Source organism: Celeribacter naphthalenivorans (genome assembly GCF_020524585.1).
Lineage (GTDB): Bacteria > Pseudomonadota > Alphaproteobacteria > Rhodobacterales > Rhodobacteraceae > Celeribacter > Celeribacter naphthalenivorans.
In genome coordinates this window covers 56061-168759 of the sequence record NZ_JAIVLK010000008.1, presented here as the reverse complement: position 1 = coordinate 168759, position 112699 = coordinate 56061, and the positions used below count along the sequence as shown (strand labels likewise).

The following is a 112699-nucleotide window of genomic DNA, read 5'->3' as shown; positions in this document are numbered from 1 at the left end:
CAGACGAAAACTGTCCTTGCCCCCCAAGAGTCGCACGCCATGCAGCGTCGCATCGCGCCCGCGCATCATGGCAGAAAGAAACTCCTGAAGTTTCATCCCCCTTGGGCCATACTCCGCCGAGGCAATCCACCGCAGGGCGGCGGCCAACAGACGGCGATTCACTTCGGGCGAGCCTTCGGCAAACCGGCGACGATCGATGATCAGATCACCGTGGTCTTCACGCACGCAATCGAGCGCGTGATCATGGGTGGCGAAATCCAGCGCCGAACGCACCTGCCCCAGATGATCCATCACCCGGCCCACCACATGCACGTCGATGCCCAGTTTGGTGAGTTCTTCCATCGCACGGCGCGCTTTGACGCGCTCAAACGCCTCATCGTCATTCGACGGATCGTCGATCCACGGCGCACGCAATTCGCGCAGATATTGCCGCAATTCAAAGCGCTCCTGCATCAACAGGGGCCGCACCCAAGTGATGCCCTCGGAAACCCGCCGCCGCTGCATCCCCGTCAGCCCGTCGATGCCGGAAGCCCGCGCCAGACGCATGAAAAACGTCTCCGCCTGATCGTCGGCAGTATGCGCCAAGGCGATGGTGGAAATGCCGCGCGGCTTGGCCCAGTCAGCCATGAGACGATAGCGCGCCCGCCGCGCCGCGTCTTGCAGATTGCCCGTGCCTTGATAGCCGGACCAGTTCAGCGTTGTGTGTTTGACTTTGAGGCGCTCGGACACTTCGGCGACGAATTGCGCCTCATGCGCAGCCTCGGGGCGCAGCCCGTGATTGACAGTGACGGCCTCAAGCTTGACCCGCTCTTCCGCCGCCCATTCCGCCATCAAATGCAACAGTGCCAGACTGTCGCCCCCGCCAGAGACGGCGACGGCCAGATGGTCCGGTTTGTCGAAAGAAAACGCGGTGGCCACGAAATGCCGAAGCATCGCCCGGTTCGCCGCTTTTTCTTCCATGTTCAGACCCTTACAGTGAGCACCCGCGCAGGGACGCGTCGGTTTGGGCTTGGCTTGCGGCTTGCGAACCGGGGAAGCGCGCGATGACTTCGCCGAACATGACGCAGCCCTTGTCGGTCTGGCCCAAATCGCTCAGAGCGCCCGCCAGACGCAGCAAGGCATCCGGCGCCCGGTCGCCTTCGGGGCTGCCGGAGAAACTGTCGAGATAGGCCCGCGCCGCATCCGCCGTTTGGCCCGAAGCCGACAGGGCTTCGCCGCGCATGAAATGCGCCTCGCCGGTCAGATAGCCCCCGGTGTAGGTCTGGGCGAAATTGCCGAAAGCCGTCGCGGCCTCCGGGTATTTGCCGTTGGTGAACAACGCCATCGCCGCATCGAAATCGCTTTGCTCCGAGAGTGCCAGATCGCCGCCCCCGTCCATCGGAGGCTGATTACCCGGTGTCGGCACGACGACATCCGTGGCCCCCGCTTCACCGCCGATGGGTTTCAGCGGCGGCAGGTTGCCGATGTCACAGCCCGCTTCCAGCTCGCAGAGCCGGAAGTTCAGGTCGTCCAACTGGTTCGTGCCATCGCTCACCACACGGTCGATGCGAAATTCCAGCGCCTCGATCTTGGCCGTCAGATTGGCCAGCGCCGCTTCCATCAGATCGACCCGCTCCTGCGTCCCCGCCCCCGCAAACTGTGTGTTGGGGGCGCCGGTGGTGGACAGCTCGCGCTTGAGCGTGTTGATCTCGACGGAAAGCACGGCGGCTTCCTGACGAATATCGGCCAGCGTCTGCGCGTCCTGGGCGAAGATCGGGGTGCCGAGCGTCAAAGCGCTCAGCGCGGCGGAGAGGAAAAGCGCTTTCATCGTGAGCGATCCTTACATGCCCGCGCCAGCGGCCAGCACGGTCACCGCGCGGCGGTTCTGACTATAGCAGGACTCGTCGGAACAGATCGCGAGCGGACGTTCCTTGCCGTAGGGAATGGTCTTGAGGCGCGACGGGTTCACACCCTGGTTGATCAGATATTCCTGCACGGAGGCCGCACGACGGGCGGAAAGCGCAAAGTTGTAATCGCGCGTGCCCTGCTCATCCGCGTGGCCTTCGATGATCGCGGTGTAGCCCGCGTTTTGGGTCAGCCAGTTGGCCTGACCGGCCAGAACGGTGCGCGCCTCATCGGACAGCGTGGATTGGTCCACCGCGAACAACACGCGATCACCGATGGTCTGGTTGAAATAGGCGACCGAGGTCGGATCGGACGCCGAACCGGCCAGCCCGCCATTGGCACCGGCGCCCGCGCCATTCGCCCCGGCACCACCCGCGCCGAACCGGCCGGGGTTGGTACAGGCGGACAGGCCCAAAGCTGCGATCAAAAGGACGGCACGCGAGGTGCGGGAGGTGAGAATTTTGGTCATGAGGATCTTCCTTTGCGGAAACTCGAAACTGCTCTTCGCAGCGACTATAACACCCTCCCTGCGACTTGGGGAGGGTGACACGATTATTTCAACGGGATCATTTCAAAAGCGGCGACCAGGCGGCGTCAGAGGCCCCCGCATTGGTCGGTACACGTTTGAGATTGCGGCCAGAAATATCCACCGAGTAAAGTGCGCTGGCGCCCGAGGCTCCTTGGCTTTCACGGGTGAACATGATCACGCGACCGTTGGGGGCCCAGCTCGGACCTTCATCGAGGAAAGAGGCGGTCAACAGACGCTCTTCGGAGCCGTCGGTGCGCATCACGCCGATGTGGAAGCGGCCTTGGTTTTGTTTCGTGAAGGCGATGAGATCGCCACGCGGCGACCACACGGGCGTGCCATAGCGCCCCTTGCCCGCCGAGATTCGCCGTGCTTCGCCGCCGTTCGCGGGCATGATGTAGAGCTGCTGCGTGCCGGAGCGGTCAGATTCAAAGACGATCTGCGAACCGTCGGGCGAGAAAGACGGTGCCGTCTCGATCGCGGGCGTGCTGGTCAGACGCACATTCTGCCCGGTCGCAATGTCCATGCGGTAGAGATCGGTATTGGTGCCGGTGGACATGGAATAGACGATGGACTGGCCATCCGGCGAGAAACGCGGCGCAAAGGTCACGGCCTCGGCAGGCACCGGCAGACGCGTGCGCGTCACCGTGCCGACATCGAGCATCATGATCTGCGGCGTGCCGTTTTCATAGGACGTGTAGAGCACCCGGTCGCCGGTCGGCGAAAAGCGCGGCGCGAAGACGATGAAATTGTCGTCCGTGAGATACTGAAGCCCTGCGCCATCGTAATCCATCACGGCAAGACGCTTCAGACGGTCGTTCTTCGGCCCGGTCTCGGACACGAACACAACGCGGCTGTCGAAATAGCCGCCCTCGCCGGTGATCCGGCTATAGACCACATCGGCCACCTTATGCGCGATCCGGCGCCAACTTGTGGTCGAACCACCCAGTTGCAGACCCGATCCCAAAGGCGCCTCGGCGTAGATGTCGAAGACGCGGAATTTCACCGACAGGTTGCCCGAGGCATCCATGCCGACAGCGCCCGTCACGAGGCCCTGCGCATTGATCGCTTTCCAATCCGCATAGGACACGGGCGCGCTAAAATTGGTGACCTGCGAGATATGCGCCGAGGACGGGATTTCCCGGAACAATCCCGTGCCAACCAGATCGGCGGCGATCACTTCAGAGATTTGTTGTGCATATTCTGCGGCTTGCGGCGTCTCGGCGATGAAATCCGGCAGCGCGAGCGGCAGCGGCTCGATCACACCACGGGTGATGTCGAGTTTCAGGGGACCCGGGTCCTGTGCCTGCATCGGCGCGGCTCCGAAAGAGAGCGCGCAGGCAAAAGCACAGGCAAGTGTCGTCAGGCCCAGTGTCTTTAGGCGTTTCATTTGTACCTCATCTGTTCGGGGTCGAACGTCATTTCGATATTGCGCCAATGCGCGTATTTTTCCACCGGCAACGGAAAACCGCTTGCTCCACAGCGGATAATCGCCCGTCGAGCCACCTCAAAAGCGGCGCTCGCGCCCGCCTCAGAGCCGCCCGAATGGGACAAAAGCTTGATGGAGCCGTTCTGCGGCGTGCCATCTTCGTTCATTTGGACACCGACCGTGATCGTGGTCCGCATCGCCTCGGTCGACATGGCGCCAACGTTCCAACATTGCGACACGGCGACCCGCATGCCTTCACGCTCGCCAGAGGTGAGCGGCGGACCGGTCGGGCGCTCGGGCGCGGCAGGCGTGGCGCTTTCGGCGGCCAAGGCGGCAGCCGCCGCAGCGGCGGCTTCGGCCACAGCATCTGTGTTATCTTGCGCCTGTTGCGGTTGCTCTCGGGGTTGTTCTTGCGGCTGTTGTTGCGGTTCCGGTTCCGGCTCACGCGCGGCTTCTGCCTGTGCGGCCAGATTGGCCGGACGCGATTTCGGACGCGGCGACGAGGTCATGCCCGAAGGCCTGTCGGCCTCCGTCACGATCTCCGTCGTGGTTTCCTGGGGTGCTGCCTCTTCGACCGGCTCCTCGACCACCTCGGGGCTTTCGCTGTCCTGATTTGCGGCCTCGACCGGCGCTTCGGAAATCTCCGGCTGCGGCTCGGGCGCGGTCACGACCTGATCGGAAATGCGCGGCACCGGACGTGGCGTCGGGCGCTGATCCGGGATGTCGGGCATATTCGCACCGGGGTCTTCGAGGGAAATCTCCGGCTCGGCCTGCGGCGTGGGCGGGGTCGGCGTCACTTCGACGGGCGGCGTCACGCTGGTTTGCGGCTCCGGCGGTGCATCGGGCGCATCGGGCGGCGGCGTCACGGGCGGCGTGCTTTCGGGCGAGGCCTCTTGGGTCGGGCTCACGTCAGGCGCAGCCTCGGTTTGGGGGGCCTGCAATTGCGGCGCCTCTGCGAAATTCTCGGGCGCCGTGCTGCGCTCGACCATGGCGGCGAATTCGGACTCGGAAATCAGCGCAACCTCTTGCACGGACACGTCCTCCGGTCTCTCGGGGCGCAAGAACAGCCCCCCGAAAAGCATATAGGCGATGAGGCCCAAATGGCCCGCCCCAGAGATATATTGGCCCGCGTTCACGCCGACTGTTCCCTAGTTTCCAGTTTAGTTTCCAGCTTAGTTTCCTGAGCCGTCAAGACGCGGTCCGCCCTGTTCGGTCACGAGGCCGATGGAGCGGAACCCGCCCGCATTGAGCGCGCCCATGACCTGAGCCACACGTTCGTAGGGCACAGATCCGTCGGCACGCAGGAAGACTTTGTCATCGTTGCGCTCGGCGGCGATGGCCTGAAGCTTGGTCACCAGATCATTCTCAGGTGTCTCGTTCTCCATCAAAAGCACCTGCCCGTCGGCGGTGAGCGTGATGGTGAGCGGCTCTTGTTCCTCTTGCGGCAAAGCCGTCGCTGCCGTTTCCGGCAGTTCCACCGGCACGCCGACGGTCATCATCGGAGCGGCCACCATAAAGATGATCAAAAGCACGAGCATCACGTCAACAAAGGGCGTAACGTTGATCTCGCTCATCGCGGCGGGGCGACGGCGACGTCCGCGACGTCCACCTCCACCCTGTTTTTGTACCACACCCGCGCCCATGTCAGCTGTCCAATTCCCGCGACAGGATGGTCGCGAATTCGTCGGCAAAGGCTTCGTAACCGCCGAGGATGCGCTCGCTGTCGGCGTTGAGTTTGTTGTAGAAAATCACCGCCGGAATAGCGGCCAAGAGCCCCAAAGCGGTGGCCAAAAGCGCCTCCGCGATGCCCGGTGCCACGACCGCGAGGTTGGTGGATTGCGCCATGGCAATGTCTTCAAAGGCGGTCTTGATGCCCCAAACCGTGCCGAACAGACCCACGAAAGGCCCGGTCGAGCCGACGGTCGCGAGGAACGAGAGACCCGAGGTCATCTCTTCGCTCTCTTTGGCAATCGCCACATCCATCGAGCGGTCGATGCGCGATTGCGCCCCCGCGATCAGCCCGCCATCGGCTTTGTGAGACCGGCGCCATTCGGTCATGCCGGCGGCGAACACCCGCTCCGGCGCAGACATCGGCCCATTGGAGATTTGGTCGTAAAGCTCGTCCAAAGGCTCGCCCGACCAAAAGGCCTGATCAAAGGCGGCGGCTTCCGCGCGGGCCTTTTTGAAGGCAATGAATTTCTGGATGATGATCGACCATGACCAAAACGAGGCCACGATCAGCATCAGCATCACAATTTTCACGGTGAAGGTTGCGCGCATGAAAAGCGCCAGCAAGGAGAAATCGATCTCCTGCGCCATCGCAAGGGTTGTCTGGTCCATGAACCTGCTCTTTTAATCGCCTGTTGGCCGCATTTACACGGCTCTCATCATTACCCGAGATTCTATCCTATCCACAGGGGCTTCGCCAACACGAACCTGTGAGAGTTAGGCGAGATTTTCCGATTTTCGGCGTTTTTGCAGGGGTGTTAGTGCAGATTTCGGCGGAGAACCGCCGGAAGACGCGCCGGATGGCCCGTTGCGGTGAGCGCCACGAGGGTGACTTGGGCCACGAAAAGCTCTTCTTCGTCGCGTTTGACCTTTTGGCTGACCACGATCCGGGCGCCCGTCATGGCCTCAAGCGCGGTCTCGACCACGAGATCGTCATCGAATCTGGCCGGAGACAAGTAATCTGCCTCGACGCGCCGGACAGCGAAGACGATGCCCTCTTCTTCCTTGAGCTTGACCTGATCGACGCCGAGGTCGCGCACCCATTCGGTGCGACCGCGCTCGATGAATTTAAGGTAATTGGCGTAATAAACGATGCCCGCGAGATCGGTGTCCTCGTAATAGACATGGACGGGGAGCGTGTGGATCATCTGACGGGCCTTTCGTTTTCTGCGACCCTAGGGCGCGAGCGGGTAGCTCGCAAGGGTCTCATATTGTGCCGCCTCATGGCTCAGCACAGAGTGCACCATGTCAAAACTCGGCGCTTGGAATTTGGGCCACGAAAACGCCCCTTCCAAGGCGATCAGATGCTCCAACTCCTGATGCTCTCCGGGATGCAGGCGGTTGAAACGGCGCAGAGTGATATGGGGGCGAAACCTCTCATGCGACAACTCAATCCCGACCGACCGCGCCGCCTGCCGTATCTTTTTGTGCAAAGCGGTCAGCGCCTCGTTCGGCTCGACAGAGGCAAAGAGCAGGCGCGGTTTGCCACCCCCGAAGACATCGAGACCTTTGATCTCGATCTCCGGCGCACGTGAGGAAAGGCCGGACAATTCCTCATGCAGCTCCGCCAAAATCTCCTCGGGCTGATCATCCAGAAATGCCAGCGTAATATGCATATTCTCCGCAGGCACAGCACGCCCAAAGCGCAACCCCATGGCCAGCGTCTCCAGCCGATCCGTCAAATCGTGCGGCAGAGGGAGGCCGATGAAGGCTCTCACCCTGCGATCACCCGCGCGTAGAGCCGCAAAGCGTGTGACGCATCCCGCGCCGCATTGGGCAGCATCGGATTGTAGGCCGCACGCAGCACATTCGCCACATCAGGGCGCACCACCGTGCCCTCGGAGGTCACGGCCAGCGGGCTGTCTTGGGTAAACTCCACGTCCGACCACAACAGCATCGCCTGCACCGCCTGAGAGAGCGCGATCACCTCGGCAGGCACCTCATCCATCGCGCCGCCCATGCGCACGAAGGTGAAACAGGCCTTGATCGCGCCTTGGTCGTCAAACCGAAACGCCCGGTATTGATGCGCGCCGCGCGACTGCAATGTCGCCACCCGCGCCTCCAGATCGGGGATCAGATCGCCCATATGCGGCACGTCCAACAGCTCCGCCCAATCGGACAGAAAGAACACCATGAGATTGGTGCCCAGCTCCGGGTCCATCTCTTCGATGCGATGCCCGGCAATGGCGACACAGGCCTCGATCGCGGATTTCACCGTCACCAAAGTCTCGTCCTCGACCCCAAACACCACGGGCGCAATCGGCCGCCCCCAGCGCGCAAAGACGTAATCGCCATTCGAGCGGGTGAAAAACTCTTCGATCCGGTCCGGGGTGATGTCCGTCATCTGGCAACCTTTCTTCTTTCGTTGCTCTTTTGCGGCAGCTTGGCTTGCGCTTCAAGCCCCGCACCGCATAAGTTGGCGCAAAGCAGCACGAGGCGCATCATGAGCAAGACGATCTACATCCTGAACGGTCCCAACCTGAACCTTCTGGGCAAACGCCAGCCGGAGATTTACGGCGCCGACACGCTCGAAGATGTCGAAGCGCTCTGTGCGACCGAAGCCTCCGCGCATGATCTCGACATCGTCTTCGCGCAGTCGAACCATGAGGGCGAGATCATCGAGCTGATCCATGAGGCCCGTGACAAAGCCGCCGGCATCGTCATCAATCCTGCGGCCTATACGCACACATCCGTGGCCATCCTCGATGCGCTCAACACCTTCGAAGGTCCGGTGATCGAGGTGCATATCTCTCAGGTCCACAAACGCGAAGCCTTCCGCCACCACTCCTACGTCTCGATGCGCGCCGATGCGGTCATGGCGGGCTGTGGCGTCAACGGCTACAAACTGGCTGTCGCGCAGATGGGGCATCTTTTGGGGTGAGGCGTTAGTCGGTCTGTATTGAACCCGGTGACACCGGCTCATCCAGCACCTCATGGATGTCACGTCCCTCGAGCCAGTAGCGCAGATCCCCGCTCTGCCCCGGAGCACTCGCAGGAGAGATCACCTCGATCCCCCGCTCCGTCCTCAACGCCTGCGCATCGTCGTGGCAGGTCCCGAATGGCTCGGACACCCAGATCGGATCGGCCCCGGCATCGACATAGGCCCACATTTTCGGACAGGCCGTCCCGCCCGAGGCCAAGAGGATCAGCAAAAGATCGCCGTCCTGCGCGGCAATGTCGAGATGATCCACAACAAGCGGCAAGGCCACAGGTTCATCGGCAATCCAGAGTGCATCCGTCTCAAGGGGCCCAAGCGGCAAAATCTCCGCCACACCCGCCGAGGTCTCCGCCCGATCCGCCGCGAAAGCACCACACGAAATGGCGCTCAAAACGAACGACAAACAAAAGCGCCAAACGCGCCCAGGCCTCATAGATACTTGCCCCATTTGCGCGCAAAGGCCTCTGCCAGATCAACGCCTTCTGTCTCGGCCAAAACCGCCAGAAACCCCAACAAATCCGCCAGTTCATCCTCGAAATCACGCCGCAAAGCCTCCGGGTCGCCCTCCGCACCCCGCGCGCGTCCGTGGAGCTTGAGATAGGCGGAGGCCACCTCGCCCATCTCCTCGGTCATCTTGCCGATCAACATCAAGCCATCGCGCGTCAGACCGAAGGTTTCGACATAAATGTCGTTCACCGCCATCGCCTGCCGCTGCACTTCCGCGAGGCTGATGTCTCCTTTGTGGCTCAAATACTCACTTCCCGAACAAATCCGACTGATCCGGCGCTTTCGGCGCCTCAAGCCCCAGATGCCGCCAGGATTTTTGCGTCAACATCCGCCCGCGCGGGGTGCGCTGAATGAGACCCTGCTGCAAAAGATAGGGCTCGATCACATCCTCAATCGCATCTCGCGATTCCGAAAGTGCCGCCGCCAAGGTTTCCACCCCCACAGGCCCACCGCCGTAATTCTCGGCAATCATCCCGAGGTAGCGCCGGTCGGCGCCATCGAGGCCCAAAAGGTCCACACCCAGACGAGTCAACGCCCCGTCGGCCAGAGATTTCGTAATCCGCCCGTCGCCCTCGACCACGGCAAAATCCACCACGCGGCGCAGGAGCCGCCCGGCGATCCGGGGCGTGCCACGCGCACGTTTCGCGATTTCATGCGCGCCGTCCGGGTCCGCGGGCACCCCCAAGAGGCGCGCGCCACGGGTGACGATCTCGTGCAGCTCTTCGGTGGTGTAAAATTGCAACCGCGTCGGAATGCCGAAACGGTCGCGCAAAGGCGTCGTCAAAAGCCCAAGCCGCGTGGTCGCGCCCACAAGCGTAAAGGGCTGCAACTCGATCCGCACGGTGCGCGCCGCGGGGCCTTCGCCGATCACCAGATCGAGCTCGAAATCCTCCATCGCCGGGTAAAGCACCTCCTCGACCACCGGGTTCATCCGGTGAATCTCGTCGATGAACAACACATCGCGGGCCTCAAGATTGGTCAGGATCGCCGCCAGATCGCCGGCTTTCGCCAAGACCGGCCCGGAGGTCATCTTGAAATTCACCCCCAGCTCGCGCGCCATGATCTGCGCCAATGTGGTTTTGCCCAGGCCTGGCGGGCCGTGGAACAGCACATGGTCCATCGCCTCTTCGCGCATCTTGGCTGACTCGATGAACACACGCAGATTGGCGCGGGCCTCCTGTTGGCCGATAAATTCCTCAAGGGCCTGCGGGCGCAGGGCGCGGTCGGCATCCTGCGGCTGGCGCTCCGGGCGCAAAGTGGGATCGGGGCTTTCCATCTCTTACCCTTTCGGCGCGAGCAAACGCAGCGCGGCTTTGATCAGGCTGGAGGTGTCCGCCTCCGGCGCGTCCTGCGCGGATTGCGCCACGGCCTGTGCTGCGTCCGACGGAGAATAGCCGAGGTTTTGCAGGGCGGACAGGGCTTCGGCCTCTGCCGATGCATTGGCCTTCGCGGGCGCTTTCTTCGGCGCAGGCTTGGCAGCAGGTGCGTTGTTCTCAATCACCTCAACAGTTTCCGGCGCTTCCACGGCTTCGGACAGCTTGCCGCCCATCGACATCACCGTGGGTGCCTTGTCTTTCAACTCATTGACCACCCGCTGCGCGATCTTCGGGCCGACGCCCGGAGCGGCCTTGACCGCTGTCCAGTCGCCCAGTGCAATCGCCCGCCCTGTCGCCTCCGGCCCTAGGGTGCCGAGGATCGCCATGGCGGCTTTCGAACCGATGCCCTGCACGGAAATCAGCAGGCGATACCATTCTTTTTCCAACAGAGAGGTAAAGCCGAAGAGTTGCAGGTTTGTTTCCTGCACCAGCATGTCGGTGTAGAGCGACACCGGCGCGCCGCGCCCCGGCAGGGACATCCGCGTGCGCTCAGACACATAGACGATATAGCCGACACCGCGCACGTCGATCAGAACGTGATCCGTGCCAATATAATCGATGACACCCGTGAGTTTGCCGATCATGAGGCGGCCTTTCTAAGCGCGTCTTGCAGCCGCGAGGAAGATTGCGCGTGATAGGAATGCGTGATCGCGATGGCCAAGGCGTCAACCGCATCCGGGCCTTCGAGCTTGGCGCCCGGCAGTTGCAGCTTGATCATATGTTCGACCTGTTGTTTGGCGGCGTGGCCGACGCCCACGACGGTCTTTTTCACCGCATTGGGGGCGTATTCGCCGATGGGGATGCCCGCGCGCGCCGGGACCAAAAGCGCAACAGAACGCGCCTGCCCGAGTTTCAGCGTCGCGACGGCGTCCTTGTTGACAAAGGTCTGCTCGACGGCTGCGCTGTCGGGGCGGTAGGTCTCGACAATGGCAGTAAGCTGATCGAAGAGCGACAAAAGCCGCGTGGCGAGATCGTCGGAGGACGCCGAGCGGCAAATGCCGTTGGCGACATGGCTGATACGGGGCCCCGCGACATCAATGATGCCCCAGCCCATATTGCGCAGCCCGGGGTCGATGCCCATCACACGCATGGTCTCACCTGCTCGTTTTATTCGTTAGAAAAGAGTTAGCACGAAACGAGAACATTTGCCAAGACTGGTTTGGCCTTAGCCCCCCGCTTCCATCGGAGCGCGCATACGCTGCCAAAGGCAGCGAGTCACGCGACCGCGGGACCGGCCGGTCAGGCCGCCCCCTGCGGAGGCCACGCCGTGAGCAGATAAAAAAAGTGAAAACCCGCACCGGAGGGGGTGCGGGTTTTGACGTGGACGGGATAGAAAGCGACAAAGTGGGAAACAGCCGCATCCTCCCGGAATATATTCAGCTCAGAAGCATCTTGCCCTGAAGTGCCAGCCAGATCGTGAGATCGTCGGCATGCATGACCCAAGCGCCAGCGCGCTCGATCGCCGTGCCCTCGGCCAGCTCCGCCACACGGGCGACATAGGTCGAGGCACCAAGCGTGGCATAAAGCACCACCTTGAACAGCATGACCCCAACGAGAGCCACGACCAACAAGTGGATCGGACGCCGCAAACCGCGACGACGCGGGCGGGCGATGATCAGCCCATCCTGGTTAACGGAATAAATGACACCCTTGCTCAAAGCACGCCGCCGCGCCTCGATCCGGGTCAACCGTTTATTCAATTGCTGCGAGCCGGCATAAGCCATGGCAGCCTCCTCATACATCATACATCGGCCCCCACCGACCATGACATGATTGTGGCGAAATGTGGCAAAATTGGGGCAAAGGCGGCGAGAAGGTGGTTTTTGCCTTTGATATTAGGCAGTTCGCGCCATGGTCAGCGTCGTCCAGTCAACAATCTCCTGACGATCCACAAGATTGAACCCGGAGCGTGTATAAACCTCGACGACCTCATCGGCCTGCGGATTGAGAATCCCGGAGAGAATCACATGACCGCCCTCTTTGACATTGGCGGCCATATCGGGCGCCAGCGCCACCAAAGGGCCTTTGAGGATATTCGCAAAGACCAGATCGAAGGGCGCTTTTTCGGCCAGTTCAGGATGGTTAAATCCAGCGGCTTCGAGACAGATGACGCGGCCCGAGAGATCGTTGGCATCGACATTGGACTGCGCCACCTCGACGGCGACCTCGTCGATGTCGGAGGCATAGACGATCTGGTCGGAGATTTTCGCCGCCGCCATCGCCAGAACGGCGGTGCCACAACCGATGTCGGCCACATTATCGAACGTCTTGCCCTCGCCCATCAGACGATCCAGCGCCTTGAGACAGCCCAGAGTGGTGCCGTGATGCCCGGTGCCAAAGGCCATGGCGGCCTCGATCAAAAGACCGATCTTATCGGCGGGCAGTTTGTCGGCATCATGCGAACCGTAGACAAAGAAACGCCCCGCCTCGACGGGGGCCAGATCGCGGCGCACCTTGGCGACCCAATCGGTTTCCGGCAGCTCGGAGATGACGAAATCCGGTGCATCATTGGCCGCCGCCAAAAGCGCCAGCGCGATCTCGTCGGGTGCCTCGGTGAAATAGGCGCCGACCTCCCAAAGACCCGAGCCATCCTCGATCTCGAAGACACCTACGCCGGTGGGTTCCGGGTCGAGAAACTCCAGCGCCTCGCCAATGGCTTCGGCGGGGGCTTTGCCGCGGGTCTTGGTGAAGGCGGTGAAAGTGGTCATGGCTGCACTCCGAAATGGGCTTTGCCTTCGCCATAAAGCGAAGCCGCGCTTTACTCAAGCGCGGCTCTGGATTTTGCCCGATTGGACTTAGTCGCTATGACCCTGCGGCTCGACCGGATCGGTCCACTCGATCGGTCGTTCCATCGACAGGCCAACGGGGCAACTCACACCCGTGCCGCCGATGCCGCAATAGCCGTTCGGGTTCTTCGCCAGATATTGCTGGTGATAGTCCTCGGCATAGTAGAACGCGCCTGCGGGGAGCACTTCGGTCGTGATCGCGCCGAACCCTTTGTCTTGCAACAAGACGTTATAGCCCGCCAAAGAGGCCTCCGCCGCCGCACGTTGGGCCTCCGAGGTGTAATAGATGCCGGAGCGATATTGCGTGCCGCGATCATTGCCTTGCTGCATGCCTTGGGTCGGGTTGTGACCTTCCCAAAAGACCTTGAGCAACTCGGCGTAGCTGACTTTCGACGGATCAAAAATGACGCGCACCACCTCATTGTGGCCGGTCTGGCCGGTGCAGACCTCTTCGTAGGTCGGGTTCGGCGTATAGCCCGCCGCATAGCCGACGGCGGTGTTCACCACGCCCGGCACCTGCCAGAACTTGCGCTCGACACCCCAAAAACAGCCCATGCCAAAGACCGCCTCTTCGCAGCCTTCGGGAATGTCGCCCTCAAGCGGCACGTGCAACACGAAATGCTCCGCCGCCGTCGGGATCGGATCGGGACGCCCCGGCAGGGCGACGTCGGGCGTGGGCATGGTGAGTTTCTTGGTCAGGGCAGAGAACATGGCGGGCTCCATCATGGCGTTTCGCTCTCAATATAGAGTGCAAAACGCCAAGCGCCAAATCCGTGTTGTCGTTATTCGGCAGGTTCGCTCAGAACCGCGCTTTCGCGCACCAGCGGCAAAAAGCGCCATTCATTGCCCTTTTCCGGGTGGCGCGGGATCAGCGCGGCCAGGCCCAAGGACGCCATCGCCATCCCGGCCGCCAGCGCAAACACCCCGCCCGGAGAGGCCACCCAAAGATAGCCCAACACAGCCGGCAAAAACACCGCCGCGATATGGTTGATGGTAAAGGCCACGGCGGCGGTGGGCGCGATGTCTTCGGGGTCTGAAATTTTCTGGAAATAGGTTTTAAGCGCGAAAGCGAGGCCAAAGAGCATATGGTCGATCACATAGAGTGCTGCTGCGATGAGAACACCCCAGCCCAGCCAGTAAATCCCCCCGTAAGCCAAGAACACCAGCGTTAGGCCGATATATTCGAGCATCAGGACAAAACGCTCGCCCTTGCGGTGCACGACTTTGCCCATGAAAGGCGCGATCACCATGTTGGCGACATAGTTGATCAGAAACAGCGCGGTGATCTCATGCACCTCGAAACCGAATTTCTCGACCATCATGAAAGCCGCGAAAACGACGAAAATCTGCCGCCGCGCACCGGACATGAATTGCATCGCGTAATAAAGCGCATAGCGGCGTTTCAGGACGATTTTCTTGGCCTGCGGATTGGGGGCCTCGAACTGCGGATAGGCGGTGAGCGCGAAAATCGCGATCACTGCCGTGAAGCCCCCCGAGACAACATAGACCAGCGCATAGGACAGATCGAAGGTCTTCCACGTCAGAACCAACACACCATAGGCGACCAAAGAGGCCGCCGAACCCGCCGCCATCAACCGCCCGATGACGATGGGCGCGCGATCCTTTGACAGCCATTGCAATTGCAGCGACTGGTTCACCGTCTCAAAGTAGTGAAAGCCGATGGAGGACAGCATGGTGACCGTCAAAATGCCCCCCAGAGAGGGAAAATAGGCGGTCACGGCGGTCGCCACGCCCAAAAGCAAGAGCGACACGATGCCCAGCACTTGCTCGCGAATGATCATGATCAGCGCGATCACCCCGATGGCCAGAAACCCCGGAATTTCCCGGATCGTGTGCAGCCAACCGATCTCGACGCCTGTGAACCCCGCCACCTCGATGACGAAATTGTTCAACAAAGCATTCCATGTGGCAAAGGCCACCGGCATGGCAAAGGCCATCAGGAACAACAATCCCTCGGGCCTGCGCCACAGCGGCAGGTGCGAGGTCTCAGAGAGGGGGATCGGTGCGTTTTTCATAAATGTGCTTTAGGCGGCAAAAACGATTTTGAATAGAGAGTATTCGCGCACACCCCCATTCCAAGGGACGCAGGCAACACCCGGACGTAAAGGCCGAGAAACACTTCAATATAGCCGCGCAGCCTCATCAGCGCTGTGATCCTCTTGGACCTCATCGAGCGTTTGGTCCCGATCAACCGTCGCAACGACCCATTCGGCCAGCGTCGGAGCGGATTTGCGCGCGGGCCAATGATCCGATTGCCAAAGACGCGACCGGATCATGGACTTTGAGCAATGCATAAAGGCCTCTTCAACATCAACGACCAAAGCGAGAAGCGGCTCTTTACCATTTACGGCATGGCGTTTGCTGATCGACGCATCCCGCACGATGCGCGCCTTGCCTGCCACTCGCAAAGTATCGCCATGCCCCGGCACGATGAACAACAAGGCGATGTTTGGATCCTCAAGCAGATTATGAAATCCGTCCACGCGATGGTTCCCCAGCCGGTCAGGAATGATCAGCGTCTTGTCATCATATACCTCGACAAAACCGACAGGATCGCCCTTGGGGGAGACGTCGATGAGCCCCTGCGAAGACTTGGTTGCGATGACGACAAAGGGGCACTGTTCAATGAATGCGCGCGCCACATCGTTGAGCCGGTCACTCACTTTCAGAAAGGTGTTCACGAACCCCTCTGTTGGCATCAATTCCCGCAGCCGTTCCACGGACAGGATGTGTTCCTCGACCTCGATCATAGCAGCCCCTCCTCGGTTGCCTCCAAATGTACCACGGATGCAGGCACCGCCCAAAACATTCACACATGCAAAACCATATGACTCACATCAAGGCACAGCTATACTGATCCCATAAAATAGCCGGAATTTGCGCTGGGTTTTGCGCTGGGATTTGCCTGTGGGAGGAGCAGATCATGGATATTTTGACCCTCGTCGAGGGGATCGGCGAAAGCCCCTCTGCCGCCATTTTCGGCCTGATCACCGGGGTGATTTTCGGCGTTTCCGCCCAGCGGTCGCAATTTTGCCTGCGCGCGGCGACGGTCGAATTTGCCCGTGGACGCCTTGGTCCGAAAGTTGCCGTCTGGTTCCTGACGCTCTCCACCGCCATCGTCTGGGTGCAGGGCGCGCAGATGTTGGTGCTGTTTCGCGGCGCCGACGCGCGCGTCATGGCGGTGCCCGGATCGTGGTCGGGCGCGGTGATCGGCGGGTTGATGTTTGGCGCAGGCATGGTGCTGTCGCGCGGCTGTTCCGGGCGGCTTTTGGTTCTGGCCTCGACGGGCAACCTGCGCTCTGTCGTCTCCGGGTTGATCTTTGCCGTCACCGCCCAGATGAGCCTCCATGGCGTCTTGGCGCCTTACCGCGACAAGCTGGCCTCTCTGTCGATCACGCCCGGCGGTGAAAACGTCAACCTTTTGAAGGTGCTGCATCTGCCGGAAGGCACGGGACTGGCGCTCGGGCTGGGGTTTGCCGCCTTGGCCTTGGTGCTGGCGATCAAGAACCAGATCGGCCCGAAAATCTGGATTTTCGCCTCGGGCGTGGGCTTTGCGGTCGCGGTCGGCTGGGGCCTTACATGGTCTTTGGCGCAGGTCGCTTTTGATCCCGTTCCCGTGACCTCCGTCACCTTCTCCGGCCCCTCGGCCAACACATTGATGTTCTTTCTCGACCGCAACGCGGTGTTGGAATTCGACGTGGGCCTCGTCCCGGGCGTGGTCGTCGGCGCCTTTGTCGCCTCGCTGCTCTCCGGTGAATTCCGCTGGCAAAGCTTTGACTCTGTCCCCGTCATGCGCAAATCCATGATCGGGGCGGTGCTCATGGGCTTCGGCGCGATGCTCGCGGGCGGCTGCGCCATCGGCAACGGCGTCACAGGCAGTTCTGTCTTTGCCGCCACCGCCTGGCTCGCGCTCTTTTGCATGTGGATCGGCGCGATTGTCACGACGCTGATCGTGGACCGCGAGGCCGATCCGGCGCTGGCCTGTTGAGCCCTTTGATCCGGCGCATTCGCATCCCGCTTTCCTTTCGATGAGTTCCGGGCTAGCTAAAGGGGGCCTAAAACGGAGCCTGCCCGCACATGACCCGCCTGATCCAAACCCTGTCCGAAATCTCGACCGATTACGATGCGCTTTTCGTCGATCTTTGGGGCTGTGTCCACAATGGCATCACGGCGTTTCCCGAGGCCTGCGCCGCACTTCAGACCTACCGCGCGGGCGGTGGCAAAGTCGTCCTCGTGACCAATTCGCCGCGCCCTTGGCACGCGGTCGCACAACAGATCAAACAGTTCGGCGTCCCCGATGACGCCTATGACACCATCGCCACCTCTGGCGATTCCGCACGCATGGCAATGTATCTGGGCGTCGTGGGCGAAAAAGTTCACCATATCGGCGACATGTTCAAAGACGACTTCATGCAGCCGATGGAAATCGTGATGGATGAGGCTGTCGAGATCACCGAAGTCCCCCTTGAAGAGGCCGAGGGCATCGTCTGCTCCGGCCCCGAGGATCCGCTGGCCGACCCTGAGATTTACCGGCCGCAGTTCCTCTACGCCAAACAAAAAGGCCTGAAGCTCCTCTGTGCCAACCCCGATATCGTTGTGGATCTCGGCGAGGTGCGGGAATGGTGCGCAGGCGCTTTGGCAGCGCTTTATACCGAGATGGGGGGCGAAAGCCTCTATTTCGGCAAACCGCATCCCCCGATCTATGATCTGGCGCGGCGCCGTCTGGCTCAACTGGCCCCCGTCGACGACAACCGCATCCTCTGCATCGGCGACGGCATCGGCACCGATGTGATGGGCGGCATTGGCGAGGGGCTGGACGTCTTGTTCATCACCGGCGGTCTGGCCGCGAAAGAATTCGGCCCCGATCCGGTGAACCCCGACCCGGAGCGGCTCAAGATGTGGCTGGCGGAACAGAACCTGTCGCCGACGGCGGCGATTTCGTTTTTGCGCTGAAATCTGAGTATTTGAGGCACAAAGGAAACGAGGCGCTGGAGGGGATCCGGCGCCTTTTTAGCATCCAAGCAATATCGTCACGAAACTTATTTACGATATTTGATCCATATTAAAAATTTTCTTGCGCGTAATATTGTTTCTTCGCCAATCTTCCGCTATGCTGCACTGCAATATCAAGAAGGAATCGGAGCGCATGTTGGACAATCAGCCCCGCGGAACCATCTGCATCGAAGACATCGAGATCGGCATGACGCGCTCTTTGCGCAAGGTCATCACCGACCACGACATTGAGTTGTTCGGTGAGGTCTCCACCGACCGCAACCCTGTGCATTTCGACGATGCCTATGCCAATGATACGATTTTCGAAGGCCGCATTGCCCATGGCATGCTGACCGCCGCTCTGATCTCTGCCGTGATCGGCGAACAGCTTCCGGGGCATGGCACGATCTACATGGGGCAAACGCTCAAGTTTTTGGGCCCGGTGCGCCCCGGCGATACGGTTCTGGCCGAGGTCACGGTGACCGACATCATCCATGCAAAACGCCGCGTTGCCCTTGAATGTCGCTGCACCGTGGGCGATACCGTTGTCTTGAAAGGCGATGCCCTTGTGCTTGCGCCGAGCCGTAAATTCGACTGACGACGCGAGGGGCGCCTCTCGCGAGGAGCCCCATGCAGATTTACACGCACTGGACCGACATTCCCGAAGAGGCCAAAGGCTGTGCCGCAGCGATTGGCAATTTCGATGGTGTACACCGTGGCCATCGCCATGTGATTGATCTTGCGCGCGCGCATGGCCCGCTGGGCATCGTCACCTTCGAGCCGCATCCCCGTGAATTCTTCGCCCCCGGCGCCCCGCCCTTTCGCCTGATGAATGCCTCATCAAAGGCCAGCCGTTTGGCGAAACTCGGCGTCGAGCAATTGTTCCAACTGCCATTCAACGCCGAACTGGCCGCCATGACGCCTGAGAGATTTGCCCGAGAGATCATCGTCGAGGGGCTGGGTCTTAAACATGTGGTTGTTGGCGCGGACTTCCATTTCGGCGCGAAACGCGCGGGCAAGGTCGAGGATCTTCAACGTTTTGGCGAAGAGATGGGCTTTGGCGTCACCGTCGCCGAGCTTTTGGAAACCGACAGCGGCATTTCTTCGTCCTCTGCGATCCGTGTCGCGCTCTCGGAAGGCGCGCCCGAGAAAGCCGCCGAAATGCTGGGCCATTGGCACCGGATCGAGGGCAAGGTCGGTCATGGCGACAAACGCGGGCGCGAGCTGGGCTTTCCGACCGCGAACATGTCGATCGAAGGGCTGCACGCACCGAAATTCGGAGTCTATGCGGTGCTGGTCGATGTGCTCACGGGGCCGCACAAAGGCACCTATCAGGGCGCGGCGTCCTTGGGCGTAAAACCGACCTTCGGCGCCAATATGCCCTGTTTGGAGACCTTTATCTTCGACTTTTCCGGCTCGCTTTACGACGAAGACCTCTCGGTCGCTTTTGTCGAATATCTGCGTCCTGAGCTTGTGTTCACCGGGCTGCAACCGCTCATTGATCAGATGGATCTCGATTGCGCCCAGGCGCGCGCGATCCTTGAGGCGCTGGAATGAGCAAACGCGAGCGCTTTTGGGAAACCGTGCCTCTGACGAAGATGTCGGAGGAGGAATGGGAAGCGCTCTGTGACGGTTGTGGCAAATGCTGCCTCAATAAGATCGAGGATGCGGACACGGGCGAGGTCTATCTGACCCGTGTCGCCTGTCGGTTGCTCGACGATCAGTCCTGCCAATGCGGGCAATATGAGATTCGCAAAAACCTCGTGCCGGAATGCATCCGCCTGAGCCCCGAGAACATCGACAGCCACGCCTATTGGATGCCCACCACCTGTGCCTATCGGTTGTTATGGAAGGGCCGCCCCCTGCCCGACTGGCACCCGCTTTTGACCGGCGACCCGGAAAGCGTGCATGCTGCGGGCGTCTCTGTACGGGGCATGACCGTACCGGAATTCGAGGTCGATGAGGACGATTGGGAAGACCATATCATCGAGGAACCGACCTGATGTTTTTCGGGTCTGACAATACCTCCGGCGTGCATCCGAAAATCATGGAGGCCTTGGCCCGCGCCAATGACGGATACGCCGCGCCCTATGCCGGGGATCGTTGGACGGCGGAGCTGACGGAACGGTTGCGCGACATGTTTCAGGCGCCTGATGCGCTGGTCTATCCGATGGTGTCTGGCACCGGGACGAACGCCGCGCTTTTGGCGGCGATGACGCCGCCCTGGGGCATCATCTATTGCCATAAGACCGCACATATCGAGGTGGACGAGCGCAATTCCGTGCCGTTTTATTCGGGCGGGGCGAAGCTTAAACTCTTGTCCGGCGCAGGCAGCCGCATGGTGCCGGAAGAGCTGCGCAAGGCGGTGCTTGGCGACAGTGGTGACGACATCCACGCCAGCCCGCCCGCCGCCGTCTCTTTGACCAACCTCACGGAATTCGGCGAGCTCTATCGCCCGACGGACATTGCCGCATTGGCCGAGGCCGCGCGCCTGCCGCTGCACCTCGACGGAGCACGTTTTGCCAACGCTATGGCCGCGAGCGGCGCGACACCTTGGGAAATGACGCGTGAGCTGTCGGCGCTTTCTCTGGGGGCCACGAAGACCGGGGCGATGGGCGCCGAGGCGGCTGTGATCTTCGATCCCGCTTATCAGGAGGCCTTTGAAAGCCAGCGGATGCGCGGCGGGCATAACCTCTCGAAATCCCGCTATATTTCGGCGCAGATTCTGGCTTGGCTGGAGAATGATCTTTGGCTGGAATTGGCCGCTCAGGCCAATGCGATGGGCGCACGTCTGGCGAAAGGCATCTCGGAAATCGGGGGCAATCTGGCCTATACCGCCGAGGGCAATCTGGTCTTCGCCCGCCTGCCCCGCAAGATGCATGTCAAAGCCAAAGCAAAAGCAAAAGGGGCGGTCTATCACCTCTGGGGGCCGAACACGGCTCTGGCAGGTGATCCGGAGGAGCCGCTTTTGGCGCGGTTTGTGGCGAGCTGGTCGACGACAGAGGCCGATGTGGACGCGCTATTGGCGGCTCTGGCGGACTGAAGCGCGCCAGAACCACATAGCTTGCCTCTTCGCCCTCTTTCATCTCGCATTAAGGTTAATCAGATTAAAGTTAACGCGAGAGAAAGAGGCGCGAAACGTATCGGCTCAAAGGGCTGGAACGCTCACAAGGTTCCGAGATAGTCGTCCAACATGTCCAAACGATCCTGCCCCCAAAACCGCTCATCCGTGTCAGTGACGATGAAGAAGGGCGAGCCAAACACCCCCGCCGTCATCGCATCCTCGAGATTGCTCGGGTAAAGCTCCGCCCCCGTCAGCATACCGGTCATCGTCAGCATCGGATCGAAACCCGCCTGCTGCAGCGCCTCGGTGATGACCGCATCCTCGGAAATGTCTTTATCATCACGCCACATTGCGGCGGACAAGCCGTTCACCAGCTTTCCAAGATCGCCGTCGCTTCCCTTCCGCACCGCCTCTTGAGCCGCGATCAGCGCATAGGATGCCGGGGCCACATTCGTCGGCCAGAAGGGCGGCGTGAGGTTCATCGGCAACCCGGATTTTGCCTTGAACCGTTTCAGCTCCTGCATCCGGTAGATCTTGCGGCCCTCAGGACGTTCGGAGGGCCGTGGCGCCCCAAGACGATCAAATGCCGTCAACAGATCGAAGGGCTTGTAGGTGACAGTCGCCCCATGTTTTGCCGCGATCTTTTCGAGCCGCCCGTCCGAGAGGTATATCCATGCAGACAAAAATGAAAAATAGTAGTCGATATGTGCCATTTGCCCCCTCCTCGGGACGCTCGGGATGTTTCCAAAAACCTAGCCGGGTGGTAAGCGGTGTCAACGTTACGATTCCGTGACGACCCCCGCGCCACATCCGCCAAACACTCTGGGAAAAGCTGCCATGCCCACATCTCATGAACCGAAACTCATCTCCGGCAATGCCAACCGCACGCTGGCGAATTCCATTGCCCGCCGTCTGTCGATGCACCGCGGCATGTCGATCGACCTGTGCGATGCCCGCGTCGAGCGGTTCAACGATGGCGAGATTTTCGTCGAGGTCTATGAAAACGTGCGCGGCGAAGACATGTTCGTGGTTCAGCCGACGTCCAACCCGGCAAACGACAACCTCATGGAATTGCTGATCATCACCGATGCGCTGCGCCGCTCGTCGGCCGGTCGCATCACCGCCGTGATCCCTTATTTCGGTTACGCCCGTCAGGACCGCCGCACCAAGGCTCGGACGCCGATCACCGCGAAACTCGTTGCCAATATGATGGTCGAAGCGGGCATTGAACGCGTGTTGACCCTCGACCTGCACGCCACACAGATACAGGGGTTCTTCGACATTCCGGTGGACAACCTCTACGCCTCGCCGGTCTTCGCGCTCGACATCAAACATCATTTCAAGGACGGGCTGAGCGACATCATGGTCGTCTCCCCGGACGTTGGCGGCGTGGCCCGGGCCCGCGAGTTGGCCAAACGCATCGACGCGCCGCTGTCTATCGTCGACAAACGCCGCGAAAAGCCGGGTGAGGTCGCCGAGATGACCGTCATCGGCTCCGTCGAGGGCAAGAAATGTATCATCGTCGATGACCTTGTCGACACGGCAGGTACGCTCTGCAAAGCCGCCGATCTGTTGATGGATCACGGCGCCGCCGAAGTGCACGCTTATATTTCCCACGGCGTGCTGTCCGGTCCCGCCGTGGAGCGCGTAACCAATTCCAAGCTCTCATCTTTGGTGATCACCGACTCGATCGAGGCCAATGAAGCCGTCGCCGCCTGCAAGAACATCCGCATCGTGCCGACCGCGCCCCTGTTCGCGCAGGCGATCATCAACACCTGGAACGGCACCTCCGTATCGTCGCTGTTCGAAGACAAGACGCTCGTGCCGCTCTACGAGGGTGTGTATCACCCGTAAGCTGCTGAGACGCTCATAGAAAAAGGCGCGCGGGGCTTTCCCGGCGCGCCTTTTTTCATGTGCATTTTTCAGACCCGGGAGCGGCTCTCAGACCTCCCAGTCGTCCTCATGACGCACCGGCCCGAAGGCGGTCCAATCGGCACGCACACGGGCGATTTTCGTGTCGCCCCAGGTGCGGAAGACGATGACAAAGCCCTCCTCCGACACCATCTCCGCGGAAATATCGACGCGGTGGTTGGTGCTCTGATCAATGTCCAACATCGACAGGCTCACCTGCACCAGAGGCGGGCGCAGGTACGGCTCATCAAAGTCCACCACACGGCGCAGCTCACGCGGGCCTTTGCCGGTCCACATCGCGCCGCCGTCCTGAAAATCGGAAAAAAGCACAAAGGACCCTTGCGAGATCCCGAGCTGATGACTGTCTATTCTAAGCATTGATCTTTTCTTGTCCCCCGAGAGGCAGATTGCCCCGAAATGCGCAGAAAAGGGAAGGGGGAAACGTTAACGCCTCAAACCTTCGGCTTGCCCGCATGTTTGGTGCGGATTTTGGCGATCACGTCGGGAGCTTCGATACGGGTCAGCTCCTTGTCCGCCTCCCCTGCCATCTCTATGCCATGGGTGGCGCAAAGCGAGGCGAGGGTCACCATGACACCGCCGACTTCTTGCGCCGCATCACCTTTGGCACGAGAGAAGACGTAATCGACCAGCTCATGGACCGAGGCCTGCGTCATACCCAGAGATTGCACCAGCTCCAGAGCCTCCTCCAAAAACCGCCGGTTGCGCTCCGCCCTGTCCATCGCGATCTCTTCGCCGAAACACGCCACGACCCAGTCGTGCACACGGGGTTGAAACGCGTCATCCATCTTCAAATCCTTTGCAGCCAATAAAAAAGCCCCGCATTTCGGCGGGGCCTTTCCAAATCACGTGTCACAGCCAATCAGAGATTGGTGTGGAACCCGAGGTCTTCGGCGATGTGGAAGAGGTCGGACAGGAACGTGTGGGTCTCTGCCTGATCTTCTTGCGACGCCTTGTCATGTTCGGCGCGGGCTTTCGCGATGAGATCGGTGACGATCTCTTGCGACATTTCCCCACGCGGCAAAGCCACCTCAGCCAGCACGGAGATGTTCTCCGGCGCCAGTTCGGCAAACCCGCCCGTCACGATGAATTCCATCTCACCTTCCGGCCCGTTCACGATCAAGCGACCGGGACGCAGGGTGAGGATGGTGGGCTCGTGGCCCGCCATCGCTGTCAAACGGCCTTCGGAACCCGGGATCTGGACCTGCTCCACTTGGAGAGACGCAAGTTTGCGCTCGGGAGAGACGAGATCAAATTGGACTGTAGCCATCAGAGGCCTCCTTCCGGGTTAAAATTAGGCAGCTTCTGCAGCCAGTTTCTCGGCTTTTTCGAGCACTTCCGCGATGCCGCCAACCATGTAGAAGGCTGCTTCCGGCAGGTGGTCGTATTCGCCGGCCACAACCGCCTTGAAGGACGAGATCGTGTCTTCGAGCGGAACCTGCACACCGTCGGAGCCGGTGAACACTTTCGCCACGTCGAACGGCTGGGAGAGGAAACGCTGGATTTTACGGGCGCGGGCCACGGTCAGCTTATCTTCTTCCGACAGTTCGTCCATGCCGAGGATGGCGATGATGTCCTGCAGCGACTTGTAGCGCTGAAGGATGTTCTGAACCTGACGTGCGACGTTGTAGTGCTCTTCGCCAACGATCTGCGGATCGAGGATACGCGAGGAGGAGTCGAGCGGGTCCACAGCCGGGTAGATGCCGAGCTCGGAGATCGCACGGTTGAGAACGGTGGTCGCGTCCAAGTGAGCAAAGGTCGTGGCCGGTGCCGGGTCGGTAAGGTCATCGGCGGGCACGTACACAGCCTGGATCGAGGTGATCGAGCCGTTCTTGGTGGAGGTAATACGTTCCTGCATCGCACCCATGTCGGTGGCCAGCGTCGGCTGGTAGCCCACAGCGGAGGGGATACGGCCGAGAAGTGCGGACACCTCGGAACCGGCCTGCGTGAAGCGGAAGATGTTGTCCACGAAGAACAGAACGTCGGTGCCGGACTGGTCACGGAACTGCTCAGCGAGCGTCAGACCGGTCAGAGCCACACGCGCACGGGCGCCCGGAGGCTCGTTCATCTGACCGTAAACCAGAGCCACCTGAGACTCCTCGAGGGCGTCCGGCTTGATGACGTTGGATTCGATCATCTCGTGGTAAAGGTCGTTGCCTTCACGGGTCCGCTCACCCACACCAGCGAACACGGAGAAGCCCGAGTGCACTTTTGCGATGTTGTTGATGAGTTCCATGATGAGAACGGTTTTACCCACGCCTGCACCACCGAAGAGACCGATCTTACCACCTTTGGAGTAAGGTGCGAGAAGGTCGATCACCTTGATGCCGGTGACGAGGATGGAGGTTTCGGTCGCCTGTTCGGAGAACTCCGGGGCTTCCGCGTGGATCGGACGACGCTCGGTCGCGTTGACCGGGCCTTTTTCGTCGACCGGCTCACCGATCACGTTGAGAATACGACCAAGCGTCGCGTTGCCCACCGGGATGGTGATCGGGCCGTTGGTGTCGGTCACTTCCTGACCGCGCACGAGACCTTCGGTCGCGTCCATAGCGATGGTGCGGACCGAGTTTTCGCCGAGGTGCTGAGCAACTTCGAGAACCAGACGGTTGCCGTTGTTGTCGGTTTCAAGCGCGTTGAGAATGGCGGGGAGCTCGCCGTCGAACTGTACGTCGACAACGGCGCCAATCACCTGCGTGATCTTGCCTTTGGACTGTGCCATGTTTCTTTACTCCGGGTCTTAGAGCGCTTCAGCGCCCGAGATGATTTCGATAAGCTCGTTGGTGATGACGGCCTGACGCGAACGGTTGTATTCGATCGTCAGCTTGTCGATCATGTCGCCTGCGTTGCGGGTGGCGTTGTCCATAGCGGACATCCGCGCGCCCTGTTCGGAGGCACCATTTTCCAGCAACGCCGAGAAGATCTGCGTCGCCACACCGCGCGGCAGAAGGTCGGCCAGAATGCCTTCCTCGGAGGGCTCGTAATCGTAGAGCGAGCCACCGGCATCCCCATCGGTCTCATAGGCCGCCGGGATGATCTGTTGCGCAGTCGGGACTTGGGTCACGACGTTCAGGAATTTGGCATAGAAGATCGTCGCCACGTCAAACTCGTCGGCATCGAAACGGGCCAAAAGGTCCTTCGCGATGTCCTGCGCGTTGGCGTAACCGATTTTCTTCACCTCGGTCAGGTCCACGTGAGCGACGAAAAGGGACGCATAATCACGCTTGAGCTGTTCACGGCCTTTCTTGCCGACGGTGAGAATTTTCACCGTCTTGCCTTGGCCCTGAAGCTCGGCGATGCGGGTTTTCGCCAGTTTCACGATGTTGGTGTTAAAGCCACCACAGAGACCCTTTTCAGAGGTCATGACAACGAGCAGATGCACATCGTCTTTTCCGGTCCCGGCAAGAAGCCGGGGCGCGGTATCGGAGCCACCAACCGAAGCCGACAGCGACCCGAGCACAGCGTTGAAACGCTCTGCGTAGGGACGCGAGGCCTCAGCCGCATCCTGTGCCCGCCGCAGTTTCGCGGCGGCCACCATCTGCATGGCCTTGGTGATCTTGCGCGTGGATTTCACGCTCGCGATCCGGTTTTTGAGATCCTTGAGGTTGGGCATTTAAGCTGTCCTTCAGGATTAAGCGTAGGTTTTGGCGAATTCGTCCAGAACCGCTTTGAGCTTGTCAGCAGGCTCGCCTTTGATCTTCGGATCTTCGTCGGTGATCCACTGAAGAACGTCGGCTTTCTGGTTGCGCAGGAAGTCGAGCAGCTTCGCCTCATAGGCGCCCACTTCGGACACCGGGATGCTGTCCAGGTAGCCGTTGGTGCCAGCGAAGATGACGCAGACGATCTCGGCGTTGGTCAGCGGCGCGTATTGCGGCTGTTTCATCAGCTCGGTCAGACGCGCACCACGGTTCAGAAGCTTCTGGGTTGCGGCGTCGAGGTCGGAGCCGAACTGAGCAAACGCAGCCATCTCACGGTACTGAGCGAGCGACAGTTTCACCGGGCCAGCCACGGAGGACATGGCTTTGGTCTGAGCCGAGGAGCCCACGCGGGACACGGACAGACCGGTGTTCACAGCCGGACGGATACCTTGGTAGAACAGTTCCGTTTCGAGGAAGATCTGACCGTCGGTGATGGAGATCACGTTGGTCGGAATAAACGCAGACACGTCACCGCCCTGGGTTTCGATGATCGGCAGAGCCGTCAAGGAACCAGCGCCGAAATCTTCGTTCAGCTTCGCGGAACGCTCGAGCAGGCGCGAGTGGAGGTAGAACACGTCACCCGGGTAAGCTTCGCGGCCCGGCGGACGACGCAGAAGCAGGGACATCTGACGATAGGACACAGCTTGTTTGGAGAGGTCATCGTAGATGATCAGGGCGTGTTTGCCGTTGTCGCGGTAGAACTCGGCCATCGCGGTTGCGGTGTACGGAGCCAGGTACTGCATCGGCGCCGGGTCGGACGCGGTCGCGGCGACGACGGTGGTGTATTCGATCGCACCGGTTTCTTCGAGCTTTTTGACGAGCTGAGCAACGGTGGAGCGTTTTTGACCGATGGCCACGTAGATACAGTAGAGTTTCTTGTTCTCATCGCCACCAGCAGCGTCGTTGTAGGACTTCTGGTTGAGGATGGCGTCGAGAGCCACGGCGGTTTTACCCGTCTGACGGTCGCCGATGATCAGCTCACGCTGGCCACGACCGATCGGGATCATCGCGTCCACGGACTTGAGGCCGGTGGCCATCGGTTCGTGCACGGATTTACGCGGGATGATGCCCGGCGCTTTGCTGTCGGCGATGCGACGCTCGGTGGCGGCGATGGCGCCTTTGCCGTCGATCGGGTTGCCCAGACCGTCGACCACACGGCCGAGAAGCGCGTCGCCAGCCGGCACGTCCACGATGGACTTGGTGCGCTTGACGGTGTCGCCTTCTTTAATGTCACGGTCGGAGCCGAAGATCACGACGCCGACGTTGTCGGATTCGAGGTTGAGGGCCATCCCGCGGATACCACCGGGGAATTCGACCATCTCACCGGCCTGAACGTTATCGAGGCCATACACACGCGCAATACCGTCACCGACGGAGAGCACGCGGCCCACTTCAGCAACTTCGGCCTCTTGGCCAAAGTTTTTAATCTGCTCCTTAAGGATCGCAGAAATTTCAGCTGCCTGGATTCCCATTATCCGACCTCTTTCATTGCATTCTGGAGGGAGTTGAGCTTGGAGGCGATCGAGGTATCGATCATCTTCGAGCCCACCTTAACGACAAGACCGCCGATGAGAGCTTCATCCACGGTCGCATTGATGTTCACGTCCTTGCCAAATTTCTCGGAGAGGGTCTTGGCAAGTTTGGTGGTCTGGGTCTTGGTCAGCGCTTTTGCGGACACGACCTCGGCGGTCACTTCGCCACGCTCTTCGGCAAGAAGGGCGCTCAGAGCAGCGACGAGCTGCGGCAAGGCAAAGAGACGGCGGTTTTGCGCCATCAGAGCCAGCGTGCTGGACACGAAGTCCGTCAGACCGGCCTTTTTGGCAATTGCGGTGATCGCGGTTTCCATCTCTTCACGCGAATACACGGGCGAAGTGATGAGAGCCTTGAGATCGTCACTCTCGGAGAGCGCTGTCGACAGCGTCGCCACGTCCCCTTCAAGTGCCGCGATGGCATTGCTTTCTTTGGCCAGTTCGAAAACGGCCTTTGCGTAGCGTGCGGCGATGCCGCTGGAGATCGAAGCTGGTTCGGACACGTCCACCCTTCCGATGTCTTAGGGCCCTCCCCCTTCTGCCCCGTTTTCGGGGTCATACATGGAGGTAGAGCAGCTTGATTGACCCGCACGCGAACCGCGCAGGCAACAAAATCAGCGTGGATGTAGCAGAGCCTCAACATTGCCGCAACCTTGTTGCGCCAGTTTAGCGCCAACAGATTGAAACTCTGCGGCCTGAGTTTTCAGGGCTTTAGGGGATTTCCGCAGTCCGGCTCTGTGGCGGGGCGCAAAAAAATTGCTGTCGGGTTGCGGATTCGTCTCACGAAACCGTGTGATTCCTTTCGAAGACCCTGAGAGGCAACTCAACCGCATGCTCACGCAACTGACGTGCCGGTCTGCTCAGTGGCGCTCTGTGCCAAACCCGCCGATCAGCCCCGCGCCCTTCGGAATTGCACCCGGAGATGGCAACAATCTCGGAGCCGCCACAAGCATTGATGCGCAGGACAAACCAATCTCGAGACCGTCGCGAACCATGACATCTTACCTCAGGGAAAACCCTTGAAATTTCACGGTATCGCCATAGAGTCGCGGCGATTTTTAACCATGATTGCGACCATTTACAGGGCCCGTTAGGGAGTTTTTTGAAATGATTTGGATTCTTTTAATGGGGTTGGCCGGACCTGCGATGGCCTGGGGCCTGTACGAAGCGTTTACCGACGATGACGACGATCATGAGGATGATGACAGCCCCGGCAACAACGCCCCGCCCCCGAATGATCAGGGTGACGACGATGATGGCGATGGGGACGACGATGGGGACGACATAGACGAGGGCGATGGCGCGGAACCGATCTGGGATTGGTCCGAACCCCATGTGATCTCCGAAGACACCACGATCACCCTGACGCAAGCCGACATTGATGCCATCACGGAGTATCGCGCCTCTCTCGACAGCCTGCCCGATACGCCAGACACCCCGGACCCCGGCCCTATTTTCGAAATTGTCGGGGACGCCCAGCTCACGATCAATTTTGCCGATGACCTTGAAGGCACGCTTTCGAACACGACGGAAACAAGCAGCACGTCGGACGGGGGTGAAGGTTGGGGAATCGAAACAGCCACTCTCTCCTCCAACGTCTACTACACGCCGGAGGATGCCGAGGAGGGAGACGATCCTCTCTTCCTCTTTGAGGCGACCACGATCAGGCTTTCGACACAAGAGAATGGATCCTGGGAAGACTTCTACCAAGTGGACGTCGATTTCGATCAGGTGATCCTCGACCCGTCCGACTTCGAGAGCTTTGAAGCGCAGCCGAGCTTGCCCGATGGCATCGAAATCGGAGCTGATCACTATCTCATTTTGGACAAGGAAACGCTCGACGACACGCAGACGGATTATCTGCATGACGCGGAAGACCTCGAAGACGTGCTGAACAATCCGGAGGGCTACCACTGGACCTCGCCCGACGATCTTGTCGCGCCGGAGGGGCAAAATCTGTTCAGCACCTGGGATTTTGCGGACTCGACGCTGTCCAATGGTGAAGTCGTCACCTTCACACACGACGACATCGACGCGCTGATCGAAGACCGGACCACCGTCGAGCTCTATTCCCTCGCGAATGGCGAGAATGTCACCCTGGACTTCCCGGACGATCTGGACGGCAATATCGTCGCCCTCGATTTCTCTACTGGCACAGAAGGGTACGATTATGCGGAATTCACCCTCTACGTCCTCACCGATCAAACCGACCTGACCGCAGATGATGTGCTCTGCATCATGACCAATGATTCCCTCGTTCACGTCGAAATCAAAGATGAGAGCATCACCCCCCTCGTCGTGGTCGGCACGCATAGTGAAATCTACGACACCAACACTGGCGACGACGGCTTTAATGACAACTACGGTACGGTGACGGTCACCTAAGACACGCGCAAGGTTTAGACCGGTTCGCCACACGCCTCTAAACCGGCTTCGCCTCGGGCACGGGGCGGAGCCCTTCAAGCACGCCCCCCTTGCGCCGCACCGCTTCGGGCGTGCCGGAGCCGGTTTTGGCATAGACCTGTTTCGAGGCCTCGACCACCAGAACGCCCCCCGCAAGGGCCGTCGGCATCTGACGCCCGATCCGCTCCCAGACCGGCCCCCAGCGTTTCCAAAAGCGTTTATGGGACGGCGGTTGAAACAGCACGGCGGCGTGGCGTTCCGGCAGAAACCGCGAGCGTCGCAGTTGCAGCTCGAGCTGGCTGAGACTGTAGGGCCGCCCATAGCCAAACGGCGTGCTGTCGGAACGCGACCACAATCCGCCCCGGTTCGGCACCACAAAGAGCGCCTTGCCCCCCGGCCCCAACACCCGCCAGCATTCTTCCAACAAGGCATCCGGCGCGTCCGAGGTCTCAAGCCCGTGCATCACCACCAGCTTGTCAACGAATCCGGTCTGGAGCGGCCAGCGCGTCTCCGGGCACAGCGCCGAGACATTCGGCATCCCCGCCGGCCAATGCATCACGCCCTGTTGCTCGGGCATCAAACCGATCACCCGACGCGCGTCCGAGAGATAGGGCCTGAGCAACGGCACGGCAAAGCCAAAGCCCGCCACGGTCTGACGTTCGGCATCGGGCCAGAAGGCCACAACCTGATCCCGGATCGCGCGCTGTGCGGCGCGGCCCAATCCGGTCCGGTAGTAGAAATTTCTCAGCTCAACGACGTCGAGATGCATTGCAATCCGCGGGCCTTCCCCAAATGTTAGGACCACCATAGACGCAAGACGCGGGAGAACGCCATGCCAGAGATCAAGCCGGAGATCAGACCAGAGATCGTCACCCTTGCCGCCCTGTCGGACAATTACGATTTCCTCGTCCACGACCCGGCCAGCGGGCGCACCGCGCTGGTCGATGCCGCCGATCCGGCGCCGGTGCTCGATGCGCTTTCCGAGCGCGGCTGGACGCTCGATGAGATTTGGCTCACTCATCACCATTGGGATCATGTGGATGGCACGCCCGGGCTGGTCGAGGCGACCGGGGCCGCGGTCACTGGCGCCAAGGCCGATCAACACCGCCTGCCGCCGCTCACCCGCGTCGTGGAACCGGGGCAAAGCTTTGTCTTCGCCGGCCATGAGGTGCAAGTTCTCGCCGCCGATGGTCACACATTGGGCCACATCGCCTATCACATCCCCTCCGCCAAAGCGCTGTTCTCCGCCGATAGCCTCATGGCGCTCGGCTGCGGGCGCCTGTTTGAGGGCACGCCTGCGCAAATGTGGGAGACGCTCTCGCGCTTCGCCGCCCTGCCCGAAGACACCGTGGTCTATTCCGGCCACGAATATACCGCCTCGAATGCCCGTTTCGCACTCACCATCGAGCCCGAGAACACGGCGCTCATCAATCGCGCCAAAGCCATCGACGCGGCGCGCGCAAATGGCGAGGCCACCGTGCCCTCACCACTGTCTCTGGAACTTGCGACCAACCCCTTCCTGCGCGCAGGCCTCACCACCGTGAAGCAGGTTCTGGGCATGGAGGACGCCACAGATGCCGAGGTGTTCGCCGAAATCCGCGCCCGCAAGGACTCGTTTTAATGCAGGCACAGAGGTCCGTTTGCCCCCTTGCTTTCCTGTCAAGTAAACTTACATAGTTTCATGGAAAACAGGGGTTCCCCCCAAACAAAGCGCTCAAAACTTGACGCCTCACAAAAATTTACCCCCGTTAACCATTTTTTTGCTTGAAGCGCGCGCGTTTCAATCGAACTTTAAGAGTATCAGGCCAAAACTTAGGGGGCGGGCCGCAAAACATGCCCCCTTAGAGACCCCGAATGCGAAGGAGCACCCCCAACGTGCCGTCATTTTCGAACACCCTTGAGCAAGCCATCCATGCAGCCCTGGCGCTGGCCAACGCCCGCCGCCACGAACTTGCAACCCTGGAACACCTGTTGCTGGCCCTGATCGACGAGCCCGACGCGGCCCGCGTGATGCAGGCCTGCAATGTCGAGCTTGAGGAGCTGCGAAAAACCCTTCTGGATTATATCGAGGACGATCTTTCGACGCTCGTCACCGATGTCGAAGGCTCCGAGGCCGTGCCCACCGCCTCGTTCCAGCGCGTGATCCAGCGCGCCGCGATCCATGTCCAATCCTCGGGCCGCACCGAGGTGACCGGCGCCAACGTGTTGGTCGCGATCTTTGCCGAGCGCGAATCCAACGCCGCCTATTTCCTGCAGGAACAGGATATGACGCGCTATGATGCGGTGAATTTCATCGCGCATGGCGTCGCGAAAGACCCGGCCTTTGGCGAACAACGCCCGATCACCGGCTCGGACGAGCATCAGGAAGAGACCCAAAGCGCGCAGCCGCAATCCTCTGGCGAGGACAAAGAGTCGGCGCTCGCGAAATACTGTGTCGATCTCAACAAAAAGGCCGCCGAGGGCGATGTCGATCCGCTGATCGGCCGTGCCCATGAGGTCGAGCGCTGCATTCAGGTGCTCTGCCGCCGCCGCAAGAACAACCCGCTTTTGGTGGGCGATCCGGGCGTGGGCAAAACCGCCATCGCCGAAGGTCTGGCCAAGAAAATCGTCGACGGCGAAACCCCTGAGGTTCTGTCCAAATCCACCATCTTCTCGCTCGACATGGGCGCGCTTTTGGCGGGCACCCGCTATCGTGGCGATTTCGAAGAACGCCTGAAAGCGGTTGTCAAAGAGCTCGAAGATCACCCGGACGCCGTGCTGTTCATCGACGAGATTCACACCGTGATCGGCGCGGGCGCCACCTCCGGCGGCGCGATGGATGCCTCCAATCTTTTGAAGCCAGCGCTTCAGGGCGGCAAACTGCGTTGCATGGGTTCCACGACCTATAAGGAATTCCGCCAGCATTTCGAAAAAGACCGCGCGCTGTCGCGTCGGTTCCAGAAAATCGACGTCAACGAACCCTCGGTCGATGATGCGGTGAAAATCCTTCAGGGTCTCAAACCCTATTTCGAAGAGCACCACGACATCCGCTACACGGCAGATGCGATCAAAACCGCTGTGGAGCTGTCCGCGCGCTACATTCACGACCGCAAACTGCCCGACAAGGCGATCGACGTGATAGACGAAGCAGGCGCGGCGCAACATCTCGTGGCTGAAAGCAAACGTCGCAAAACGATCTCTCCGAAAGAAATCGAAGCGGTCGTGGCCAAGATCGCCCGCATCCCACCGAAAAACGTCTCCAAAGACGATGCCGAAGTGCTGAAAGATCTCGAAAACACGCTCAAACGCGTTGTTTTCGGTCAGGACAAGGCCATCGAGACGCTCAGCTCCGCGATCAAACTGTCGCGGGCGGGCCTGCGCGAGCCGGAAAAACCCATCGGCAACTACCTCTTCGCCGGTCCGACCGGTGTGGGCAAAACCGAGGTCGCGAAACAGCTGGCTGACAGCCTTGGCGTGGAGCTTTTGCGCTTCGACATGTCGGAATACATGGAGAAACACGCGGTCTCCCGTCTGATCGGCGCGCCTCCGGGCTATGTCGGTTTCGATCAGGGCGGTCTTTTGACCGATGGCGTCGACCAGCACCCGCATTGTGTGCTTTTGCTCGACGAGATCGAAAAGGCGCACCCGGATGTCTACAACATCCTGCTGCAGGTGATGGACAACGGCAAGCTGACCGATCACAACGGCCGCACCGTCGATTTCCGCAACGTGATCCTGATCATGACCTCCAACGCGGGTGCGTCCGAACAGGCGAAAGAGGCCATCGGTTTTGGCCGCGACCGTCGCGAGGGCGAAGACACCGCCGCGATCGAACGGACGTTTACGCCGGAATTCCGCAACCGTCTGGATGCTGTGGTGTCCTTCGGCCCGCTGCCGAAAGAGGTCATCTTGCAGGTCGTCGAGAAATTCGTGCTGCAGCTTGAGGCCCAGCTTATGGACCGCAACGTGCACATCGAACTCACCCGCCCGGCCGCCGAATGGCTCGCCGACAAGGGCTACGACGACAAGATGGGCGCGCGTCCGCTGGGTCGTGTCATTCAAGAGCACATCAAGAAACCGCTCGCCGAAGAGCTTTTGTTCGGCAAGCTGTCGAAAGGCGGCGTGGTCAAGGTGGGCGTCAAGGATGGCGACATCGAGCTGCGCATCGAAGAGCCGGGTGCCCCGCGCATCGGACGGTCGAAAAAGCCGCCACTTCTGACCGCAGAGTGATTTGAAAACAAAAAAGCCCCGTCTTGAGATACCTTGACGGGGCTTTTTATTGCCGTCAGCTTGGCCCTCATGACGAAACCGCTTTTCCTTCTTGGCCTTATCGCCCCCCTCCTCGCCGCGCCCGCGCTCGCGCGGGACCCGGTGCTGTCGCCACCCATCGACTGCACGCTGGGCGACACATGTTACATTCAAAGCTATGTCGACACCGACCCCGGTCCGGGGGCCGCTGATTTCACCTGTGGCACGCTCTCCTATGACGGTCACAAAGGTACGGATTTCGCCCTGCCCGCCGTGGTGGACCTCTGGAAAGGCGTGATCGTTCTGGCCTCCGCCCCCGGCACCGTCACCGGCACCCGCGATGGCATGGAGGATTTCCCGCAAGGCGTTGAGGGCGCGCCAGACATCACCGGCAAGGAATGCGGCAACGGCGTTGTGGTCGACCATGGCGACGGCTGGGTCACGCAATATTGCCACATGATGAACGGGAGCATCGCGGTCAAAGAAGGCGACCGGGTATCCTCCGCGACGGTCCTCGGTCAGGTTGGCCTGTCGGGCCTGACGCAATTCCCGCATGTGCATCTTTCCGTGCGCCACAATGGCAAAATCGTCGATCCGTTTAACCCCACAGGCACCGTCGCCTGCGGGCCGGACGCGATCATGAGCGGCACGCTTTGGGACCGCGATATGGTCTATCAGGCGGGCGGCCTTCTGGACGTCGGCATCGACACGAAAGTCCCCGAATATGAGGCGATCAAGGCGGGCACGGCGGGCGCCACTGGACTCACCGCCCAAAGCCCCGCGCTTGTCGTCTATGGCTTTGCCTACGGCAGCCGCGCGGGCGATGTGCTGCGCCTGTCCATCTTTGGCCCCGAGGGCGAGGTGATCAGCCAGGACGCCGAACTCGACAGATCTCAGGCCCAACTGTTCCGCGCCATCGGCAAACGCAATCCCGGAAGCTGGCCCGTGGGCGGCTATAGCGCGACGGTGCAGATGCTCCGCGACGGCACCGTCATCGACCAGCGCGAAACCCGGTTTCAGATCGCACCTTAAAGCGTTTCTGCTTAAACCTGTTTCCTGGTTTGAGCAGAAACGCAGTGCAACGTCGAAGCGGAGCGTGCGTTTTGACTTTACGTGATAGATCAAGTTAAAGTCGAAACGCTTTCGGGCTTATTTCTCCGTGAGTTTCAACTCGATCCGCCGGTTCTGCGCCAGAGCCTCCGGACTGTCGCCCTCGGCCACCGGTTGATATTCGCCAAAGCCCGCCGCGACCAGACGCGAGGGATCAAAGCCCAAATCTTCGGACATGTAGCGCACCACGGACAGTGCGCGCGCCTGCGACAGCTCCCAGTTGTCGCGGTACTCGCCGGTGCCGGACAAAGCCGTCTTGTCGGTGTGCCCATCCACACGAATAACCCAGTCGATCTCCGGCGGAATCTCCGCCGCCACCTCCGACAAAATCCGCGCCACACGCGCGATCTGCGTCTTGCCCAAAGGTCCGAGCTCCGCAGAGGCCGGTTCGAACAACACCTCGGAGGAGAACACAAAACGGTCGCCGACGATGCGCACGCCCTCACGGTCGCCCAGAATTTCGCGCATCCGACCGAAGAATTCGGAGCGGTAGTTTTGCAAAGACCGGGCCTCTTCCTCCAACCGCTTGCGCTCCGCCTCTTCCAAAGCCGCCCGCGCCCGTTCTTCAGCTGCCACCTGCGCCAGTGCCGCGTTCAACCGTTGTGTCAGGCTGTCGATTTGAACCTCGTTCTCTGCATCCGCCGCCGTGCGAACATCGAGCGTCGATTGCAGCGCCGCCAATTGTTCACGCATCTGCGCCACCTGCGCATTCAAAAGCGCCAGTTTGCGCTCTGCTTCTGCCGATTTCGCCTCTTCCTCCGAGAGCGCCGCCTGCGCCGTTGCCAACAAAGCGGCCTGTTTTTCGCGCTCAGACATGTCTTGATCGAGCTGCGCCTGAATGTCATCGCGCGCGGTGCGGCTTGCGGCCAAAAGCGTCAGGGTCTCCTCGGCCTCCTTGCGCGCCTCTTCCAGGGCGAGGCTCATCGCCGTCAGCTCCTCATCCGCACCGGAAAACCGGTCCCTGAGCGCCTGCATCGCCGCCGCATCGGCCAGACGGTCCTGTTCCGCCTGCGACAATTCGGTCTGCGCGGCCTCCAAAGCGGCCTGACGATCCGCCGCCTGCGCACGCAAATCTGCAACCAAAGCGTCCAGAGCCTCACGCCGGGCCGCCGCAAGTCGGGCCTCCTCGGTGGCTGCGTCGATCTCATCGCGGGCTTTCGCAAGCGCCAGCTGCGCCGCCTCTTGCTCCGTGATCAACTGCGCCCTGGCTGCTTCCAGATCGTCGATTTGCGCGGCCAGTTGTGCCCCCTCGGTCAGCGCCGCGTCGCGTTCCGCGAGCAGGCTTGCAACTTGGTCCTCGAAGGATGCGATCCGTCCGGTCAGCGTCGCATTCTCGGCCTGAAGCCCCGCGATGGCCTCCGCCTGTGCCTCCGCCCTCCCACGCAGATCAGAGAGCGTCGCGTTCAACGTGCCGATTTGAGTCTCGAGGCCAAGGTTTTTCTGTTGCTCCATGCCGAGCGCATCGGCCAGTGCGTTCAGTTCCGCGCTCAAGGCATCGAGTTCATGTTCCTGCCCGGAGATTTGATCGCGCAGCATGGATTGCACGACCATGAAGATCGTCAGAACGAACATCAGAACCAGCAAAAGCGCCGTCATCGCGTCGACAAACCCCGGCCAGATCGAGCCAGACATACGATGAGAGGAGCGGCGCAAAACGGCCATGTCAGACGCCTTGGCCGTCTTGGCCCAGCTCGCGGAGCGTCCGCGTCAGACCGGCAATCTCGGCACGCAGCTCGGCGAGGCTTTCTTGGCGCCCGGCAGAAAGTTCCTCGAGAATACGCAACAATTGCACGTCGATAGACCGCAGCCGCATCCGGGATTCAGCGTCGAGCCCGTCCTGATCCGGATCGCGTTTGCTCAGAGCCTCCACCAGCCGCTCCTGCCCATCGGCGACACGCGCCAGAACATCGACGGTGTCGTCTTCCCGACTTTGCCGCAGGTTCATCTGAGTGATGGACTCGGCGAGCCGTGCAAGACGCCCGTCGGTCTCCATCCGCCCCGCCTCCGCACGCGCAAAGAGCGTCTGCAACTCATCCATTTGGCGCCCCATGTGGTCGAGCACCGCGACCGCCCCCGACAGATCATCCCCGCCATCGCTGTCGCCCGCCACGCCAAGGCGCGTGATGGTCGAGAGCCATTCTTCCAACTCGCGGAAAAACCGGTTTTGACCATGCGAGGCGAAAAGCTCGAGCATGCCGACAACCAACGACCCCGCAAGCCCCAAAAGCGAGGAGGCAAAGGCCGTGCCCATGCCGCCCAACTGGCTTTCGAGCCCGCTCATGAGCTGGGTCAACACATCGCCTGCGCCTTCGCCCTCGGACGGCGAGAGCGAGCGAATGGTGTCCACAAGCGCAGGCACCGTGGTGGCGAGGCCGTAGAAGGTCCCCAGAAGACCGAGGAAAATCAAAAGGTTGGAGATGTAGCGCGTGATGTCGCGGGCTTCATCGATCCGAGTGGCAACCGAATCCAAGATGGAACGCGCCGAGGTCGAGGAAATCTGCGTCCGAGAATTGCGGTCCCGCAGCAAGGCGGCCAAGGGCGCCAAAAGACGCGGCGCAGTTTTGCCGGGCACTTTGGGCCGCTGGCCGGTGAAGCGTTCGATCCAGTTCACGGAGGCGACCAGTTGCACCACCTGCAAGAAGCAGGCGAGGATACCGATGATAAAGACGACGGCGATGAACCCGTTGAGATAGGGGTTGGCCAAAAACACCGGCCCGACCCGCGGCAAGGCCATGACCAGACCGGCCACAACCAGCCCAAGCACGATGATCATCAAGGTGATCTGGCGCACGGGTTGGGAAAAGAATTTTAGCTCGGCCTCACGCTCGGGTTTATACGCGGGTTGGTGCATGGACCCTGACCTTTTTGTCCTGTTACGGCCACGATAGGGGCAAGCCCCCCCTCTGCCAACACGCGATTTCGTGTGGTTACGGATTTAGGCGATGACGGACCATCTCTGACAGCTCAGTCAGCTCCATATCTTCCATGCCAAGCTCCGCGAGATGCAAGGCGGTCGAAAAAAGATACTCGCTGTTGGGGCCCCGCCCGCCGACCGCCGCCGCAATCACATCGGCCTGACGCTCAAGGCTAAGCGCGCCGGTGTATTGGTCGTGATCGGCATCGACGACATAGGCCAGCGCCGGTTCTTCGCGACCGTCCTCCAGCCGCAAAGTCACCTCACGTTCGAGATAGGCCGACGACACCAATTCCCGCTCCCGCAGATAAGCCAGCGTTTCCGCCGCTACATCAGGGGCAACGCGGAACGCCAACCCGCGGCACTGCGCAGAGGGGTCTTCATCCAGCGCCAAAACCAGACCAGGGTCTTCGGGCGTGCCCCGATGGTGGATCGACCACATGCAAAACGTGCGCGCATAGCCCGACAGCGTCGCAGGGTGGCGTTCGACAAAGGCGAAGCCCGGATTCCACATCAAAGACCCATAACCAAAGACCCAAAATCCGTCTCGCACCAACGCGTGATCGCCTGTCATCGCCTTTTCCTCATTGCCGCCTTTTCACCCGCCCGCCCCGCAGGTAAACACGGGGGACGGACTGACCCGATCCTTTTCACAAGAGGTGATCATGCGCAAACTGTTCTGGCTCGTTTTGGCCGCCGTCGTGATTTACACGGGCTATTGGATGATCGGCGCGAAGGGCACGGAAAGCGCGATCGCGGCTTGGGTCAACGCGCGCGGCGCCGAAGGCTGGCAGGCCGAGGTGTCCGACATCAAGACCCGCGGCTATCCGACCCGCTTCGACACGGAAATCCGTGAGCCGCATCTCGCAGATCCGCGCAGTGGCGTGGCGCTGTCCTCGCCCAAAATCGAAATTCTGAGCCAAAGCCACCGCCCCACGCGATTTACCCTGCGCATGGCGCCGGAGGTCACGCTCGCCTCGCCCTATCAGCGCCTCGACATCACGCAGGAGCTGGCCGAAGCACAATTGTTCGTCGATGCAGGCCCGAATTTGACACTCAATCATGCGGCCCTGACGCTCAACGATCTTCGCATGGTCTCGACCGCCACTTGGGGCCTGTCTCTCGACACGGGCGAGATCACGACGCAGCGTCAAGATAACGATCCGCTCACCCATGCCATCAAGATGCATGTCGCAGGCTTTGCGCCCACAGGTGGATTGATCGAAGATATTGATCCCAAAGGGCTTTTGTCCGATGAATTCGAGACGCTCGACCTCGATATGAGTGCCACCTTTGACGGGCCGTGGAACATCCACGCCCTCGAAGGCCCACGTCCGCAGCCGACAAAAATCGAATTGACCACGCTTGCGGCGCATTGGGGCGAGCTTGATTTGAAACTTGCAGGCCGTTTTGACATTGACGCGCGAGGTTATCCGGTGGGCAAGCTGGCGGTGAAGGCCGAGAACTGGCGCGAGATGATCGAGCTCGCGATTTCCATCGGCGCGATCCCGGAGAACATGAGCAAGCTGTCGCTGCGCGCAGGCGAAATGCTGGCGGGACTGTCGGGGCGCAAGGATACGATTGATGCGGAATTGACGCTGAAAGACGGGATGATTTCTCTGGGTTTCATCCCCTTGGGACCCGCGCCGCGCATTGTCATTCGCTAAGAGCTAGATACCTGACATTCGTCAGCTTTAACTTCAGATTAATCTGACTTTCGTCAGGCGAATTACACCCCTGCCTCACGCGTTAACCTTAATCTGGTTAACCTTAACGCATGAAAATAGGGGATCGGAGGGCCCAATCCCCATCGAGGAACACACCGTAAAGCCTTAACGGCAATAGCTTCCGGAACGATAGCGTGCCGTGTCGAAGTGGAAGTGATCGCGATGGTACACATCGCTTTCCGGCCCCAAGACCGTGCCAAACGGCCCACAGCCTGCGCGATGCAATTTGTGCATAAGCGGCCCATGCAGCGGGTCATTCCAGCCATTCAGAACAGAGATATGCGTCCCGTTTTTCAACCGCACGGCCGAAATATCAATGGCGCGCCCCCGTCCATGTTCCGAGATTTTCCCACCGGCCTGATTGTTGCGCGGACGACAGGCGTAGCTCGCGGCCACGTCCAGCTGCACTAGCCCACCACCCAAGCGCCCAACACTCGGCTTGACGCCTTTTTCGATCCAGGAGTGCAGCGCTTTTGCGGTCGTGCAATCCACCACCGCAGGCGTCGACAGGGCAACACCCGCAACCTCGGTGATTTGCACAGGTTCCTTGAGGCCACAGCCGGAAATGCGTCCAGGAATGGGCTTCAGGCTTTGCCCCCGGATCGCATTGACACCACAGACCGAACCTTTGCGCGGGTAGCGCACCTGCGTCACGACGGGGGCTTTGGGGCGCGGTTTCGGGACAGGCGAGGCCAAAGCCGTGGCAACGGTCGTCGTTTCAGAGGTTACAACGGACACCGGCGCAACTGTGCCCGGACGCGGCAGAGGGATCGGGGAGCTGTCGAGCGCAAAAATGGGCGCGGCGGACAGACTGAGGGCACTCAGAGCAAGGGCGCATATGACCGCCCGCCGTCTCATCCGCCCTTTTTGACACGACCGAAATCCGGCGCATCCGTGTCCTGACCCGCCTCGATGATGCCGCGACGAATGGCGCGGGTGCGGGTGAAATAATCATGAAGCGTATCACCATCACCGGTGCGGATCGCACGTTGCAGGGCGAAAAGCTCTTCGGTGAAACGCCCGAGAATTTCCAGCGCAGCGTCTTTGTTGGTCAGGAACACATCGCGCCACATCGTCGGGTCGGAGGCCGCGATCCGGGTGAAATCGCGAAAACCCGCGGCGGAGAATTTGATCACCTCTTGATCGGTCACCCGGCGCAGATCGTCGGCGACGCCCACCATCGTGTAGGCGATCAGGTGCGGCACGTGGGACACCACGGCGCAGACCGTGTCATGATGCTCCGGGTCCATCCGTTCGGTATCGGCACCCAAAGCGGCCCAGAAATCTTCGAGTTTCTTGACCTCGCCTTCATCCGCGCCCTCGGGCGGCACGATCAGGCACCAGCGGTTGTCGAACAGCTCGGCAAAGCCGGAACGCGGCCCGGAATGCTCTGTGCCGGCCATCGGGTGGGTGCCAATAAACTGCACGCCCTCGGGGATATGCGGCATCACCGCGTCGAGCACGGATTTTTTGACCGAGCCCACATCAGTGACCACCGCGCCGGGTTTCAGCGCGCTCTGGATCTCTTGCATCACCGGCCCCATTGCGCCAACCGGCACGGCCAGCACGATGAGATCGGCGTCCACCACCGCCTCAACGGCACTGTCGCAGACCCGATCCACAAGGCCGATTTCGCGCGCGGTCTCACGCGTCGCCTGTGAACGGGCATAGCCGGTGATTTCCCCCGCAACGCCCGCACGACGCATGGCCAAAGACATCGACCCCGCGATCAGGCCAAGCCCGATCAGCGCAACGCGATTGTAGATCACCGTTGATCCCGTCTCAGACACCGGCCTGTTCCCCGCGGAACTGGCCGATCACATGGGCAACACGACGGCAGGAGGCCTCGTCGCCGACGGTGATCCGCAGACAATTCGGCAGGCCGTAACCCGCCACACGGCGCACGATGATGCCGTTTTGCTTGAGGAACTCATCGCAGGCCTCGGCCTCGTCCTGATCCTGGAACCGGGCGAGGATGAAGTTGGCGCAAGACGTGTCCGAGGGCACCCCCAGCTCCATCAGTGCTTCGGCCAACCAAGCGCGCAGACGGGTGTTGTCCTCACGGCATTTCTCGACCCAATCGCGGTCTTTCACGGCGGCTTCGGCGGCGGCCATTTGCGCTTCCGACAGGTTGAACGGACCACGCACGCGGTTCAGCACGTCGATGATTTCCTGCGGACCATAGCCCCAGCCGACGCGCACGCCACCCAGACCGTAAATCTTCGAAAACGTCCGCGTCATCACCACGTTGTCCCGCGCCTCGACCAGAGCCGCGCCACCATCGAAGCCTTCGACGAACTCGGCATAGGCGCCATCGAGCACAAGGATTGCCTGCGACGGAATTTCCGAGGCCAGACGCGCGATGTCGCGTTGGCCGATCATCGTGCCCGTCGGGTTCGCCGGGTTGGCGATGAAGATCAGCTTGGTCTTCTCATTGCAGGCGGCGAGGATCGCATCCACATCCACCACACGCTCGCGTTCCGGCACACAAACCGGCTGCGCGCCCGCGGCACGGGCGGAGATTTTATACATGGAAAAGCCGTGCTCGGTGTAGATCACCTCATCGCCAACGCCCGCATAGGCCTGACAGAGGAAGGTGATGATCTCATCTGAGCCGACACCGCAAATGATGCGCCCGGCGTCCAGACCGTGCACCTCGGCAATGGCTTTGCGCAGGCCGGCGTGATCGGTGTTCGGGTAGCGATGGAGGGTGTGAACCGCCTTGGCAAAAGCTGTCTTGGCGCTTTCAGGCGCACCGAACGGGTTCTCGTTCGAAGACAGCTTGATCACATTGTCAACGCCCTGCACATGGCTGGCGCCACCCTGATAGAGGGTGATGTCGAGAATGCCGGGTTGCGGTTCGATCAAACGGGTCATGAGTCCACTCGCTTAGAATTGTCCGCCTCTCTTAGCGCCGCGCGTCCGACATTGCCAGACAGATGAGCAACCTCTGTGCAGTTGTTGCTTTGTCGTATCGGTGTGTGCCCCCATCGCCACGCATTGGAGCTACGCAGATGCCAGTTCACCCAACAGCCCCCGCCGCAGGTTTCCATTTGAACCCGGCACGGATGATGCCGTGATCGTTGGTGCCTGTCGCCTTATGGTCGTCAATGTTGAGGTGATCGTTGTCCACCGTCATCTCGTCAAAGGCCCAGAGGCGACGTTTGGAGTGATCGTAAAATTCCTGCGAAAACAGGATGTGATCGAGGCTCTCACGCTCCTTTTGATAGACATGCGTGTAGTACACATCCCGCGTCGAGCGGTATTCCTGAAGCGTCTGCGCGGTGTAGAGCGCATTGTCGCCACCGCCCTCGGACAGCCCCGTCAGATATTGCGGCTGTTCGGTCAAGATGTTGAGCGTGTTGGACAATTTACTGTCATTCATATCGCCGATCACCACAACGGGCGTGTTCGTGCCCTTGCTCAGTTTGGTGATGATCATCCGCAAAGCTGTCGCCTCCGCCGTACGGCGGATGGTGGAGACGGCATAACCCAGCGCCGTCAGGTGATCTTTGTGGGTGTCGCGCTCATACCACTCCTCGCGCCAAAGCTCGGTCGGGCGACGGGATTTGAAATGGCAGACAAAGACATGAATGACCGGCGTGTCCGGGTGCGGCTGAACGGTAAGATGCAGAACCGGGCGCGAGAAACTGGTGAGGGCCACCGCGATGCGATCTTGCTGCGGATCGTCACCGCCGGAAGCCAGCACCATCTCATCGGGAAATTCGGTGATCCATTCCGGGTCATCGACAAGAATATCCCGACGCACCAGTCCGGCACACACAATGCGACTGCCCGGATGACCGGGCGGGACAAGCGCCTGATGCGTGGCCTCAAGCCCGGCCATCTGCATCGCCTCTTGCAGGGCCTCCTCGGCCCAAAGCTCCTGAAAGCCCACGACATCCGCCGCGATGCGTTTCAAAACGGCGGCGGTGTAGAAAATCTTTGCGTCATATTCTTCGTCGGTCCAAGTGGAGCCAGAATACATCGCGTCACCGGGGGATTGCAGATTGTAGAGATTGAAAGACGCAAAAGAAATGTCACGCGCGGCCATCGCGGCCTCCCTGATACTGAGAACCAACCCGATCAACATAGCGCGAAACGGGATTCGGATCAGCCCGGCTTTCCTGGATAACACACCGCAATCCGTCGCTGTAAAAGCCTCGGACACTGCCGTCCCAAACCGGTTCGGCCCTGCGCGAAGCCAAGCCTGCTTAGTATTTCAGCACATCCGGCAACGCCCTGCGACAGTTTGATAAATCGGCAAGCGATCCGAACGAAGCAGCGTTTTTTGCGCGCATATCCTCCAATCTACGACCCCAAAAATTAGGCCCGATCCGGACGCAATGTTATACTTTGGTCTTAGACGCACATCTGAGAGTAAGGAGGGCACCAGATGAGACGCATCCTATTCCACGCAGTTCAACACCGCCTCGCCACGCTCAGCATCACCACAGCTCTTGCGCTCGCGCCGGCACTTGCCGGGGCGCAGAGCATGCTGACGGACGGGCGCACAGGGCCGGTCGAGATGACCGGCCACGCCCTTGACCACGCGATGATGGCACTCAATGACTTTGTCTCCGCCAAACAGGCGCAGAGCGACATCATGGGCACGCTCGATATGCCGCCCAACGATTTCGCCGAGGTCGCTCTCGCCAGCGGGGCACACCCTCTCGCGCAGGAAGAGGCCACGCGCAGCAGCTTTGGCTGGCCGATCAGCGGCGGCACATCTTTGGACACCCATCTCGTGGCGTTCAATCAAGACCTCGCGGAGCGTGGCGATGACCTGTTCTTGCGGATCGCAGCGACCGAAGCCGGTTCCAATCTGGATTTCGGCACCGTGGCCTCCGATGTGACGCTCACCGCCACCGATGCAGGCCGCATTCATAACGACAGGACACTCAATGACGAAATGGTCGCCCTGCGCGACGGGATGCGAGAATTTGACGACCGTCTGTCACGGCTGTCACGGTCCGTGCCTGAGGTGACCGGCACGTCGTTTGAGCGCTATATCGAGTCGCTGTCACTGTTCTGAGACCCCATCCGGGCAAAAACCAAAAGGCCGCCCCAAAGGGACGGCCTTTCGTAAATCTTCGAAGATCGGCTCAGAAAAGCGCGTGGCTTAGTTCTGAGCGTAGAATTCGATGACGAGGTTCGGTTCCATTTGCACAGCGTAAGGCACATCGGAGAGGCCCGGCTTGCGCACGTAGGTCGCGGTCATTTTGGAGTGATCGGCGTCGATGTAATCCGGCACGTCACGCTCGGCGAGACCCACAGCTTCGAGCACGATGGCGAGCTGTTTGGATTTGTCGCGCACTTCGATCACGTCACCCTCTTTCACACGGTAGGAGGGGATGTTCACGCGCTTGCCGTTCACGAGCACGTGGCCGTGGTTCACGAACTGACGGGCGGCAAAGACGGTCGGCACGAACTTCGCACGGTAGACGACGGCGTCGAGACGGGATTCCAGCAGACCGATGAGGTTTTCACCGGTGTCGCCTTTGATCCGCTCAGCGTCGGCAAAGATGCGACGGAATTGTTTCTCGGTCAGGTCGCCGTAGTAGCCTTTCAGCTTCTGCTTGGCGCGGAGCTGCAGACCGAAGTCGGACAGCTTGCCCTTGCGGCGCTGACCGTGCTGGCCCGGGCCGTATTCACGACGGTTGACCGGGGACTTCGGACGGCCCCAGATGTTTTCGCCCATGCGGCGGTCGATTTTGTACTTGGCAGACGTGCGTTTGGTCACGGCTGATCTCCTTCTAAACGTTTCGAAGGGCGTTGTCCTCTCCCCGGACGGTCTGAGCCGCGCCCCGGGTTGACAGGGTTCCTCTTGCGAGGGCCACCAACACCAATGAATAACCCGGCGCACATCTCTGCACACCGGATGGCGGGCTTATACAGTCGAAACCGGAGGAGTCAAGCGCCACGGGCGTTTTCTTAGAGCTCCTTAAGCGACCTTATGCAAAAGGATCGCCGTTTCCGCCGCAGACAAGGTCCGCCGCGCCGCAGGGCCGTACTCCTCGGTCTGATCCAAGAGATGCGGGAAGCGTTCCAAAAGGCTGGCGCGCTGGTCTTCCGCCACCTCATTCAGATCGGCAAATCCGGGATGGAAACTCTCGGTCTCCAACCCGTTGGCAAAGATCACCTGATGCGCATCGAACAAAAGATGGATGTAATCGAGCGCCTTGAGATGCCGCTCCGTCGTGATCGAGCGGTCATTCACCAAATCCTTGGCACAGACCAGAACCTCATCGGCATTATAGAGATCACGCGCCGCCTGCCCTCGGATCACCATCCGGTGTTGCGGCGAGACGATCAGGTCCTCATCCGGCTCGCCCATCCCCAACGCATCGGCCCGGAACCGCACCGGACGCAGCTCAGGCATCGCATAAAGCCGCGCGCCCGTGATGTGACGTCGCCCGATCCAGCGCAGCTTTTGCACCCCGTCATCCTTGGTCTGAATCGCATCGCCTTCGCACAGCGCTTCGACGGGCCGCGCGCCGTTGGGCGTCAGGATTTTCGTGCCGGGCGTGAAACAGATCACGCCACCGGGTGTGGCCTCTTTCGCCTCACGCGTGGCGGTAAGATGGGCCGAGACCACCCAAAGATCCGTGTCCACAGGCGGCATGTCGCCCAGAAACATCAACAAAGGCGTGCCCAATTCGGGCAGATCGATCAGTGTAATTTCATAGCGCTTGATGCCATCGGTGACATCAAATCCGCCATCGAACAGCCGCGTGCGGGTCTCAAGGTCGTGATACGCGGGCGCACCCACCAAAGCCGCACCGATCAGCCGACGCACCGAGTGCGCGGCCCGCTGATGCAACTCAGCCTGCCCGATTGCGTTCTCTAAGACGTAGACATCGCGTGCCCCATCAACGCAGACGGCCTCGCCGGTCCAACGCCATGCTGCGCCGACCGTCAATGCCGAAAGCGGTGCAGATCGAAGCCCGTCGAGCTCCCCCTGCGTCCACGCGATGACAAACGTGCCGGAAAAGCCCGTTCTCATTGCCTGTATGCCTGCCATAGTTCTTTTTTATTAGGGCCAAGCTACCACAGGCGATTCGCCGTGTTAATGTTTTTTTGACGCCTTTTCGCAGATTGAGAAGCGGCAGAGGGACGCATCGCCCTCTTCAAACCGCCTTGATGCTACTCGACCGAAATCGACGCCACACTCGTCCGCAGAGCTTCAATCGCCGGAGCCGGGTCGAGGCAGACCATCAAGCCCCGCTTGCCGCCATTGATCACCACGGGGGCCTCAACCGTCAGGATCGTGTCATCGAACACCGTCGGCACCGACTTTTTCTGACCGAAAGGACTGATACCGCCGGTGTGAAATCCGGTCAGGCGCTCGGCCTTCACCGGCGCCATCATCACGGCGGATTTTCCCTTGAGGGCCTTGGCGATTTTCTTCATCGACAGCGAGCGATCCGAGGGGATCACCGCACAGGCGGGCTTGCCGTCCAGTTCAACCATCAAGGTCTTGAACACCCGCTCCGGCGCCCAGCCGATGGCCTCCGCCGCCTGCAACCCGATCGGCCCATCGCCGCCGCCATAGTCATATTCGAAAACCTCATAGCTGAGGCTCTGGCGGTCCAAAAATCCGGTCGCGGGGGTGGCGGTACTCATGACGGCCCTCTTCGCCATTGCAATCGCCGTCCTTTATACCGCCGCCTTCGCGCAGAGAAAGAGCGAAGCTGACGCAAGGGCGGCGCGTGAAACGCACAGAGTCAATCTTGACAAAATAACTCAACAATTATACCCAACGCCAAACCGCAAGCGCTCCGGCAGCCAGCTCATCGTCTTGACATCTGACTTTGGGAGCCCGGCCTTGCCACGACACCCCGCATATTTGCCGCACCGCCGCCACCTCTCGGTCGCGCCTGCGCGCCGCAAATCCTGCCTCCCTTCGAATGCCAAGGTCCTCTGACCCAAGCCTGCGCGCGCGGGGTTTTCCTTCGTGTCCCGCGCGCCTTTTTCATCTCTTTTCATGAGGCCTCCACCATGAACAAGCCCCTCACAGCGGCCGACATCCGCGCCGCAAAATCCGAAAACACCCAAAAGCGCGACCGCGATCTGGCCGACAGCCTCGGCATCTCCGAGGCCGAACTGGTCGCCGCCCACGTTGGGACCTCCGATGACATCAGCGTCACCCGCATCTCGGCCACCCCCGACGATGTGATGCCGCGGCTGACCGCTCTGGGCGAGGTGATGTCGCTGACCCGCAATGTCTCCTGCGTCCATGAGCGCGTCGGCACCTTTGAAGAGTATAAATCCGGGCCGCATGCCTCGATGGTTCTGGGCAAGGAAATCGACACGCGGATTTTCCCGAAACATTGGGCCTTCGGCTTTGCCATCGAGAATGAAACAGAAAAAGGCCTGCGCCGCACTTTGCAGTTCTTCGATCAGGCGGGTGATGCGCTTCAGAAAGTCTTTCTGCGCGACAGCTCCAACCATGACGCTTGGCAACCTCTGATCGACGTGCTGCGCCTTGAGGATCAAAACCCCGAGATCGAGGTCGAACCGCGCCAGCCCACCGAAGGCGCAAAGGTCAATGAGGACAAGCGCGACATCTTGGTCGAAGAATGGGCGCGCATGACCGACACGCATCAGTTCAACCGGCTGGCGGCAAAACTCGGCATGAACCGCCTCGGCGCCTATCGCCTCGCGGGGGCTCCTTTCGTGCGCAAGGTCGCGCCCTCCTCTGTCGAGAGCTTCCTGAATGCCACCTCCGAGGCGCATCAAAAGGTGATCCTCTTCGTCGGCAACCGCGGCAACATTCAAATTCACTGGGGCACGCTCGACAACGTCAAACCGATGGGGCCGTGGCTCAATGTGCTGGACCCGCGCTTCAACCTGCATCTGCGCGGCGATCATCTGGCCGAGGTTTATGTGGTCGAGAAACCGACCAAACGCGGCCCGGCGATTTCGCTGGAGGCCTTCGACGCCGAAGGCGGGCTGATCTTCCAATGTTTCGGCCAGCGTGACGGCGACAGTGACGATCTCGCGCAATGGCATCAGATCCTCGCCGATCTGCCGGGGGCGTGAATGAAACATCTTCTGCTGAGCGCTGCGCTTCTCCTTCCCCTCTCGGCTCATGCTGAATCTGTTTCGGCTGAAAGCTACCCGGAGGCCACATCCATCGTCTCCATCGGCGGGCCGGTGACCGAAATCATCTACGCTTTGGGCCAGGGCGCGCGCATTGTCGCCCGCGACACCACCTCGCTTTACCCCGAAGAGGTCAACGACCTGCCCGACGTCGGCTACATGCGGCAATTGTCGGCGGAGGGCGTGCTCTCTGTTGGCCCCGACCTGATCGTCACGCGCGACACCGCCGGGCCGCCCGAGGTGCTCGATCAGTTGCGCAAAGCCGCCATTCCGATGGTCGACATCAAAGACGGATTTTCCGAGGCCGCCGTGATCGACGCGATCCACACCGTGGGTGCAGCCTTGGGCGTCCCCGAACGTTCCGACACCTTCGCCGCCGAGGTTCAGGCCCAATTCGACAGCCTGCATCAGTCAATCGAGAGCGCAGGCACCCCGCCCCGCGTCCTCTTTATCCTGTCCAACCAAGGCGGGCGGCTGAATGTGGCGGGCGCAGGCACAGGGGCCGATGGCATCATCACGCTCGCAGGTGCCGAAAACGTCATGGCCTCCGAGTATCAGGGCTACAAAATCATGAGCGACGAGGCGATCATCGCCACCGCGCCCGATGTCGTGTTGATGATGGAGCCCACAGGCGAAAGCGAGCATGACGGCAACCGCGCCGACATTCTCAACTTGCCTGCCTTGTCCCACACACCCGCCGGTCAAAACGGCGCTTTTGTCGAAGTCTCCCCGGCCGCTTTGGGCTTTGGCCCCCGCACGGCGCTCTTTGCCCAAGAGCTGCATGACGCGCTTTGGTCCGCAGCTGTTACAGAGTGAGCCAATGACCATCGCCGAGACCCGCCCTGTGCAAAACATGAAACCTCTCGCCGGAGACCGCCGTGCCAAAGCGCGTCTCTTGCGCCTCGGGCTCATCGCGCTTTTGGCGCTCACCATGCTCATGGGGTTGGGCTGGGGCGCGGCGGGCGACACCGATGTGATCGCCGCGCTTTTGGCCAAGTTCGGCATCGGCGAGGCGCGTCTGGTCGATATGACCGTGGTCTGGGACATCCGCATGCCGCGCGTGTTGACCGGGGCGCTCGTGGGCGCGGCTCTGGCCGTCGCAGGCGCGGTGATGCAGGGGCTGTTTCGCAACCCTCTGGCCGATCCGGGCCTTGTCGGCGTCTCGGCGGGCGCAGGCTTTGGCGCGGTGGCGGCGATTGTTTTGGGCGGGCTTTTGCCCTTTGCCCTTCAGAACCTTGTCGGCGCTTACCTCGTGCCTCTTGCGGCATTCTTCGGCGGCTGGGTCTCCACTTTGGTGCTCTATAAAATCGCCACGCGCGGGGGGCGGACCTCTGTCGCCACCATGTTGCTTGCGGGCATCGCCTTGGGCGCGCTGACCGGCGCGCTCACCGGCTTCATCGTCTACAAAGCCACCGACGACCAGCTCCGGGACCTGACCTTTTGGGGCATGGGATCGGTGGCGGGTGCGACTTGGGCGAAACTTTTGACCGCAGGTCCGATCATCGCGCTGGCGCTGATCACCGCGCCCTTTCTGGCCCGCGCTTTGGATGCTTTGGCTCTGGGCGAAGCGGTCGCCACCCATATGGGCATCGACACGCAGCGCATGAAACGCATTGCGATCCTGTCGGTTGCGGGCTCTGTCGGCGCCTCTGTGGCGATCACCGGCGGGATCGGCTTTATCGGCATCGTCGTGCCGCATCTTTTGCGACTGATCCAAGGCCCGGAACATCGCAACCTCTTGCCCAACGCCGCACTTCTGGGCGCGATCATGTTGTTGCTTGCAGATATGGTGAGCCGTCTGGCAGTCTCCCCCGCCGAGTTGCCCATCGGGATCGTCACCGCCTGTCTCGGTGGACCGTTCTTCCTTTGGATCCTCTTGAAAAACCGCGCCCTTTTGGAGAGTTGAGATGATTGTAGCCTCAGACATCAGCGTGCATTTCGGGGCGCGCAAAGTACTCGATGCGGTCGATTTTTCTGCCCGCGCGGGCGAAGTGACCGCCATCGTTGGCCCCAACGGGTCCGGCAAAACCACGCTTTTGCGCGCCATGACCGGGGAACAGGCGTTCACCGGCGAGGTCAGCCTCGATGGCACATCTTTGTCACAGCTTTCGGCACTCGATCTGGCCCAGCGCCGGGCGGTTCTGCCGCAATCGGGCAACATCGCCTTTCCCTTCACCGTGCTGGAGCTTGTCAGGCTCGGCCTGACCGCCGGGCTGTCGACCGGACGCGCGAGCGGCTTGGAACATCTGCCCCATGCGGCCCTTGCCCGTGTCGGGCTTGACGGTTTCGAAGGCCGGATGGTGCAGGAACTCTCAGGCGGTGAGCGGCAACGCGCGCAGCTGGCGCGCGTCTTGGTGCAAATCTGGGAGCCTGTGCTGGACGGGCAACCACGCTGGTTGATCCTCGACGAACCGGTTTCCGCGCTCGACATCGGGCATCAGCTCACCGTCATGGAGATCGCCCGCGACTACGCCCGGCGTGGCGGCGGGGTCATCGCCGTGATGCACGATCTGAACCTGACCTCGATGTTCGCGGATCGGGTGACGCTCTTGAGCGAAGGGAAACTCCGCGCCGAGGGCACGCCACGCGAGGTGCTGACCGATCATGCGCTCTCGGCCTGCTACGGCTGCGCGCTCAGGACCAACACGCCGCCGCCCTGTGGCGGGCCTTGGATTTTGCCTCAAGCCAGTGCCGTGACAAGCGCCGCCCTGCCCGCCTGAGGGCACGACCTACATCAAGCCAGGCAGGAACAGCGCGATGGAGGGGAAGAACAGCAGCACCGCGCTCCGCACCACGTCGATGGCGATAAAGGGCAAGAGACCTTTGTAAATCGTCGTCAGCCCGATGTTGCGTTCGACCGAATTGATGACGAAGACATTCATCCCGATGGGCGGTGTAATCAGCCCCAGCTCGATCGCCATGACGACCATGACACCGAACCAGATCGGATCGAAGCCGAGGCTGGTGACGACCGGGAACAGGATCGGCACGGTCAAAACCACCATCGCCATCGAGTCCAGCACACAGCCCAGCACCAGATAGAGGAGCAAGATCAGGACCATGATGCCCATCGGACTGATCGGCAGAGCGGTGAGATATTCCGCCACCTGCTGCGGTGCGCGGGTGATGGCGAGGAAATAGGAAAACAGCAGCGCGCCGATGAAGACGAAGAAGATCGAGATCGAAATGCGCAGGCTGTCGACGAGGCAGAATTTGATGTCCGCCCAAGACAGACGCCGACGCGCCACCCCGATCACCAAAGCCCCCACGGCGCCCAGCGATGCGGCCTCGGTCGGGGTCACGACACCGGCGTAGATGCCGCCGACCACCAGAAGAAACAACAAGGCGATGGCCCAGACATCGCGCAGGGATTTGAACCGCTCGCCCCAGCCCTGACGCGGCCCCACAGGCATGTCGTCCGGCCGCATGTAGGCGAGGATCGACACCGTCAGCATATAAAGCGCGACCGCCAGAAGACCCGGCACCAGACCGGCGATAAAGAGTTTGCCGATGTCCTGTTCGGTGATGATGCCGTAGACCGCGAGCACGATAGAGGGCGGGATCAGGATGCCGACCGTGCCGCCCGCGGCGATCACACCGGAGGAGACGGAGTCGGAATAGCCCGCCCGGCGCATTTCCGGCAAAGCCACCTTGGTCAGCGTCGCAGCCGTCGCGATGGAGGAGCCGGAAATCGCGGCAAACCCAGCGCAAGACGCAATCGTCGACAGCGCAAGCCCGCCGCGCCGATGCCCCAACCAGGCCCCGGCCGCGCGGAACAATTCATGGCTCATGCCGGATCGGGTCGCGAAAGCGCCCATCAGGATGAACATGGGGATCATCCCCAGATGATAGGTGGTTGCCGTCGACAATGGCGAGAGCGATACAAGGCGAAGCGCCTGCGACGGGCCGACCACAGCGGCAAAGCCCCCAATGCCGACAAGGCTCATCGCGATGGCAATCGGCACGCGAATGGCCATCATGAGGAACAGGGCGACGAAGCCCACGATCATAACCGTTTCCCGGTCCATTTCAGCCTCTTTATGTTTATTCTTCGATCATGTGGACCGGCTGGTCCTCATGCATATGCGGTGTGTCATCCGTGAGAATGAGCCAAAGCCGCACCGCCGTGGTAAGCGTTGCAAGACCGGCGCCGATGACCATCAGCCAATAGGCCGGCCAAATCTGAAACCGCAGATCATAGGAATGCTCGCCGGTGGCAAACACGTCCTGCGCATTCTTCGACATCATCACGGTCAACACCGCAAAGGACACCAGCACGAGCAAGGTGGAGATGAAATCCATCACCCGACGCCAGGTCTTGCCCAACATCTCATAGAGCAGATCGACGGAGATATGCGTGCCCGTGTAATTCACCGTCGCCACACCCCAGAATATCGCCACGCCAAGCGCCAGCCGCCCGATGTCGTGGCTGTCGGGGATCGGCGCGGAGAACGCATAGCGCATCACGGCAGAGCCAAAGGCCAAAAGCGTCACCAGCCCCATGAGAAAAGCGGCCGCGAATTCGACCCAAGCGGTGAAACGACGGAGCCCGTAGTCCCCGCCGGAGGAGACATCACGGGGCGGGTCAGAATTTTGCGTCATGGGCTTCAAGCCGCTCCACAAAGGCCTCATAGATCGCATCCGCATCGAGCCCCTTGGCCGTGACATTGGCTTTCCAGTCGTCCAACAGGAAGGCCGACGCGTCTTTCCATTGCGTCAGCTCCTCATCGGTCAACTCCAGCACATTGTGCTCCGGGTTCTCCTGAAACAGGCGCTTGCCCTCATTGTCGAATTCGACCCAACCAGACGCAATCTTCGCGCCCCATTCCGGAGAGCAATGATCGTCGATCACACCCTGCTGGCTCCCGGAGAGAGAGGCATAACGATCCTTGTTCATCGCGATGATGAAATTGGTCACATAAAGCGGCATGTCGGGGTGATATTTGACCACGTCATCCATGCCGAAAATCGAAACAGAGCGCCACGGGAAGGTGATGCCATCTGCCGCGCCGCGTTCGATCACTTCGCGCGCCTCGGAGGGGCCGACCTGAACGGAGGACCCGCCCATGCTCTGGATCAGACGCCCGATGGTGCCATTGGCCGGACGAATGGTTTTGCCCTTCATGTCGGCGGGAACACGGATTTCGGACGAGCTGTGCAAAGTGCCCGGATCGTGTAGGTGCACGACACAGAATTTCACGTCCCCCATCTCCTGATCTTTATACTCCGCGTACCATTCGTTCATCGCCTCGGTGCCCCCCAGACCCGATTTGATGAAAAACGGCAGCTCGCCCAATGCGATGATCGGGAAACGCCCCGGCGTATGCCCCGGATTGGCCCAGACGAAATCGGCGATGCCGAATTTCGCGATGTCATATTCATCCTCGGCCTTGCCGAGCTGGCCGGCGGGGAAGAAGCTGATGTCCAGTGTGCCGTTCGAGGCCGTGCGGATGCTATCGGCCCAGACCTGAAAGCCTTGGGAATGCAGCGGGTGTTGGGTCGGCAGATCGTGCGAGAAGCTCATCTCTACCACCTTCTCCTCCGCCTGAGCGCCCCCGATGACGCCACCAGCCAAAACCGCGGCGCAAAGCGCGCCGGTCAGCTTATATTTCATGATGTCTCTCCTCCATTTTCAGCCGCGCGTGCCAGCCTCCCTGGCGCCCGCGACTCCTCCTCTGCAAAAGAGATTAGCGGTCAAAATCGTTGCGTCAAATAAAAAACGATTATTTTTGCCAAACCTGCAATGATAGCAAATCCTCGACATTTGAACGGCGCGGTGCCATTGCTAAGGAAAGACACGCATCCCTCAAAGCCAAAGCGATATGAACGAACCACATCCCCTTGCCTCCGGCGACAAATCCCAAGGCACCAGCAAGAAAACCGCCATCGAAACGGTCCAGGAACAAATCCGCGAACGGGTGATCTCGGGCGCGTTGGGGCCGGGCGAGCGATTGCATGTCGATAAATTACGTTTGGAATTCGGCGTCTCCACCTCGACCATGCGCGAGGCGATCTCGCGCCTGTTGATCGACGGGCTGGTGACCTCGGAACAGCAACGCGGCTTTCGCGTCGCCCCTCTGACGCTCAAAGATTTCCGCGACATCACAGATGCCCGCAAAATGATCGAGGCGCAGGCCCTCCGCATTTCCCTGAGCAACCGGTCCGACGTCTGGGAGGCCGATCTGGTCGCCGCCTATCACCGCCTGTCGCGGATCGAAGAGCGGCTGATCGGCGAAGGCAAACCCGAGTTCGCCCATGACTGGGACACGTGGAACTCCAATTTTCACGATTGCCTCGTGCAGAATTGCGACAACGCCTGGCTGAAACGCTTCCGCCGAACGCTGCACCAACATTCCTATCGCTACCACCGCCGCCTGATCGGCGACCGCTCCCTGCCCCGCGATGTGCGGATCGAGCATAAGGCGATTTTCGACACTGCGATTGCGGGCGACATCGAGGCCTGTGTTGCGGCCATCGAGGCGCATATCGAGAAGTCCTACACCGATCTCACGCAGCAGCATGATCTGAGCGAATAAGCCCCGAAACGGAAACGGCAGCGCTTTGAAAACCGCTGCCGTCCCACCAAATTTCGACCCACACGCTTCAACCGGCCTCGGCGTCTGCGTCTTGCTCCGTCACTCCGGGCTGACGAATTTCTGATGGCCCGCGACACCCCAGTTTTCCGGAGGCACCTCGCGGATGCAGACCCGGACAGCCTCAATCGGCGCGCCGATGGCCTCGACGGTTGCCTCCGTCACCTTCTCAATCAGCTTGGCTTTCATCTCCGGCGTGCGGCCTTCGACCAATGTCACTTCGATGAACGGCATGGCTTACTCCCCGATATTGAACCCGATCTGACCGAGGTTTTCGACCTCAAGCAGCACGGATTGCCCCGCTTCCATCGGGATCGCCGCCGTCGCGCCGCCCGCGAGAACGATGTCGCCGGGTTTCAACTCCTCCCCCGCCGCAGCCACCATCCGCGCCGCCGACACGAGCGAGCGCACCGGATGGCCAAGGATCGCAGCCGTTGACCCGATTTCCTTCGGACGGCCATTGATTGACAGGACCATACCCAAATTCGAGATGTCCGTCTCCGGGCTATGCCATGTACCGACCACAAAACCGGACGAGGACGAATTGTCCGCGATCACGTCACCGACATCGAATTTGAACGCCTTGTAGCGACTATCGATGATCTCAAGCGCAGGTGCCACGGCCTCCACCGCCGACATGGCCTCCAATGCGGAGACTTTGCCAGAGAGCGGTGTCTTGATCAAAAACGCGATCTCCGGCTCGACGCGCGGGTGGACATAGTTCGCCATCGAGACCACGCCGCCTTCCTCTTCGCGCATCGCGTCGGTCAGGCGCCCCCAGGTCACGTCAGAGACGCCGACTTGAATCATCTTGGCCCGCGATGTCAGCCCCATTTTGATGCCGATGCGCTTTTCGCCGCGCGCGTAGCGGCGCTGCATCGAGAGGGCCTGAACCGCGTAGGCCTCCTCGACGCTCAACACCCGCGTGTCGGAGATTTGCGGGATTTCTGTGGCCGTGCGCGCCGCTTCATCCACGTAGTCTGCCAGCTCTGCGAGGCTTTTCATGCTGCGGCCTCCTTGGCTTTGACCATATCGAGAGCCACGTCGACGATCATGTCTTCCTGACCGCCGACCATATGGCGCTTGCCCAGTTCCACGAGAATATCGCGCGTGTCGAGGCCGTACATCTCGGCGGCGCGTTCGGCGTGGCGCAGGAAGCTGGAATAAACCCCGGCATAGCCCAACGTCAGCGTCTCGCGGTCCACCCGCACCGGGCGGTCCTGTAGCGGGCGCACCAATTCTTCGGCGGCGTCCTGCAATTTGAACACGTCGCAACCATGCTCCCAACCATAGAGATTGGCGACGGCAGCGAAGGCCTCGATCGGCGTATTGCCTGCGCCCGCGCCCATACCGGCAAGCGAGGCATCGACGCGGTAAGCACCATGCTCGACGGCCACAACCGAATTCGCCACCGAGAGCGACAGGTTCTCATGCATATGCGCGCCGATCTGGGTCTCAGACTTCAAAGCAGCCTTATAGGCCTTCATCCGCGCAGAGACGTCTTTCATCGTCAGACGCCCGCCAGAATCGGTGCAATAAACACAATCCGCACCGTAGCTTTCCATCAACTTGGCCTGTTCGGCGAGGTTCTCGGGCGGGTTCATATGCGCCATCATCAAAAAGCCCGAGACATCCATGCCCATCTCTTTCGCAGCGGCAATGTGTTGCGCGGCGACGTCGGCCTCGGTGCAATGGGTCGCGACGCGCACGGAGACGACCCCCGCGTCATGCGCCTTTTTCAGGTCATCGAGCGTGCCGATGCCCGGCACCAAAAGGCAGGTCAACTTGGCCCGTTTCACCACTTTCGCGGCTTCGGAAATCCACGCCACATCGGTCTGGCGCCCGAACCCGTAGTTGAAGGTGGACCCCGCCACCCCATCGCCATGGGTCACCTCGATGGCGTCCACTCCGGCCTCGTCCAAAGCCTCGGCAATCGCGCGCACATGGCCCAGATCGTATTGGTGGCGCATCGCATGCATGCCGTCGCGGAGCGTCACGTCCTGAATGTAAACCTTGGTCATCTCACGCGGCCTCCTTGACCCAATTGCGTTTGTGAACGAGGGCTTCTGCGGTCTTCATCGCCGCCGAGGTCATGATGTCGAGGTTCCCCGCATAGGCCGGCAAGAAATGCGCAGCCCCTTCGACCTCCAAGAAGACCGAGACCTTGAGGCCAGTAAACACCCCGCCGCTTTCCGGGATGGTCAGCGGGTTGTTGTCACCAAAATGTTCGAACTGGATCTCTTGCTTGAGGCGATAACCCGGCACATAGGTTTTCACCTCTTCAACCATTTCAAGGATAGAGGTGCGGATCGCATCTTGGTCGGCCTCTTCGCACAGGCAATAGACCGTGTCGCGCATGATCACCGGAGGCTCAGCCGGGTTCAGAATAACAATCGCCTTGCCGCGTTTCGCACCACCAACTTGTTCGATGGCCTGCGCGGTGGTTTGGGTAAACTCGTCGATATTGGCACGCGTCCCCGGCCCTGCGGATTTCGAGGACACAGAGGCGACGATTTCGCCGTAGATCACCGGCGAAATACGGTTGATCGCTGCGACCATCGGAATGGTCGCCTGGCCGCCACAGGTTACCATATTGACGTTCATCTGGTCGAGATTGGCATCCAGATTGACCGGCGGAATGGTGAAGGGGCCGATGGCGGCAGGCGTCAGGTCGATCACCTGTTTGCCATCTTTTTGCAGCACCTCATTGTGACGCTTATGCGCCCCCGCCGAGGTGGCGTCGAACACGATGCGGATGTCTTTATATTCGGGCAATTTCACAAGCCCCTCGATGCCCTCATGCGTGATCGCCACATTGAGCCTCTGCGCACGCGCCAGACCATCGGACGCGGGGTCGATCCCAACCATCGCGGCCATGTCCAACACCTTGGAATTGCGCATGATCTTGATCATCAGATCGGTGCCGATGTTGCCCGATCCGATGATGGCACATTTGATCTTTTCCATAGTCTTATTCCTTTGCGAAAGCGGCACGGACGGAGCCCAGACCGTTGATCCGAGCTTCGAACACATCGCCGGGCTCAGCGGTGGCAAAAGGGCCCAGCGCCCCGGAGAGAATGACATCGCCGGGGCCAAGCGGGCGCCCGGCCTTGGCCATGGTCCGCGCCAGCCACAGAGACGCATTGAGCGGGCTGCCCATACAGGCCGCGCCTGCGCCGACCGACACCGGCTCGTTGTTTTTGGTCATCACCATGCCGCAGAGACGCGGATCGAAATCGCCGGGGCGTTTCGGGGTCTGGCCCAAAACGTAAATGCCAGACGAGGCGTTGTCCGCGATGGTGTCAGTGATGCGGATGTCCCAATCCTTGACCCGCGAGCCAACGATTTCGAGCGCAGGCACCGCGTAGCCGATGGAGGCCATCAGATCGACCATGGTCAGATGCGCGCCATTCAGAGGCGCCGCGACGACATAGGCGATCTCCGCCTCGACCTTGGGCTGTTGCACGGCGGAGAGCGGAATTTCCTCGCCGTCCATATATTCCATATCGGCGAACAGCATGCCGTAGTCCGGCTGATCGACGCCGAGCTGTTTTTGCACGGCGACGGAGGTCAGACCGATCTTGCGGCCGGACAAAATACGTTCCTCGCCGCCCAGCCAACGCTTGGTGTTGATCTCCTGCACGGCATAGGCCGCCGCCACGTCGCCCTCGTCCAGCAGGTCGCGGATCGGCCCGCCGGGCGTGCCGCTTTGCCAGGCCTGCCAAAGCTGGTCGGCCGCCTTTTGAATATTCGCTTCACTTGTCATCAATCTGTCCTTCAGAGTTTCACGCAGACGTTGGTCAGCTCGGAATAGAACTCCAGACCATGCACCCCGCCCTCGCGCCCGATGCCAGACTGTTTCGCGCCTCCAAAGGCCGTGCGCAGATCACGCAGGAACCACGAATTGACCCAGGCCAGTCCCACGTCGATCTGACGCGCCACACGATGCGCTTTCGTGAGGTTCTCGGTCCAGATCGCCGTCGCGAGACCGTATTTCGTGTCATTGGCGCGCCGGATCACCTCGTCTTCGCTGTCAAACGGCGCGATGTGACAGACGGGGCCGAAAATCTCTTCCTTGATGCAGCGGGCATCTTCCGCAAGCCCGGTCCAAATCGTCGGCTGAACCCAAGCGCCACCTTTGAGATCGTCCGGCATCTCGGGCGCGCCGCCACCGGTGACGACCGTTGCACCCTCCTCGACGGCAAGCTTGTAGTAGGACATCACCTTGTCCTTATGCTCCTGCGAAATCAGCGGCCCCATGGAGGTTTCCGGGTCTTCCGACGGCCCGAGCTTCATCATCTCGACGCCTTCTTTCAGGCGAGAGACAAAGTCGTCAAAGATCGGCCTTTCAACATAAACGCGTTCGGTGCCGAGACAGACCTGACCGCAATTCGAGAAGGCCGAGCGCAGCGTGCCCTCGATCGCCTTGTCCATATCCGCATCTGCAAACACGATCCCGGCATTCTTGCCGCCGCATTCCATCGACACCTGACGCAGCCCCTTGGCGGCGGATTGCATGATCGCCTCGCCGGTGCGGGTCTCGCCCGTAAAAGTGATCGCATCAACATCCGGGTGCGCGGTCAGATAGGCGCCTGCGCTGTCCAGGCCAAAGCCGTGCACCACGTTGAACACGCCCTTCGGCACGCCCACCATGTTCATCACCTCGCCCAAAAGCGTGGTCGTGAGAGGCGTTTCCTCCGAGGGTTTCACGATCACCGTATTCCCGCAGGCAAGCGCCGGGCCGACCTTCCACGTCATCAGCAAGAGCGGCAGGTTCCACGGGCTAATCACTGCGATCACGCCTTTGGGTTTGCGCACGCCGTAGTTCACCGCGCCAAAACCGTCGGGCGTGTCGAGCATAAAGCTCTCCGTCGGGACGTTTTTCACGAGATCGGCAAAGATTTTGAAATTCGCCGCGCCCCGTGGAATGTCGACATGGGACGCCAGCCCCTTGGGCTTTCCGGTGTCCAAAATCTCCGCCTCCAGAAAATCGTCGAACCGGCGATTGATCTCATCGGCCACGGCATGAAGCATCTCCGCCCGCGCCGCCAAGGGCATATACCCCCAGTCACCACGAAGCGCTGCGCGTGCCGCCGCCACCGCCGCGTCCACCTCGGGTTGGCGCCCTTCAGGCACGATGCCGATCCTCTTGCCGGTCACCGGCGAGATATTGTCGAAGGTCTTTCCCGAGGTGCCCGACGTGAATTCCCCATCGATGAAATGCATCGCGTCGCGTGTGGAGGTCATGAACCCGTCTCTCATTTTTGCTCTCAATCATTGCTCGGGCGAAGCCGCGCCCTGTGGGGGATCATGGTGAAAATTTATCGTTCATGTCAAATAAAAACGATTTTTAATTCGAACTTGGGTTTTAAACGATTTTATATCAAAGACCTCGAAAGAGCATTTCGTGCACCGGAGCAGCCAGTGGCGCAGTGCAGCACACATAAAAAAGACCCGCCGAAGCGGGTCTTACGTGTTCGAAATATCAAGACCTCAGAAGGGGTAATGCTGTTTCGGATCCTCAATCGTAATCCATCGCGTGACCGTGAATTCATGGATGCCCAGCTTGCCGCCAAACCGCCCGAAGCCCGAGTCCTTCACTCCGCCAAAAGGCATTTGCGGCTCGTCGGAGACGGTCGGCCCGTTGATATGGCAAATCCCACTTTGAATGCGGTTCGCCGCGTCCATCGCCTTGGTGATGTCCTGTGAGAACACCGCAGACGACAAGCCGTATTCCGTATCATTGGCCACGGCGATGGCCGCGTCGGCATCCTTCACCCGGATGATCGATTTCACCGGACCAAAGCTTTCCTCGGCATAGATCCGCATCTCGGGCGTCACGCCGTCGAGCAAAGTGGCCGAATGGATCGCCCCCTCGCGGGTCCCTCCGGCCACGAGTTTCGCGCCTTTGGCGGTCGCATCCGCAACCAATGCGTCCATTTTCTCGGCGGCTTTTTCCGTCACCAGCGAGCCCAGAACCACCTTGTCGCGCGGGTTGCCATAGGGCAGGCCCGCAGCCTTGGCCACGAGTTTTTCGACGAAGGCATCGGCCACCGCATCCACCACAATGATGCGCTCGGTGGACATGCAAATCTGGCCCTGATTCATGAAGGACCCGAAAATGGCAGCATTCACAGCACCGTCGAGATCAGCATCTTCGAGCACCACGAAAGGTGCCTTGCCGCCCAGTTCCAAGAGCGCGGGCTTGAGGTTCTCGCCCGCCAAACGGCCGATGATTTTGCCCACAGCCGTCGAGCCGGTGAAATTGACGTGCCGCACTTCAGGCGCCTCAATGAGGGCTTTCACAACCTCGGCGGCATCTTCGGGCGCATTGGAAATCACATTGATCGCCCCTGCGGGAAGCCCCGCCTCAACCAGACATTCGCCGATCAGACGATGCACCTTCGGGCACATTTCGGAGGACTTAAGCACCACCGTATTGCCGCAGGCCAGCGCCGTCGCCACAGCGCGTGTGCCCAAGATCACCGGCGCGTTCCACGGCGCGATCCCGAGGCAGACGCCCCGCGGCTTTGCCACCGCCATCGCCAGACTGCCCGGTTTGTTCGAGGGGATCACCTCGCCGCCAATCTGCGTCGTCATCGCGCCCGCTTCGCGCAGCATGCCGGAGGCAAGATGCACGTTGAACCCGGCCCAGATCTCGGTCGCGCCGGTCTCGGTCACCATGGCCTCGACGAACTCGCCCGCGCGGGCCTCCATAATGTCGCCCGCCTTGACCAAAATCTTGCGCCGCGCCTCAGGCCCGGTGGCGGACCACGCGACAAAAGCGGCCTCAGCGCAGGCCACGGCCTTGAGCGCATCCGCGACAGAGGCGGCGGCGGCCCGTGTCGCCACATCGCCCGTCACCGGGTCGATACGATCATAGCTGCGCCCCATCTCGGCGGGCACATCCGCGCCGCCGATCAGCAAATCCAAACTCATAGACATCTCCTCCTGCTCATTCGCGTCGACAGCCATCATATGAAGCGATCTGTTGCGATCTCAAGAGTGAGAGAGGGCACCCTATCCACCCGCCCCTCCCGCACCACATGCTCGACCACCGCCGAAACACGTGCGGGCAACGTCGCCGCCTTGCCAAGGTAGACCACATGGAATTCCTCGTGCGCGATCGGCGCATCCTCCACAATCTGCAAACGCCCTGACGCAAGCGCTTCGCGGACGAGAAACCGCCCCACGCGGGCGGCGCCATTGCCGTGTAGGGCCAGCGCCGCAAGCGTATTGCCATCCGTCGCCCGCAGACGCGCCACCCTTTCCCGCCAGATTGGATCACGGCGGGCATAGGCAAATCCGAGCCTGTCCGCGGCCCCTTCGGGCGCACGCACGGTGATGACCTCGCTGATCCCGAGGGACCGGGCCCGCATCGTCGAATCCGGCAAGAGGCCAGCCCTCACCCCCAAATCGACCGGCTGACCGCCCGTATAGTTAGGAAACGGAGGATCAAATATGGGCATCAAACGACACAAGCCGGAAGAGATTATCACGAAGTTGCGGCAGGTTGAGGTGCTGTGCGGTCAGGGAATGCCGCGCGTTGATGCAATCAGGCGGTTCAGATCACGGAACAGACATTCTATCTCTGGCGAGTGCGGTATGGGAACCGACCAACTGAAGGAACTAAAGAGGCTTCAGAAAGAGAATGATCGGCTGCGTCGCGCCGTGTCTGACCTGACGCTGGACAAGCTCATCCATTCCATTCGCACTGCGGCTCGGGCTACCGGAATTGATCAGCGCCGGCTCAGGAAGATCCTCGCGGCAGAGGGCATCGTCCCTGAAACAGGCCTTCCCGATGCTTGGGAAATCTTCGATGCGAAGCTGGGGAAACCCATACTGGACTCTGCCGCGTCCCTGGTCACGGCAAAGGATTTTGCAGAGGGAATCGGCGCATCAAGGTCTCAGTTCGATTTACTCGTGGCAGGCGGTGCGCTCTCGCCACACCTTCCCTCCATGGAAACAGCGGGTACCAAAGCGATATGGGATCCAGCCGATGGCGTGCGTTTCCTGGAAAGTGTTTTCGTGGGCGCGTCTCCCTTAAGACAGGCACAACACGGATGGGAACACATATCGAAGTCAGCCGCACGCCTGATGGTAGGCCCAGAGGTCATCATCAGCGCCATCCAAGAGAAACGTATCTTCAGGATCGGAAATCATGCCGACTTTGACGGCTACGCAGCGCTCTACGTCTATTACGACGAAGTCCGCTCGGTGTTGTCTCCAGAGCCCTCTTTGAACCAGAGCATCGAGTTGTTTGCGAAGATTGTCGGCATCGGACAGCCCATTCGCTTAGGGCGTCTGGTCCTGAATGGGCACACCCCTGCGACACGTATGATGCACCCAAAACTCAAGACAAAGCAGTTGTTTATCACACGCGAGGACGCTGATGCGTTTCACCGGCGCTTCTACACACCCAGGACGATGGCACAGGCCTACGGAAAGAGCTGGCAATCCATGACGGCAACCCTTCGAACAGCTGGCGTTCAGCTATTCTCACCGGACGGAGGCGACTACGGAAACTTGTACGAACGTAAGCTCGTAGACGCAGAGTTCTCATAAACAATTGATAATTAAATATAAACAAAAAGGGCAGCGCGATTACGCTGCCCTTTGTCGTTAGTATTGGGCAAGATCAAATACCCCTTTTGGAAATCTGTTGTGGTGATTCACGGAAATCGGTTGGGGTAATTCACACACGCCGATTTTAACCCCTCACCCGCATTTCGAATGACCGCAGGACGCGCAGGTCATGCAGCCTTCGACCATACGCATGTCGTATTGACCACAGGATGGGCAGGCCTTGCCACGCGGGCGTTCGCCCATCACGGCAACCTCGGCTTGCGGGTCGGTTTTGAGCCCCATGCCTTCGCCCGCGATAAAGCCGGTTTCGATCAGATGGGTTTCGATCACACCGCCGATGGCCGCCAGAATCGATGGGATGTATTTGCCCTTCATCCACGCGCCGCCACGCGGATCGAACACGGCTTTGAGTTCCTCCACCACGAAAGACACATCCCCGCCGCGCCGGAACACCGCCGAAATCATCCGGGTCAGCGCCACGGTCCAGGCGAAATGCTCCATGTTTTTCGAGTTGATGAAAATCTCGAAGGGGCGGCGATGCCCGCCGACAACGATGTCGTTGATGGTGATGTAGAGCGCATGTTCGCTGTCGGGCCATTTGACCTTATAGGTGTTGCCCTCAAGCTGCTGCGGACGATCAAGCGGCTCGGAGAGGTAGACGACTTCGGCGCCAACCTCTTGCTCCGGCGCTTTTTCAGAACTCTCAGAAACGGAGAGAACGGAGCCTGTCACATCGTTCGGACGATAGGTCGTGCAGCCTTTGCAGCCGCTGTCCCAGGCCTCCATATAGACCTCTTTGAAGTCCTCAAAGGCGATGTCTTCCGGGCAGTTGATCGTCTTGGAGATCGAGCTGTCGACCCATTTCTGCGCCGCCGCCTGCATGCGGACGTGATCCAGCGGTGCAAGCGTCTGTGCGTTGACGAAATACTCGGGCAGCTCCGCATCACCGAATTTGTCGCGGAAGAGTTTGACCGCGTAATCGACCACCTCTTCCTCGGTGCGCGAGCCGTCTTTTTGCAGCACCTTGCGGGTGTAGGCATAGGCGAAGACCGGCTCGATCCCGGAGGAGACGTTGCCCGCGTAAAGGCTGATCGTGCCGGTCGGCGCGATGGAGGTCAAAAGCGCATTTCGAATGCCATTTTGACGAATGGCATCTTTGACGTCCTGATCCATATGCTCAAGTGACCCGGAGGCCAGATATTTATCAGCCTCGAACAGCGGGAAAGCGCCCTTTTCCTTCGCCAGTTCAGCAGAGGCCAAATAGGACGCCCGGGCGATCATCTTGAGCCATTTCTCACAGGTCGCAGCGGCCTCTTCGGAGCCATAGCGTTGACCGATCATCAGGAGCGCGTCGGCCAGCCCGGTGACACCAAGGCCAATGCGGCGTTTCGCCTGGGCTTCCTGTGCCTGCTGCTCCAGCGGGAAGCGCGAGGCATCGACCACATTGTCCATCATACGCACGGCAGTCGCGACCAGATCGGACAGCGCCGCCTCATCCATCTCTGCGCCCTTTTCAAAGGGCGTTTTGACCAGACGCGCAAGGTTGATCGAGCCCAAGAGGCAAGCGCCATAAGGCGGCAAAGGCTGCTCACCACAGGGGTTGGTCGCCGCGATGGTTTCGACATAGGAGAGGTTGTTCATCTTGTTGATGCGATCGATGAAAATCACCCCCGGCTCAGCGTAGTCGTAAGTGCCCTTCATGATCTTATTCCAAAGATCACGCGCCTCGACCGTGTGATAGACCTTGCCGCCGAACTTCAATTCCCACGGACCGTCGGCCTTCACCGCCTCCATGAAATCGTCGGTCACAAGCACGGAGAGGTTGAACATCCGCAGACGTGCGGCGTCCTGTTTCGCCTCGATGAAACGCTCGATATCCGGGTGATCGCAACGCATCGTCGCCATCATCGCACCACGGCGTGACCCCGCCGACATGATCGTCCGGCACATCGCGTCCCAGACATCCATGAAGGACAAAGGCCCGGAGGCATCCGCAGCCACCCCCATCACATCCGCGCCTTTCGGGCGAATGGTGGAGAAATCATACCCGATCCCCCCGCCCTGCTGCATGGTGAGCGCGGCCTCTTTGAGCATGTCGAAAATGCCCGCCATACTGTCCGGGATCGTGCCCATGACGAAACAGTTGAACAGCGTCACCGCGCGGCCCGTGCCTGCGCCCGCCAAAATGCGCCCCGCTGGCAGGAATTTGAAATCCTCCAACGCGTGGTAGAATTTCTCTTCCCAGGCCGCGCTGTCTTTTTCCACGGACGCCAAAGACCGCGCCACACGCCGCCAACTGTCCTCGACAGAGAGGTCCAACGCCGTGCCATCGGCCTCTTTCAGGCGGTATTTCATATCCCAAATCTGTTCGGCGATGGGGGCGGCAAAGCGGGTCATGGCAGTCTTTTCCGGTCTTGATGAGTCATAGAGAGGCGCAGGGTTTAATCCCACGAGTGCAGAGGCGCAACCGCGCTGAGAGCATGGCTTGTCGAATCAATCCTCCGACCTATGATCTATACCACACTTAGAGCGATCTGATGGCTGACCACATAAATCTCGTCAAACTCTGCGTGGGCATCGACACAGTCGAAGAGCTCAACGCCTATATCGAAGCCACCCCGGGCGCGAGCCGCGGGCATGTGACTCGCATGTGGCCGAAACAGGAAGAGAAACTGCTGAACGGCGGCTCGCTTTATTGGGTGATCAAAGGCGTGATTCAGGCGCGTCAGACCATTGTCGGACTGCATGAGGTGATCGGCCATGACGGCGTGCGCCGCTGTCGCATCGAGCTGGCGAAACCGCTGATCCGCACCCAAAACGCCCAACGCCGCCCGTTTCAGGGCTGGCGCTACCTCAAACCCGAAGACGCCCCGGCCGATCTGCCGCAGGGCCGCAAAAGCGAACCTGAGCTGCCCGCGGAACTGGCGCAGACCTTGGCCGAGATCGGGATTTTTTGAGTATTTTTGGCCACAAAGGAAACAGGCACTCACGCCCCGATCAAGCGCGCCTTTAAGCCTGCCGGAAAAAGCGCCGGGCCGGTTTCCGTATCAAGCTGCTCGAGCGCATACCATCGCGCCACACATTCGGCGCCATTGTCCTCGGCAAAGTGAATCTCGTTCTGACCGTCATAGGCGCCATTCGGAAGGCTGACGTCATAAAGGAACAGCACTTCGTGGCCGATCATGCCCTCGTGGGTGTAGAGATTTTCCATGACCTGCGGCGCCGCGTTCACCGTGATTTCGACGCCCAGTTCCTCCTGAAACTCGCGCTGGATCGCCGTCTCAGCGGTTTCGCCGAATTCCACAGAACCGCCCAAAGGCCGCACCCCTTTGAGGCGACCGGCATCGTCATACACCTCAGCGGCCAACAACCGCCCCTCGCGCCAGGCGACACCAAGCGCCTTAACTTTGATGGCTTGAGTAGGCCGCCAAACGGTCAATCGCCCAGACCCAACATATCCTTAAGCGTCACCAGCGTCGCGCGGGTGTCGTCCGTCCAATGTGCCATGCGGGATTTGAACAGGGTGGCTTGCGAACAATGCACCGGGTCGCCGCTCAGGATTTTAAGGTGGTTGGCGCGCAGAGTCTCGCCCGTTGAAGTGATGTCGGCGATGGCCTCGGCGGTGAGGTTTTTCACCGTGCCTTCGGTCGCGCCTTGGCTGTCTACGAGCTGATAATCCGCCACGCCGTTCTGTTTCAGGAACTCGCGGATCAGGTGGTGATATTTCGTCGCGATGCGCAGGCGGAAGCCGTGGCGCGCGCGGAAAGCGGCGGCGGCGGCGTCGAGATCGTCCAGCGTATCGACATCGACCCAAGCCTTCGGCACGGCGATGATCAGGTCCGCATGGCCAAACCCCATCGGCGCCATTTCGATCACCTTGCTGTCCCAGCTCGCGAGTTTGTCGCGTACCAGATCGGAGCCGGTGACTCCCATATGGATGCGTCCGGCGGCCAGTTCGCGCGGGATTTCAGAGGCCGACAGCAACACAAGCTCGACGCCCTTAATGCCCTCAACCGCACCGGAATATTCCCGCTCGCTCCCGGCCCGCGACAGGGTCACGCCGCGCTCGGAAAACCATTCAAAGGTCTTTTCCATCAACCGGCCCTTGGAGGGCACGCCCAGTTTGACCACCATCATGCGCCTCCTTTCAGGCTCAGAAGCACATTCGGACGGATCACGCCGCCCACCGCCGGGATCGAGCGTCCCTGCCCCAAGACCGCCGTGAGCGCATCATAGCGCCCGCCGGTCGCCACGGGGGGCAGGTCCGGACGGCCCTCGGCGTAGAAACCGAAGACAAAGCCGTCGTAATATTCCATCGAGGTGCGGCCGTAGGAGGCTTCGAAATCGAGGTTGTCCACATCGACGCCACGCTTCGCCAGAGCCTCCGTGCGGCGGCTCAAAAGGCTCACGGCCTCAGAGATCGCGGGCAGGTCCACGGTGATGTCGCGCAGTTGCGACAGCACATGCGGCAGAGTTTCCTTGAGCGACAGGATGTCGTCCAAAAGCTCGATCTCACCTGCGGAGATCGGCGGCTCGCTCGCGTCTTCTTCGAGCGCCTCGATCCGCATGTCGATCTCCGTCTGGGTGCGCAGACCGATGAAGGGCGCCTCGGGTTGGGCCAGATTGGCACGCACGCGCTCGAGGTTTTGCAGGCGAAGCGTGGTGCCCGCCTCGGAAAACCGCGTCATCAACGCGCGGAACCGGCGCGGACGCCAGATGTGGCGCAGCAAAGCGGCACGGCGGCGTTCTGTGGTTTTCAGTCCGGCAACAGCGGCTTTCAGAATGCCGATATCGCCGGTCGCGGCGTGCAGGCCACTGTCGGACAACACATTGGCAAAATGCGCGAAAACCTCTGCATCGGCAGCTGCCGGATCGGAGCCGTCAAAGACCTCATAGCCGACCTGAAAATATTCATTGGCGCGCGTCGGCATGTCTTCTTGCTTACGGAACACTTCGCCCGCGTAGGTGTAGCGCGCGGGTTCGGCGCCGTTCGACATATGCTCTTGCACCACCGGCACGGTAAAATCCGGGCGCAGCATCATTTCGCCGCGCTCGGGGTCTTGGGTCATGTAGGCGCGGGCGCGGATGTCCTCGCCGTAGAGGTCCAAAAGCACCTCGGCCGGCAGGAGAATGTCCATCTCGACGGGCAGCGCACCCTGCGCCTCAAAAAAGGCCTTGAGACGCGCGGCCTCGGCCTTGATGGCGGCTTTGGTGATCTCAACGCGGGCCATCAGGAATAGCTCTCGATGATCTCGCGCACCTTCGCGACCATCTGATCGCGCGGCACTTCGTATTGGTTCGGGCGGTCTTTCCACTCTTCGACGGAAGCGTTTTCCGCGAGTTTCGTACCGAGGATCAGGTCCTTGATCTGCACCACGCCGCGCTCCGCCTCGTCACCGCCCTGAATGATCGCCACGGGGCTCATCCGTTTGTCGGCGTATTTGAGCTGGTTGCCGAAGTTCTTCGGGTTGCCGAGGTAGACCTCAGCGCGGATGCCCGCCTGACGCAACTCGGAGACCATCGCCATGTAGTCGCCCATGCGGTCGCGATCCATCACGGTCACCACGACGGGGCCTTGGGCTTTGGACCCGATCCGGCCCGTGGCGCGCAGAGCGGCCAAGAGACGGTCGACCCCGATGGACGCGCCCGTTGCAGGCACGGCCTGCCCGGTGAAGCGTTTGACCAGATCGTCGTAGCGCCCGCCGCCCGCGACGGAGCCGAACTCACGCACGCGGCCTTTCTCGTCGGTGACCTCGAACGTCAGCTCGGCCTCATAAACCGGGCCGGTGTAATAGCCCAAGCCCCGCACCACGGCGGGGTCGATGACGATGCGGTCGGAGCCGTAGCCTTGGCCTTCGAGCAGCTCCGCGATCTCGCGCAGTTCGGCAACGCCCTCTTGGCCGGTTTTGGCCTCGCCGACGAGCTCGCCCAAGCGATCCAGAGTGGTGGCATTGCTGTCCTGGCGTCCGTTGACGAAGCCGAGGATCAGATCGACTTGCTCTTTCGCAAGCCCTGCGCCCTTGGTGAAATCACCGCTCTCATCTTTGCGCCCTTCGGTCAGCAAAGCCATGACGCCCGCGTCGCCAAATTTGTCATGCTTGTCGATGGTCCGAAGGACGATACCGCGCGTGGCGGCGAACTCTTCGGTGTCCGGCAGGCCCGCACTTTCCAGCACGCCGTCCAGCACTTTGCGGTTGTTCACCCGCACAATGTAATCGCCGCGCGGAATGCCGACTTTTTCGAGACAATCCGACAGCATCGCACAGATTTCTGCGTCGGCGGCCACCGAGGGCGCCCCCACCGTGTCGGCGTCGCATTGGTAGAATTGGCGGAAACGACCGGGGCCCGGTTTTTCGTTGCGCCAGACCGGCCCCATCGCAAAGCGGCGGTAGGGCGACGGCAGGTCTTGGCGATACTGCGCAGCCACACGGGCCAGAGGCGCGGTCATGTCATAGCGCAGCGCGACCCAATCGGAATCATCCTCTTGCCAGGCAAAAACACCCTCGTTCGGGCGGTCCACATCCGGCAGGAATTTGCCCAGCGCCTCGACGGTTTCCACCGCAGAGGTCTCAAGCGCCTCGAACCCGTAATGGTGATAAACTTCAGCGATCTGATCGAGCATCTGTTTGCGCTCGCTCACCTCTGTGCCGAAGTAATCACGAAAGCCCTTGGGCGTCTCTGCCTTGGGGCGCGGGGTTTTCTTGGGCTTGGCCATGGCCGGTCCTTTTGCTCACTGTCGCGGGCGGCATATCGCACAGGCGGCTCAGGGGCAAGGTGGCAGGCCGGTGGACGGCGTGAAATCCTTATGACATAGGCTTAGAAATATGCCCGCATCGCGAGAGAGGACCCGCCATGTCAGACGAGACCCGCATCACCGCTTTGGAAGAACAGATCGCCTATCTCACCAAGACCGTCGAGGAACTGTCCGACATCGTGGCGCAGCAGGAAGGTGTTCTGGAGAAAGCCGAGCGACGCCTTGGGATGTTGATGGAGGCCGAAGCCCTGCGACAGTCGGAGAGCGAAGGCACCGTGCCTCTGGCCGATCAACGCCCGCCGCATTGGTAGAGTTACAGTTTGCCGCGCAAACTGTAACGACAAGAGCATTCGAGGCAGCGTTTGCCCGCAAACGCGTTCGAATGCGTCCGCAAATTCTGGCACACATGATGCCCCTAGCGCATTTCCTCGCTCATCACCTGACCGTCATGGAGCAACAGCTCCAGCCAATCTTCCTCCGCCCCGAAATAGGGATAAACGGAGACAAAGGCGACCTGACGTTCCAGCCCATCGAGGCTGTCCGCCGGGCAATATTCGCCACGCCCGACACCGCAGCTTTGGCGTTTGATCTTCTCATAGGTCTTGTCGGCCTGCGACCAGTCGCGCTCAGTGTGATCCGAATAGCGCAAAACCTCATGCAGTCCCGCTGCGCCGAACATCGTCAAAGCCGCCGTCACCTGACGGGCGCAGCCGTCAGCAAAGCCTGTGATGTACTGGCTACGCGGCTCGGTGCTTGAGGGATCGCTGTCGTAGAGCTGCCAGACGGGGCGGCCCTCACGCGGGAATTGATCGACCTTTTCGCCCATGGCGCGAGGCCTGATGTCGCAATTGAGACCGACCTCGCCAAAGGCCAGAACCTCGCCGGGTTCAACGGTCGAAACCGGGTTCTCTGCGGTCGCGGTTTTCAGGAAACCGAACAAAGGCTTGTGGGGTTTGGGCGGGGTTGGAGCCACGCTCTCGGGCGCCACACCATGGGTCTCGGGACGCGCGTCAAAACCCTCCTCGGCCGGCAAAGCCACCTCTTCAACAGGCGCGGCATCGTGTTTGGGTTTCAGGAAAGCAAACATGCCGCCAAGCCCCGCACGGCGCACCTCCGTGGTTTCAGCGAGGATTTGGTCAGACTCCGCAACCACGTCACCCGTTTGTGGGTCCAGCGGTGCCGCGACGAGGTCCACATCCGCGCGCTCGCCGCCCTCCAACGCGACCTCCAAGGCCTCGGCCTCTTCCTCTGAGGCGAGCATATCAGACGGCTCAAGCGCCTCGCCTTCAGCCATCGTTTCGACAGGCGCCTCGGCCTCGACCGGCGGCGCGAGAAACGCGGGCGTTTTCATCTGACAGGCGGACAGCCCAATTGCACAAGTCACCAACAAAAGCGCGCGCATCACATGTCCTCGACCATGATCACGCCGTTGAAGGATTTGATCGCGCCCTTCACCTCTGGTGTGATGACAAAGGGTTGCGGCACGTCGATGTCGACTTCGTTGGGGTAATCCGGCGCCATGATGCAGAACGAGATCGCACCTTTGGGCGGCTGTTTCGCCTCCTGCGTCACGCGGGTCAGCAATTCGCCAACCTGAATGACCGCGTTGGTGTCTTCGCAGTAGATCTTCAGCCCCGCCCCCCCGGCATCGGCGACAATCGCATCCATCGGCGCGACCGAGCGGATCATCGGATCAAACTGGCCGTCGTTGAAGCGGCCTTCGAGCGTCATCACCAGCTTGTCGTGTTTCTCGAAAATCTCGTAGGACGGCTCATATTCGCCCTTTTTCGGGAACATCGCGATGCCCGCCAATTGGCCGGTGCTGTCCGAGATATTCATGCGGAAATACCGCGTGCCCTTGCCGGATTTCATCGGCCGGAACCCCGACACCAAGACGCCCACTTTCATAATCGCGCCGCCTTCGGCCTCTGCCTTGGCCTGCACCTCGGCAATCGTGCCGATTTTCTTGCGTTTCAAGGCACTTGCGTAGTCGTCGAGCGGGTGGCCGGAGAGGTAGAAACCGATGGCTTTATGCTCTTCCATCAAGCGCTCTGAGGCCACCCAATCACCCACAGGACTGAGCCGTGGCTCCGGCAGGTCCTCACCCGCATCGCCAAAGAGCGACACTTGGCTCGAGGCCTTTTGCTCATGGATCGCGGCGGAATATTGCACCAGCTGCTCAAGACTGTCGAAGACCCGGCGGCGGTTGCTGTCGAGCTGATCAAAGGCACCCGCGCGGGCGAGCATCTCCAGCGGTCGTTTACCAACCTTTTTCAAATCCACCCGACGGGCCAAATCATAAAGCGTCACAAACGGCTTGCCGCCCTCAACACGCGCCCGCACGATCAGTTGCATCGCCTCGGAGCCGACGTTTTTCAGCGCGCCCAGCGCATAGACCAGTTTCTGATCCACCACATCGAACGACGCCAGCGAACGGTTCACACAGGGTGGCACGATCTCGATCTCAAGCCCGCGTTTCACCTCTTCGGCATAGATCGCCAACTTATCTGTGAGGTGAATATCGCAGTTCATGACGCCCGCCATGAACTCCACCGGGTGGTTCGCCTTGAGCCAGCCGGTCTGATAGGACACCACCGCATAGGCCGCCGCGTGGGATTTGTTAAAGCCGTAGTTGGCGAATTTCTCCAGAAGGTCGAAAACCTCCGAGGCCTTCTTTTTATCGACGCCGTTCTTCGCCGCGCCCTCTTCGAATTTCGGGCGCTCGGCGTCCATCGCCTCTTTGATCTTTTTCCCCATCGCGCGACGCAAAAGGTCAGCGCCGCCAAGCGAATAGCCCGCCATGACCTGCGCGATCTGCATCACCTGTTCCTGATAGACGATGATGCCCTGCGTCTCGGCCAGGATGTGGTCGATGGTCGGATGGACGGATTCCAACTCTTTGCGCCCGTGTTTTACGTCGCAATAGGTCGGGATGTTTTCCATCGGCCCCGGACGATAGAGCGCCACAAGCGCCACGATGTCCTCGATACAGGTCGGCTTCATCTGCCGAAGTGCCTGCATCATGCCCGAGCTCTCGACCTGGAACACAGCGACCGTTTTCGCGTCCGAATAGAGCCTGTAGGTCGCCGCATCATCCAGCGGGATGAGGTTGATCTGGTTCTCCCCGCCCTCTGGCGGCTCATAGAGTTCCGTCCCATCGGCCGCGACATGCAGAGGCCGCCCGGATTTGAAGATCAGATCCATCGCGGATTGAATGACCGTGAGCGTCTTGAGGCCCAAGAAGTCGAATTTCACCAGACCGGCCTGCTCGACCCATTTCATGTTGAACTGGGTGGCGGGCATGTCGGAGCGCGGGTCTTGATACAAAGGCACCAGCTCGTCGGTCGGACGGTCCGCAATCACCACACCGGCGGCGTGGGTGGAAGCGTTGCGCAAAAGCCCCTCGACCTGTTGGCCATAGGTCAACAGCCGGTCGACGACCTCTTCGTTCCGGGCCTCTTCGCGCAGTTTCGGCTCGTCTTCGAGCGCCTGTTTGATCGACACAGGCTTCACGCCCTCGACAGGGATCAGTTTCGACAGCCGATCCACCTGCCCGTATGGCATCTGAAGCACACGCCCGATGTCACGCACGGCGGCCTTGGACAACAGCGCACCGAAGGTGATGATCTGCCCCACCTTGTCGCGACCGTATTTCTCCTGCACGTAGCGGATGGTTTCCTCGCGCCGATCCATGCAAAAGTCGATGTCGAAGTCGGGCATCGACACACGTTCCGGGTTCAAAAACCGTTCGAACAGAAGCGAATAGCGCAACGGGTCGAGATCGGTGATGGTCAGCACGTAAGCCACGAGAGAACCAGCCCCGGACCCCCGCCCCGGCCCAACCGGGATGTTGTTGTCCTTGGACCATTTGATAAAGTCGGCCACGATCAAAAAGTAGCCCGGGAACCCCATCTGTTCGATGATCCCCAGCTCGAATTTAAGCCGCTCTTCGTACTCTTCGCGCGGCACCGCCGCCTCGATCACGGCAAGGCGTCTGTCCAGACCTTCCCAAGCCTGTTTGCGCAGTTCCTCGACCTCGTCATCGGCGAATTTCGGCAGGATCGGGTCCCGTTTATAGGCTTTGAAGGCACAGCGTTTCGCGATTTCGACGGTGTTCTCAAGCGCCTCCGGAAGATCGGCAAAAAGCGTCGCCATCTCCGCGGGAGATTTGAAATAATGCTGCGGCGTCAAGCGCCTACGTGGCTCGACTTGATCGACATAGGCCCCCTCGGCAATACAAATCAGCGCATCATGCGCCTCATACATATCGCTTTTCGGGAAATAGACGTCGTTCGTGGCCACCAGAGGCAGACCCAGATCATAGGCCCATTCCACGAAAGGCCGTTCGGTCAGGCGCTCGGCCTCCGTCGATCCGCCATCTTCGCCCGGATGACGCTGCAATTCGACATAAAGCCGGTTCGGATAGATCGCCTTCAGACGCTCCAACAGAGCGCGGGCCTGGTCCTCATGGTTCTCGCGGATCATCCGCCCCACCGGCCCGTCCGAGCCGCCCGTCAGACAGATCAGCCCGCCCGAATAGCGTTCCAATTCCTCGATGGTGACCTGCGGAATGCCCTCGTGTTTGTCCACATAGAGACAGGAATTGAGCTTCATCAGATGCTCATAGCCGGTCTCGTTTTGCGCCAAAAGCACCACGGGTGCGGGCAATTTCTGGCGCTCGCCGGGGGCGGCCTCGTGATAGGCGACATCGACCTGACAACCGATGATCGGCTGCACGCCTGCGCCCTTGGAATATTCGGAAAATTCCAACGCACAGAACAAGTTATTGGTGTCCGTGACGGCGACGGCGGGCATGTTCATATCCGTCACCATGCCACTCAATTTCTTGAGACGCATGGCCCCTTCGAGAAGGGAATATTCGGTGTGAACGCGGAGGTGGATGAAGGTCGGGCTGCTCATTTGCGGCCCAAGCTAACGCATGGCATTGAGGCTCGCCAAGAGCAAAACGTGTCTTTTCCACAGCTCGTTTCGACATGGGCAGTCCTTCGCTTGCCCGCATGAATTTTGATCAAAAGTACAAAGCTTGTGCGAAGCGGCGCGAGAATCCCTTGCAAAATGCGCCTCAGAGCGGTTTTCTTAACCGGAAATCACCCGCGCTTTCCGCCGCATCGGGCGCGTGTTTTGAACAAGAAAGCGGCTGGTCTGACCAAATGGAGATCACTTTTCGGTTAAACGGCGCGCTTGTGACGGCAAGCGAGGCTCCGACCCGAACCCTGCTCGATTATCTGCGCGACACCCGTGGTCTGACCGGCACGAAAGAAGGGTGTAACGAGGGCGATTGCGGCGCCTGCACCGTGATGGTGGAGGACGAGAGCGGCAAGAAACCTCTGAACGCCTGCATTCTGTTTTTGCCGCAGCTACACGGCAAATCGGTCACCACGGTCGAGGGTCTGTCGAAAGGCGACACGCTGCACCCGGTGCAAAGCGCGATGATCGAGGAGCACGGCAGCCAATGCGGCTTTTGCACCCCCGGCATCGTCATGTCGCTGGCCACGGCGCATGCGCGCGGCGAGACCGATCACGAGGATATTCTGGCCGGCAATCTCTGTCGCTGCACAGGCTACGCCCCCATTCTGCGCGCCGCGAAAAAGGCCGAAACCGCGCCCATTCCCGAAGAGTTGGAACACATCCCTTTCCCCGCGCCTGCCATTGTCGAACGCCCTGAGAACGCCGACGAATTGGCCGCGATCTACGCGCTGCGCCCTGACGCGACGCTGATTGCGGGGGCCACGGATGTGGGGCTTTGGGTCACCAAACAAATGCGCGATCTGGACGAGGTGATTTTCCTAAACGGGGTCGAAGACCTCAGGGGCATCTCCGAAACAGACGAGGCGTTTGAAATCCGCGCGATGACCCCGATTGCCGATCTGATCGCGCTGTTCAAACCCTATTCGCCCTCTCTGTCCGAGATGTATCGCCGCTTTGCCTCCACTCAGGTGCGCGCCGCCGCGACCTTGGGCGGCAATATCGCCAACGGCTCCCCGATTGGCGACAGCCCGCCGCCGCTGATCGCTGCGAATGCATCGCTCACCCTGCGCAAGGGTGAGGAACGGCGGACCATTGCGCTTGAGGATTTCTTCATCGCTTATGGCAAACAGGATCGAGGCGTGTCCGAATTCGTCGAAAGCATCACGGTGCCAAAATCCGGCCTCACCGACCTAAAGGTCTACAAACTGTCGAAACGCTTCGATCAGGACATTTCCGCCGTTTGCGGCGCGTTCAACATCACGATCTCGGACGGCAAAATCGCCGCCGCACGCATCGCTTTTGGTGGCATGGCCGGGACGCCCGCGCGGGCCAAAACCGTCGAGGCCGCGTTGATAAGCCAGCCGTGGAGCATGGACACGATCGAGGCCGCCCTGCCCGGCTTTGCCGAGGATTACACGCCCATGAGCGACATGCGCGCCTCCGCCGCCTATCGCCTCACCGCCGCGCAGAACATGCTCAAACGCTATTTCGCCGAAAGCCAAGGCCTCACCACCTCGGTTCTTAACGTGAAGGAGGGCGCGTAATGTCCGTTGGCTCCCCTCTTCCGCATGATGCGGCCAAACTCCATGTGACAGGTCAGGCCCGCTATATCGACGACATCCCGCTCCCCGCCGGTGCGCTGCATCTCGCCTTTGGTCTCTCGACTGTGGCGCATGGTGAGATCACCGCGATGGATTTGTCCGCCGTGCGCGCTGCCCCCGGCGTGGTGCGTGTCTACACCGCCGAGGACTTCGGCGATCACGTGCCAGATTGTTCGCCCTCTCTGGGGGATGAGCCGCTTTTGACCTCCACCGAGGTGCAATTCATCGGCCAACCGATTTTCCTCGTCGTCGCCACCTCGCATCAGGCCGCGCGCAAGGCCGCCAAACTGGGCAAGATCGACTATAAAGACCTCCCCGCGCTCTTGGATTACGACAGCGCGATGGAGGCCGACAGCCGGTTCGAAGACGGCCCGCGCATCTACGGCTGCGGCGACGCCGCGACAGCCATCGCCGAGGCGCCGCATAAGATCGAAGGTTCCATCGAGATCGGCGGGCAGGAGCATTTCTACCTCGAAGGCCAAGCTGCCGCCGCCGTGCCGCAAGAGGGCGGCGATATGTTGGTGCATTCCTCGACCCAGCACCCTTCCGAAATTCAGCACAAGGTGGCGCATGCGCTTCATGTGCCGATGCACGCCGTGCGCGTCGAAACCCGGCGCATGGGTGGTGGGTTCGGGGGCAAGGAGTCTCAGGGCAACTGGCTCGCCATCGCCTGTGCCATCGCGGCGCGCGACACCGGCAAGCCGTGTAAAATGCGTTACGACCGCGACGACGATATGGTGATCACTGGCAAGCGCCACGATTTCCGCATCTCCTACACCTGCGGTTTCGACGACGAGGGGCGCATCCTCGGCATTGATTTCCTGCAAATCACCCGTGGCGGCTGGTCGATGGACCTGACGCTTCCGGTGGCCGACCGGGCGATGCTCCACGCCGACAATGCCTATTTCCTGCCGCATGCGCGAATCGAGAGTCATCGTCTCAAAATGAACACCCAATCCAACACCGCCTATCGCGGCTTTGGCGGACCACAGGGTGTCTTGGGCATCGAACGGGTGGTCGATCACATCGCGCATGAGCTTGGCAAAGACCCCATCGAGGTGCGCAAGCTCAACTATTACGACGAGATGGTCACGCCCACGGCGGGTGATGGCGTGCCGGAGGATCATGTTCTGTCGCTTGAAGGCGAACCGACCTCCGAGGGCAGCGTCGAACATGTGGACGCCCATCCGCAACACGCAGGCGGGCAAGTCACGCCGCGCGGCAAGCTGACCCCCTATGGCCAAGAGGTCGAGGACTTTATCCTGCATGGCATGACCGAGGAGCTTTTAAAGACCTCCGACTATGCCGCGCGCAAAAAGAGCATCGAAAAATGGAACTCTGAGAACCCGATCATCAAAAAAGGACTGGGGGTCTCTCCGGTCAAATTCGGCATCTCCTTCACGCTCACCCACCTCAATCAGGCGGGCGCGCTGGTCCATATCTACAACGACGGATCGATCCACCTGAACCATGGCGGCACGGAAATGGGGCAAGGCCTGTTCCAAAAGGTCGCGCAGGTCGCCGCCACGGAATTCGGCGTCTCTTTGGACAAGATCAAGATCACCGCGACGGACACCGCCAAAGTCCCCAACACCTCCGCCACAGCCGCCTCGTCGGGCACGGACCTGAACGGCATGGCGGTCAAAAACGCCTGCGACCGCATTCGCACCCGGCTTGAGGTCTTTATCCTCGATCGGTTCGGGGAAAGCGATGTGAGCTGGGCCAAGGGCAAGGTGCATTTCGGGGTCCATGAGATGGCATTCGACGAGCTGATCAGCCTTGCCTATATGAACCGCGTGTCGCTGTCGGCGACCGGGTTCTACAAGACGCCCAAGATCGAATGGGATCGGATTGCGGGCAAAGGCCGCCCGTTCTTCTACTTCGCCCATGGCATCGCGATCACCGAAGTCGCGCTCGACACGCTCACCGGCGAAAACCGCATCCTGCGGGCGGATATTCTGCATGACGCAGGCGCCTCTTTGAACCCGGCAATCGACAAGGGCCAGATCGAAGGCGGCTATGTGCAGGGCGCGGGGTGGCTCACCACCGAGGAGCTTGTGTGGGACGACAAAGGCGTGCTCAAAACCCACGCTCCCTCGACCTATAAAATCCCCGCCTGTTCCGACGCGCCCGATGTATTCAACGTCGATCTGTGGGACGGGCGCAACCGCGAAGAGACGATCTATCGCTCCAAAGCGGTGGGCGAGCCGCCGTTCATGTTGGGGATTTCCGCCTTCTTGGCACTCTCGGATGCCTGCGCCGCTTGCGGGCCGGCCTACCCGGCATTGAATGCCCCCGCGACGCCCGAGGAATGCCTCAAAGCCATCGCGAGGGCAAAAGCGTGAGCTTTGATCGCGACGCTCTGAGCGCGGCACTCGCCAAACACCACCGCGTCGCCCGCGTGGTCGTGGCCGAAGCGCAGGGATCTGTGCCGCGCGACGTCGGCGCCTCCATGTTGGTCTGGCAAACAGAAGATGGCTTTGCTCAATCCGGCACCATTGGCGGCGGCACCCTGGAATATGAGGCGGCGAAACACGCATTTTGCGCGCCACGTCTGCAACGCCTGCCACTTGGCCCCGCGATGGGGCAATGCTGCGGCGGAGCGGTGACGCTTTTGACGGAAGTGTTCGAAAATCTGCTGGCCGTCCCGGAGGATGTTTTCGCACGCGGCCCCGGCGACATGCCATTTTCCCTGAAAAAGGCCCTCGCAAAAGCGCGTGCACAGGGCGTTCTCAAACCACAGCTTCACGGCGACTGGATGGTTGAGCCGATCACCCACGCCACGCGGCCGCTTTGGATCTGGGGCGCAGGCCACGTCGGGCGCGCCATCGTCGCAACACTGGCGCCGCTCCCTGATCTGGCAATCACATGGATCGACACCGATGCCAAACGCTTCCCCGATGTGATCTCCGAGGGCGTCACGCAACTGGTTGCCGCACACCCCGAATCGCTCATGTCCTATGCGCCGCCCGAGGCCGAGCACCTGATCCTGACCTATTCCCACGCGCTCGATCTGGAGCTGTGCCACCGCGTACTTGGTCATGGATTTGCCTTCGCTGGCCTGATCGGGTCGCACACAAAATGGGCGCGCTTTCGCAACCGCCTGCGCGATCTGGGCCACACCAGAGCCCAAATCGCACGCATTTGCTGTCCAATTGGGCAACCTGACCTAGGGAAACATCCCCAAGCCATTGCGGTTGGGGTCGCGGCCCAAGTAATCTCTCGTCGAGAGATCACAGAATCTTACGGGGAACGGACAGGGTGACGGAGCTTTTAAAAGTCGTGGGGCTGACCCGCGAATATCCCGGCGTGCGCGCCAATGACGATGTCAGTTTTTCCATCGGCACGGGCGAAGTTCATGCGCTTTTGGGCGAGAACGGCGCGGGGAAATCGACCCTTGTGAAAATGATTTACGGGCTGGAAAAGCCCGACGCGGGGTTCATGAAACTGCGCGGCGGCTCCTATGCACCGCAAAATCCGCAGGCCGCGCGCGCCGCGGGCGTCGCCATGGTGTTTCAGCATTTCTCTCTCTTTGAGGCGTTGAACGTGGCGGAAAACGTCGCACTCGGCATGGAAAACCCGCCGAAGATGCGCGAACTGGCCGCCTCCATCCGCGAGGTGTCGGAAAACTACGGGCTGCCTTTGGACCCTGACCGGATTGTTGGCGATCTCTCGGCGGGCGAGCGGCAACGGGTCGAGATCATCCGCTGTCTGTTGCAGGATCCGAAACTGTTGATCATGGACGAACCGACCTCGGTTTTGACGCCGCAAGAGGTTGAAATCCTGTTCAAAACCCTGCGCAAATTGCAATCCGAGGGCACTTCGATCCTCTACATCTCGCACAAGCTCGAAGAAATCCGCGCGCTTTGCGATGGGGCAACGATCCTGCGTCTCGGCAAAGTGGTGGGCGACTGCGACCCCAAGGTCACCACGGCGCGTGCCATGGCAGAGATGATGGTCGGGCAGACGCTGCATGTGCCGTCGCGCGAAGGCGGCGAGACGGGTGAGGTGTTGCTGGAGGTCAAAAGCCTCAACTTCGCGCCCGCGAACCCCTTTGGCACAAAGCTCAAAAACGTCTCTCTGACGCTGCGGGCGGGCGAGGTTCTGGGCATCGGCGGTGTGGCGGGCAACGGTCAGGACGAATTGTTGTCGGTGCTGTCGGGCGAGGCCCGCACCGGCAAGGGCGCTGTCATGTTTGAAGGTCAAGATGTGAGCCATCTGGGCCCGAACGCACGGCGCAAGATCGGCATTTTGGCCGCCCCCGAAGAACGCCTTGGACACGCCGCAGCGCCCAATATGAGCCTGACGGAAAACGCGGCCTTGACCGCAACGATCCGCAAAAAGCTCAGCAAAAACAATTTCCTGAACTGGAAAAAGACCGAAGATTTTGCCCGCGAGGTGATCAAGACCTTCGACGTGCGCACCCCCGGCCCTGGTTCGGCGGCGCGCTCGCTTTCGGGGGGCAATTTGCAGAAATTCGTCATCGGACGCGAGGTATTGCAAGAGCCAAAAATTCTGGTGGTGAACCAACCGACCTGGGGCGTCGATGCCTCGGCGGCGGCGGACATTCGGCAGGCTTTGCTCGATCTTGCCGCGCGCGGCGCGGGCCTTGTGGTGATCTCGCAGGACTTGGATGAGTTGATGGAAATCTCCGACCATTTCGCCGCCCTGAACGAGGGCACATTGACCGCGCCACGCCCCGCCAAAGGCCTCACGGTCGACGAGATCGGCCTGATGATGGGCGGCGCGCATGATATGGAGGTGGCGGAGCTGTGATTACATTCGTCAAACGCCCCGAACCCTCGAAAGTCTGGACCATCGCCACGCCGATCCTTGCGGTCGTGTTAACCATGATCTTGGGCGGATTGCTGTTCGCCGCCATGGGCAAGGACCCGGTCGCGGCCATTCGCACGATCTTTTGGGACCCGCTTTTTAACGAACAATTCGCCGCCTATTCGCGCCCACAGTTGCTGGTCAAAGCCGGGCCGCTGATCCTGATTGCCATCGGGCTGTCACTGGGGTTCAAGGCCGGGATTTGGAACATCGGCGCCGAAGGCCAATACATCATCGGCGCCATCACCGGGGCCTCTGTTGGGCTGGCGCTTTACCCGCTCGACGCCTGGTGGATTTTCCCGCTGATGGTGATCGCAGGCGCCTTGGGTGGCTTTCTCTGGGCGATGATCCCGGCGCTGTTGAAGACGAAATTCAACACCAATGAAATCCTCGTTTCCCTGATGCTGGTCTATGTCGCCGAGCAAATTCTGGCCTCCGCCGCGCTCGGATTTTTACGCAACCCCGAAGGCAACGGCTTTCCCGGCTCGCGCAACCTGAGCCAGATCCCGGCCATGTCGAACCCGGAGCTGATCACGGGCACAGGCGCGCATTGGGGCGTGGTCGCGGCCTTTGCCTCTGTCGTGGCGGCCTATGTGTTGATCAACAAACATATGCTGGGCTTTCAAATCCGGCTGACCGGCGAAAGCCCCCGCGCGGCGCGGTTTGCGGGTGTCAAAGACAAGCTTTTGGTGGTGTTCTGTCTCGGCGCGGCGGGGGCGCTGGCTGGCCTTGCAGGACTGTTCGAAGTCACGGGTCCCGCAGGTCAAATCTCCATCGACTTTGGCGCAGGCTATGGCTTTACCGCCATCATCGTTGCGTTCCTCGGTCGACTAAACCCCATCGGCATCCTACTTGCCGGCTTGCTCCTCGCGCTCACCTTCATTGGCGGCGAGTTGGCGCAATTCATGCTGGGCCTGCCCTCGGCGGCCATTCAGGTGTTCCAAGGCATGTTGTTGATGATCCTTCTGGCCATGGACATACTCGTGAACTACCGCGTGATGCTCGTCAAAAAGGAGGCCTCCTGATGCCCTCCTCTCGCGTCTGGTTTGCCTTGGCCGTGGTCGGCACCGTGATCCCATGGGCGTTTTTTGGCGGCTGGTTCGCGCAAAACGGCCTCTCGCCTCTGTCTTTCATAGCCGACCTGTTCGCCAATGGCGCGGCCGCTGGGTTTTCCGCCGATGTGATGATCTCCATCGCGGTCTTCTGGCTCTGGTCCTTCTTCGATGCGAAACGCGAAGGGGTGACGCGCTGGTGGCTCGTTTTGCCCGCAGGCTTCACCGTGGGGCTGTCATTGGCCCTGCCGCTTTATCTCGGCCTGCGTGAAAAGGAGAGCGCGTAATGGACTTTGGTGGCATCAATCCCGTCATCCTTTTGGCCTCTCTCATGGTCGCCTCGACCCCGATCCTTTTGGCCGCTCTGGGCGAAATGGTGACGGAGAAATCCGGCGTGTTGAACCTCGGCGTCGAGGGCATGATGATCTTTGGCGCGGTCTGCGGCTTTATTGCGGCGGTCGAAACCGGCTCTCCGACATTGGGCTTTGTCGCGGCAGCTTTGGGCGGCATGGCTTTGTCGATGCTCTTTGCGGTTCTGACGCAAATTTTCCTCACCACACAGGTCCCTGCCGGTCTTGCGCTCACGCTCATGGGACTAGGGCTGGCCTCTCTTTTGGGGCAGAATTACGTCGGCATCAAACCACCCTCTCTGCCGGATTTGCATGTGCCTTTGTTGCAGGACATTCCGATCCTCGGCCCCATCCTGTTTCAGCATGACGCGGTTGTGTATCTCAGCCTTCTCTCCGTTGTGGCGATCTGGGCCTTTCTCAAATTCACCCGTGCGGGGCTTGTCCTGCGCGCCGTCGGTGAAAATCACGCTGCCGCGCATGCCTTGGGCTATAAAGTGAAACTGGTGCGCTTTGCTGCTATCGGGTTTGGCGGTGCCATGGCCGGGCTTGGCGGCGCTTACATCAGCCTTGTGCGCGTGCCGCAATGGACCGATGGCATCACCGCTGGCATCGGCTGGATCGCTCTGGCCATCGTGGTCTTTGCAAGCTGGCGTGCGGGCCGTGTGCTGATCGGCGCATACCTCTTTGGCGGCATCACCGTGTTGCAGCTCAACCTTCAGGCGGCGGGCGCGAAAGTCCCCGTCGAGCTTTTGTCCATGTCGCCGTTCCTCGCAACCATTCTGGTCCTTGTCGTCATTTCCGCCCGACGTCATGGTGCCTCCAACGCCCCGGCGATGCTCGGGCGCATTTTTCACAGCTCGTGATGTCGCGAGCCTACTTCATCACACAATAGGGGAGATGATTTCCATGAAACGTAGAACGTTGCTGACCGCTGCCGCCGCAGCTTCCGCCCTTACGCTGGGCCTGGCCGCGCCGAGCTTTGCGCAGGACAAGACCAAGGTCGGCTTTATCTATGTCGGTCCCGTCGGTGACGGTGGTTGGACCTATGAGCACAACCAGGGCCGTCTGGCCGTCGAAGAACATTTCGGCGATGCGGTCGAGACCATCTATCAGGAAAACGTGCCGGAAGGTGCCGACGCCGAACGTGCGATCACCCAGATGGCACTGTCGGGCGCAGACCTGATTTTCACCACCTCGTTTGGCTATATGGACCCGACCATCAACGTCGCCGCCAAATTCCCGGATGTGAAATTCGAACACGCCACCGGCTATAAAACCGCCGACAACGTGGGCGTCTATTCTGCGCGTTTCTACGAAGGCCGCGCCGTTCAGGGCACCATCGCAGGCATGATGACCAAGTCGAACAAGGTCGGCTACATCGGCTCCTTCCCGATCCCCGAAGTGATCCGTGGCATCAACTCCGCCTATCTGCACGCCAAGAAAGTGAACCCGGATGTCGAATTCTCCGTGGTCTGGGCCTACACATGGTTCGACCCGGCGAAAGAAGCCGACGCGGCACAGGCCCTGATCGACCAAGGCGCCGATGTGATCCTTCAGCACACCGACTCCACCGCACCGCAGGCCGCAGCCCAAAAGGCCGGCAATGTGATCACCTTTGGTCAGGCCTCTGACATGGGTGAATACGCCCCGCTGCCGCGCGTCTCCTCGATCATCGACAACTGGGCGCCCTATTACATCGCACGCGTTCAGGCCGTCATGGATGGCACCTGGGAAAGCGACAACACCTGGGACGGCATCGGCGCAGGCATGGTTGGCATTGGTGAGATCACCGACGCTGTGCCGGAAGATGTGAAAGCCGCCGCGGTCGAGGTCATGAACTCCATCGCTGACGGTTCCTATGAGCCCTTCACCGGCCCGATCAACAAACAGGACGGTTCCGTGTGGCTGGCCGAGGGCGAGACCGCAGACGATGGTACGCTTGCAGGCATGAACTTCTACGTCGAAGGTCTGACCGGCGAAATCCCGCAGTAATCCCTGCGCGACATTTGACTTTGGAAAGGCCCGCCACGCGGGCCTTTTTCATATGCGTTTGCGAACAAAGATATTTTCACATCAGAATATGTTTTGACCCGGATCAAAGCTGCGCCATGCTTTCTCGTGCGAAACACTGCCCACGAAGAACCGCGAACAAGGAGTCTCTCATGTCTTGGGCCGAAAAGAACGATAGCATGCGCACGGCGCTGCGTGCCCTGAACAAAGCCAATCCGAACATCCCCGAAGGCTTCGGCGCCCTGTCGAAAGCCGCGCTTGCAGGCGATGTGTTGGACCATAAGACCAAGGAATTGCTGGCGCTCGCCATGGCCATTTCCGTGCGCTGCGACCCCTGCGTCGGTTTTCACGTCGAGGCGCTGATGAAATACGGCGGCACGCGTGAGGAATTGCTCGAAATGCTGGCGATGAACATCCAGATGGGCGGTGGCCCGGTGTTGATGTATGCCGCCAAAGCCTTGGAATGCTGGGACGAATTGGCCGCTTTGCAATAAGCTGTCTAAGGACGAGACCCTGAATTCACGAAAAAGACGGCCCCGTTTGGGACCGTCCTTTTCCGAAGGTTGCGATCTACATCCTTACCTCAAATTGGTTGGTGCACTCATTTGCGCACGACAGAACAGACCTTGCCGCCGTCTTTCTTGGTCTTGCAGTCCATTTGCAGCGTCTCTTCCTTCTCGCCGACGAACCAGGCGATCAGCCGATCGACATAAAACTTGACCTTTTCGCCCATCGTGGCCTCTGCGGGAAGCCCCTGATCCTCGGCTTCCACGGCAACGGCCTCGGCGCCCTCCTGCAGCTCCTCGGTCCCATCGACATGCTCGATCTCGAAACTCCGCGCTTCCGAGCCATTCTTCGGCGCCGCGACACGTTCAGTCGTCAGCTTGGGCAGGTCGTCCTCGCCCTCGGACCGCATGTAATAGGAAGGGCTCTGAAAGCTATCGACCAAAGCGGCCTGCACGCCCGACTGCGTTTTTGAAATTTCTGCATAGACCAGAACGGAGATCACCATCCCCACCACGGCCCCGACAATGCTGAGCGTCTTTCCAAAGGTGCCCATAGGAATAAATCCCCCGATTTAAAGTTTACCGTCGCCAAATTCTCAACAGATCGTGTCAAGAATGGGGAAATGAGGCGAACATTCCGTGGAAAAAGGTTAAAGCCGCGAAGCAGATGTACGGAACGTCACATGTCGAGCGCTTGCCGCCCCGCTCCGCAGTTTGTAGTCTCCGCCCGACTATAGGCTTCGGGAGGGCTGACGTTGAAAATCTGTCGCACGAAACAGGACATCCGCGAGGCTGTCAAAGGCTTTCAGGCCGCGGGCGAAACCGTCGCTCTGGTGCCAACCATGGGCTATCTGCACGAGGGTCACATGACCTTGGTGCGCGCGGCCAAGGCCAATGCCGACCGGGTCATTGCCTCTATCTTTGTCAATCCGACGCAATTCGGCGAGGCCGCCGATCTCGACGCCTACCCGCGTGACGAGCCCCGCGATTTTGCCATGCTCGAGGCCGAGGGGGTCGATGCCGTCTTTTGCCCCTCCGTGGACGAGATGTATCACCCGCTGAAACAGACAACCGTTCTGACCGAAGAGTTGGACAAGGTGCTGATGGGCGCACTGCGCCCCGGCCATTTCAAAGGCGTCTGCACCGTGGTGACGAAATTGTTCAACATCACCGGCGCCGACAAAGCGTTTTTCGGCGAGAAAGATTACCAGCAACTTCAGGTCATCAAGACCATGGTTCGCGATCTGGATATGCCGATCGAAATCACCGGTGTGCCGACCGTGCGCGAGGTGGACGGGCTGGCGATGTCGTCGCGCAACGTGCGCCTGACGCCAGAGGATCGCCAAGCCGCGCTGATCCTCAACAAGGCGCTGGCCTATGCCGATTACGAGGTCTCCGACGGGCGCTCCGGGCCCGATCTGGAACAGGAAATCCGCGACTTCATCGCCCGCGAGCCCCGCGCCAAATTGGAAAGCGTCGATGTGCGCGATGCCGAAACGCTGGCCGAAGTGCCGGGCGCGATCACCCGCCCCGTGGTGATCCTTCTGGCCGCCCGCTTCGGCGATGTGCTACTGATCGACCAAAGGGTCGCGAACCCTGCGTGAGGAGGAAACGCCATGTCATCCCAAACCGAAACCATCCGCCGCGTGACCGTGCCGCAACTCCGCGCGCGCAAGGGTGCTGACCCCATCGTCTCGCTCACCGCCTACCACGCGCACACCGCCGCGATTGCCGAAAAATACTGTGATTTCCTGCTGGTGGGCGACAGCCTCGGCATGGTGATGCATGGCATGGAAAGCACCGTGGGCGTGTCTCTTGAGCTGATGATCATGCACGGCAAGGCGGTGGTGCGCGGCACCAAACGCGCGCTCGTGGTGGTGGACATGCCCTTCGGCTCCTATGAAGAAAGCCCGTCGCAAGCCTTCCGCAACGCCGCCAAGATCATGAAGGAAACCCAGTGCCAGGCTGTCAAACTCGAAGGCGGCGCGCGCATGGCAGAGACGATCAAATTCCTCTCCGAACGTGGCATTCCTGTGATGGCCCATATCGGCCTCACGCCGCAATCGACCAACATCATGGGCGGTTTCAAGACCCAAGGCCGTGATGAAGACGAGTGGCAATTCCACATCGACGACGCGGTTGCCGTCGCCGACGCAGGCGCCTTTGCAGTCGTGGTCGAAGGCGTGGTCGAACCCCTCGCCGACAAGATCACCAAAGCCATCGACGTGCCCACCATCGGCATTGGCGCGTCCAAAACCTGCGACGGACAGATTTTGGTGATGGAAGACATGCTGGGCCTGAACGACTGGGTGCCGAAATTCGTCAAGAAATTCGGCGCGGTCGGAGAAGCCATCGAGGACGCCATCGCGTCTTACGCCGAAGACGTCAAATCCCGCGCCTTCCCGACGCAGGACAATGTCTACAATAATAAATAAGAGAGCGCCCTTCGGGGCGCTTTTCTTTGAGTATTTCCAGCACAAAGGAAACGAAATGCGCCCTGACCGCCGGTGCATAGCGCTGTGGCGTCGCCGGAAGGGATTTCGGCCCACGGGTCAGGGCGTCTCCTTCGTGCACGGTCATCGGCTCTCCAGCCTGTACCGTGAGAACAGACTGGCGCATTAACCTTAACGCGCGCCTAACATTCGTTTCCTTTGTGCCAAAAATACTCATCCAACGCCGCTTTGCGCGCCACCGCACAGAACCCGTTCGCACAAAGCCGTTTACGCACACCGCCAAATGCCCACATGATGAGACAAACACAAAGGAGTCTCACCATGACATTCCGTCCCGTCAAAGCGACCTCTGAAGGTCAATTCACCATCGAAGGCGCAGGCGTCAATCTCTACCGCGCTTTCGGGTTTCACAAACCGCGCGAGTTCGATCCGTTCTTGCTGTTCGACGATTTCCGCAACGACGATCCCAAGAAGTTCGAAAAGGGCTTTCCTTGGCATCCGCATCGCGGCATCGAAACCATCACCTATGTCTTGGATGGCGAGGTGGAGCATGGCGACAGCCTTGGAAACAGAGGCGTTCTGGGCAAGGGCTCCGTGCAATGGATGACGGCAGGCTCCGGCATCATGCATCAGGAAATGCCACGCGGGAATGCCGCAGGGCAGATGCACGGGTTTCAGCTTTGGGCCAACCTGCCCTCCTCGCTCAAGATGACCGCGCCGCGATATCAGGACATTCAGGGCAGCGACATCCCCGAGATCATAGATGACGACGGCACCAAGGTGAAGATCGTCACGGGATCGTTCTGGGGCAAGCGCGGGCCGGTCGATGGCATCGCCGCCGATCCGCTTTACCTCGATGTGTCTGTGCCGCCGAACACGCGAAAAGTGCTTCCGGTCGACACCTATGCCAACACTTTCGCCTATATCTTTGCCGGAAGTGCGTCCTTCCGCGATGCCTCAACGCCCTACGGTGTGCGGGTCGAGAAAGAGGTGAATGGTGAAGAGATCAACATCCGCGATATGTCCGGGAACCGGACGCTGGTGAATTTCGACACCGGCAATGAGATCGTGGTGAACAGCGGGCCAGAGGGCGTGCGGTTCCTGTTGATTTCCGGTCAACCGATCAAGGAGCCGGTGGCGTGGCACGGGCCGATCGTGATGAACACGCGTGAGGAATTGATGCAAGCGTTCGAAGAATTGAACAACGGCACCTTCATTCGCGATCAGCGCGATCACTGAGGTAAAGCGTTTTTCGTTTAATCTGAAACAGATTGAGCGAAAAACGTTGCCACACTAAATTGATATTGCTGCGTTTCTCAAAATTGAGTTCCTCAAGCTTGTTGAGAAACGCTTTAAACAAGCGCGCCAGACGATGGCGCGCTTGCTTTCAATTTTGTCGGTCAGGCCGCGTGCGGGAAGGCGATCACGACATGCTCGCCGACATCCGGCGTCGTGTCTGAGGCCATATTGGCCTTGAGCATCTCATAGCCCACCGCCAACGGATTGCCGGTAGCCGCCCAAAGAGCCGCCTCGGACAGCGTCATCTCCAACAGGCAAACATGCGGGTTGTCACGTCCACCCTCGAACCAGGCTGCCGCCGCCGGGGACCAAAGCTCATCGAGCTTGGCACTGTCGGTGCTTTGCCGGATCGCCCCGGTCAGGCAGGCGAAAAACGATTGGTCCTGCGAGGTGACACAGAATTGCGCCTGATCGCCCGTGCCGACGTGGCGCACCAGATCGGTCTCATCCGAGGTGATGAACCAGAGCTTGCCAGCGGCCGCATCCGGGAAATGGCTCATCGGCTGCATGGCGTCCTGCGCGCTTGAGATACCGAGCATCCCGGCGCGCAGATCGCCAAGCTCTTGCCAGAGCATGTGAGCGGGATCTTCGCGAAACTCATCCAGACGAGACATGGCTCACACTTTCGCCAGAAAATCGTCGATGGCCTTGCGCGCTTCTTCCTTGGTCTTGCCGTAGCGCTGCTGAAGCTTGCCTTCGAGCTGTTCGCGGTTGCCTTTGGCCTCCGCCAGATCGTCGTCGGTCAATTCGCCCCATTCCTCGCGCACGCGGCCTTGCATTTCTTTCCATTTGCCTTCGATTTGGTCCCAATTCATTTGAGGCCTCCTTTCTCTCTATCTGGAAACAAAACGTCTGTCCTTCGTCGAAGTTCCAAGGCGCGCACAGGCTGACCGTCTCTTTCGCACCACAGATTCGTCAAAAACCTGCTTTCGGGCTGACAACAATCTGGAGACCATGGCCAGATTGTTCATTTTTTTTGCACATCGAAAGAATTTGGCTGCAATGCGGCACAAACCCCCTCCGCACCGCAGAAAAGGGAACACCTCTTACGGCCATGTTATCGAAGTTTTGCAAAACAGCCTATGCTGTCACCTAGGCCCAAATATCCCAAAGGCCTGAAATTCCTTTGAAAGACCTGCGCGGATGACCTCCCCGGCCGCCGCATAATTCACTGAAATCGCAATTCACTGAATCTTTTCGAGGTGCAAAATGACGATACGCGTTTCACGACGGTTGGCTCATCTCTGCGTGCCGATGACCGCATTGTTTATGAGTTTTAGCACAGCTCCCGTTCTGGCCGACCTGAGCACGGCCCCATCGGAAGAGAATATACTGATCATCCGCACCGACTTGGGCGGCAGTGTGCGCCAGCGCTACGAGGAAATTAGCACGCTGATCGCAAATGACACGAAGGTAGAAATCCGCGACGGCTTTTGCTTCTCGTCCTGCACGATGTACATCGGCCTGAAAAATGCCTGCGTGACCTCAAAGGCCCGTTTCGGCTTTCACGGCCCGCGTTCGTTTCTCGGGCCGCTTTCCGAAGATCGCTTTGAGGAATGGAGCCTTTTCATCGCACAATTTTACCCGCCCACTGTGCGAGACTGGTATCTCGAGATCGGGCGCACCACCATCTATGGCTATTATAAGGTCAGCGGGGCCGATTTGATCCAGCTCGGCGTCAAAGACTGTGACGCATAAGGGGCATGAGGCCGCTCACAGCATGGCGGGCACGACCATATCCGGCGGGCGGTGACCGTCGGCGAAGGTGCGAATGTTGAGCATGACCTTTTCGCCCATCTCGATCCGCCCTTCGAGCGTCGCGGACCCCATATGAGGCAAGAGCACGACATTGGGCAGCTCGCGCAAACGCGGGTTGATCTGGTGGCCATGTTCGAAAACATCGAGGCCTGCACCACCGATCTCGCCTGCGCGCAATCCACGGGTCAGGGCGTTCTCGTCGATCACCTCGCCCCGCGACGTATTCACAATCACCGCCGTCGGCTTCATGAGTTTGAGCCGCCGCGCGTTGATCTGGTGATAGGTCGCAGGCGTGTGCGGGCAGTTGATCGACAGAATATCGACACGCGAGAGCATCTGATCGAGACTGTCCCACCAAGTCGCTTCAAAAGCCGCTTCGGTCTCTGGCCTCAGCCGGGTGCGGTTGTGGTAATGCACCGACAAACCAAAGGCCCGTGCTCGCAGAGCCAAGGCCCGACCGATCCGCCCCATGCCCAGAATGCCAAGCCGCTTGCCCGTCAGCCTTTGCCCCAGAAAGGCGGTCGGCGCCCAGCCCTCCCAGATGCCGGATTGCATCGCGGCCTGACCTTCGGGGATGCGGCGCGTCACGGCGAGCATCAAAGCCATCGCCATATCCGCCGTGTCCTCGGTCACCACATCAGGCGTGTTCGACACGAGGATGCTGCGGTTTTGCGCCGTGATCACATCAATATGATCGACGCCGGCACCATAGTTGGCAATCAATTTCAGACGCTCGCCCGCCTGCCCCAACATGCCCGCATCGATGCGATCCGTCACACAAGGGACCAGAACATCGGCGCGCTGCATCGCCTTGACCAGCGCCGCTTTGTCCATCTTTTCGTCCGTGTGATTGAGCTCGACATCGAAGAGCTCTTTCATCCGGGTTTCGACCTGTTCCGGCAATGCCCGTGTCACGACGACCTTCAGACGTTCCTTGGCCATGACCGCAACCTCCCTCTTTCTTTTTCACCCCCATACTGGCAAACTCGATTGCATCCCGGCAAGCCGTAAGGATAAGAACCGGGGGAGAAAAACTGTATAAATGACCGGGGGAATTCAGGCTCCCGATGACGTGCTGGCAGATGGCCGACAGTTTCGGGCGAATGATGAGCAGATCAGGCAGAGTAACGATGATTGGGGATCGATCTTTCGGCAAGGGCGTGCTTTCGCGCATGATCCTGTGTTGCCTTCTCGCGCTCAGTCTTTTGGCGATCGCGCCGACGCTCGGTTGGGCCGCCGATGGCCCCGCGCGCGGCTCTGTCACCAACCTGCCGCTGCCACGCTTCGTGTCGCTCAAAAGCGACAAAGCCAATGTCCGACGTGGGCCGTCTTTGTCGCATCGCATCGACTGGGTTTTCGTCCGTCGGGGGTACCCGTTGGAAGTCATCGCCGAATACGGCCACTGGCGTCGGGTGCGTGACCTTGAGGGCGCCACCGGCTGGCTTCATTATTCGCTGATTTCCGGGGTGCGCACGGCGCTTGTGACCGATGAGAATGTCGACCTCTATTCCCGCCCGGACCCAAGCTCGCGGCTGAATGCCCAAGCGGAGAAAAACGTCATCCTGCGTCTTCAGGAATGCAACGTGTCCTGGTGCAAAGTCACCGCTGGCGGGCAAAAAGGATGGGTATTGAAATCCGGGCTATGGGGAGTGCGTCCGGACGAAATTTTAGAGTAAGTGTTTATGGATCAAATCAAATCTCCTTTGGCGGCCCGCAACATTCCGACCGGATTGAAGTCCTGTGTGATCCATGGCTACGGCAGCTGGCATGAGGCCATCGCGCAGGGCCTTCACGACTTTTTCACCCGTCTTGTGCCCAAGCTGAAAGAGAAAGGCTTTGCGACCTATCTCGTCGAAGGCGGCTCACGCAGCGGGCGGGCTTTGCTGGCGGAGGATCACTTTCACATCATCGTCGGCGGCCCGGCGATCTATGGCCCGACGATCCTGTGTCAGCCCTCCGAGACCGAGACACCAAGCGCGCGGTATCTGAGCACCGAACAGATGATCGCCACGGCGGCCAATTACGACCGCGACGCGCTGGTCTATGTCAAACCGCATCCGCATCAAACCAAACAGGGACGTCGGCAGATCCTCGAGATTTGCGAGAACCACCCCAATGTGAAGCTGAGCGACGCCTCGATCCACGACCTGATCGAAGCGGCCCGCGTGGTGATCACGCAAAACTCCTCGGCGGGGTTCGAGGCCTTGATGCAGAAAAAACCGGTGATCACCTGTGGCAAGACCGATTACTGGCACGCCACATTGACCCCGCGCACGGTTCCCGATCTCAAAGCCGCGATCGAGTTTGGCCCTGAGACCATGGCGGAATTCGATTACGAGGGCTATTTCCACTGGTTCCTCGAACGTCAATGTCTTGAGCCCGCGAAAGACAATTTCGCGGCGCGCGCCTGGGCGCGGATCAAAGACAAATTGATGCTGAATTAAGGCTCAAAATCTGCGCCCGTGGCCTTACCCTCGGGAGAGAATGGACTATAACCCCCCTAAGTGCTTCAAACGGGAATGACGACATGCCAGACCACCGCCTGAACCTCTCAGCCGGCATCGCCTCCGTGACGGTCGCGACCATTCTCGTTCTCGCCAAACTTTGGGCCCTGAGCCTCACAGGGTCGCTGTCGATTGCCGCCTCCATGGCGGACAGCGCGATGGATTTGCTGATTGCGGCCGGGGGCTTGCTCGCGATTTACTACGCCGCGCGCCCGCCGGACAACGATCACACCTTTGGCCACACCTCCGCCGAAGACCTCGCGGCCCTTGCGCAATCCGTCTTCATTCTGGTGTCCGCCGGCGTCATCGGCGTGACCTCTGTGCGCCGTCTTTTGTCGCCCGCGCCGAAAGAGATGATGTCCGAAGGAGCCGGCATCGCGGTGATGATCCTCTCCATCGTGCTGACGATCGCGCTGGTGCTGTGGCAACGTCATGTCGCGCGCAAAACCGGCTCCAAAGTCGTCTCCGCCGACAGCCTGCACTATGTGGGCGACCTGATCCCCAATATCGGCGCAATTTTTGCTCTACTGGCCTCTTCGATGTTCGGATTTCACCAACTCGACAGCGTGGTCGCGCTGGGTGCGGCGGCAATTTTGGTCGTGGGCGCGCTCAACATCGGCAAATCCGCCTGGGACGCCCTGATGGACCGCTCCGCCCCGCCAGAAATGATCGAAGCCATTGAAAATATGGCCAAAGACATGCCCGGCATCTATGCCTATCACGATCTGAAAACCCGAATGGCGGGATCAAAGCCTTTCGTGAACATCCATATCGAGGTGGACGGCGATCAGACCCTGCGCGAGGCGCATGCAATCTCTGCTGATCTCAAACGGCAGATTCTGGACGCCTATCCGAATGCCGATGTGATCGTGCATAAAGACGTCGCGGGCGAGGCGGATTGACCGCCTCGCGATTGAGTATTTCCAGCACAAAGGAAACGCGGATCACTCCGCCGCCAAAAGGCCGCGTCCTTTGAGCAGCGCCTCGACGCCCGGCATCCGGCCCCTGAACGCAGTGTAGAGCGCCTCGGCATCTTCCGAACCGCCTTTCGAGAGGATGTTCTCCTCGAGCCGTTTCGCCATCGCCGGATCGAAGGGCGAGGTTTCCTCAAAGGCCTCGAACGCGTCGGCATCCATCACCTCGGACCACATGTAGCTGTAGTAGCCGGAGCTATATCCGTCGCCGGAAAACACATGCGCGAAATGCGGTGTCGCATGGCGCATGGTGATAGCTTTCGGCATGCCGATTTTCGCGAGTGTCTCGGCCTGTGCCGCCATCGGGTCTTTCGGTGCCGGGCCGTCGTGGAAATCGAGGTCCACCAGCGCGGAAGCGACATATTCGACCGTGGCGAAGCCCTGATCATAGGTCTGGGCGGCCAAAAGGCGTTCCAGCATATCGCGCGGCATCGGTTCGCCGGTTTTCGCATGGGTCGCAAACTCTTCGAGCACTTCAGGCACTTCGAGCCAATGCTCATAAAGCTGGCTCGGCAGCTCGACGAAATCGCGCGCCACGGAGGTGCCGGAAATCGACTCATAGGTCACGTCCGATAGCATCTGATGCAGCGCATGACCGAACTCGTGGAACAAGGTGCGCGCATCATCATAGGACAACAAAGCCGCCTCGCCTTTCGACGGTTTGGCAAAATTGCACACATTCAAGACGATGGGCCGAATATCGCCGTCGAGCTTTTGTTGGCTCCGCATCGCAGTGCACCAGGCGCCCGAACGTTTCGAGCCGCGCGCGAAATAATCGCCGATGAAAACCGCGATATGTTCGCCGTTCCGCGTCACATTCCAAGCGCGTGCATCCGGGTGATAGACCTGCATATCGAGCGGTTCAAATTCCAGACCAAAGAGACGATTGGCACAGGTGAACGACGCTTCGATCATGCGCTCAAGTTGCAGGTAGGGCTTGAGCTCCGCCTCATCGAGATCATGCTCCGCCTTACGCCGGATCGACGAATAATAGCGCCAATCCCAAGGCTCCAGATCGCCATTCACGCCATCCTCAGCCATCATATCGGACAGGATCGCAGCATCGCGTTCGGCGGCCTCTTTCGCCGGGCCCCAAACCCGCATCAACAGATCACGCACATTCTCCGGCGTCTTGGCCATTTCGATCTCAAGCTTATAGGCCGCAAAACTCTCGTACCCCAACAATTTGGCGCGCTCCTCGCGCAGCTCCAAAATCTCTTTCGCAATCTCGCGGTTGTCATTGGCATTGCCATTCTCACCGCGCGCCGCCCAAGCGCGGAACGCCTTTTCGCGCAGGTCTCGACGTGGCGAAAATTGTAGAAACGGCACAATGAGCGAGCGCGACAGGGTCACGACAGGGCCTTTGGCGCCCTTCTCTTCGCCCGCTGACCGCGCGGCGTCGATGACAAATTGCGGCAGGCCCTCAAGGTCCTCTTCCGCCAGCTCCATGAACCACTCGCGCTCATCGGCCAAAAGGTTTTGGGTGAACTGAGTGCCAAGCGTAGCAAGCCGCGATTTGATCGCCGCCATGCGATCTTTCTCGGCCCCTTCGAGTTTCGCGCCAGAGCGCACGAAAGAGCGACGAGTCAGCATCAAGACGCGCTGCTGTTCCTCTGTCAAATCAAGGGCTTCGCGGCTCTGCCAAAGCGTCTCGATCCGGTTGAAAAGCGCCTCGTTGGCGGTGATCTCACTGCTGTAAGCGGAGAGCAGAGGAGACAGATCGCGCATCAACCCATCGCGCACATCGTTGGTGTCGGCCCCCGCCATACCGTAAAAGGCCCCCAGCACTTTTGACAACGTGGCATCCGCCTTTTCCAGCGCTTCAATTGTGTTGGAAAATGTCGGCGCCTCGGGGTTTTCCGCGATTGCTTTGATCGCCGCGCGCCCCTCTGCAAGTGCGGCATCGACCGCAGGTTTGACATCCGCGTCCGTCAAATCGGCGAAAGGCGGGAGGTTGAAAGGCGTGTTCCACTCGGACAGGTAAGCGTTGGTCATGCGTGTCTCCTTTGGCCCTCAAGCTATGCCTCGAAAGCCGCAAGGAAAAGGGTCAGCCGCCGCAAATCGGGCAGTCGGGCCGCTTTTTCACGGTAATGTTCCGTGTCTCGGCATAAAGCGCATCGTGAATGACCAGACGTCCCATCAGCCCCTGCCCCGCGCCGGTGAGTTCTTTCACCGCTTCCATCGCCATCATCGTCCCCAAAACACCTGGCAAGGGGGCCGCGACCCCGGCTTCGGCACAGCTTGGCACCATGCCGTCGGCAGGGCGCTCAGGGAACACACATTGATAACAGGGGCCATTTTCATGGGGTTTATAGGTGCTAATTTGACCTTCCCACTGCGTGATCGCCGCTGCGATCAACGGCTTACGATGGGCCACACAGGCGCGGTTCACAAGATAGCGCGTGTCGAAGTTATCCGTCCCGTCGAGCACCAGATCGTAGTCGGCAACCAGATCCATGGTGTCGTCATCAAAGGCCCGATGATAGGGCCGCACCTCGACAAACGGGTTCTGCGCCCGCATGGCCTCGGCGGCGGAGAACACCTTTGGCACGCCCAATTGCGCATCCGTGTGAATCACCTGTCGTTGCAGGTTTGAGGCCTCAACCACATCCGGGTCGATCACGCCGATCACACCGACGCCCGAGGCCGCGAGATATTCCAGAACCGGTGCGCCAAGACCACCGGCGCCGATTACCAAAACCTTGGCCTCTTTCAGTTTTTTCTGCCCCGGCCCGCCGATTTCCCGCAGCAGGATATGGCGCATGTAGCGGTCGAGTTCGGCGGGGCGGAAGGTGCCTTCGCTTTGCTGCTCCGCGGCCTGAGGCTCCGGCTGCGCCTTGTTGCGCAACGCGGCAAGGCCCGCACGGTAGGCGATAATGATCACCGCACCGACACCGATCAAGAGCCATTCGCCGAAGGAGCCACCAAGACTCGCGCGCAGCGCATGGCCTTCGGGCAACACAAAAAGCGCTATCAAAACAGCGAGATACAACACCCCGATCATCGCCCAGCGCGCCCGCGTCGGCGCGCCGGTCAACCAGCCGATGCCCCAAAGCACGGCGGCGATGATCAGGAAAAATGTCATATGCGCCCGGTCGACCCAAACCCGCCCGCGCCTCGCGCGGTGTCAGTGAGGCTGTCGACCACTTTATAGGCCGCCTGCACCACGGGGGCGACGATCATCTGGCCGATGCGCTCGCCATGGGTGACGTGAAACGGTTCTTGCCCGAGGTTGATCAAAATGATGCCAACCGGACCACGGTAATCCGCGTCAATCGTGCCTGGCGTGTTGACCAGCGAAATCCCATGCTTGAGGGCGAGCCCAGAGCGCGGCCGCACCTGCACCTCATAGCCCGGCTCGATCTCCATCGCGAACCCTGTCGGAATCAACGCCCGCGTGCCCGGTTCCAACACGACGCCAACGTCGCGCATCTCCGGCGGAAAATTCGCGCGCACGTCGCCGCCTGCCGCATGTGCGGTCTCATAGGACGGCAGTTTGATGTCGGTATCGGCCCCGTCGAGCCATTGGATTTTGATCTCTACGCTCATGTCTTTTCCGTGGTTTAAATACTCAATTGCCAGACAGGTGATCGGCGATCCGGTAAGCCAGCTGACGCGCCACTTCGTCCTTGCTCATCCGTGGCCACTCATCGGCGCCGCGCTCCGTGATCAGGGTCACGGCATTCTCGACGCCGCCCATGATGCCTGTGGCGGGCGAGACGTCATTGGCGACGATCCAGTCACAGCCCTTGCGTTTGCGTTTCGCAGTGGCATGCGCAATCACATCGTCGGTCTCGGCAGCAAAGCCCACGACCAAACGCGGACGCCCTTCGGTCCTCTGGCTCACACCCGCCAAAATGTCCGGATTTTCGGAAAACTCCAAAACAGGCAGCTTTCCCTGTGTTTTTTTGATCTTGGATCCGCTCTCCGAGGTCACACGCCAATCCGCCACGGCGGCGGCGAACACGGCGGCCTCGGCGGGCAAAGCAGCCTCGACCGCCTCTTTCATCTCGCGTGCGGTTTCCACCCGGATCACCCGCACCCCGCGCGGCGGCGGCACGTCTGCGGGGCCAGTGACAAAGCTCACATCGGCACCCAGATCGCGCAGCGCCTTGGCAATCGCGGTGCCCTGCGCGCCCGACGAGCGGTTGGCGATGTAGCGCACCGGATCGATCGGCTCATGGGTCGGGCCGGAGGTCACGAGAATATGCTTACCCTTCAGAGGGCCTTCGGTGAGCGCGGCGCGAATGGCGGCGATGATATCAGGCGTCTCAGAGAGGCGACCGGGACCGAATTCACCGCAGGCCATAGTGCCTTCTTCGGGGCCAACGAAAAGCACGCCATCTTGTTTCAACTGCGCCACATTGCGTTGACAGGCCGGGTGCTCCCACATCCGCACATTCATCGCGGGCGCGACCAAAACCGGCTTGTCCGTCGCCATCAAAAGCGTCGAGGCCAGATCATTCGCCAGCCCCCCGGCCATCTTGCCCAGAAGATCAGCGGTGGCGGGGGAAACGACGACAAGATCAGCGGCACGGGACAGTTCGATATGCCCCATCTCCGCCTCATCTGTGAGATCGAAAAGGTCGCGGTAGACTTTCTCGGCGGCCAGCCCGGATACGGACAAGGGCGTCACGAATTCCTCGGCGGCCTTGGTCAGCACCGGCACGACACGCGCGCCTTCTTCACGCAAGCGTCGGATCAGGTCGAGCGATTTGAACGCCGCGATACCGCCGCCAATGATCAGCAAAATGGTCTTTTCGTTCAGCATATTCGCTCTCCCGGCACGGCCCTGTACGCAGTCTCAGGGAACGGTTTAAGCCAAGGCCACGCATGAGACAATGCTCTGAGAGATAGACCAGCTATTGCAAGAGCCCGGCACAGGGATCGTCCCGAAGGGCCGGCTCTGTCACCAACCAGAGATCGTAAGGTGGCGCCGCCTCAGGTGCGGTTTCCAATTGACCGATAGAGAGCGTTTCGAAATCGGGGGCCGCCTTGGCCAGCACCGAAGGCATCCCCCAATCCATCCGAGCATGGCCATTGCCAGTGATCACCGCTATCGGTCCGCCCGTCGCCTCATGGGCCTCAATCACAGCCCGCGAAAACGCGGCATCGCGCAGCCTTTGCGCCTCGACCATGCCCGACATCATCCCAAGCGGCATGGCTTCGCAATGCGCGTCGAACTGCATTTTCTGGCGCTCGGCTTGCATCTCTTCGGGCAGAGGATCGGTCAGACCATAGCGCTCCGCCTCGGCACCAAACACAGCGGCGGCCCCGTCAGAGAAAGCCCGACGCACATCTTCGCGCGACAAAGCGGCGCCGTAAATGGGCGCATCGGTTGCCGCAAAAATCGGATAATACATCGAGAAATCAGGCCAGCCGGAGGTGTTCCACTCCAAGGCTTCGGCCAATCTCGCCTCATCCCCCCGAAGCTCCGGCGTCACGCGCGCCGCCTGTTCGGGCGTCAGCATTTCGAACACGACAGCCGTCGGCGAAATCGCCGAAACCGCCGCCGCCTGATGTGCGTGGTGCAGCGGATTGTCATGGACTTCGCCCAACAAAACGACATCCGCCCGAGGCAAAATCGACAGAGCCTCAGGCGTGATCTGGTCTGAAAAAACGGGGCCCGCGCTCAAAGTGAGCGCGACGGCAAAAGGTAATCTCATGAGAAGAAATGTTGCACGTCCTGATGGTTGGTCTCAAGGCTGACACGCATTTTTTGCAACGCGCCCGCTTCGAGTTGACGCACCCGCTCTTTCGACAGCGACAACTCCTCGCCGAGGCTTTCGAGCGTGCGCGGCTCGTCCGAAAGTTTACGCGCCTTTAGGATAAATCGCTCCCGCTCGCTCAGATTGTCCATCGCTTCGCCAAGCCAGCTTTTGAGCTGCGCCTGATCATGCGCTTCGCCCACCATTTCCGCCGTGGTTTCCCCCTCATCGGCCAGCGTATCGATCCATTCGCGGCCCTCTTCCTCGCCCGATTGCTGCGCATTGAGCGAGAAATCAGAGCCGGACAACCGCCCATCCATGATCTCGACATCGCGCAGCGGCACGTTCAAATCCATCGCGATCATCTGCAACAGCTGGTCATGATCGAGCGCTTCGCCCTGCGCCGAGGCCTCGCGTTCGAGGCGCGCCTGAACCCGGCGCATATTAAAGAACAGCGACTTCTGAGCCGAGGTCGACCCGGTCCGCACCAGCGACCAGTTGCGCATCACGTAGTCCTGAATCGAAGCCTTGATCCACCACACAGCATAGGTCGAAAACCGCACCCCGCGATCCGGGTCGAATTTCTCCGCCGCTTTCATCAGGCCAAGTCCGGCCTCCTGAATGAGATCGCTCATCGGCGCGCCGTAACGTTTGAATTTCGCCGCCATGGAAATCGCCAGCCGCATATAGGCCGTCACGAGCCGGTGTAACGCCGCCTCGTCGCGATGATCGCGCCACGCGCGGGCCAAGGCTTGTTCCGTCTCAACGTCGAGCATCTCCGCTTTCATCGCCCGGCGCGGCAGGGCGTTGTCGGATGCAGTCATATCGAGTGCCATATTTGAACCTCCTGAGAGTTTGCGCTCTGGCTTGATCTCACGTTTTACCTTCTGAGAAACCTTAGCGGGTTTTCGTGACGGTCATTTGCGAGCTGTGGCTACTCCTGTTACGAAAAGCCTAACGCATTGGACCAAGAATGGGTTTCACGATCATGTGCACAAATATGACAGTCGTGCTCGGCGGCGCCTCTTCCGGGAAGTCCAAAATAGCAGAAAAAATATGCATTATCAGTGAATTAGATAGTGTGTACCTCGCCAGCGCAGAATGCTTTGACGAAGAAATGCGCACAAAAGCTGCGCAGCATCGCACAAGCCGAGGCGAAGATTGGTGCACAATAGAGGAGCCCTTGGCCGCAGGTCGGGTGATTTCCGAGCTGAAAGCGGGCCAGATTCTCTTATTCGATTGCGCCACGATGTGGTTGAGCAATCATCTGTTTGCAGAAAGCGATCTGGCCGCGGAGACCGAAACCCTTCTGGCCGCGATCCGCGACTGCCCTGCGGAGATCGTGATCGTCTCGAACGAAGTCGGGCTTGGCATCGTGCCGGAAAATGCCCTCGCGCGTCGGTTTCGCATCGCACAAGGCGAGCTCAATCAACGGTTGGCCGCCGAGGCCGGCACCGTGATCGGCGTCATGGCCGGATTGCCCTTCGCGCTCAAAGGCCAACTGCCGGAGTGTCTCGTATGAGCCGCCTTTGGTTGATCCGGCATGGCCCGACTCATGCGAAGACCTTCGTCGGCTGGACGGACCTGCCCGCCGATCTGTCGGACCACGCAGCGATTACTCGGTTGGAGGCGGCGCTCCCCGATGTGCCGGTGATTTCTTCCGATCTTACCCGCGCCGTCGAGACCGCCAGCGCCGTGCAAGGCCACCGCGCCCGCCTGCCTCACGACGCACGCTTTCGCGAAACCTATTTCGGCGACTGGGAAATGCTGAGTTGGTCTGAAATCGAAGCCAGCGATGGCGCTCTGGCCCGAGAAGTCTTTGAAACACCGGGAGAAAGCGCGCCGCCGGGCGGCGAAAGCTGGAACCGATTTTCCGACCGCGTGCATGAAGGAGTCGCCGCGCTTTCCGGCGAAACGGTGATTGTTGCGCATATGGGGGTCATCATGGCGCTCTTGCAAAAGGCGCTATCTTGCACGGCGTTTGAAGCCCTCGGGCACCGGATTGATCCACTATCCTGCACCGTCATCGACTGTCCCGAAGGCCTCTCCGGATCATGGTCGTGCAGCCTCATAAATCACAAATATTGATGCAATATAAGTCAAATATGAGTTTTCATGATAGATAACTTCCTCATAGACTGTCGCAAACAGTTGGAGCTTGCTCATGTCTTACGATCTTTTCATCGGCGATAAAAGCTTTTCAAGCTGGTCGCTGCGCGGATGGCTTCTATTCGAAAAATTCGACATCCCGGTCAATGAAATCATGGTCGGGCTCTATTCCGGCACCATGAAAGAGGACCTCGCCCCCTTGGCGCCCGCCCGCTTTGTGCCCACCGCCCGCACGCCCGAAGGCTGGGTGATCGGCGAAAGCATCGCCTTGGCCGAGACGCTGGCCGAACGTCATCCGGAGGCCGGTCTTTGGCCCAAAGATGCCGAGGCGCGCATCTACGCGCGTTGGCTCGTGGCCGAAATGCATGCCGGATTCACCGCCCTGCGCGGCGCCTGCCCGATGCAGCTTTTGCATCAATATCAGGGATTTGATGTCATCGATGCGGTCAAAGCCGATCTTGCACGTTTGGACACGGTCCTGTCCCATGCCTTCGAAAATTTCGCGGGTGACGGCCCTTGGCTCTTCGGCGCCTATTCTGCGGCGGATGCGTTTTACGCGCCGGTCGCGGCACGGATCGCGGGCTATAACCTGCCTGTTTCTGATCGCCTCAGGACCTATGTTCACGCGCATCTCTCCGATCCGGCGTTCAAAAAATGGCGTAAAGAGGGGCTGGAGATCAGCTATGATCCCGTGCCCTACGCGATGGACCTGCCTGTGACGGAGTGGCCCGAACCGGTCTAAATTCGATAGGCTCTGGAGCGCGTTAACCATTTGCTAACCACGTCTGCGCTAGACGGGTTAAGATTGGTTAACACGCACCGGGAGCACACCATGGTCGCACGGACATTCTCCGTCGCTTTCGAAGGCATCGAGGCCCGCCCCGTCGAGGTGCAGTGCGCTATCGCTCCCGGATTGCCCAGTTTCACCATCGTCGGATTGCCGGACAAGGCTGTGAGTGAGGCACGCGAGAGGGTCCGCGCGGCCCTCGCGGCGATGCAAATCGCGCTGCCGTCCAAAAAACTCGTCATCAACCTCTCGCCCGCCGATCTGCCGAAAATCGGCTCGCATTTCGACCTGCCCATCGCATTGGCGATCCTCGCTGCCACCGGATTGATCCCCGCAGAGAAAGCCGAAGAGACGCTGTCCTTGGGTGAATTGGCGCTGGACGGGTCGCTCGTCGCGGTCCATGGCGCGCTGCCCGCGGCCTTGAAAGCCGCCGAGTTGGACTGTGTCCTCGCCTGCCCCGAGGCTTGTGGATCAGAGGCCGCTTGGGTCGGCGCGACGCCCGTCTATGGCGCGAAACACCTCGCGCAACTCCTGCGCCACTTCACCGGCGACCGGCCGATCCATGAGGCCCATCCGGGCGAGATTACTCTCCCCAATCATCACCGCGACTTGCGCGATGTGAAAGGGCAGGAAAAGGCCAAACGCGCCATGGAGATCGCCGCATCGGGCGGGCATCACATGTTCATGGTCGGCACGCCCGGGTCCGGAAAATCCATGTTGGCCGCACGCCTGCCGACCATCCTGCCGCCGCTCTCGGCGCAGGAGGCCTTGGAAACTTCGATCATCCATTCCCTCGCGGGCCTCTTGGACGAAGGCGGCATTTCCCGCGCACGCCCCTTTCGCGAGCCGCATCACACCGCCTCCATGGCCGCCATCGTCGGCGGCGGGCGTGGCGCCCAGCCGGGGGAGATTTCGCTGGCGCATAATGGCGTGCTCTTCCTCGATGAATTCCCAGAATTCCCGCGCGCCGTTTTGGAAACCCTGCGCCAGCCCATCGAGACCGGCGAGGTCATGGTCGCCCGCGCCAACGCCCACATGCGCTACCCCGCGCGGTTCATGCTGGTCGCGGCGGCGAATCCTTGCAAATGCGGGTACCTGCCCGATCCGGCACGGGCCTGCGCCAAAGTCCCGCTCTGTGGTGAGGACTATCTGGGCCGGATTTCCGGACCTTTGATGGACCGTTTCGATTTGCGGCTCGAAATGCCGCCCGTGCAGTTTCAGGATTTGGACCTGCCGCCCTCCGGTGACAGCTCCGCCACGGTTGCGGCGCGCGTCGCCCAAGCGCGCGCGGTCCAGACCGAGCGCTATGACGGCACCGGGTATCGCACCAATGCGCAGATCGAGGGGCAGATGCTGGATGATGTCGCCCGTCCCGATGCCGAGGGGCGGGAGATTTTGACCAAAGCCGCCGAAAAGCTTGGGCTGTCGGCACGCGGCTATCACCGCGTCTTGCGGGTCGCGCGCACGATTGCAGATCTGGCGGGCGAAGACGATGTGCGCCGCCCCCATCTGGCCGAAGCCCTGAGCTACCGGGTGGTGTCGGGCGTGCTCAATTAAGAGCTTTCAGAAACGCCGCCGTCTCCTCAATCGCCTGACGCGCCTCGGGGAAAAACCCGTCGAACATCTGCCAGACATGCGGTGCGCCTTCGGTGAGGCTGAGTACCACCTCCGCCCCTTCTTCGCGCAGATGCGCCGCCATACGCACGGAATCGTCGCGCAGAATCTCACACTCCGAAGCCTGTAACAGCACCGGCGGACAGTCGGGAAAGCGGGCAAAGATCGGCGAGACTTGCGGGTCCTCAGGCGCGGAGGCCCCGAGGATCATCGCGATCAGGTCGCGAGCCCGCTCCGACGGGAAAAAGTGATCGCGCTCTGCGTTGGTCTCGAACGACGGGCTGGACAACGTCAGATCGGTGAAGGGCGACCAGCCGAAAGCTCCGGCGGGCGGCGCGCCGCGCTGGCACAACTCCGCCAAAAGCGTCAGGGCCAGCCCACCGCCGGCACTGTCGCCGCCGATGGTGATCTCTTGTGGACTGTAACCCGAAGCCACCAGCGCGTCCCAGACGACCAAAGCATCCTCAAACGCCGCGGGCAGCGGATGTTCGGGCGCCAGCCGATAGGCGGGCAAGAACACAGGCCGATTGGCCAGTTGCGCCAGCCGTGAGGCGAGGCGTTTGTGGGTTTCGGGACTTCCGGCGATGTAGCCGCCACCATGGAAAAACAGGATGACACGCTCGTCGTCACAGTCCGGCGGTCTGATCCACATGCCCGGCAGGCCCAAAGCGTCATGGGTGACTTCGGCGGACAATTGCACCGGCAGGCTGAGCTTGGCCGCAAGATCAACCCCGTCTCGCAAAGGCACGGGGTTTTGCGCATGGGTAAACGCGGCCCGCACGACGGGGCTCAAGGCCCCGGACACGAGCCGCATCCGAAGGCTCATGCGCGTTTGGCCTCGATCGCTTTCCAGATCAGCTCCGCCGTGTTGGTGCCGTCGAAGCGCTCGAGCTCCTGAATGCCCGTCGGAGAGGTCACGTTGATCTCGGTCAGGTAGTCGCCGATCACGTCGATGCCGACGAAGACCTGGCCTTTTTCTTTCAACAGCGGCCCGATGCGGGCGCAGATTTCCAGATCGCGGGCGGTGAGGCCAACCTTTTCCGGACGCCCGCCAACGTGCATGTTCGAGCGCGTTTCCCCGGCCTGCGGCACACGGTTGATCGCGCCTACGGGTTCGCCATCGACGAGGATCACGCGTTTGTCGCCATTCGACACATCGGGCAGGAATTTCTGCACGATCATCGGCTCGCGCGAGATGCCGGTGAACAGCTCATGCAGGGACGAGAGATTGCGGTCGTTCGGGTCAAGCCGGAACACGCCCGCGCCGCCGTTGCCGTAGAGCGGCTTCAGGATGATGTCGCCGTGCTTTTCCTTGAACGCTTTGATGGTCTCAAGATCGCGGGCAATCGCGGTGGGCGGCGTCAGGTCCGGGAAGGTCAGGACCAGCAGTTTCTCAGGATAGTTACGCACCCAGAACGGATCGTTGACCACCAAAGTGCCCGGGGTGATCAGTTCGAGCAAATGCGTCGTTGTGATGTAGCCCATGTCAAACGGCGGGTCCTGACGCAGCCATACAACGTCGTAATCCGACAAATCGACCTCAGTCATCTCGCCCAAGGTGTAGTGATCGCCCTCGACGCGGCGCACCTCGACCGGCCAGCCGCGCGCCGTGACACGCCCCTCTTGGAAGGCCAGATGATCCGGCGTGTAATAGAACAGCTCATGGCCGCGCTTTTGCGCCTCTTCCATGATGCGAAACGTGCTGTCGGCATTGATGTTGATCGGACCGATCGGGTCCATCTGAATCGCGACTTTCAGCGCTGGGGTCTTGGACAAGGGCGTATCTCCTCTGGTTGTCTCTTAGATGGACCAGCCGGGGGGCGCATTCAATGGCAATGTCCTGTGCGCAAGATCACATGCAGGTTTTACATCAACGCATTCTCCAGACACTCGACCTCTCCGACCCCATTCACCAACGCCACATCGATCCGCATCGGCGTCAAAAGCCCGGATGGCAGTCGCCCGATGTAATCCTCCGCACTGGCGCAAAGCCGGGCCTGTTGGCGGGCACCGAGCGCGGCACTGGCGCGGGCGTGGGTTTTCGAGGCCTTCACCTCAACAAAGACAATCTCATCCCCCTCTTCCCCGATGCGAAAAATAAGATCAATCTCTCCGCCCGCCCCGCGCCAACGCCGCTCCAAAAGCTCATAGCCGCGTTCCGTATAGTGGCGCGCAACGATGTCTTCGGCGGAAAGACCGAAATGATAGGCTTGTTCGCCGCGGATACGCCTTGGATTTTCCGCCGACATTCGGCCTCACTTCCCGTTCTTATTTTCCAGTCATCGCCAACGCCATTTGGTAAACGTCGCGTTTTTTCAGCCCATGTTTGGCCGCCACCTCTGCTGCGGCATCCTTCACCGTCATGTTCTGCAAGGCCGCCTCAAGATCCGCTTCCAAATCCGCCTCGGAAACCTCGACATGATCTGCGCGCCCGACGAGCAACACGATCTCGCCCTTCACCGGCGCATCGCGCAGGCTTTCTTCCAACTCCCTGAGCGTGCCTTTGCGCACCTCTTCGAACCGTTTCGTCAACTCCCGACACAACGCCGCCGGGCGGGTTTCCCCCAAGGTGTCGCACAATTCGCCTAAGGTTCGGTGAACGCGTTTCGGGCTTTCATAGAACCCGAGCGTGGCGGGCACGGCGGCAAAGGAGGTGAAGAATTTCAAACGCGCCCCCAAGGACGACGGCGGAAACCCCGCAAAAAGAAAACGATCCGAAGGCAGGCCGGAGATGGTCAGCGCCGCGATCATCGCGGAGGGCCCCGGCGCGGAGGTGACAGGGATATTGCGCTCAAGCGCCTCGCGACACAGAACAAATCCCGGATCGGCCACCAAAGGCGTGCCTGCCTCCGAGGCGTAGGCCACGGATTTGCCCTCTTCCATCAGCGCGATCAGACGCGGACGCATCTGGGCGCCGTTGTGATCGTGATAGGGGTAGATGTGCCGCCCCTCCAGGGGAACGCCATGAATTTCCATCAATTTGCGCAGGGACCGCGTGTCTTCGGCGGCCAGCACATCGGCAGAGGCCAAGATGTCGAGGGCGCGCAGCGTGATGTCCCGGGCGTTGCCAATCGGCGTGGCGAGGAAATGGAGACCGGCAGAAAGCGGCTTGGTTTGATATATCAATGTGATCTCTGCCCTTTGCAGCGTTTACTCTTTGAGGACTGTCGCATAGTCTGCCCGCAAATTTGCGTGACCGGACCCCCGTGTTGCGCCTTTGCCGTCCAGAGTGAGGTTTCCCTATGTTCGCCGTTCTTCGCGCCGCCCGCAAGTCGCTCACCAAAGTTGCGCTTGGCCTGTCTGTTATTGCTCTTGCCGCTTGTGATCCGGGCGCTTTGCCTGTCACGGGGGGGCCGAAGATCAACACGTCCAATCCAGTGCCGGTCGCGCTTCTCGTGCCCTACGAATCACAACAGGGCGGCGACGTCGGCATGGCGCGTTCCATCGAAAACGCCGCGCGCCTCGCGATGGCCGATCTCGACGGCGTTAGCATTGATCTGCGCGTGTACCCGACCGGCGGTCAGGCCGAACGCGCCTCTGCCGCCGCAACTCAGGCGGTGAAGGACGGTGCCAAGATCATCCTCGGCCCGGTTTACGGCGGTTCCGCCAAACTCGCGGGCATCCCGGCGGCCAATGCGGGCATCAACGTGCTCTCGTTCTCCAACAACCCCGATGTCGCGGGCGGCAACGTCTTTATCCTTGGGCCGACCTTTGAGAACACCGCCAACCGGCTGGTGTCCTACGCGCGCTCCAACGGCAAGGGCCGGATCATGGTCGTGAACGGCAACAGCCCGGCGGAAAATGCCGGTGCCAGCGCCATCCGATCCGCGATCAGCCGTCAGGGCGCCACCCTCGCCGGCACCCAGAGCTTTGAGTTGAGCCAACAAGGCGTGGTTCAGGCCATCCGCCCGATCGCCAACGCCGCGCGCAGCTCGAATGCCGATGCGATCTTCTTCACCTCCGGCAATGACGGCGCCATGCCGCTTTTGGCGCAGATGCTGCCGGAAAACGGCATCAAGTCGCCGAACCCGCAATATATCGGCTTGCAACGCTGGAACGTGCCCGCCTCTGCGATGAGCCTTCCGGGCCTGCAAGACAGCTGGTTCGCCATTCCCGACCAACAGCTGACCAGCAACTTCTCCGCGCATTATTCCGCCAAATACGGTCAGGCGCCCCATGCCCTCGCCGGTCTCGCCTATGACGGCATCGCCGCCATCGGGGCATTGGTCAAAGACGGCAACCAAAATGCGCTCACCGCTCAGGGTCTGACCCGCGGCTCCGGTTTTGTCGGTGTGAACGGGATTTTCAGACTTATGTCTGACGGTACCAACCAACGCGGCCTCTCCATCGCGACCATTCAGAACAATCAGGTAATCGAGATTGACCCTGCCCCAAGAGCCTTCCGTGGCGCCGGATACTGATCACCCGGCCCTCACCGCCTTTCTGCCAACGCCTTCGGGCACCTTCATCTGCGCGCAAGACGCCATTTTCGACAGCTCCGCCGTGGAAAAAGCGCTCGAAGCGGGATGGGCAGACGCCAAAAGTGATGCGGAGATCCGAAAGGCCACTGTCGCGGTCCTGAACGCGGCCCAGAAACGGGGCCGCGCCGCCATCGCCGCAGCCATGCTCGATGCGCCCCGCAACGCGCGTCCCGCGCTTCGGGCCTATGCTTGGTTGACCGATTGTTTGGTCACCACGGTGCTCTTCACCGCAATGATGAAGCTGCACCCGAACCCCAACCCGACAGAAGGCGAACGCATCGCCGTTCTGGCCGTGGGCGGATACGGACGCGGGGAAATGTCGCCGGATTCCGACGTCGACCTTCTGTTCCTCGCCCCGCATAAGATCACCGGCTGGATCGAAAGCCTGGTCGAGAGCATGCTCTACATGTTCTGGGACCTTCACCTCAAAGTCGGGCATTCGACCCGCACGGTGCGCGATTGTATCCGACTGGGCAAAGAAGATTTCACCATCCGCACGGCGATGTTGGAGCTGCGCTTCCTGTCCGGAAATCGCGATCTGGCGACAGAATTGCACGTCAAACTGCGCGATGAGCTGTTCCGCAACACCGCGCGCGAATTCATCGAAGCCAAGCTCGAAGAACGCGCCGAACGTCACCGCAAACAGGGCGGCCAGCGCTATGTGGTGGAGCCCAATATCAAAGAGGGCAAAGGGGGTTTGCGCGATCTTCACACGCTGTTCTGGATCGCAAAATATGTGCACGGCGTGCGCAACACCGCCGATCTGGTCAAGGCGGGTGTCTTTACCCAAGACGAATATCGTCAGTTCGAAGAGGCCGAAACCTTCCTGCATGCCACCCGCAACGCGCTGCACCTGATTGCCGGGCGGCCGATGGATCAGCTCACCTTCGACATGCAGGTCGAGGTGGCCGAACGTCTGGGCTATATCGACCATTCGGGCCGCCGCGCGGTCGAACATTTCATGCAGAACTACTTTCTGCACGCCACCCGCGTGGGCGAGCTGACCCGGATTTTCCTGACCTCTCTGGAGGCCCAGCACGTCAAACAGGAACCGGCGCTGCAACGTCTCTTGAAACGTCGCCGCAAGGTCGGCGATCAATATGAGATGGTGCACAACCGGCTGAATCTGCGCGACCGCAAGGCGTTTTTGGCGGACAAACTCAACCTGTTGCGTGTCTTCGAAGAGGGGCTCCGCACCGGCTATCTGTTGCACCCGGACGTGATGCGCCTGATCTCCGCCAATCTCCGCATGATTGACAATGAGATGCGCAATGATCCTGAGGCACAGCGCATTTTCCTCGATCTTCTCTTGAAACACGGCAACCCGGAACGCGCGCTTCGGCGGATGAACGAGCTGGGCGTTTTGGGGGCGTTTATCCCGGAATTCCAACACATTGTGGCGATGATGCAATTCAACATGTATCACAGCTACACGGTGGATGAGCACACGATCCAGGTGATCTCGAACCTCGCTGAAATCGAACGCGGTGAGTTGGAAGAGGCCCTGCCCGTCTCGACTCGCATCCTGAAAACCGGGGTGAACCGCAAGGTTTTGTATGTCGCCATGTTGCTGCATGACATCGGCAAGGGCCGCGTCGAGGACCATTCCGTCATCGGCGCCCAGATCGCCCGCAAAGTGGCGCCCCGGCTGGGCCTCAAGCCCGCCGAATGCGAGACCGTCGAATGGCTGGTGCGCTATCACCTCTTGATGTCGGACATCGCCCAGAAACGTGACATCGCTGATCCGCGCACGGTGCGCGATTTCGCCAAGGCGGTGAAAACCCGCGAGCGGCTCGATCTTTTGACCGTACTGACCGTCTGCGACATTCGCGGCGTCGGCCCGGATGT

Annotated in this window: 114 protein-coding genes and 1 pseudogene (2 of these 115 only partly in view); 44 read left to right on the top strand and 71 right to left on the bottom strand. The window is 60.5% G+C overall.

Annotation, left to right across the window (positions count from 1 at the left end):
* The 10 genes from tilS to LC094_RS17640 form a co-directional block, all read right to left on the bottom strand.
* Positions 1 to 960, bottom strand: the 5' portion of a protein-coding gene (tilS, locus tag LC094_RS17685) for a tRNA lysidine(34) synthetase TilS (protein ID WP_226554122.1). 300 nt of this gene lie to the left of the window's left edge; only the first 960 of its 1260 coding nucleotides appear in the window; the start codon lies at positions 958 to 960; its stop codon lies off the left edge, out of view.
* A gap of 10 nt (positions 961 to 970) precedes the next feature.
* Entirely contained in the window at positions 971 to 1807 is an 837-nt protein-coding gene (gene ybgF / locus LC094_RS17680) for a tol-pal system protein YbgF (RefSeq protein ID WP_226554121.1), read from the bottom strand.
* Between the two features lie 12 nt (positions 1808 to 1819).
* Positions 1820 to 2353, bottom strand: a complete 534-nt coding sequence (gene pal, locus LC094_RS17675; protein ID WP_226554120.1) for a peptidoglycan-associated lipoprotein Pal — start codon at positions 2351 to 2353, stop codon at positions 1820 to 1822.
* 97 nt (positions 2354 to 2450) lie between these two features.
* Positions 2451 to 3800: a Tol-Pal system beta propeller repeat protein TolB gene (gene tolB, locus LC094_RS17670; protein WP_404815043.1), complete on the bottom strand. Its 1350-nt coding sequence runs from the start codon at positions 3798 to 3800 to the stop codon at positions 2451 to 2453.
* The gene (locus LC094_RS17665) at positions 3797 to 4975 is read right to left on the bottom strand and encodes an energy transducer TonB (protein ID WP_226554119.1); all 1179 of its coding nucleotides are present in this window, start codon (positions 4973 to 4975) and stop codon (positions 3797 to 3799) included. Before LC094_RS17665 ends, tolB begins: the two co-directional genes overlap by 4 nt.
* A gap of 36 nt (positions 4976 to 5011) precedes the next feature.
* Positions 5012 to 5482 carry a protein TolR gene (tolR, locus tag LC094_RS17660; protein ID WP_226554118.1) on the bottom strand — a complete coding sequence of 157 codons (471 nt, stop codon included), beginning with the start codon at positions 5480 to 5482 and terminating at the stop codon, positions 5012 to 5014.
* 1 nt (position 5483) lies between these two features.
* Complete coding sequence (gene tolQ / locus LC094_RS17655; protein ID WP_226554117.1) at positions 5484 to 6179, bottom strand: protein TolQ; 696 nt, start codon at positions 6177 to 6179, stop codon at positions 5484 to 5486.
* Between the two features lie 146 nt (positions 6180 to 6325).
* Entirely contained in the window at positions 6326 to 6715 is a 390-nt protein-coding gene (ybgC, locus tag LC094_RS17650; protein WP_226554116.1) for a tol-pal system-associated acyl-CoA thioesterase, read from the bottom strand.
* A 27-nt stretch (positions 6716 to 6742) separates the two neighbouring features.
* Positions 6743 to 7285: an RNA 2',3'-cyclic phosphodiesterase gene (gene thpR / locus LC094_RS17645; protein WP_226554115.1), complete on the bottom strand. Its 543-nt coding sequence runs from the start codon at positions 7283 to 7285 to the stop codon at positions 6743 to 6745.
* On the bottom strand, positions 7282 to 7911 hold the full coding sequence (locus LC094_RS17640; RefSeq protein WP_226554114.1) for a hypothetical protein: 630 nt from the start codon (positions 7909 to 7911) through the stop codon (positions 7282 to 7284). The genes thpR and LC094_RS17640 overlap by 4 nt, the downstream gene beginning before the upstream one ends.
* A gap of 99 nt (positions 7912 to 8010) precedes the next feature.
* Between LC094_RS17640 and aroQ the strand changes: the two genes are divergently transcribed.
* A complete protein-coding gene (gene aroQ, locus LC094_RS17635; RefSeq protein ID WP_226554113.1) occupies positions 8011 to 8448 on the top strand; it encodes a type II 3-dehydroquinate dehydratase in 438 nt (145 codons plus the stop codon).
* Between the two features lie 4 nt (positions 8449 to 8452).
* Here the strand turns inward: aroQ and LC094_RS17630 are convergent, their stop codons facing one another.
* From LC094_RS17630 to LC094_RS17585, 10 genes are all read right to left on the bottom strand, one after another.
* Complete coding sequence (locus LC094_RS17630) at positions 8453 to 8896, bottom strand: hypothetical protein (RefSeq protein ID WP_226554112.1); 444 nt, start codon at positions 8894 to 8896, stop codon at positions 8453 to 8455.
* Between the two features lie 38 nt (positions 8897 to 8934).
* Positions 8935 to 9255, bottom strand: coding sequence for a pyrophosphohydrolase domain-containing protein (locus tag LC094_RS17625; protein ID WP_226554111.1), 321 nt, complete (start codon positions 9253 to 9255; stop codon positions 8935 to 8937).
* Positions 9256 to 9259: 4 nt separating this feature from the next.
* On the bottom strand, positions 9260 to 10288 hold the full coding sequence (gene ruvB, locus LC094_RS17620; protein WP_226554110.1) for a Holliday junction branch migration DNA helicase RuvB: 1029 nt from the start codon (positions 10286 to 10288) through the stop codon (positions 9260 to 9262).
* Between the two features lie 3 nt (positions 10289 to 10291).
* Positions 10292 to 10972 carry a Holliday junction branch migration protein RuvA gene (gene ruvA, locus LC094_RS17615; protein WP_226554109.1) on the bottom strand — a complete coding sequence of 227 codons (681 nt, stop codon included), beginning with the start codon at positions 10970 to 10972 and terminating at the stop codon, positions 10292 to 10294.
* Positions 10969 to 11478: a crossover junction endodeoxyribonuclease RuvC gene (gene ruvC, locus LC094_RS17610; protein ID WP_066705966.1), complete on the bottom strand. Its 510-nt coding sequence runs from the start codon at positions 11476 to 11478 to the stop codon at positions 10969 to 10971. Before ruvC ends, ruvA begins: the two co-directional genes overlap by 4 nt.
* Positions 11479 to 11764: 286 nt before the next feature.
* Positions 11765 to 12112 carry a hypothetical protein gene (locus LC094_RS17605; protein WP_226554108.1) on the bottom strand — a complete coding sequence of 116 codons (348 nt, stop codon included), beginning with the start codon at positions 12110 to 12112 and terminating at the stop codon, positions 11765 to 11767.
* A gap of 111 nt (positions 12113 to 12223) precedes the next feature.
* Positions 12224 to 13096 (bottom strand): 50S ribosomal protein L11 methyltransferase, encoded by an 873-nt coding sequence (locus LC094_RS17600; RefSeq protein WP_226554107.1) that lies wholly within the window; start codon positions 13094 to 13096, stop codon positions 12224 to 12226.
* A gap of 87 nt (positions 13097 to 13183) precedes the next feature.
* Complete coding sequence (msrA, locus tag LC094_RS17595; protein ID WP_226554106.1) at positions 13184 to 13885, bottom strand: peptide-methionine (S)-S-oxide reductase MsrA; 702 nt, start codon at positions 13883 to 13885, stop codon at positions 13184 to 13186.
* Positions 13886 to 13956: 71 nt separating this feature from the next.
* Positions 13957 to 15210, bottom strand: a complete 1254-nt coding sequence (locus LC094_RS17590; RefSeq protein WP_226554105.1) for an MFS transporter — start codon at positions 15208 to 15210, stop codon at positions 13957 to 13959.
* Positions 15211 to 15315: 105 nt separating this feature from the next.
* Complete coding sequence (locus tag LC094_RS17585) at positions 15316 to 15945, bottom strand: MSMEG_1061 family FMN-dependent PPOX-type flavoprotein (protein ID WP_226554104.1); 630 nt, start codon at positions 15943 to 15945, stop codon at positions 15316 to 15318.
* Positions 15946 to 16118: 173 nt separating this feature from the next.
* On the opposite strand from LC094_RS17585, the gene LC094_RS17580 reads away from it, so the two are divergent.
* The 6 genes from LC094_RS17580 to LC094_RS17555 all read left to right on the top strand — a co-directional run bounded on the left by LC094_RS17580 (position 16119) and on the right by LC094_RS17555 (position 21230).
* Positions 16119 to 17183 carry a YeeE/YedE family protein gene (locus tag LC094_RS17580; protein WP_226554103.1) on the top strand — a complete coding sequence of 355 codons (1065 nt, stop codon included), beginning with the start codon at positions 16119 to 16121 and terminating at the stop codon, positions 17181 to 17183.
* Positions 17184 to 17272: 89 nt separating this feature from the next.
* Complete coding sequence (locus LC094_RS17575) at positions 17273 to 18148, top strand: TIGR01459 family HAD-type hydrolase (RefSeq protein ID WP_226554102.1); 876 nt, start codon at positions 17273 to 17275, stop codon at positions 18146 to 18148.
* A gap of 193 nt (positions 18149 to 18341) precedes the next feature.
* The gene (locus LC094_RS17570) at positions 18342 to 18785 is read left to right on the top strand and encodes a MaoC family dehydratase (RefSeq protein WP_226554101.1); all 444 of its coding nucleotides are present in this window, start codon (positions 18342 to 18344) and stop codon (positions 18783 to 18785) included.
* A 32-nt stretch (positions 18786 to 18817) separates the two neighbouring features.
* A complete protein-coding gene (locus LC094_RS17565) occupies positions 18818 to 19744 on the top strand; it encodes a bifunctional riboflavin kinase/FAD synthetase (RefSeq protein ID WP_226554100.1) in 927 nt (308 codons plus the stop codon).
* Complete coding sequence (locus LC094_RS17560; RefSeq protein ID WP_226554099.1) at positions 19741 to 20190, top strand: YcgN family cysteine cluster protein; 450 nt, start codon at positions 19741 to 19743, stop codon at positions 20188 to 20190. The genes LC094_RS17565 and LC094_RS17560 overlap by 4 nt, the downstream gene beginning before the upstream one ends.
* Positions 20190 to 21230 carry a threonine aldolase family protein gene (locus tag LC094_RS17555; protein ID WP_226554098.1) on the top strand — a complete coding sequence of 347 codons (1041 nt, stop codon included), beginning with the start codon at positions 20190 to 20192 and terminating at the stop codon, positions 21228 to 21230. Before LC094_RS17560 ends, LC094_RS17555 begins: the two co-directional genes overlap by 1 nt.
* Positions 21231 to 21352: 122 nt before the next feature.
* On the opposite strand, the gene LC094_RS17550 is transcribed toward LC094_RS17555, so the two are convergent.
* Complete coding sequence (locus LC094_RS17550; protein WP_226554097.1) at positions 21353 to 21964, bottom strand: 2-hydroxychromene-2-carboxylate isomerase; 612 nt, start codon at positions 21962 to 21964, stop codon at positions 21353 to 21355.
* Positions 21965 to 22088: 124 nt separating this feature from the next.
* On the opposite strand from LC094_RS17550, the gene LC094_RS17545 reads away from it, so the two are divergent.
* Positions 22089 to 23105, top strand: a complete 1017-nt coding sequence (locus LC094_RS17545) for a ribose-phosphate pyrophosphokinase (RefSeq protein WP_226554096.1) — start codon at positions 22089 to 22091, stop codon at positions 23103 to 23105.
* An 87-nt stretch (positions 23106 to 23192) separates the two neighbouring features.
* Here the strand turns inward: LC094_RS17545 and LC094_RS17540 are convergent, their stop codons facing one another.
* The 7 genes from LC094_RS17540 to LC094_RS17510 form a co-directional block, all read right to left on the bottom strand.
* Entirely contained in the window at positions 23193 to 23540 is a 348-nt protein-coding gene (locus LC094_RS17540) for an H-type lectin domain-containing protein (protein WP_226554095.1), read from the bottom strand.
* 74 nt (positions 23541 to 23614) lie between these two features.
* The gene (locus tag LC094_RS17535; RefSeq protein WP_226554094.1) at positions 23615 to 23968 is read right to left on the bottom strand and encodes a hypothetical protein; all 354 of its coding nucleotides are present in this window, start codon (positions 23966 to 23968) and stop codon (positions 23615 to 23617) included.
* Between the two features lie 74 nt (positions 23969 to 24042).
* The gene (gene atpC, locus LC094_RS17530) at positions 24043 to 24453 is read right to left on the bottom strand and encodes an ATP synthase F1 subunit epsilon (RefSeq protein ID WP_167602557.1); all 411 of its coding nucleotides are present in this window, start codon (positions 24451 to 24453) and stop codon (positions 24043 to 24045) included.
* 21 nt (positions 24454 to 24474) lie between these two features.
* A complete protein-coding gene (gene atpD / locus LC094_RS17525; protein ID WP_226554092.1) occupies positions 24475 to 25899 on the bottom strand; it encodes a F0F1 ATP synthase subunit beta in 1425 nt (474 codons plus the stop codon).
* A gap of 18 nt (positions 25900 to 25917) precedes the next feature.
* Positions 25918 to 26790 (bottom strand): F0F1 ATP synthase subunit gamma, encoded by an 873-nt coding sequence (locus LC094_RS17520; protein WP_226554091.1) that lies wholly within the window; start codon positions 26788 to 26790, stop codon positions 25918 to 25920.
* Positions 26791 to 26808: 18 nt separating this feature from the next.
* Positions 26809 to 28347, bottom strand: coding sequence for a F0F1 ATP synthase subunit alpha (gene atpA, locus LC094_RS17515; RefSeq protein ID WP_226554090.1), 1539 nt, complete (start codon positions 28345 to 28347; stop codon positions 26809 to 26811).
* Complete coding sequence (locus LC094_RS17510; protein WP_226554089.1) at positions 28347 to 28907, bottom strand: F0F1 ATP synthase subunit delta; 561 nt, start codon at positions 28905 to 28907, stop codon at positions 28347 to 28349. Before LC094_RS17510 ends, atpA begins: the two co-directional genes overlap by 1 nt.
* A 604-nt stretch (positions 28908 to 29511) precedes the next feature.
* Between LC094_RS17510 and LC094_RS17505 the strand changes: the two genes are divergently transcribed.
* Entirely contained in the window at positions 29512 to 30789 is a 1278-nt protein-coding gene (locus tag LC094_RS17505; RefSeq protein WP_226554088.1) for a hypothetical protein, read from the top strand.
* A 37-nt stretch (positions 30790 to 30826) separates the two neighbouring features.
* Here the strand turns inward: LC094_RS17505 and LC094_RS17500 are convergent, their stop codons facing one another.
* Positions 30827 to 31576 carry a class I SAM-dependent methyltransferase gene (locus LC094_RS17500; RefSeq protein WP_226554087.1) on the bottom strand — a complete coding sequence of 250 codons (750 nt, stop codon included), beginning with the start codon at positions 31574 to 31576 and terminating at the stop codon, positions 30827 to 30829.
* A gap of 63 nt (positions 31577 to 31639) precedes the next feature.
* Between LC094_RS17500 and gloB the strand changes: the two genes are divergently transcribed.
* The 3 genes from gloB to LC094_RS17485 all read left to right on the top strand — a co-directional run bounded on the left by gloB (position 31640) and on the right by LC094_RS17485 (position 36066).
* Positions 31640 to 32428, top strand: coding sequence for a hydroxyacylglutathione hydrolase (gloB, locus tag LC094_RS17495; RefSeq protein ID WP_226554086.1), 789 nt, complete (start codon positions 31640 to 31642; stop codon positions 32426 to 32428).
* Positions 32429 to 32682: 254 nt separating this feature from the next.
* Positions 32683 to 35016 carry an ATP-dependent Clp protease ATP-binding subunit ClpA gene (clpA, locus tag LC094_RS17490; RefSeq protein WP_226554085.1) on the top strand — a complete coding sequence of 778 codons (2334 nt, stop codon included), beginning with the start codon at positions 32683 to 32685 and terminating at the stop codon, positions 35014 to 35016.
* Between the two features lie 69 nt (positions 35017 to 35085).
* Positions 35086 to 36066, top strand: coding sequence for a M23 family metallopeptidase (locus LC094_RS17485; protein WP_226554084.1), 981 nt, complete (start codon positions 35086 to 35088; stop codon positions 36064 to 36066).
* 117 nt (positions 36067 to 36183) lie between these two features.
* Here LC094_RS17485 and LC094_RS17480 read toward each other — a convergent pair whose 3' ends face one another.
* The 3 genes from LC094_RS17480 to LC094_RS17470 form a co-directional block, all read right to left on the bottom strand.
* On the bottom strand, positions 36184 to 37806 hold the full coding sequence (locus LC094_RS17480; protein WP_226554083.1) for a peptidoglycan -binding protein: 1623 nt from the start codon (positions 37804 to 37806) through the stop codon (positions 36184 to 36186).
* A 1-nt stretch (position 37807) separates the two neighbouring features.
* Complete coding sequence (locus LC094_RS17475) at positions 37808 to 38995, bottom strand: AAA family ATPase (protein ID WP_226554082.1); 1188 nt, start codon at positions 38993 to 38995, stop codon at positions 37808 to 37810.
* Between the two features lie 76 nt (positions 38996 to 39071).
* Positions 39072 to 39632: a gamma-glutamylcyclotransferase gene (locus LC094_RS17470; RefSeq protein ID WP_226554081.1), complete on the bottom strand. Its 561-nt coding sequence runs from the start codon at positions 39630 to 39632 to the stop codon at positions 39072 to 39074.
* A 91-nt stretch (positions 39633 to 39723) separates the two neighbouring features.
* On the opposite strand from LC094_RS17470, the gene LC094_RS17465 reads away from it, so the two are divergent.
* Entirely contained in the window at positions 39724 to 40725 is a 1002-nt protein-coding gene (locus LC094_RS17465) for a DUF2125 domain-containing protein (protein WP_226554080.1), read from the top strand.
* A 165-nt stretch (positions 40726 to 40890) separates the two neighbouring features.
* Here the strand turns inward: LC094_RS17465 and LC094_RS17460 are convergent, their stop codons facing one another.
* The 4 genes from LC094_RS17460 to LC094_RS17445 form a co-directional block, all read right to left on the bottom strand.
* Positions 40891 to 41643 (bottom strand): extensin-like domain-containing protein, encoded by a 753-nt coding sequence (locus tag LC094_RS17460; protein WP_226554079.1) that lies wholly within the window; start codon positions 41641 to 41643, stop codon positions 40891 to 40893.
* On the bottom strand, positions 41640 to 42575 hold the full coding sequence (locus LC094_RS17455; protein ID WP_319003308.1) for a prephenate/arogenate dehydrogenase family protein: 936 nt from the start codon (positions 42573 to 42575) through the stop codon (positions 41640 to 41642). The genes LC094_RS17460 and LC094_RS17455 overlap by 4 nt, the downstream gene beginning before the upstream one ends.
* Positions 42568 to 43662, bottom strand: coding sequence for a histidinol-phosphate transaminase (hisC, locus tag LC094_RS17450; RefSeq protein ID WP_226554078.1), 1095 nt, complete (start codon positions 43660 to 43662; stop codon positions 42568 to 42570). The genes LC094_RS17455 and hisC overlap by 8 nt, the downstream gene beginning before the upstream one ends.
* 145 nt (positions 43663 to 43807) lie before the next feature.
* Positions 43808 to 44839: an endonuclease/exonuclease/phosphatase family protein gene (locus LC094_RS17445; RefSeq protein WP_226554077.1), complete on the bottom strand. Its 1032-nt coding sequence runs from the start codon at positions 44837 to 44839 to the stop codon at positions 43808 to 43810.
* A gap of 342 nt (positions 44840 to 45181) precedes the next feature.
* On the opposite strand from LC094_RS17445, the gene LC094_RS17440 reads away from it, so the two are divergent.
* Positions 45182 to 45820 (top strand): hypothetical protein, encoded by a 639-nt coding sequence (locus tag LC094_RS17440; protein WP_226554076.1) that lies wholly within the window; start codon positions 45182 to 45184, stop codon positions 45818 to 45820.
* A gap of 87 nt (positions 45821 to 45907) precedes the next feature.
* On the opposite strand, the gene rpsD is transcribed toward LC094_RS17440, so the two are convergent.
* From rpsD to LC094_RS17425, 3 genes are all read right to left on the bottom strand, one after another.
* Positions 45908 to 46528, bottom strand: coding sequence for a 30S ribosomal protein S4 (rpsD, locus tag LC094_RS17435; protein WP_226554075.1), 621 nt, complete (start codon positions 46526 to 46528; stop codon positions 45908 to 45910).
* Between the two features lie 201 nt (positions 46529 to 46729).
* Positions 46730 to 47791, bottom strand: a complete 1062-nt coding sequence (locus tag LC094_RS17430) for a Hint domain-containing protein (RefSeq protein ID WP_226554074.1) — start codon at positions 47789 to 47791, stop codon at positions 46730 to 46732.
* A gap of 140 nt (positions 47792 to 47931) precedes the next feature.
* Entirely contained in the window at positions 47932 to 48411 is a 480-nt protein-coding gene (locus LC094_RS17425) for an aminoacyl-tRNA deacylase (protein ID WP_226554073.1), read from the bottom strand.
* Between the two features lie 375 nt (positions 48412 to 48786).
* Here LC094_RS17425 and LC094_RS17420 point away from each other — a divergent pair, with 375 nt between their 5' ends.
* The 4 genes from LC094_RS17420 to LC094_RS17405 are packed head-to-tail and all read left to right on the top strand — an operon-like array spanning position 48787 to position 52610.
* The gene (locus LC094_RS17420) at positions 48787 to 49830 is read left to right on the top strand and encodes a hemin-degrading factor (RefSeq protein WP_226554072.1); all 1044 of its coding nucleotides are present in this window, start codon (positions 48787 to 48789) and stop codon (positions 49828 to 49830) included.
* On the top strand, positions 49831 to 50706 hold the full coding sequence (locus LC094_RS17415) for a heme/hemin ABC transporter substrate-binding protein (protein ID WP_226554071.1): 876 nt from the start codon (positions 49831 to 49833) through the stop codon (positions 50704 to 50706).
* Between the two features lie 4 nt (positions 50707 to 50710).
* Positions 50711 to 51796, top strand: coding sequence for a FecCD family ABC transporter permease (locus LC094_RS17410; RefSeq protein WP_226554070.1), 1086 nt, complete (start codon positions 50711 to 50713; stop codon positions 51794 to 51796).
* 1 nt (position 51797) lies between these two features.
* Entirely contained in the window at positions 51798 to 52610 is an 813-nt protein-coding gene (locus tag LC094_RS17405; RefSeq protein ID WP_226554069.1) for a heme ABC transporter ATP-binding protein, read from the top strand.
* A gap of 9 nt (positions 52611 to 52619) precedes the next feature.
* Here the strand turns inward: LC094_RS17405 and LC094_RS17400 are convergent, their stop codons facing one another.
* The 3 genes from LC094_RS17400 to LC094_RS17390 are packed head-to-tail and all read right to left on the bottom strand — an operon-like array spanning position 52620 to position 55504.
* A complete protein-coding gene (locus tag LC094_RS17400) occupies positions 52620 to 53918 on the bottom strand; it encodes a TRAP transporter large permease (RefSeq protein WP_226554068.1) in 1299 nt (432 codons plus the stop codon).
* Between the two features lie 16 nt (positions 53919 to 53934).
* Complete coding sequence (locus tag LC094_RS17395; RefSeq protein ID WP_226554067.1) at positions 53935 to 54492, bottom strand: TRAP transporter small permease; 558 nt, start codon at positions 54490 to 54492, stop codon at positions 53935 to 53937.
* Positions 54476 to 55504: a TRAP transporter substrate-binding protein gene (locus LC094_RS17390; RefSeq protein ID WP_226554066.1), complete on the bottom strand. Its 1029-nt coding sequence runs from the start codon at positions 55502 to 55504 to the stop codon at positions 54476 to 54478. The genes LC094_RS17395 and LC094_RS17390 overlap by 17 nt, the downstream gene beginning before the upstream one ends.
* A 208-nt stretch (positions 55505 to 55712) precedes the next feature.
* Between LC094_RS17390 and LC094_RS17385 the strand changes: the two genes are divergently transcribed.
* Entirely contained in the window at positions 55713 to 56426 is a 714-nt protein-coding gene (locus tag LC094_RS17385; protein ID WP_226554065.1) for a GntR family transcriptional regulator, read from the top strand.
* A 99-nt stretch (positions 56427 to 56525) separates the two neighbouring features.
* On the opposite strand, the gene LC094_RS17380 is transcribed toward LC094_RS17385, so the two are convergent.
* The 8 genes from LC094_RS17380 to LC094_RS17345 form a co-directional block, all read right to left on the bottom strand.
* On the bottom strand, positions 56526 to 56717 hold the full coding sequence (locus LC094_RS17380) for a 2-hydroxymuconate tautomerase (RefSeq protein ID WP_226554064.1): 192 nt from the start codon (positions 56715 to 56717) through the stop codon (positions 56526 to 56528).
* 3 nt (positions 56718 to 56720) lie between these two features.
* A complete protein-coding gene (locus LC094_RS17375) occupies positions 56721 to 57488 on the bottom strand; it encodes a 2-keto-4-pentenoate hydratase (protein WP_226554063.1) in 768 nt (255 codons plus the stop codon).
* On the bottom strand, positions 57485 to 58504 hold the full coding sequence (gene dmpG, locus LC094_RS17370) for a 4-hydroxy-2-oxovalerate aldolase (RefSeq protein WP_226554062.1): 1020 nt from the start codon (positions 58502 to 58504) through the stop codon (positions 57485 to 57487). Before dmpG ends, LC094_RS17375 begins: the two co-directional genes overlap by 4 nt.
* Before the next feature lies 1 nt (position 58505).
* On the bottom strand, positions 58506 to 59450 hold the full coding sequence (locus LC094_RS17365; protein WP_226554061.1) for an acetaldehyde dehydrogenase (acetylating): 945 nt from the start codon (positions 59448 to 59450) through the stop codon (positions 58506 to 58508).
* Positions 59451 to 59454: 4 nt separating this feature from the next.
* Positions 59455 to 60249 carry a 2-keto-4-pentenoate hydratase gene (locus LC094_RS17360; RefSeq protein WP_226554060.1) on the bottom strand — a complete coding sequence of 265 codons (795 nt, stop codon included), beginning with the start codon at positions 60247 to 60249 and terminating at the stop codon, positions 59455 to 59457.
* An 11-nt stretch (positions 60250 to 60260) separates the two neighbouring features.
* Positions 60261 to 61730, bottom strand: coding sequence for a 2-hydroxymuconic semialdehyde dehydrogenase (locus tag LC094_RS17355; RefSeq protein WP_226554059.1), 1470 nt, complete (start codon positions 61728 to 61730; stop codon positions 60261 to 60263).
* A 246-nt stretch (positions 61731 to 61976) separates the two neighbouring features.
* The gene (locus LC094_RS17350; RefSeq protein ID WP_226554058.1) at positions 61977 to 63422 is read right to left on the bottom strand and encodes an aldehyde dehydrogenase; all 1446 of its coding nucleotides are present in this window, start codon (positions 63420 to 63422) and stop codon (positions 61977 to 61979) included.
* Positions 63423 to 63457: 35 nt separating this feature from the next.
* The gene (locus LC094_RS17345) at positions 63458 to 63862 is read right to left on the bottom strand and encodes a LysR substrate-binding domain-containing protein (protein ID WP_226554057.1); all 405 of its coding nucleotides are present in this window, start codon (positions 63860 to 63862) and stop codon (positions 63458 to 63460) included.
* An 82-nt stretch (positions 63863 to 63944) separates the two neighbouring features.
* On the opposite strand from LC094_RS17345, the pseudogene LC094_RS17340 reads away from it, so the two are divergent.
* Positions 63945 to 64232: pseudogene (locus LC094_RS17340) on the top strand (IS3 family transposase); the annotation flags it as partial.
* 969 nt (positions 64233 to 65201) lie between these two features.
* Here LC094_RS17340 and LC094_RS17335 read toward each other — a convergent pair.
* Positions 65202 to 67466 carry an adenosylcobalamin-dependent ribonucleoside-diphosphate reductase gene (locus LC094_RS17335; RefSeq protein WP_226554056.1) on the bottom strand — a complete coding sequence of 755 codons (2265 nt, stop codon included), beginning with the start codon at positions 67464 to 67466 and terminating at the stop codon, positions 65202 to 65204.
* A gap of 140 nt (positions 67467 to 67606) precedes the next feature.
* On the opposite strand from LC094_RS17335, the gene LC094_RS17330 reads away from it, so the two are divergent.
* The gene (locus LC094_RS17330) at positions 67607 to 68026 is read left to right on the top strand and encodes a DUF1489 family protein (protein ID WP_226554055.1); all 420 of its coding nucleotides are present in this window, start codon (positions 67607 to 67609) and stop codon (positions 68024 to 68026) included.
* Positions 68027 to 68055: 29 nt separating this feature from the next.
* Here the strand turns inward: LC094_RS17330 and LC094_RS17325 are convergent, their stop codons facing one another.
* From LC094_RS17325 to hisS, 4 genes are read right to left on the bottom strand one after another with little or no spacing between them, the layout of a single operon-like run.
* Positions 68056 to 68508: an NUDIX hydrolase gene (locus LC094_RS17325; RefSeq protein ID WP_226554054.1), complete on the bottom strand. Its 453-nt coding sequence runs from the start codon at positions 68506 to 68508 to the stop codon at positions 68056 to 68058.
* The gene (gene hisG / locus LC094_RS17320) at positions 68505 to 69203 is read right to left on the bottom strand and encodes an ATP phosphoribosyltransferase (RefSeq protein WP_226554223.1); all 699 of its coding nucleotides are present in this window, start codon (positions 69201 to 69203) and stop codon (positions 68505 to 68507) included. The genes LC094_RS17325 and hisG overlap by 4 nt, the downstream gene beginning before the upstream one ends.
* Positions 69203 to 70300 carry an ATP phosphoribosyltransferase regulatory subunit gene (locus LC094_RS17315; protein WP_226554053.1) on the bottom strand — a complete coding sequence of 366 codons (1098 nt, stop codon included), beginning with the start codon at positions 70298 to 70300 and terminating at the stop codon, positions 69203 to 69205. The genes hisG and LC094_RS17315 overlap by 1 nt, the downstream gene beginning before the upstream one ends.
* On the bottom strand, positions 70300 to 71784 hold the full coding sequence (hisS, locus tag LC094_RS17310) for a histidine--tRNA ligase (RefSeq protein ID WP_226554052.1): 1485 nt from the start codon (positions 71782 to 71784) through the stop codon (positions 70300 to 70302). The genes LC094_RS17315 and hisS overlap by 1 nt, the downstream gene beginning before the upstream one ends.
* Before the next feature lie 137 nt (positions 71785 to 71921).
* Between hisS and LC094_RS17305 the strand changes: the two genes are divergently transcribed.
* A complete protein-coding gene (locus LC094_RS17305; protein WP_226554051.1) occupies positions 71922 to 72134 on the top strand; it encodes a SlyX family protein in 213 nt (70 codons plus the stop codon).
* Positions 72135 to 72238: 104 nt separating this feature from the next.
* Here LC094_RS17305 and LC094_RS17300 read toward each other — a convergent pair whose 3' ends face one another.
* Complete coding sequence (locus LC094_RS17300; RefSeq protein WP_226554050.1) at positions 72239 to 73225, bottom strand: hypothetical protein; 987 nt, start codon at positions 73223 to 73225, stop codon at positions 72239 to 72241.
* Positions 73225 to 76743 carry a DNA polymerase III subunit alpha gene (dnaE, locus tag LC094_RS17295; RefSeq protein WP_226554049.1) on the bottom strand — a complete coding sequence of 1173 codons (3519 nt, stop codon included), beginning with the start codon at positions 76741 to 76743 and terminating at the stop codon, positions 73225 to 73227. The genes LC094_RS17300 and dnaE overlap by 1 nt, the downstream gene beginning before the upstream one ends.
* A 251-nt stretch (positions 76744 to 76994) precedes the next feature.
* On the opposite strand from dnaE, the gene xdhA reads away from it, so the two are divergent.
* The 9 genes from xdhA (at position 76995) to LC094_RS17250 (ending at position 87152) form a co-directional block, all read left to right on the top strand.
* Positions 76995 to 78356 (top strand): xanthine dehydrogenase small subunit, encoded by a 1362-nt coding sequence (gene xdhA / locus LC094_RS17290; RefSeq protein ID WP_226554048.1) that lies wholly within the window; start codon positions 76995 to 76997, stop codon positions 78354 to 78356.
* Complete coding sequence (gene xdhB / locus LC094_RS17285) at positions 78356 to 80758, top strand: xanthine dehydrogenase molybdopterin binding subunit (RefSeq protein WP_226554047.1); 2403 nt, start codon at positions 78356 to 78358, stop codon at positions 80756 to 80758. Before xdhA ends, xdhB begins: the two co-directional genes overlap by 1 nt.
* Positions 80755 to 81678: a xanthine dehydrogenase accessory protein XdhC gene (gene xdhC / locus LC094_RS17280; RefSeq protein WP_226554046.1), complete on the top strand. Its 924-nt coding sequence runs from the start codon at positions 80755 to 80757 to the stop codon at positions 81676 to 81678. The genes xdhB and xdhC overlap by 4 nt, the downstream gene beginning before the upstream one ends.
* A complete protein-coding gene (locus tag LC094_RS17275) occupies positions 81675 to 83189 on the top strand; it encodes an ABC transporter ATP-binding protein (RefSeq protein WP_226554045.1) in 1515 nt (504 codons plus the stop codon). The genes xdhC and LC094_RS17275 overlap by 4 nt, the downstream gene beginning before the upstream one ends.
* A complete protein-coding gene (locus tag LC094_RS17270; protein WP_226554044.1) occupies positions 83186 to 84271 on the top strand; it encodes an ABC transporter permease in 1086 nt (361 codons plus the stop codon). The genes LC094_RS17275 and LC094_RS17270 overlap by 4 nt, the downstream gene beginning before the upstream one ends.
* Positions 84271 to 84585 (top strand): DUF2834 domain-containing protein, encoded by a 315-nt coding sequence (locus tag LC094_RS17265; RefSeq protein ID WP_226554043.1) that lies wholly within the window; start codon positions 84271 to 84273, stop codon positions 84583 to 84585. The genes LC094_RS17270 and LC094_RS17265 overlap by 1 nt, the downstream gene beginning before the upstream one ends.
* Positions 84585 to 85511, top strand: a complete 927-nt coding sequence (locus LC094_RS17260; protein WP_226554042.1) for an ABC transporter permease — start codon at positions 84585 to 84587, stop codon at positions 85509 to 85511. Before LC094_RS17265 ends, LC094_RS17260 begins: the two co-directional genes overlap by 1 nt.
* 43 nt (positions 85512 to 85554) lie before the next feature.
* Complete coding sequence (locus tag LC094_RS17255) at positions 85555 to 86640, top strand: BMP family ABC transporter substrate-binding protein (protein ID WP_226554041.1); 1086 nt, start codon at positions 85555 to 85557, stop codon at positions 86638 to 86640.
* A 170-nt stretch (positions 86641 to 86810) separates the two neighbouring features.
* Positions 86811 to 87152: a carboxymuconolactone decarboxylase family protein gene (locus tag LC094_RS17250; RefSeq protein ID WP_226554040.1), complete on the top strand. Its 342-nt coding sequence runs from the start codon at positions 86811 to 86813 to the stop codon at positions 87150 to 87152.
* Positions 87153 to 87259: 107 nt separating this feature from the next.
* Here LC094_RS17250 and LC094_RS17245 read toward each other — a convergent pair whose 3' ends face one another.
* On the bottom strand, positions 87260 to 87718 hold the full coding sequence (locus LC094_RS17245) for a hypothetical protein (protein ID WP_226554039.1): 459 nt from the start codon (positions 87716 to 87718) through the stop codon (positions 87260 to 87262).
* A gap of 201 nt (positions 87719 to 87919) precedes the next feature.
* Here LC094_RS17245 and panC point away from each other — a divergent pair, with 201 nt between their 5' ends.
* From panC to LC094_RS17230, 3 genes are all read left to right on the top strand, one after another.
* Positions 87920 to 88768: a pantoate--beta-alanine ligase gene (panC, locus tag LC094_RS17240; RefSeq protein WP_226554038.1), complete on the top strand. Its 849-nt coding sequence runs from the start codon at positions 87920 to 87922 to the stop codon at positions 88766 to 88768.
* A gap of 12 nt (positions 88769 to 88780) precedes the next feature.
* A complete protein-coding gene (gene panB / locus LC094_RS17235) occupies positions 88781 to 89599 on the top strand; it encodes a 3-methyl-2-oxobutanoate hydroxymethyltransferase (protein ID WP_226554037.1) in 819 nt (272 codons plus the stop codon).
* Positions 89600 to 89938: 339 nt separating this feature from the next.
* Entirely contained in the window at positions 89939 to 90856 is a 918-nt protein-coding gene (locus LC094_RS17230) for a pirin family protein (RefSeq protein WP_226554036.1), read from the top strand.
* A 161-nt stretch (positions 90857 to 91017) separates the two neighbouring features.
* Here the strand turns inward: LC094_RS17230 and LC094_RS17225 are convergent, their stop codons facing one another.
* Together LC094_RS17225 and LC094_RS17220 are read right to left on the bottom strand one after the other, a co-directional pair.
* The gene (locus LC094_RS17225) at positions 91018 to 91530 is read right to left on the bottom strand and encodes a pyridoxamine 5'-phosphate oxidase family protein (protein WP_226554035.1); all 513 of its coding nucleotides are present in this window, start codon (positions 91528 to 91530) and stop codon (positions 91018 to 91020) included.
* Positions 91531 to 91533: 3 nt separating this feature from the next.
* Positions 91534 to 91731, bottom strand: coding sequence for a CsbD family protein (locus tag LC094_RS17220; protein ID WP_226554034.1), 198 nt, complete (start codon positions 91729 to 91731; stop codon positions 91534 to 91536).
* 454 nt (positions 91732 to 92185) lie between these two features.
* On the opposite strand from LC094_RS17220, the gene LC094_RS17215 reads away from it, so the two are divergent.
* Complete coding sequence (locus LC094_RS17215) at positions 92186 to 92614, top strand: hypothetical protein (protein ID WP_226554033.1); 429 nt, start codon at positions 92186 to 92188, stop codon at positions 92612 to 92614.
* A gap of 15 nt (positions 92615 to 92629) precedes the next feature.
* On the opposite strand, the gene LC094_RS17210 is transcribed toward LC094_RS17215, so the two are convergent.
* Complete coding sequence (locus LC094_RS17210) at positions 92630 to 93616, bottom strand: 2-hydroxyacid dehydrogenase (protein ID WP_226554032.1); 987 nt, start codon at positions 93614 to 93616, stop codon at positions 92630 to 92632.
* Positions 93617 to 93804: 188 nt separating this feature from the next.
* On the opposite strand from LC094_RS17210, the gene LC094_RS17205 reads away from it, so the two are divergent.
* The 3 genes from LC094_RS17205 to LC094_RS17195 all read left to right on the top strand — a co-directional run bounded on the left by LC094_RS17205 (position 93805) and on the right by LC094_RS17195 (position 96080).
* Entirely contained in the window at positions 93805 to 94350 is a 546-nt protein-coding gene (locus tag LC094_RS17205; RefSeq protein ID WP_226554031.1) for an SH3 domain-containing protein, read from the top strand.
* 6 nt (positions 94351 to 94356) lie between these two features.
* Positions 94357 to 95118 (top strand): capsular polysaccharide export protein, LipB/KpsS family, encoded by a 762-nt coding sequence (locus tag LC094_RS17200; RefSeq protein ID WP_226554030.1) that lies wholly within the window; start codon positions 94357 to 94359, stop codon positions 95116 to 95118.
* A gap of 83 nt (positions 95119 to 95201) precedes the next feature.
* Positions 95202 to 96080 carry a cation diffusion facilitator family transporter gene (locus LC094_RS17195; RefSeq protein ID WP_226554029.1) on the top strand — a complete coding sequence of 293 codons (879 nt, stop codon included), beginning with the start codon at positions 95202 to 95204 and terminating at the stop codon, positions 96078 to 96080.
* A 42-nt stretch (positions 96081 to 96122) separates the two neighbouring features.
* On the opposite strand, the gene LC094_RS17190 is transcribed toward LC094_RS17195, so the two are convergent.
* The 6 genes from LC094_RS17190 to LC094_RS17165 form a co-directional block, all read right to left on the bottom strand.
* A complete protein-coding gene (locus LC094_RS17190; RefSeq protein ID WP_226554028.1) occupies positions 96123 to 98147 on the bottom strand; it encodes a M3 family metallopeptidase in 2025 nt (674 codons plus the stop codon).
* A 52-nt stretch (positions 98148 to 98199) separates the two neighbouring features.
* Positions 98200 to 99237 carry a HesA/MoeB/ThiF family protein gene (locus LC094_RS17185; protein ID WP_226554027.1) on the bottom strand — a complete coding sequence of 346 codons (1038 nt, stop codon included), beginning with the start codon at positions 99235 to 99237 and terminating at the stop codon, positions 98200 to 98202.
* Entirely contained in the window at positions 99234 to 99701 is a 468-nt protein-coding gene (dut, locus tag LC094_RS17180; protein WP_226554026.1) for a dUTP diphosphatase, read from the bottom strand. Before dut ends, LC094_RS17185 begins: the two co-directional genes overlap by 4 nt.
* 22 nt (positions 99702 to 99723) lie before the next feature.
* On the bottom strand, positions 99724 to 100923 hold the full coding sequence (gene coaBC / locus LC094_RS17175; protein WP_226554025.1) for a bifunctional phosphopantothenoylcysteine decarboxylase/phosphopantothenate--cysteine ligase CoaBC: 1200 nt from the start codon (positions 100921 to 100923) through the stop codon (positions 99724 to 99726).
* A 91-nt stretch (positions 100924 to 101014) separates the two neighbouring features.
* Positions 101015 to 101818 (bottom strand): ChaN family lipoprotein, encoded by an 804-nt coding sequence (locus tag LC094_RS17170; RefSeq protein WP_226554024.1) that lies wholly within the window; start codon positions 101816 to 101818, stop codon positions 101015 to 101017.
* Positions 101815 to 102696 (bottom strand): RNA polymerase factor sigma-32, encoded by an 882-nt coding sequence (locus LC094_RS17165; RefSeq protein WP_226554023.1) that lies wholly within the window; start codon positions 102694 to 102696, stop codon positions 101815 to 101817. Before LC094_RS17165 ends, LC094_RS17170 begins: the two co-directional genes overlap by 4 nt.
* A 137-nt stretch (positions 102697 to 102833) precedes the next feature.
* On the opposite strand from LC094_RS17165, the gene cobU reads away from it, so the two are divergent.
* The 4 genes from cobU to LC094_RS17145 all read left to right on the top strand — a co-directional run bounded on the left by cobU (position 102834) and on the right by LC094_RS17145 (position 106313).
* The gene (cobU, locus tag LC094_RS17160) at positions 102834 to 103382 is read left to right on the top strand and encodes a bifunctional adenosylcobinamide kinase/adenosylcobinamide-phosphate guanylyltransferase (protein WP_319003307.1); all 549 of its coding nucleotides are present in this window, start codon (positions 102834 to 102836) and stop codon (positions 103380 to 103382) included.
* Complete coding sequence (locus LC094_RS17155) at positions 103379 to 103948, top strand: histidine phosphatase family protein (RefSeq protein ID WP_226554022.1); 570 nt, start codon at positions 103379 to 103381, stop codon at positions 103946 to 103948. Before cobU ends, LC094_RS17155 begins: the two co-directional genes overlap by 4 nt.
* Positions 103949 to 104024: 76 nt before the next feature.
* Positions 104025 to 104711 (top strand): glutathione S-transferase, encoded by a 687-nt coding sequence (locus LC094_RS17150; RefSeq protein WP_226554021.1) that lies wholly within the window; start codon positions 104025 to 104027, stop codon positions 104709 to 104711.
* A gap of 90 nt (positions 104712 to 104801) precedes the next feature.
* Positions 104802 to 106313 (top strand): YifB family Mg chelatase-like AAA ATPase, encoded by a 1512-nt coding sequence (locus LC094_RS17145; RefSeq protein WP_226554020.1) that lies wholly within the window; start codon positions 104802 to 104804, stop codon positions 106311 to 106313.
* On the opposite strand, the gene LC094_RS17140 is transcribed toward LC094_RS17145, so the two are convergent.
* The 4 genes from LC094_RS17140 to rsmI form a co-directional block, all read right to left on the bottom strand.
* Positions 106306 to 107196: an alpha/beta hydrolase gene (locus tag LC094_RS17140; protein ID WP_226554019.1), complete on the bottom strand. Its 891-nt coding sequence runs from the start codon at positions 107194 to 107196 to the stop codon at positions 106306 to 106308. The genes LC094_RS17145 and LC094_RS17140 overlap by 8 nt on opposite strands.
* Positions 107193 to 108128: a glutathione synthase gene (gene gshB / locus LC094_RS17135; RefSeq protein ID WP_226554221.1), complete on the bottom strand. Its 936-nt coding sequence runs from the start codon at positions 108126 to 108128 to the stop codon at positions 107193 to 107195. The genes LC094_RS17140 and gshB overlap by 4 nt, the downstream gene beginning before the upstream one ends.
* 107 nt (positions 108129 to 108235) lie before the next feature.
* A complete protein-coding gene (locus tag LC094_RS17130; RefSeq protein ID WP_226554018.1) occupies positions 108236 to 108619 on the bottom strand; it encodes a YraN family protein in 384 nt (127 codons plus the stop codon).
* 19 nt (positions 108620 to 108638) lie between these two features.
* Positions 108639 to 109496, bottom strand: coding sequence for a 16S rRNA (cytidine(1402)-2'-O)-methyltransferase (rsmI, locus tag LC094_RS17125; protein ID WP_226554017.1), 858 nt, complete (start codon positions 109494 to 109496; stop codon positions 108639 to 108641).
* Between the two features lie 116 nt (positions 109497 to 109612).
* Here rsmI and LC094_RS17120 point away from each other — a divergent pair, with 116 nt between their 5' ends.
* On the top strand, positions 109613 to 110791 hold the full coding sequence (locus LC094_RS17120) for a penicillin-binding protein activator (RefSeq protein WP_226554016.1): 1179 nt from the start codon (positions 109613 to 109615) through the stop codon (positions 110789 to 110791).
* Positions 110775 to 112699 carry the 5' portion of a [protein-PII] uridylyltransferase gene (locus LC094_RS17115; RefSeq protein WP_404815038.1) on the top strand. It continues 874 nt past the right edge of the window, so only the first 1925 of its 2799 coding nucleotides appear in the window; the start codon lies at positions 110775 to 110777; its stop codon lies beyond the right edge, outside the window. Before LC094_RS17120 ends, LC094_RS17115 begins: the two co-directional genes overlap by 17 nt.

What these genes read in the sequence shown, in the direction of transcription:
- ybgF (WP_226554121.1), bottom strand. Translation starts at nt 1,807, where the DNA reads ATGAAAGCGCTTTTCCTCTCCGCCGCGCTGAGCGCTTTGACGCTCGGC.
- pal (WP_226554120.1), bottom strand. Translation starts at nt 2,353, where the DNA reads ATGACCAAAATTCTCACCTCCCGCACCTCGCGTGCCGTCCTTTTGATC.
- tolB (WP_404815043.1), bottom strand. Translation starts at nt 3,800, where the DNA reads ATGAAACGCCTAAAGACACTGGGCCTGACGACACTTGCCTGTGCTTTT.
- tolR (WP_226554118.1), bottom strand. Translation starts at nt 5,482, where the DNA reads ATGGGCGCGGGTGTGGTACAAAAACAGGGTGGAGGTGGACGTCGCGGA.
- tolQ (WP_226554117.1), bottom strand. Translation starts at nt 6,179, where the DNA reads ATGGACCAGACAACCCTTGCGATGGCGCAGGAGATCGATTTCTCCTTG.
- ybgC (WP_226554116.1), bottom strand. Translation starts at nt 6,715, where the DNA reads ATGATCCACACGCTCCCCGTCCATGTCTATTACGAGGACACCGATCTC.
- LC094_RS17640 (WP_226554114.1), bottom strand. Translation starts at nt 7,911, where the DNA reads ATGACGGACATCACCCCGGACCGGATCGAAGAGTTTTTCACCCGCTCG.
- aroQ (WP_226554113.1), top strand. Translation starts at nt 8,011, where the DNA reads ATGAGCAAGACGATCTACATCCTGAACGGTCCCAACCTGAACCTTCTG.
- ruvB (WP_226554110.1), bottom strand. Translation starts at nt 10,288, where the DNA reads ATGGAAAGCCCCGATCCCACTTTGCGCCCGGAGCGCCAGCCGCAGGAT.
- ruvA (WP_226554109.1), bottom strand. Translation starts at nt 10,972, where the DNA reads ATGATCGGCAAACTCACGGGTGTCATCGATTATATTGGCACGGATCAC.
- ruvC (WP_066705966.1), bottom strand. Translation starts at nt 11,478, where the DNA reads ATGCGTGTGATGGGCATCGACCCCGGGCTGCGCAATATGGGCTGGGGC.
- LC094_RS17605 (WP_226554108.1), bottom strand. Translation starts at nt 12,112, where the DNA reads ATGGCTTATGCCGGCTCGCAGCAATTGAATAAACGGTTGACCCGGATC.
- LC094_RS17600 (WP_226554107.1), bottom strand. Translation starts at nt 13,096, where the DNA reads ATGACCACTTTCACCGCCTTCACCAAGACCCGCGGCAAAGCCCCCGCC.
- msrA (WP_226554106.1), bottom strand. Translation starts at nt 13,885, where the DNA reads ATGTTCTCTGCCCTGACCAAGAAACTCACCATGCCCACGCCCGACGTC.
- LC094_RS17590 (WP_226554105.1), bottom strand. Translation starts at nt 15,210, where the DNA reads ATGAAAAACGCACCGATCCCCCTCTCTGAGACCTCGCACCTGCCGCTG.
- LC094_RS17585 (WP_226554104.1), bottom strand. Translation starts at nt 15,945, where the DNA reads ATGATCGAGGTCGAGGAACACATCCTGTCCGTGGAACGGCTGCGGGAA.
- LC094_RS17580 (WP_226554103.1), top strand. Translation starts at nt 16,119, where the DNA reads ATGGATATTTTGACCCTCGTCGAGGGGATCGGCGAAAGCCCCTCTGCC.
- LC094_RS17575 (WP_226554102.1), top strand. Translation starts at nt 17,273, where the DNA reads ATGACCCGCCTGATCCAAACCCTGTCCGAAATCTCGACCGATTACGAT.
- LC094_RS17570 (WP_226554101.1), top strand. Translation starts at nt 18,342, where the DNA reads ATGTTGGACAATCAGCCCCGCGGAACCATCTGCATCGAAGACATCGAG.
- LC094_RS17565 (WP_226554100.1), top strand. Translation starts at nt 18,818, where the DNA reads ATGCAGATTTACACGCACTGGACCGACATTCCCGAAGAGGCCAAAGGC.
- LC094_RS17560 (WP_226554099.1), top strand. Translation starts at nt 19,741, where the DNA reads ATGAGCAAACGCGAGCGCTTTTGGGAAACCGTGCCTCTGACGAAGATG.
- LC094_RS17555 (WP_226554098.1), top strand. Translation starts at nt 20,190, where the DNA reads ATGTTTTTCGGGTCTGACAATACCTCCGGCGTGCATCCGAAAATCATG.
- LC094_RS17550 (WP_226554097.1), bottom strand. Translation starts at nt 21,964, where the DNA reads ATGGCACATATCGACTACTATTTTTCATTTTTGTCTGCATGGATATAC.
- LC094_RS17545 (WP_226554096.1), top strand. Translation starts at nt 22,089, where the DNA reads ATGCCCACATCTCATGAACCGAAACTCATCTCCGGCAATGCCAACCGC.
- LC094_RS17540 (WP_226554095.1), bottom strand. Translation starts at nt 23,540, where the DNA reads ATGCTTAGAATAGACAGTCATCAGCTCGGGATCTCGCAAGGGTCCTTT.
- LC094_RS17535 (WP_226554094.1), bottom strand. Translation starts at nt 23,968, where the DNA reads ATGGATGACGCGTTTCAACCCCGTGTGCACGACTGGGTCGTGGCGTGT.
- atpD (WP_226554092.1), bottom strand. Translation starts at nt 25,899, where the DNA reads ATGGCACAGTCCAAAGGCAAGATCACGCAGGTGATTGGCGCCGTTGTC.
- LC094_RS17520 (WP_226554091.1), bottom strand. Translation starts at nt 26,790, where the DNA reads ATGCCCAACCTCAAGGATCTCAAAAACCGGATCGCGAGCGTGAAATCC.
- atpA (WP_226554090.1), bottom strand. Translation starts at nt 28,347, where the DNA reads ATGGGAATCCAGGCAGCTGAAATTTCTGCGATCCTTAAGGAGCAGATT.
- LC094_RS17505 (WP_226554088.1), top strand. Translation starts at nt 29,512, where the DNA reads ATGATTTGGATTCTTTTAATGGGGTTGGCCGGACCTGCGATGGCCTGG.
- LC094_RS17500 (WP_226554087.1), bottom strand. Translation starts at nt 31,576, where the DNA reads ATGCATCTCGACGTCGTTGAGCTGAGAAATTTCTACTACCGGACCGGA.
- gloB (WP_226554086.1), top strand. Translation starts at nt 31,640, where the DNA reads ATGCCAGAGATCAAGCCGGAGATCAGACCAGAGATCGTCACCCTTGCC.
- LC094_RS17485 (WP_226554084.1), top strand. Translation starts at nt 35,086, where the DNA reads ATGACGAAACCGCTTTTCCTTCTTGGCCTTATCGCCCCCCTCCTCGCC.
- LC094_RS17480 (WP_226554083.1), bottom strand. Translation starts at nt 37,806, where the DNA reads ATGGCCGTTTTGCGCCGCTCCTCTCATCGTATGTCTGGCTCGATCTGG.
- LC094_RS17475 (WP_226554082.1), bottom strand. Translation starts at nt 38,995, where the DNA reads ATGCACCAACCCGCGTATAAACCCGAGCGTGAGGCCGAGCTAAAATTC.
- LC094_RS17470 (WP_226554081.1), bottom strand. Translation starts at nt 39,632, where the DNA reads ATGACAGGCGATCACGCGTTGGTGCGAGACGGATTTTGGGTCTTTGGT.
- LC094_RS17465 (WP_226554080.1), top strand. Translation starts at nt 39,724, where the DNA reads ATGCGCAAACTGTTCTGGCTCGTTTTGGCCGCCGTCGTGATTTACACG.
- LC094_RS17460 (WP_226554079.1), bottom strand. Translation starts at nt 41,643, where the DNA reads ATGAGACGGCGGGCGGTCATATGCGCCCTTGCTCTGAGTGCCCTCAGT.
- hisC (WP_226554078.1), bottom strand. Translation starts at nt 43,662, where the DNA reads ATGACCCGTTTGATCGAACCGCAACCCGGCATTCTCGACATCACCCTC.
- LC094_RS17445 (WP_226554077.1), bottom strand. Translation starts at nt 44,839, where the DNA reads ATGGCCGCGCGTGACATTTCTTTTGCGTCTTTCAATCTCTACAATCTG.
- LC094_RS17440 (WP_226554076.1), top strand. Translation starts at nt 45,182, where the DNA reads ATGAGACGCATCCTATTCCACGCAGTTCAACACCGCCTCGCCACGCTC.
- LC094_RS17430 (WP_226554074.1), bottom strand. Translation starts at nt 47,791, where the DNA reads ATGAGAACGGGCTTTTCCGGCACGTTTGTCATCGCGTGGACGCAGGGG.
- LC094_RS17425 (WP_226554073.1), bottom strand. Translation starts at nt 48,411, where the DNA reads ATGAGTACCGCCACCCCCGCGACCGGATTTTTGGACCGCCAGAGCCTC.
- LC094_RS17420 (WP_226554072.1), top strand. Translation starts at nt 48,787, where the DNA reads ATGAACAAGCCCCTCACAGCGGCCGACATCCGCGCCGCAAAATCCGAA.
- LC094_RS17415 (WP_226554071.1), top strand. Translation starts at nt 49,831, where the DNA reads ATGAAACATCTTCTGCTGAGCGCTGCGCTTCTCCTTCCCCTCTCGGCT.
- LC094_RS17410 (WP_226554070.1), top strand. Translation starts at nt 50,711, where the DNA reads ATGACCATCGCCGAGACCCGCCCTGTGCAAAACATGAAACCTCTCGCC.
- LC094_RS17405 (WP_226554069.1), top strand. Translation starts at nt 51,798, where the DNA reads ATGATTGTAGCCTCAGACATCAGCGTGCATTTCGGGGCGCGCAAAGTA.
- LC094_RS17400 (WP_226554068.1), bottom strand. Translation starts at nt 53,918, where the DNA reads ATGGACCGGGAAACGGTTATGATCGTGGGCTTCGTCGCCCTGTTCCTC.
- LC094_RS17395 (WP_226554067.1), bottom strand. Translation starts at nt 54,492, where the DNA reads ATGACGCAAAATTCTGACCCGCCCCGTGATGTCTCCTCCGGCGGGGAC.
- LC094_RS17390 (WP_226554066.1), bottom strand. Translation starts at nt 55,504, where the DNA reads ATGAAATATAAGCTGACCGGCGCGCTTTGCGCCGCGGTTTTGGCTGGT.
- LC094_RS17385 (WP_226554065.1), top strand. Translation starts at nt 55,713, where the DNA reads ATGAACGAACCACATCCCCTTGCCTCCGGCGACAAATCCCAAGGCACC.
- LC094_RS17380 (WP_226554064.1), bottom strand. Translation starts at nt 56,717, where the DNA reads ATGCCGTTCATCGAAGTGACATTGGTCGAAGGCCGCACGCCGGAGATG.
- LC094_RS17375 (WP_226554063.1), bottom strand. Translation starts at nt 57,488, where the DNA reads ATGAAAAGCCTCGCAGAGCTGGCAGACTACGTGGATGAAGCGGCGCGC.
- dmpG (WP_226554062.1), bottom strand. Translation starts at nt 58,504, where the DNA reads ATGACCAAGGTTTACATTCAGGACGTGACGCTCCGCGACGGCATGCAT.
- LC094_RS17365 (WP_226554061.1), bottom strand. Translation starts at nt 59,450, where the DNA reads ATGGAAAAGATCAAATGTGCCATCATCGGATCGGGCAACATCGGCACC.
- LC094_RS17360 (WP_226554060.1), bottom strand. Translation starts at nt 60,249, where the DNA reads ATGACAAGTGAAGCGAATATTCAAAAGGCGGCCGACCAGCTTTGGCAG.
- LC094_RS17355 (WP_226554059.1), bottom strand. Translation starts at nt 61,730, where the DNA reads ATGACCTCCACACGCGACGCGATGCATTTCATCGATGGGGAATTCACG.
- LC094_RS17350 (WP_226554058.1), bottom strand. Translation starts at nt 63,422, where the DNA reads ATGAGTTTGGATTTGCTGATCGGCGGCGCGGATGTGCCCGCCGAGATG.
- LC094_RS17345 (WP_226554057.1), bottom strand. Translation starts at nt 63,862, where the DNA reads ATGCGGGCCCGGTCCCTCGGGATCAGCGAGGTCATCACCGTGCGTGCG.
- LC094_RS17335 (WP_226554056.1), bottom strand. Translation starts at nt 67,466, where the DNA reads ATGACCCGCTTTGCCGCCCCCATCGCCGAACAGATTTGGGATATGAAA.
- LC094_RS17330 (WP_226554055.1), top strand. Translation starts at nt 67,607, where the DNA reads ATGGCTGACCACATAAATCTCGTCAAACTCTGCGTGGGCATCGACACA.
- hisG (WP_226554223.1), bottom strand. Translation starts at nt 69,203, where the DNA reads ATGGTGGTCAAACTGGGCGTGCCCTCCAAGGGCCGGTTGATGGAAAAG.
- LC094_RS17315 (WP_226554053.1), bottom strand. Translation starts at nt 70,300, where the DNA reads ATGGCCCGCGTTGAGATCACCAAAGCCGCCATCAAGGCCGAGGCCGCG.
- hisS (WP_226554052.1), bottom strand. Translation starts at nt 71,784, where the DNA reads ATGGCCAAGCCCAAGAAAACCCCGCGCCCCAAGGCAGAGACGCCCAAG.
- LC094_RS17305 (WP_226554051.1), top strand. Translation starts at nt 71,922, where the DNA reads ATGTCAGACGAGACCCGCATCACCGCTTTGGAAGAACAGATCGCCTAT.
- LC094_RS17300 (WP_226554050.1), bottom strand. Translation starts at nt 73,225, where the DNA reads ATGCGCGCGCTTTTGTTGGTGACTTGTGCAATTGGGCTGTCCGCCTGT.
- dnaE (WP_226554049.1), bottom strand. Translation starts at nt 76,743, where the DNA reads ATGAGCAGCCCGACCTTCATCCACCTCCGCGTTCACACCGAATATTCC.
- xdhA (WP_226554048.1), top strand. Translation starts at nt 76,995, where the DNA reads ATGGAGATCACTTTTCGGTTAAACGGCGCGCTTGTGACGGCAAGCGAG.
- xdhB (WP_226554047.1), top strand. Translation starts at nt 78,356, where the DNA reads ATGTCCGTTGGCTCCCCTCTTCCGCATGATGCGGCCAAACTCCATGTG.
- LC094_RS17265 (WP_226554043.1), top strand. Translation starts at nt 84,271, where the DNA reads ATGCCCTCCTCTCGCGTCTGGTTTGCCTTGGCCGTGGTCGGCACCGTG.
- LC094_RS17260 (WP_226554042.1), top strand. Translation starts at nt 84,585, where the DNA reads ATGGACTTTGGTGGCATCAATCCCGTCATCCTTTTGGCCTCTCTCATG.
- LC094_RS17255 (WP_226554041.1), top strand. Translation starts at nt 85,555, where the DNA reads ATGAAACGTAGAACGTTGCTGACCGCTGCCGCCGCAGCTTCCGCCCTT.
- LC094_RS17250 (WP_226554040.1), top strand. Translation starts at nt 86,811, where the DNA reads ATGTCTTGGGCCGAAAAGAACGATAGCATGCGCACGGCGCTGCGTGCC.
- LC094_RS17245 (WP_226554039.1), bottom strand. Translation starts at nt 87,718, where the DNA reads ATGGGCACCTTTGGAAAGACGCTCAGCATTGTCGGGGCCGTGGTGGGG.
- panB (WP_226554037.1), top strand. Translation starts at nt 88,781, where the DNA reads ATGTCATCCCAAACCGAAACCATCCGCCGCGTGACCGTGCCGCAACTC.
- LC094_RS17230 (WP_226554036.1), top strand. Translation starts at nt 89,939, where the DNA reads ATGACATTCCGTCCCGTCAAAGCGACCTCTGAAGGTCAATTCACCATC.
- LC094_RS17225 (WP_226554035.1), bottom strand. Translation starts at nt 91,530, where the DNA reads ATGTCTCGTCTGGATGAGTTTCGCGAAGATCCCGCTCACATGCTCTGG.
- LC094_RS17220 (WP_226554034.1), bottom strand. Translation starts at nt 91,731, where the DNA reads ATGAATTGGGACCAAATCGAAGGCAAATGGAAAGAAATGCAAGGCCGC.
- LC094_RS17215 (WP_226554033.1), top strand. Translation starts at nt 92,186, where the DNA reads ATGAGTTTTAGCACAGCTCCCGTTCTGGCCGACCTGAGCACGGCCCCA.
- LC094_RS17210 (WP_226554032.1), bottom strand. Translation starts at nt 93,616, where the DNA reads ATGGCCAAGGAACGTCTGAAGGTCGTCGTGACACGGGCATTGCCGGAA.
- LC094_RS17205 (WP_226554031.1), top strand. Translation starts at nt 93,805, where the DNA reads ATGATTGGGGATCGATCTTTCGGCAAGGGCGTGCTTTCGCGCATGATC.
- LC094_RS17200 (WP_226554030.1), top strand. Translation starts at nt 94,357, where the DNA reads ATGGATCAAATCAAATCTCCTTTGGCGGCCCGCAACATTCCGACCGGA.
- LC094_RS17195 (WP_226554029.1), top strand. Translation starts at nt 95,202, where the DNA reads ATGCCAGACCACCGCCTGAACCTCTCAGCCGGCATCGCCTCCGTGACG.
- LC094_RS17190 (WP_226554028.1), bottom strand. Translation starts at nt 98,147, where the DNA reads ATGACCAACGCTTACCTGTCCGAGTGGAACACGCCTTTCAACCTCCCG.
- LC094_RS17185 (WP_226554027.1), bottom strand. Translation starts at nt 99,237, where the DNA reads ATGACATTTTTCCTGATCATCGCCGCCGTGCTTTGGGGCATCGGCTGG.
- dut (WP_226554026.1), bottom strand. Translation starts at nt 99,701, where the DNA reads ATGAGCGTAGAGATCAAAATCCAATGGCTCGACGGGGCCGATACCGAC.
- coaBC (WP_226554025.1), bottom strand. Translation starts at nt 100,923, where the DNA reads ATGCTGAACGAAAAGACCATTTTGCTGATCATTGGCGGCGGTATCGCG.
- LC094_RS17170 (WP_226554024.1), bottom strand. Translation starts at nt 101,818, where the DNA reads ATGAGATTACCTTTTGCCGTCGCGCTCACTTTGAGCGCGGGCCCCGTT.
- LC094_RS17165 (WP_226554023.1), bottom strand. Translation starts at nt 102,696, where the DNA reads ATGGCACTCGATATGACTGCATCCGACAACGCCCTGCCGCGCCGGGCG.
- cobU (WP_319003307.1), top strand. Translation starts at nt 102,834, where the DNA reads ATGGGTTTCACGATCATGTGCACAAATATGACAGTCGTGCTCGGCGGC.
- LC094_RS17155 (WP_226554022.1), top strand. Translation starts at nt 103,379, where the DNA reads ATGAGCCGCCTTTGGTTGATCCGGCATGGCCCGACTCATGCGAAGACC.
- LC094_RS17150 (WP_226554021.1), top strand. Translation starts at nt 104,025, where the DNA reads ATGTCTTACGATCTTTTCATCGGCGATAAAAGCTTTTCAAGCTGGTCG.
- LC094_RS17145 (WP_226554020.1), top strand. Translation starts at nt 104,802, where the DNA reads ATGGTCGCACGGACATTCTCCGTCGCTTTCGAAGGCATCGAGGCCCGC.
- LC094_RS17140 (WP_226554019.1), bottom strand. Translation starts at nt 107,196, where the DNA reads ATGAGCCTTCGGATGCGGCTCGTGTCCGGGGCCTTGAGCCCCGTCGTG.
- LC094_RS17130 (WP_226554018.1), bottom strand. Translation starts at nt 108,619, where the DNA reads ATGTCGGCGGAAAATCCAAGGCGTATCCGCGGCGAACAAGCCTATCAT.
- LC094_RS17120 (WP_226554016.1), top strand. Translation starts at nt 109,613, where the DNA reads ATGTTCGCCGTTCTTCGCGCCGCCCGCAAGTCGCTCACCAAAGTTGCG.